General features: G+C 38.8%; 62 protein-coding genes, 1 rRNA gene and 1 pseudogene (1 of these 64 only partly in view). 49 read left to right on the forward strand and 15 right to left on the reverse strand.

Annotation, left to right across the window (positions count from 1 at the left end):
• A protein-coding gene (vapC, locus tag O3598_RS03670) for a type II toxin-antitoxin system tRNA(fMet)-specific endonuclease VapC (protein WP_287504883.1) crosses the window boundary here: on the forward strand, window positions 1-38 show its 3' portion. It extends 373 nt beyond the left edge of the window; only the last 38 of its 411 coding nucleotides appear in the window; its start codon lies beyond the left edge, outside the window; its stop codon occupies window positions 36-38.
• Window positions 39-110: 72 nt separating this feature from the next.
• Here vapC and mnmG read toward each other — a convergent pair whose 3' ends face one another.
• From mnmG to rpmH, 7 genes are all read right to left on the reverse strand, one after another.
• Window positions 111-1,982, reverse strand: coding sequence for a tRNA uridine-5-carboxymethylaminomethyl(34) synthesis enzyme MnmG (mnmG, locus tag O3598_RS03675; protein WP_371451810.1), 1,872 nt, complete (start codon window positions 1,980-1,982; stop codon window positions 111-113).
• 205 nt (window positions 1,983-2,187) lie between these two features.
• Complete coding sequence (gene mnmE, locus O3598_RS03680; protein WP_371451812.1) at window positions 2,188-3,573, reverse strand: tRNA uridine-5-carboxymethylaminomethyl(34) synthesis GTPase MnmE; 1,386 nt, start codon at window positions 3,571-3,573, stop codon at window positions 2,188-2,190.
• Window positions 3,574-3,801: 228 nt separating this feature from the next.
• Entirely contained in the window at window positions 3,802-4,587 is a 786-nt protein-coding gene (jag, locus tag O3598_RS03685) for an RNA-binding cell elongation regulator Jag/EloR (RefSeq protein ID WP_316601088.1), read from the reverse strand.
• Between the two features lie 8 nt (window positions 4,588-4,595).
• Complete coding sequence (locus tag O3598_RS03690) at window positions 4,596-5,252, reverse strand: YidC/Oxa1 family membrane protein insertase (protein WP_009661373.1); 657 nt, start codon at window positions 5,250-5,252, stop codon at window positions 4,596-4,598.
• Window positions 5,253-5,424: 172 nt separating this feature from the next.
• Window positions 5,425-5,679, reverse strand: coding sequence for a membrane protein insertion efficiency factor YidD (yidD, locus tag O3598_RS03695; protein ID WP_081448442.1), 255 nt, complete (start codon window positions 5,677-5,679; stop codon window positions 5,425-5,427).
• 121 nt (window positions 5,680-5,800) lie between these two features.
• Entirely contained in the window at window positions 5,801-6,148 is a 348-nt protein-coding gene (gene rnpA, locus O3598_RS03700; RefSeq protein WP_005375872.1) for a ribonuclease P protein component, read from the reverse strand.
• Window positions 6,149-6,227: 79 nt separating this feature from the next.
• A complete protein-coding gene (gene rpmH / locus O3598_RS03705) occupies window positions 6,228-6,362 on the reverse strand; it encodes a 50S ribosomal protein L34 (protein WP_004692946.1) in 135 nt (44 codons plus the stop codon).
• Window positions 6,363-7,667: 1,305 nt separating this feature from the next.
• Between rpmH and dnaA the strand changes: the two genes are divergently transcribed.
• From dnaA to O3598_RS03750, 9 genes are all read left to right on the forward strand, one after another.
• On the forward strand, window positions 7,668-9,287 hold the full coding sequence (gene dnaA / locus O3598_RS03710; RefSeq protein WP_287500557.1) for a chromosomal replication initiator protein DnaA: 1,620 nt from the start codon (window positions 7,668-7,670) through the stop codon (window positions 9,285-9,287).
• A gap of 304 nt (window positions 9,288-9,591) precedes the next feature.
• Window positions 9,592-10,713 (forward strand): DNA polymerase III subunit beta, encoded by a 1,122-nt coding sequence (gene dnaN / locus O3598_RS03715; protein WP_016476251.1) that lies wholly within the window; start codon window positions 9,592-9,594, stop codon window positions 10,711-10,713.
• A gap of 31 nt (window positions 10,714-10,744) precedes the next feature.
• Entirely contained in the window at window positions 10,745-10,975 is a 231-nt protein-coding gene (locus O3598_RS03720) for an RNA-binding S4 domain-containing protein (RefSeq protein WP_005379450.1), read from the forward strand.
• Window positions 10,976-10,978: 3 nt separating this feature from the next.
• The gene (gene recF, locus O3598_RS03725) at window positions 10,979-12,079 is read left to right on the forward strand and encodes a DNA replication/repair protein RecF (RefSeq protein ID WP_371451815.1); all 1,101 of its coding nucleotides are present in this window, start codon (window positions 10,979-10,981) and stop codon (window positions 12,077-12,079) included.
• Window positions 12,066-12,965 (forward strand): DciA family protein, encoded by a 900-nt coding sequence (locus tag O3598_RS03730; RefSeq protein WP_371451818.1) that lies wholly within the window; start codon window positions 12,066-12,068, stop codon window positions 12,963-12,965. The genes recF and O3598_RS03730 overlap by 14 nt, the downstream gene beginning before the upstream one ends.
• A gap of 134 nt (window positions 12,966-13,099) precedes the next feature.
• Window positions 13,100-13,351: an extracellular matrix regulator RemB gene (gene remB / locus O3598_RS03735; protein WP_005382941.1), complete on the forward strand. Its 252-nt coding sequence runs from the start codon at window positions 13,100-13,102 to the stop codon at window positions 13,349-13,351.
• A gap of 109 nt (window positions 13,352-13,460) precedes the next feature.
• A complete protein-coding gene (gene gyrB, locus O3598_RS03740; RefSeq protein WP_005375943.1) occupies window positions 13,461-15,362 on the forward strand; it encodes a DNA topoisomerase (ATP-hydrolyzing) subunit B in 1,902 nt (633 codons plus the stop codon).
• 10 nt (window positions 15,363-15,372) lie between these two features.
• The gene (locus O3598_RS03745) at window positions 15,373-16,854 is read left to right on the forward strand and encodes an amino acid permease (protein WP_287524397.1); all 1,482 of its coding nucleotides are present in this window, start codon (window positions 15,373-15,375) and stop codon (window positions 16,852-16,854) included.
• Window positions 16,855-17,029: 175 nt separating this feature from the next.
• Window positions 17,030-17,347, forward strand: coding sequence for a YbjQ family protein (locus O3598_RS03750; protein ID WP_005375828.1), 318 nt, complete (start codon window positions 17,030-17,032; stop codon window positions 17,345-17,347).
• An 866-nt stretch (window positions 17,348-18,213) separates the two neighbouring features.
• Here the strand turns inward: O3598_RS03750 and O3598_RS03755 are convergent.
• The 4 genes from O3598_RS03755 to O3598_RS03770 all read right to left on the reverse strand — a co-directional run bounded on the left by O3598_RS03755 (window position 18,214) and on the right by O3598_RS03770 (window position 26,786).
• Window positions 18,214-21,276: an efflux RND transporter permease subunit gene (locus tag O3598_RS03755; protein ID WP_371451819.1), complete on the reverse strand. Its 3,063-nt coding sequence runs from the start codon at window positions 21,274-21,276 to the stop codon at window positions 18,214-18,216.
• Window positions 21,273-22,337 (reverse strand): efflux RND transporter periplasmic adaptor subunit, encoded by a 1,065-nt coding sequence (locus O3598_RS03760; protein ID WP_371451821.1) that lies wholly within the window; start codon window positions 22,335-22,337, stop codon window positions 21,273-21,275. The genes O3598_RS03755 and O3598_RS03760 overlap by 4 nt, the downstream gene beginning before the upstream one ends.
• A gap of 1,097 nt (window positions 22,338-23,434) precedes the next feature.
• Window positions 23,435-24,784, reverse strand: coding sequence for a hemolysin family protein (locus tag O3598_RS03765; RefSeq protein WP_016476243.1), 1,350 nt, complete (start codon window positions 24,782-24,784; stop codon window positions 23,435-23,437).
• A 529-nt stretch (window positions 24,785-25,313) separates the two neighbouring features.
• On the reverse strand, window positions 25,314-26,786 hold the full coding sequence (locus tag O3598_RS03770; protein ID WP_371451823.1) for a prolyl oligopeptidase family serine peptidase: 1,473 nt from the start codon (window positions 26,784-26,786) through the stop codon (window positions 25,314-25,316).
• 274 nt (window positions 26,787-27,060) lie between these two features.
• Between O3598_RS03770 and O3598_RS03775 the strand changes: the two genes are divergently transcribed.
• The 34 genes from O3598_RS03775 to O3598_RS03940 all read left to right on the forward strand — a co-directional run bounded on the left by O3598_RS03775 (window position 27,061) and on the right by O3598_RS03940 (window position 68,644).
• Window positions 27,061-27,660: a class I SAM-dependent methyltransferase gene (locus O3598_RS03775; protein ID WP_270524212.1), complete on the forward strand. Its 600-nt coding sequence runs from the start codon at window positions 27,061-27,063 to the stop codon at window positions 27,658-27,660.
• A gap of 494 nt (window positions 27,661-28,154) precedes the next feature.
• On the forward strand, window positions 28,155-29,120 hold the full coding sequence (locus tag O3598_RS03780; RefSeq protein ID WP_371451826.1) for a hypothetical protein: 966 nt from the start codon (window positions 28,155-28,157) through the stop codon (window positions 29,118-29,120).
• Window positions 29,121-29,235: 115 nt separating this feature from the next.
• Window positions 29,236-31,170 (forward strand): LTA synthase family protein, encoded by a 1,935-nt coding sequence (locus O3598_RS03785; RefSeq protein WP_371451828.1) that lies wholly within the window; start codon window positions 29,236-29,238, stop codon window positions 31,168-31,170.
• A gap of 11 nt (window positions 31,171-31,181) precedes the next feature.
• Window positions 31,182-31,940: a glycosyltransferase family 2 protein gene (locus O3598_RS03790; RefSeq protein WP_371451830.1), complete on the forward strand. Its 759-nt coding sequence runs from the start codon at window positions 31,182-31,184 to the stop codon at window positions 31,938-31,940.
• Between the two features lie 61 nt (window positions 31,941-32,001).
• Window positions 32,002-33,129, forward strand: coding sequence for a glycosyltransferase family protein (locus O3598_RS03795; RefSeq protein ID WP_371451832.1), 1,128 nt, complete (start codon window positions 32,002-32,004; stop codon window positions 33,127-33,129).
• Window positions 33,130-33,184: 55 nt separating this feature from the next.
• Window positions 33,185-34,114, forward strand: coding sequence for a VirK/YbjX family protein (locus O3598_RS03800; RefSeq protein ID WP_371451834.1), 930 nt, complete (start codon window positions 33,185-33,187; stop codon window positions 34,112-34,114).
• Between the two features lie 56 nt (window positions 34,115-34,170).
• Window positions 34,171-35,211, forward strand: a complete 1,041-nt coding sequence (locus O3598_RS03805; RefSeq protein ID WP_371451836.1) for a glycosyltransferase family 9 protein — start codon at window positions 34,171-34,173, stop codon at window positions 35,209-35,211.
• Window positions 35,211-35,849, forward strand: a complete 639-nt coding sequence (locus tag O3598_RS03810; protein WP_371451838.1) for a CatB-related O-acetyltransferase — start codon at window positions 35,211-35,213, stop codon at window positions 35,847-35,849. The genes O3598_RS03805 and O3598_RS03810 overlap by 1 nt, the downstream gene beginning before the upstream one ends.
• A gap of 10 nt (window positions 35,850-35,859) precedes the next feature.
• Complete coding sequence (locus O3598_RS03815) at window positions 35,860-37,005, forward strand: glycosyltransferase (RefSeq protein WP_371451839.1); 1,146 nt, start codon at window positions 35,860-35,862, stop codon at window positions 37,003-37,005.
• Between the two features lie 103 nt (window positions 37,006-37,108).
• Entirely contained in the window at window positions 37,109-38,107 is a 999-nt protein-coding gene (locus tag O3598_RS03820) for a WaaS/CpsH family glycosyltransferase (protein WP_371451841.1), read from the forward strand.
• 33 nt (window positions 38,108-38,140) lie between these two features.
• A complete protein-coding gene (gene rfbA / locus O3598_RS03825; protein ID WP_371451843.1) occupies window positions 38,141-39,019 on the forward strand; it encodes a glucose-1-phosphate thymidylyltransferase RfbA in 879 nt (292 codons plus the stop codon).
• A gap of 12 nt (window positions 39,020-39,031) precedes the next feature.
• Window positions 39,032-39,610: a dTDP-4-dehydrorhamnose 3,5-epimerase gene (rfbC, locus tag O3598_RS03830; RefSeq protein ID WP_371451845.1), complete on the forward strand. Its 579-nt coding sequence runs from the start codon at window positions 39,032-39,034 to the stop codon at window positions 39,608-39,610.
• Between the two features lie 12 nt (window positions 39,611-39,622).
• Window positions 39,623-40,642 (forward strand): dTDP-glucose 4,6-dehydratase, encoded by a 1,020-nt coding sequence (gene rfbB / locus O3598_RS03835; RefSeq protein ID WP_371451847.1) that lies wholly within the window; start codon window positions 39,623-39,625, stop codon window positions 40,640-40,642.
• A gap of 11 nt (window positions 40,643-40,653) precedes the next feature.
• Window positions 40,654-41,496, forward strand: a complete 843-nt coding sequence (gene rfbD / locus O3598_RS03840; RefSeq protein ID WP_371451849.1) for a dTDP-4-dehydrorhamnose reductase — start codon at window positions 40,654-40,656, stop codon at window positions 41,494-41,496.
• Between the two features lie 141 nt (window positions 41,497-41,637).
• Window positions 41,638-41,814 carry a hypothetical protein gene (locus tag O3598_RS03845; protein WP_371451892.1) on the forward strand — a complete coding sequence of 59 codons (177 nt, stop codon included), beginning with the start codon at window positions 41,638-41,640 and terminating at the stop codon, window positions 41,812-41,814.
• A 50-nt stretch (window positions 41,815-41,864) separates the two neighbouring features.
• Window positions 41,865-42,650: an acyltransferase family protein gene (locus tag O3598_RS03850; protein ID WP_371451851.1), complete on the forward strand. Its 786-nt coding sequence runs from the start codon at window positions 41,865-41,867 to the stop codon at window positions 42,648-42,650.
• Window positions 42,651-42,786: 136 nt separating this feature from the next.
• Window positions 42,787-43,965, forward strand: coding sequence for a glycosyltransferase (locus O3598_RS03855; protein WP_371451852.1), 1,179 nt, complete (start codon window positions 42,787-42,789; stop codon window positions 43,963-43,965).
• Window positions 43,966-44,122: 157 nt separating this feature from the next.
• Window positions 44,123-46,141 (forward strand): LTA synthase family protein, encoded by a 2,019-nt coding sequence (locus O3598_RS03860; RefSeq protein ID WP_371451854.1) that lies wholly within the window; start codon window positions 44,123-44,125, stop codon window positions 46,139-46,141.
• 85 nt (window positions 46,142-46,226) lie between these two features.
• Entirely contained in the window at window positions 46,227-47,372 is a 1,146-nt protein-coding gene (locus tag O3598_RS03865) for an AAA family ATPase (protein ID WP_371451856.1), read from the forward strand.
• Window position 47,373: 1 nt separating this feature from the next.
• Window positions 47,374-48,003, forward strand: a complete 630-nt coding sequence (locus tag O3598_RS03870; RefSeq protein ID WP_371451857.1) for a hypothetical protein — start codon at window positions 47,374-47,376, stop codon at window positions 48,001-48,003.
• 565 nt (window positions 48,004-48,568) lie between these two features.
• Window positions 48,569-49,120 carry an AAA family ATPase gene (locus tag O3598_RS03875; protein WP_371451859.1) on the forward strand — a complete coding sequence of 184 codons (552 nt, stop codon included), beginning with the start codon at window positions 48,569-48,571 and terminating at the stop codon, window positions 49,118-49,120.
• A 341-nt stretch (window positions 49,121-49,461) separates the two neighbouring features.
• The gene (locus tag O3598_RS03880) at window positions 49,462-50,781 is read left to right on the forward strand and encodes a putative porin (RefSeq protein WP_371451861.1); all 1,320 of its coding nucleotides are present in this window, start codon (window positions 49,462-49,464) and stop codon (window positions 50,779-50,781) included.
• A 288-nt stretch (window positions 50,782-51,069) separates the two neighbouring features.
• Complete coding sequence (locus O3598_RS03885; RefSeq protein ID WP_371451863.1) at window positions 51,070-52,398, forward strand: S-layer homology domain-containing protein; 1,329 nt, start codon at window positions 51,070-51,072, stop codon at window positions 52,396-52,398.
• A 423-nt stretch (window positions 52,399-52,821) separates the two neighbouring features.
• Entirely contained in the window at window positions 52,822-54,030 is a 1,209-nt protein-coding gene (locus O3598_RS03890) for a helix-hairpin-helix domain-containing protein (protein ID WP_371451865.1), read from the forward strand.
• Between the two features lie 486 nt (window positions 54,031-54,516).
• A complete protein-coding gene (locus O3598_RS03895; RefSeq protein WP_371451867.1) occupies window positions 54,517-56,721 on the forward strand; it encodes an autotransporter outer membrane beta-barrel domain-containing protein in 2,205 nt (734 codons plus the stop codon).
• 685 nt (window positions 56,722-57,406) lie between these two features.
• A complete protein-coding gene (locus O3598_RS03900) occupies window positions 57,407-58,063 on the forward strand; it encodes a hypothetical protein (protein ID WP_287500803.1) in 657 nt (218 codons plus the stop codon).
• Window positions 58,064-58,381: 318 nt separating this feature from the next.
• Window positions 58,382-59,527 (forward strand): glycoside hydrolase family 3 N-terminal domain-containing protein, encoded by a 1,146-nt coding sequence (locus O3598_RS03905; protein WP_371451869.1) that lies wholly within the window; start codon window positions 58,382-58,384, stop codon window positions 59,525-59,527.
• A gap of 254 nt (window positions 59,528-59,781) precedes the next feature.
• Window positions 59,782-60,807: an ATP-binding protein gene (locus tag O3598_RS03910; protein WP_371451871.1), complete on the forward strand. Its 1,026-nt coding sequence runs from the start codon at window positions 59,782-59,784 to the stop codon at window positions 60,805-60,807.
• Between the two features lie 273 nt (window positions 60,808-61,080).
• Entirely contained in the window at window positions 61,081-61,812 is a 732-nt protein-coding gene (locus O3598_RS03915) for an RNA polymerase sigma factor (RefSeq protein WP_316586745.1), read from the forward strand.
• 171 nt (window positions 61,813-61,983) lie between these two features.
• Window positions 61,984-62,589: a hypothetical protein gene (locus O3598_RS03920; RefSeq protein ID WP_316586746.1), complete on the forward strand. Its 606-nt coding sequence runs from the start codon at window positions 61,984-61,986 to the stop codon at window positions 62,587-62,589.
• Between the two features lie 35 nt (window positions 62,590-62,624).
• Window positions 62,625-63,905 (forward strand): YadA-like family protein, encoded by a 1,281-nt coding sequence (locus O3598_RS03925; protein ID WP_316586747.1) that lies wholly within the window; start codon window positions 62,625-62,627, stop codon window positions 63,903-63,905.
• 265 nt (window positions 63,906-64,170) lie between these two features.
• Window positions 64,171-66,339, forward strand: a complete 2,169-nt coding sequence (locus tag O3598_RS03930; RefSeq protein WP_371451874.1) for an S-layer homology domain-containing protein — start codon at window positions 64,171-64,173, stop codon at window positions 66,337-66,339.
• A 182-nt stretch (window positions 66,340-66,521) separates the two neighbouring features.
• A complete protein-coding gene (locus O3598_RS03935; protein ID WP_371451876.1) occupies window positions 66,522-67,973 on the forward strand; it encodes an AAA family ATPase in 1,452 nt (483 codons plus the stop codon).
• Window positions 67,955-68,644, forward strand: coding sequence for a hypothetical protein (locus tag O3598_RS03940; RefSeq protein ID WP_371451877.1), 690 nt, complete (start codon window positions 67,955-67,957; stop codon window positions 68,642-68,644). Before O3598_RS03935 ends, O3598_RS03940 begins: the two co-directional genes overlap by 19 nt.
• 18 nt (window positions 68,645-68,662) lie before the next feature.
• Here O3598_RS03940 and O3598_RS03945 read toward each other — a convergent pair.
• The 4 genes and pseudogenes from O3598_RS03945 to O3598_RS03960 all read right to left on the reverse strand — a co-directional run.
• Window positions 68,663-68,884, reverse strand: a pseudogene (locus O3598_RS03945) (IS256 family transposase); the annotation flags it as partial.
• Window positions 68,885-69,055: 171 nt separating this feature from the next.
• A complete protein-coding gene (locus O3598_RS03950) occupies window positions 69,056-70,069 on the reverse strand; it encodes an Abi family protein (RefSeq protein WP_316595355.1) in 1,014 nt (337 codons plus the stop codon).
• Window positions 70,070-70,202: 133 nt separating this feature from the next.
• Entirely contained in the window at window positions 70,203-70,586 is a 384-nt protein-coding gene (locus tag O3598_RS03955; RefSeq protein ID WP_119982217.1) for a hypothetical protein, read from the reverse strand.
• A 60-nt stretch (window positions 70,587-70,646) separates the two neighbouring features.
• A complete protein-coding gene (locus tag O3598_RS03960) occupies window positions 70,647-72,308 on the reverse strand; it encodes a methyltransferase regulatory domain-containing protein (RefSeq protein WP_371451880.1) in 1,662 nt (553 codons plus the stop codon).
• Between the two features lie 727 nt (window positions 72,309-73,035).
• On the opposite strand from O3598_RS03960, the gene O3598_RS03965 reads away from it, so the two are divergent.
• From O3598_RS03965 to O3598_RS03985, 5 genes are all read left to right on the forward strand, one after another.
• Window positions 73,036-82,695, forward strand: coding sequence for an ESPR-type extended signal peptide-containing protein (locus O3598_RS03965; protein ID WP_371451882.1), 9,660 nt, complete (start codon window positions 73,036-73,038; stop codon window positions 82,693-82,695).
• Window positions 82,696-82,792: 97 nt separating this feature from the next.
• On the forward strand, window positions 82,793-83,596 hold the full coding sequence (locus O3598_RS03970) for a hypothetical protein (protein ID WP_371451884.1): 804 nt from the start codon (window positions 82,793-82,795) through the stop codon (window positions 83,594-83,596).
• Between the two features lie 751 nt (window positions 83,597-84,347).
• Window positions 84,348-96,137 carry an ESPR-type extended signal peptide-containing protein gene (locus O3598_RS03975; RefSeq protein ID WP_371451886.1) on the forward strand — a complete coding sequence of 3,930 codons (11,790 nt, stop codon included), beginning with the start codon at window positions 84,348-84,350 and terminating at the stop codon, window positions 96,135-96,137.
• 76 nt (window positions 96,138-96,213) lie between these two features.
• A complete protein-coding gene (locus tag O3598_RS03980) occupies window positions 96,214-97,014 on the forward strand; it encodes a hypothetical protein (RefSeq protein WP_371451888.1) in 801 nt (266 codons plus the stop codon).
• A 1,186-nt stretch (window positions 97,015-98,200) separates the two neighbouring features.
• Window positions 98,201-98,304 (forward strand): 16S ribosomal RNA (locus tag O3598_RS03985); the annotation flags it as partial.

Genomic DNA, 98,304 nt, shown 5'->3' on the forward strand with positions numbered 1-98,304 from the left:
ATTTAAATGTAGAAGATTGGTCTAAACCATTAAGCTAATACATCCTAAACCAATACAAAAAAGCTAGTTAATCAAACGATTAGCTAGCTTTTTTCTATGTTATCACATATTTATTTGCTTCTATTATATTGTTCTAGTTGAATCAACAGAACAGACACGTCCGCCGGGGATACGCCAGAGATACGGCTTGCTTGGCCGATGGAGTGAGGGCGGATTTTATTGAGCTTTTGTTGAGCTTCAAGGGAGATGCCCTTAATTTGTATGTAATCCCATTCTTTTGGAAGAATTTTTTCTTCTAGTTTACGAACCTTATCGACTTGATCCATTTGTTTTTTGATATAACCTTCGTAAGTAATGGAGATATCAACAGCTTCTTCTACGTCAGGAGTATAGCGTTTTAAACCAAATGCATCGGCTACGATAGCGTAGGAAAGTTCATTACGTTTTACTAAATCATAAGCATGAATACCTGTTCTAATAGGTGCTGTACCTAAGCTTTCAAGCAAAGCTTGTGTTTCCTTAGATGGATTTACAGGTGTATTTCGTAACATATCCATTGCTTCGTCGATAGCAGCTTTCTTTGCTGTAAATTTAGCCCAACGATCGTCTTTTACAAGACCAATAGCACGGCCTTTCTCAGTAAGGCGCATGTCTGCATTGTCTTGGCGAAGTAATAGACGATATTCACTGCGACTTGTCATCATACGGTATGGTTCATTCGTTCCTTTTGTTACGAGATCATCGATGAGAACACCGATATATGCTTCGGAGCGAGCAAGGATAAACGGTTCTTTACCTTCAAGCCATAAAGCAGCATTAATACCAGCCATTAGACCTTGTGCAGCGGCTTCTTCATAGCCAGATGTACCATTGGCTTGACCAGCAGAGTAGAGGCCTTCAATATGTTTCACTTGAAGCGCTGGTGTTAATTGTGTTGGGTTCAAGCAATCGTATTCAATGGCATAGGCAGGACGCATGATTTCTACATTTTCAAGGCCTGGAATGGTGCGAAGGAATGCATATTGTACGTCCATAGGAAGGGAAGTACTCATGCCTTGTACGTACATTTCGTTTGTGCTAGTACCTTCTGGTTCTACGAATAATTGATGGCGTTCTTTATCTGCAAAGCGCACCACTTTATCTTCGATAGAAGGGCAGTAACGAGGGCCTACACCTTCGATTTTACCGCTATACATAGGGGCACGGTGAATATTGCTCGTAATGATTTCGTGCGTTTCTTTGTTAGTATAGGTCAACCAACATACGTCTTCATTGCGGTTGATCCATTCATCCATAAAGGAGAAGGAGTGATGATGTGTATCGCCTTCTTGAACCTCCATATTTTCAAGGTTAAGCGTGCGTTTATCTACACGGGCTGGCGTACCAGTCTTAAAGCGCATCAACTCAATGCCATTGTCGATCAAAGATTGAGAGAAATGTTCTGCTACGCGTTGACCATTTGGGCCACCTACATAATCGATATCGCCGATGAGGATTTTACCTTTCAAGTAGGTACCTGTACAAAGAATAACAGCCTTAGCGCCATAGAATTCGCCAAGTTCTGTAACAATACCTGTTACCTTGCCATCCTCAACCTTAAGCTCTGTTACCATGATTTGCTTAACATTGAGGTTCTCTGTATTTTCAATGGTTTGTTTCATCAAATGTTGGTATTTGATTTTATCAGATTGACAGCGCAAGGAATGCACTGCAGGGCCTTTCCCCATGTTAAGCATACGTATTTGAATAGCCGTAGCATCTGCGTTAATACCCATTTGACCGCCTAAAGCGTCAAGTTCATAAACAAGATGACTTTTACCAGGACCACCAACGGCAGGATTACATGGCATAAGCGCAATGTTATCTAAACTGATAGTCGCCATCAACGTGCGATGACCCATGCGGGCAGCGGCAAGAGCCGCCTCACAACCAGCATGACCACCACCGATAACGATGACATCATAATTATCTACTGTGTACATATCAATTGAATTCCTTATATTTGTTACTTATTGTGAAAGTTTATATTACTCAAAACCACTAAGCCGAATAGCCCAGAGTCCAGTTCCTCACTGTGAATTTTCTTTAGGCTACGTTGTAGCCTAGAAAATTTTACGTTCGGAACAAAGCGATGCAGTGCCCCTGTCGTCGCAAGCTCCTCCATTGACTACTGCCCTGCTTTTACTTTTATTTACCTAAACAAAAACGGCTGAATAGTTCGTCGATCATACTTTCACGGATGGTATCGCCCGTGATGTCGCCTAGTAGTTCCCAGGCGCTGCGCAAATCGGTCGCTACAAAGTCCACAGGCATGCCCATGTCGATGGAGGAGAGGGCTTGTTCTACTTGAGCCTTCGCTTGTTCCATGAGGCTGATGTGGCGCACGTTACTAATCATGGCGCTGTTATCTTGTTTTACGCGACCGCCATAGACGAGTTCTTGCACCCATTTGGAGAGAACTGCAGATCCTTCGCCGTCTTTGGCACTGATGCGCTCAATAGCTGTAAATGTGCCGTGTTCTTCGATATTTTCGTCTGTAACGACTTGTGCCACATCGGACTTATTAAGGAGTACGATGGTGTTCAAACCGCTCACAGAGGTCAAAATTTCGATTTCTTCAGGGGTTAACGGAGTAGACCCATCGATAACACAAAGCACGATGTCTGATTTGTTAATATAATCGCGAGCACGCTCCACGCCGAGGGCTTCCACCGTATCTTGTGTATCGCGGATTCCTGCCGTATCGATAAGGCGCAATGAAATGCCTTCTACGGTCATATATTCTTCAATGCTATCCCGCGTCGTACCAGGAATATCCGTTACGATAGCGCGGTTTTCGCGCAAGAGAGCGTTCATCAAGCTCGATTTACCCGCATTTGGACGGCCTACGATAACCGTCATAATACCATCGCGAATGAGGCGGCCTGTATTCGCTGTAGATAACAATTCATCCATAGCTTTCAAAATAGGCTCAAGCTGCTCACGAACCTCTTGGCTCGTTACATCCTCAATATCCTCCTCAGGATAGTCGATGGTTACCTCTAAATGAGCAATCATAGCAATGAGCTGTTCACGTACATCTTTCACAAAGGACGAAACGGTCCCATCAAGCTGCGATACAGCGAGAGAGAGGGAGTCCTCCGTTTTTGCTTCAATAATATCGATGATCGCCTCTGCTTGAGTAAGGTCGATGCGTCCATTCATAAAGGCGCGCTTCGTAAATTCGCCGGCCTCGGCCATGCGCACATCGTGATTAACGAGCAATTTCAGAATTTGTCGAACCGGCACAATACCGCCATGACACTGAATTTCCACTACATCCTCTGCCGTGTAGGAATGAGGGCCTTTCATTAATAACACAAGAACCTCATCGATGGTCTTGTTCGTTTCGGGATTCACAATAGTCCCGTATTGAATCGTTCTATTTTGGCGCTCCATCAACGGAACCGTGCCAGCGCTCTTGAACAGGCTATTTACAATAGGAAAACTATCCTTGCCGCTGACACGAATAATACCAACCCCGCCGATGCCGGGCGGCGTCGCAATGGCCGCTATTGTATCATCTATATACATAAAAATCTCCGTACTTCGAATATCTTTTATATCTTCTTCGCCTGTGAAAGTTAAACTAAACCAATCTTACCCATGCGAAGATTACCTTAGGTTAGCTTTCACCATAACCTATTGATTGCGATAACATTGATGTTTCGATAACCTCCACCGGCCGGGTCTGACTACGCCCTACGGGCTTCGCAGGGCCAAAGTCGGTTTCGAAACATCAACGTTATCACGTATCATTATTTATTTTTTATATGAGATTACAATGTGACGGAATGGTTCATCACCAGCGGATTCTGTGACGATGTGTTTATCATCATGCAACGCGGTATGAATGATTTTGCGTTCAAATGCATTCATAGGTTCTAAGGAAACCTTTTGACGGTTACGTTTTACCTTAGCAGCAAGGCGTTTTGCAAGATTGATCAACGTTTCTTCACGACGAGCGCGGTAATTTTCCACATCCACCACGATGTGACAATGGCCAGACACCTCTTTGTGAGCCACCAAATTCGTTAAATATTGGATAGCATCAAGGGTTTGACCGTGTTTACCAATCAAGATACCAAGGTCCTCACCATGTACTTGGAACGTGATTTTATCACTGGTAAACATCTTTTCAATCATCACGATAAGGCCCATTTGAGCAAACATCTTTTCAAGGAATTCCTTACCTTTTTCAGCGATGATTTGTTGTGTTTCTTTTGAAAGCTCTTGTTTAGCTTTCACAGATACCGGTGAATCATCAACAGATTCAGCCACATCGCGTTCATCAGTCGCAACAGGCGCATCCGATACAGCATCAGAAGTCTCAGCGATGACTTCTTTTTCTTCTTCCGTAGCCGCAGCTGATACCGTTGTATAGAACAAACGAACCACAGCTGGTTTACGGCCAATACCTAAAAAACCATTAGAAGGTTGTTCAATAACCTTTGTTTCTACCAATTCACGGCCATCTATAGAAAGTTCTGCAACCCCTTTAGCGATGGCATCTTCAATCGTTTTAGCAGATACATCGATAAATTCCATAGTGCCTCCTATTTATTAGCTTCTAAGCCTTTGTAAATAAAATGTTGTTGCACCAATTGGAACACATTGGATACAATCCAGTAAATAACAAGACCAGATGGGAAATTCAAGGAAATGTAACCGATGAACAATGGCATAAAGATTTGCATAATCTTTTGTTGTTGTGCAGCGGCACCACTAGCACCCATACCAGTTTGTCGGGACATAAGCCATGTGGACAAAGCACTCAATACTGGCAAAATGTAGTATGGATCTGATTCGCCAAGGCTAGGAAGCCATAAGAAATGTTCGAATTCAGGATTGTAAGGATATCCTTGCAATGCGTAGAAAATAGCAATCAAGAACGGCATTTGCACCAATAAAGGCAAGCAGCCAGCCAATGGGTTTACGCCCATTTCTTTGTACATAGCGCCCATCTCAGCTTGTAAACGTTGAGGGTCGTTTTTGTATTTTTCTTGAAGCTCTTTCATGCGAGGTTGTAACTCTTGCATTGCTTTCATAGATTTAATTTGTTTTACTGTCAACGGCGCTAAAATTGCTTTAATAATGACAGTAATGATGATAATAGCCACCCCATAGCTTGGGAAGCCGACCATGTCAGTGAAGTTGAAAGCATATGTCACAAGTGTGCGCATAAATTCAACTAAATAGTTAAAAATTTCCATTGTTTCTCCTTCGAGTGCAGATCTAAATTGGGTTCCTTCGCGCATCCATATATCGTTATGGTATGGTCTAAATTTCATCCATACAGATGCTCAGGTATTTCCAAAACTGTGCTCGCTTAAACTAATGTCAATTGTGAAAGTTGTACTAGTCTTATCTTTCACCAATACCAAATTAAGGAACGGGATCATACCCGCCCTTGTGGAATGGATGACAACGCAAAATACGTTTGAGCCCAAGCCAGCTACCTTTCAAAGGCCCATATTTTTCAATAGCCTGCAGAGTATATGCGGAACAAGTGGGATAATATCGGCAACATCCCGGTTTGAGAGGGGAAATGGCAATCTGATAGAAGCGAATAACGAGCCATAAAACAAAGGTAACCCCTCGTTTTATAAGATTTAATAAAGTTATACATGTATCTTTCATAGAATTCACCATGATTGGATTAGCGTATGTATCTAAGACATTTCCACCAAATCCATATACCTCATAATACGCGAATAGGACCAAAGCATAGCGCTGTCCATGCTTGTGGTCCTATATAGGATTATACTAAGAGCTTGCTTTTACGCAATAAGTACAGTATTTCCTTTTCCGCTCGTTCATAGGTTGCGTCCTTCAGAGGGCCACGTCCAACGATAACAATATGATACCCTTCGCGAATTTGATGCTGATTGAGGCGATACACCTCTTTCATAAGGCGACGTGCTCGATTGCGTTCAACCGCACAACCCACCTTTTTACCCGTCACAAATCCGATGCGAGTCTTTTGCTTCGCTACAGGCATACGATATAACACACATAGGCGTCCTACCTCGTACTTACCATGCTTATACACAAGGCGATATTCATTATTGTTTATAATACGTCTCGTTTTATCTAAGCGGTAATCCATTGTATCGTCCGAGTCCTATAGAATAGAAAAACTTGGCAAGAGCGCCAAGTTTTCTGAAAGCTCTTGCTGAGCCATTATATTATGCAGATAAGCGTTTTCTGCCTTTAGCACGTCTTCTTTTTAATACGAGACGGCCACCGATAGTTTTCATGCGTTCACGGAAACCATGGGTACGTTTTCTCCAAAGAGTATTTGGTTGATATGTACGTTTCATTAGTAAAACACCTCCTCGTTATATATTTGTTTTACTTATACCATAACAGGGTAATTATAGAGGGAAAACGCAAATCTGTCAATAAAAAACAGGGTTTTCTATATATATTTATATAAAAAAGATATGGTGTTTAGATTAAAATCTACAAGTGTAATTTGTTTGCCAATAATATTACTACATTTAGGTAATGAGGGTTGCCTAATATTTTCTCGCTCCACCGGCCGGATCTGTCTTCGGCCTACGGCCTCCGCAGGGCCAAAGTCGCTGCAAAAATATTAGGCAGCCATCATTAAACAATATTCATAAATTAGCCAAACAAATTACACCATTCACATCTTATCAAGACACCATATCTTTTTTATCTGAACCTTATAGATCAACTCCTGTTTTTTATTGAAACAGATTGCGCGCACCCTCCCTTAGCGGGGAAGACAGAATCTACTATTTTAGAGCAACACACATACACCTCTTTTGAAATAGAACAGGCCTGTTCTATTTTTCGGTACACCCTATACACATACCTTTTTTGAATTAGTACACGCCTGTTCTATTTTTCGGTACACCCTATACACATACCTATTTTAAATTAGTACACGCCTGTTCTATTTTTCGGTACACCCTATACACATACCTATTTTGAATTAGTACACGCCTGTTCTATTTTTTAGACACCACATATAATCCTTCTTCCCATTATGAAATTTGTTTATTTTAACTAGTTTTAGATTAAAGTAGGTTTGGTGGTCACTTTTTCACGACTTTGGCCCTGCGAAGCCCGTAGGGCGGAGTCAGATCCGGCCGGTGTTCCCCATTCCCATATGAAATTTGTTTATTTTGACTATTTTTGATCAAAAGAGGTAAGGTTATCATTTTTTTGCGACTTTGGCTCTGCGGAGCCCGTAGGGCGGAGACAGACCCGGCCGGTGGAGTAAAAAAATGATAACCTTACCGACCTACGCAAAAATACGAAAATAAACAAATTCCATAAAAGTTATCCACAGATTGAATGACAATCTTCCTCATTTTTGGTACAATCATAATTGAAATTGGTAAAAAATATATATTTTTATAAGTTTTTTTCGGATAGTTTAGAAAAGTTATCCACATTTTTTCTCTTTTAACCTGTGAATAGTATAAACTCAGTATTTATAAGGTTGGAAGGGAATTTTATTTTCTCTTATTCACAAGTTGTGCACAGGTTATTCACAGGTGTTTGTGGTTTTTCCACAGTTTTAGAATAAGTTATGCACATAATAACGAAAGTTATACACATTTTTAGTAAAAGTTATACACAAGAGGAACAAAATGCAAGCAGCTGATATTAATGATATATGGGAACGTATATTACAAGTAGCTAAACAAACACTGCCGCCTGCGATTTATTCAAGTTTGAGTACTTCTCTCATACCGATGAGTATAGATAATAATTCTATACATATTGGGGTTATGCAGAGTTTTATAAAAAGTGTCATCGAATCTCAGCAAACGGTCAGTAAGTTGTTAACAGATGCCATCAAGCAAGTGACAGGCAAAGAATTAAATATGGTTTTATTGGATTTGTTTCCACAAAAGGATGATGTTCCAACAGCACCGCATGTAGCAGATACTTTCACAGAGAATACTGCAGAAAATACTAGTACGAACACTATAGAAAATACGGTGGTAAGTGACGCGGACAACATCGATAAAAAATCCTCAAAACCTGCAAAGCAGGAGGTTCCATATCAAGAGGAATTTTACACACCGGTGTACGCAGATCCTGTGTATATCCAGCGTAAAGAGGTGGACGAGTTAATTCCAGATGAACCGATGTTTCCTGTAGAGCAGCCACAAATGGTGCAAACGTTGCAATCTACGGATATTCCTATCGATTTGTCATCATCACAACTCAACAGTGGTTATCGATTTGATAATTACATTACAGGCAATGCGAACCGCATTCCGTTTGGAGCAGCCCAAAATGTGTCGGAGCATCCTGGCGGCGATTATAATCCGCTTTTTATCTACGGTCCATCGGGCCTCGGTAAAACGCATTTGATGCACGCCATCGGCAATGCCATCGTTGAAAGATATCCTAATCTCAAGGTGATGTGCACAACGAGCGAAAAGTTCATGAATTTATTCATCGAATCAATACGCAAGCGGCAAGGAGAGTTGTTCCGCAATACATTCCGCAACATCGACGTATTGCTCATCGATGATATTCAGTTCTTGGAAAATAAAGAGGGCACGAAAACAGAGTTTTTCAACACCTTCAATGAATTATTGGACAATAACAAGCAAATCGTCCTCACCAGCGATACCATGCCAAACGACATGGATCAATTCGAAGAGCGCTTGCGTTCTAGATTCCAAGCGGGCTATGTGGCAACCATGGAAAATCCAGATTTGGAAACGCGTATCGCCATTTTGAAAGCCCTTGTTGAAAAGGAAAACAACAAGAATCGTAATCTCGTTATCGACAACGATGCCATCAACTACGTGGCGTTGCAATTCGATGAAAACATTCGCGTACTACAAGGGGCTTTCAATAAACTCATCGGTACTGCATCCTTAGAACAACGGACCAGCAGCATCGATTTGGAGTACACGAAGAAAACATTATCCGATATCATCACGACGGAACGGGTAACACTTATCGACATCGAGTCCATTCAAGACTTTATCAGTACCTATTTTAATATTAAGAAACAAGATTTGTTAGGCAAGAAACGGAAGGCTCAGTTCGCATTTCCACGGCAAATTGCCATGTATTTGTGCCGCGATGTGATTAATGAAAGCTACCCACAAATCGCAGCGGCTTTTTCCAGAGATCATACGACGATTTTGCATGCATACGATAAGATTAGCAAAGAAATCGACAAGAATCCAGAAACGAAACAGATTATCCTAGACATCAAATCTAAACTGTCATCACTCAACTAAAACGGGTGTGGATAACTCTGTGGATATGTTGTGTATAAATCTGTGGATATTGAGGAATTTAATATTTTCTGTGATTATGTGGATAACCTAAAACAAGGTATACACATACTTATCCACAACTGTGGAAACGCATGAAATCTAGAAAACTTTCACATGTACACACATTCACAGCGCCTACTACAAATACTACTAAACTAACAAACAAATCAAAAACATATCAGAAAACCGATCTATCGTTGATTATCTATAGAGCATCAACGAAAATCGCACAACGAATATTACAAACAAGGAGAGTATTTACGTTATGAACATCAAATTCCCTAAGGCCAATCTCCAAAAAGCCATTAACGTTCTACAAAAAGTATCACAAAATAAAACAAGTTCAAATCTACCAGGTTCCATTTATATAACAACAAAAAACAATCAAGTGGAACTACAAGGCAACGATTTTGAATTGGGCATTAAATTAACAATCGACGCCGATATCTTAGAACCAGGTACATTAGTGGTTGCTTCTCGTTACTTCCAAGAATTAATCCGCAAATTACCAGGTGAAACAATTCAATTGAGCAAACCTGAGGATGGCAATACGCTAAAAATCACATCCGGTTCCTCTGAATTTAATTTAGTAACCTTGCATCCAGATGATTTCTCATTGGTAGAACAAATTCACGACCAAGATTATGTTAATATCGATAGTCAAGCTATGAAAGAACTCATAGACCTTACGAACTATGCAGCAGCAAGCGACGATGATCGCCCTGTATTTGCTGGTGCTTTGCTGGAAATCAAAGATGCAAACGACAAAGAAGTGACTATGGTTGCTACCGATACTCATCGTATGGCGGTTAAAAAGGTAACCATCGATGAACCTGCCACATCCCCTATGCGCGTCATCATTCCAACAAAGGCTTTGGCAGAAGTATCTCGTTTATTGCCAACCGATAATCCTTCTATTATTAAAATCATTTGGAACCGCACACAAATCGTGTTCATGTTTGAATCCATCTACATTATTTCCCGCTTAATCGAAGGCACGTACCCAGAATACGAAAAGGTAATTCCTGCTCAATTCGATTCTAGTGCCGTTGTAGATCGCAAGGAATTTGCCGGTGCTGTTGATCGTGTATCCTTGTTAGCAAAAGATATGAGTTACAACGTTATTCGCTATGACTGGTCCGAAGAACAAGTGACTTTGTCCAGCCAAAATGCTGAAATCGGTATGGCAAAGGAAGAAATTCCTGTGGAATTTAAGGGCACACCGTTTACGATTTCATTTAATGGTCGTTATATTTCCGATATCTTGCGTCACAGCACAGGAGATAACATCCACATGTATTTAAAACAAAATGGTCCTGTTGTGATTCGCCAAGATAATAATCCGAACTATACGTACGTAGTAACACCTGTTCGTACAAATTCTTAATTCTGTAATTTGTCCACCATAGGAGGACGTTATGAAACAACAACCTGTACCAATCCATACGGAGTACATTCAAATCGATCAATTGCTTAAATTAGAAGGCGTCATCGAAACAGGGGGACAAGTAAAAGGTCTTATCGATGATCAAGTACTGACATTAAATGGCACCATCGTTACAGAAAAACGCAAAAAATGTCGCGTTGGCGATGTGATTGGTGTAGAAGGCCTCGATGTGGAATTCATCGTTACCAAAGAGGAGGCATAATCGGTGAGAATTAACTCACTGCAATTGTTCCAGTTTCGCAACTATAAGGATTTAACCCTTGATTTGCAGCCTGAAATCATCGTCTTGTACGGTACCAATGGGGCTGGTAAAACCAATATTTTAGAGGCTATTTACGTCGGTACCATTGGTAAAAGCCACCGCACAAATGATACGTCGGATATGCTTTTATTTAACGCTAATGAAGCGGGCATTGTGGTGAACTTTGAGAAAAAGGAGACACCGCAAAAGGTTAATATCAAGTTATTTCGACAAGGTCCTAAGGATATCCGCTTAAATGATACTAAGATTTCGCAAAAGGAATTGATTGGTACTTTAAATACGGTCATCTTCTGCCCAGAGGATTTACAGCTCATCAAGGGCAGTCCATCGGGTCGTCGCAGATTTTTAGATATGGAAATATCCCAAACGAGCGCTACTTATTATCATCAATTATTGCAATATAATCGTTTATTGCAACAACGGAATACATTATTGAAGGAATATCGCGGTAAACAGAATATTCCTCTTGCTGAATGGGATGTACAACTGGCGGATATGGCGGCTTTCATCGTAAAAAAACGGATGGAAAGTTTAAAGAAAATCAATTTGCTTATTGATTTGATGAATCGTAAATTAACGGGAGGCCTAGAAAATCTCACCATAGGCTATGAACAACCATATGGGGAAGATGGTCATATGGTGTACACGAAGGAGGCCTTTTACGATTTACTGCAAGAGGCATTGCCTCAAGATCGTCATCGCATGACCACAAGCGTAGGTCCTCATCGCGATGATTTACGATTCTTTTCCGATGCTATCGATTTAAAAAAATTTGGATCCCAAGGGCAACAGCGGACGGCTGTACTTTCACTAAAACTGAGCGAATTAGAATTCATCAAATCCGAAGTAGGCGAATATCCCGTATTGCTCTTAGACGATGTGTTGAGCGAGCTCGACGAGGCGAGACGGAACAATTTGTTGCAGTTCATTCATAAACGCATTCAAACCGTCATTACCACGACGGATATACATGATTTTGAAAACATGCAAGGTGTTCAATTTATTCAATGTCAGGAGGGGCACATCCATTATGGAAAGCCTTGAAATGTGCTTACCTGGTGGCCTACATGAATTAGGTTTACTAGAACAATTTAAACTGAATACACTCATTCATCATTGGCGTGATGTGGTGGGCCCCATTTATGCTGGTCATACGCGCATTATCGACATCAAACCTCCTAAAATTGTGCTCAGCGCGGATAATTCGCAGTGGATGCAAGAGGTTAAGATGAACCAAAAACGCATCCTCAAGGCCATTAATGACTATTACAAAAGTGATATCATCACTGAAATGGGTCTCATCATGCATCGGCAGAGCTATGTGAAAGAAACGGTGAATACTGAAATTTTGAAAATAGACATGCCCGACATCGATGGCTATATCGACATGTCGAAAATCGTCTTGTCCAATGATGATATGAAATCTATTGATGCTATGGTTGAAAGCTTAGCAGAAGATACATTAAAAGAACCGTTTCGAAAGGTGCTCATTAGCAGCCGCAAAAAGGAAGTCTATTTGCTAGAACACGGCTATCATCGATGCGAGCGTTGTCATACGTTGATGAGCAGGCAAACGAAATATTGTGTGTCCTGCGAATATGAAATGCATCGCAATCATATTAATGATATAAAAACACAAATTAGACGACGTCCATATATAAAATATAGCGAAGCTCAACAATACATCAAATGCACCTTTAAAGACTTTTCCATAGCCATGCGAGAATTGATTTATTTTTATTTAGATAAGGTCTACCATGGGTCTACGAGCCGAAACCATATGTACATGACCACCATGCTCATCACCCACAAACGACTTGAAGAACTGACAGACCAGCACGTTATCAACCTGTGTAATAAATATCGATCAAAATTCCTTAGCGAAGAAAAAATTAAAGAGCTAAATATGTTAAGGGGTATATTGGAATAGCATTAGGATGTATGAGGTGGATAGGGAGTACTTTCGCAGCGACTTTGGCCCTGCGGAGCCCGTAGGGCGTAGACAGACCCGGCCGGTGGAGCGAGAAAGCACTCCCTATCCACTTCAAAAGAATAAGGAGATTTATGTACTTACATATTGGCGATAATTTTAGCATCCCTATGAATTCAATTCTTACGATGATTCATGCGGAGTCTGGTAAGCATCATAGGACGGGCATTTCTCATTATGACGCAGAGGTTATATACATTGTGCCCGAGGATAAGGTAAAGACGTATATTGTAACAGATGATGGTGTGTATGCATCTGGTATATCACTTAAAACGCTTAAAAAACGGATTGATGAGTTTTATATGCTTTTAAGTAGCAAATTATAGGGCTTTCACGATATAAGCAATCTATAGTATAATAAAGAGATAATTTAGCACCGCAGATGTGTTGTGTATTAGCATATTGCGGTTTATGTCGTTAGGAGGAGTTTGTTTAATGGCTGAAGAAAATTATGGCGCTCAGAATATACAAGTTCTTGAGGGTCTAGACGCGGTCCGTAAACGCCCAGGGATGTACATTGGTAGTACGTCCATTCGCGGTTTGCATCACCTCGTTTATGAAGTAGTAGACAATTCAGTGGACGAAGCGCTCGCAGGGTATGCGACGCATATCGAAGTATCCATTAATGAAGATAATAGTATTACCGTTGTCGATGATGGTCGTGGTATTCCAACAGGAATGCATGAGTCCGGCATGTCTGCGGTAGAGTTAGTTTTAACAAAATTGCATGCTGGCGGTAAATTCGGCGGTGGCGGCTATAAGGTGTCCGGCGGCCTTCACGGCGTAGGTATTTCCGTAGTCAATGCGTTGAGTGAATGGACTAAGGTTCAAGTATCTCAAAATGGTATCATTCAAGAAATCGATTTTTCCCGTGGTCATAAAACATCTGAATTGCACGAAATTGGCAAGGCAGAAGGTACTGGTACGACTGTTATTTTCAAACCAGATTCTGAAATTTTTGAAACGACGGTGTTCAATTTCGATACATTGAAAATTCGTTTACAAGAGTTGGCATTCCTTAACAAAGGCCTTCGCATCACATTGAGTGATTTGCGCCAAGAGGAACCTCGCATTGAAAGCTTCCATTACGAAGGTGGTTTAAGTTCTTTCATTACATTCTTGAACGAAAACAAGGAAGTTGTTAACCCAACTGTTATAGACATCGAAAATACAAAGGATGACGTTGTGGTAGACGTGGCGTTGCAATACAACGATAGTTACAGCGAAAACTTGTTGTCCTTCGTAAACAACATCAACACTGTTGATGGCGGTACCCATTTATCCGGTTTCCGTGCTGCCTTGACGCGTACCCTCAATGATTATGGCCGTAAATCCGGTTTAATCAAGGAAAATGAAAGCAATCTTTCTGGCGAGGATGTACGTGAAGGTTTGACAGCGGTTGTGTCTGTGAAAGTATTAGAACCTCAGTTCGAAGGTCAAACTAAAACGAAACTTGGCAATAGCGAAGTTAAAGGTATTACCGATGTTATCGTATCTGAAGGTCTTAAAACATTCTTTGAAGAACATCCACAAGATGCGAAGAAAATCATTGAAAAAGCAACGATGGCAAGCCGTGCTCGAGAGGCAGCTCGTAAGGCACGCGATTTGACACGCCGTAAAAATGCGTTGGAAGTATCCAGCCTTCCTGGTAAATTGGCGGATTGCTCTGAAAAAGATACATCTATGACAGAAATTTATCTAGTCGAAGGTGATTCTGCGGGCGGTTCTGCAAAACAAGGTCGCGATCGTCGTTACCAAGCGATTTTGCCATTGCGTGGTAAAATCCTTAACGTAGAAAAAGCGCGTCTTGATAAGATTTTAGCGAATAACGAAATTCGTTCCATGATTACTGCATTTGGTACAGGCATTGGCGACGAATTCGATATTACAAAATCCCGTTATAACAAGATTATTATCATGACAGATGCGGACGTTGACGGCGCTCACATCCGTACATTGCTTCTCACATTCTTCTACCGCTATATGAAACCATTAGTAGAAGAAGGCCATATCTACATCGCACAACCGCCTTTATACCAAATCAAAAAAGGCAAATCTCATTGGTATGTGTACTCTGATGCAGAACTTACAGCTAAGCTTGATGAAGTAGGCCGTGATGGTATCACAATTCAACGTTACAAAGGTTTAGGTGAAATGAATCCTGAACAATTATGGGAAACAACAATGAACCCTGAAAATCGTACTATTTTACAAGTTAGCTTAGAGGATTCTATCGAAGCTGATAAAATCTTTACGGTGCTCATGGGCGACAAGGTTGAACCTCGACGTAAATTTATTGAAGATAACGCAAAATATGTGCGCAATCTAGATTTGTAAGAGGTGACCCATGGCAGATAATCAGAATACTAACGTAGAGTATACTTCTAATACTCAAAAACATTTAAAACGATCTCTCAAAGCGCGTCATATGAATATGATCGCCTTGGGTGGTGCCATCGGTACAGGCTTATTCGTAGCCGGTGGTGAAGTAGTAAGTACCGCTGGTCCTGGTGGTGCTCTTGTGGCCTATGGCCTCATCGGCATCATGGTATATTTCCTCATGACATCCCTTGGGGAAATGGCGACGTACTTGCCAATTCCAGGTTCTTTCGGAACCTACGCAAAACGCTATGTAGACCCTGCCTTTGGCTTTGCCTTAGGTTGGAACTACTGGTTTAACTGGGCTATTACATTGGCTGCCGAAGTATTGGCAGGGGCGCTCATCATGAAATATTGGTTCCCTGACATACCGGCCATCGTTTGGTCCGCATTATTCCTGTTAATTCTATTTGGGCTTAACTATTTGTCCACTCGTTCCTTTGGTGAAAGCGAGTACGTATTCTCGTCCATCAAGGTTATTACCGTTTTCGTATTCCTATTCTGTGGCTTTATGCTCATCTTTGGTATCGGCGGTACATCCCCTGGATTTGAGAATTGGACAGTAGGGGAAGCACCATTCGTAGGCGGTTGGGAATCCATCCTTGCTATCTTCATGGTGGCTGGTTTCTCCTTCCAAGGTACTGAGCTTATCGGCGTAGCCGCTGGGGAAGCAGAAGACCCTGAAAAGAACGTGCCCAAAGCGATTAATTCCATCTTCTGGCGCATTCTATTGTTCTATATTGGGGCTTTCACAGTTATTGGTTTCCTCATTCCTTACACTGATCCAAACCTATTGAATTCCAGTGTAGAAAACGTATCCATTTCTCCATTTACACTCGTATTTGACCGTTTTGGATTCGCGTTTGCAGCTAGCTTTATCAATGCTATCATCTTAACTGCCGTATTGAGTGCTGGTAACTCTGGCCTCTATTCCTCTACGCGTATGCTTTACGCACTCGCTAAGGAAGGTCAAGCACCACAAATCTTTGCAAAACTCAACAAACGCGGCGTTCCAGTTCCTGCATTGATATTGACTACAGCCATTGGCTTGTTTGCATTCCTTACAAGCTTTATCGGCGAAGGTACAGCGTATACATGGATTGTTAACATCTCTGGCCTTTGCGGTTTCATCGCTTGGGTAGGTATTGCCATTTCCCATTATCGCTTCCGCCGTGCGTTTATTGCACAAGGTAGAGACCTTAAAGAATTGCCTTACAAGGCGTGGTTGTTCCCAGTTGGTCCAATCTTGGCGTTCATCCTATGCGTTATCATCATCTGTGGCCAAAACTACTCCGCTTTCACAGGCGATACCATCGACTGGTACGGCGTATCCGTTGCATATATCGGATTGCCTATCTTCTTCGCTGTTTACCTAGGTTACAAATACATCAACAAAACTAAACTCGTTCCGTTGAAAGAAGTAAATCTAGACCGCGATTTTGACAAATAAAAACGCAATACAATTAGACCTATTCATTATGAAAGTAGTGAATAGGTCTTTTTTTGTACATGCAGTATTAGGTTATTGTTTTTATATGAAAGCTATCATTATGAGATTGTTTTTCTATAAAAGCCTTGCTATAATGAATCAATATATATTGTAGTTAATTAGAGAGGATACAATTATGATTATTACCACAACTATGCATATTGAAAACAAACCTGTACAAGAGTACAAAGGTATCGTATTTGGTGAGGTCGTAGAAGGCCGTAACTTTGTAAAAGATTTCATGTCTGGTATTCGTGACATCGTTGGTGGTCGTAGCGGAAGCTATGAAGATTCCTTAATGAGTGCACGCCAAGCAGCAATCGATGAAATGGCAAAACGAGCTAGCAAAATCGGCGCTAACGCCGTTATTGGCGTATCATTCCAATACAGCACCGTAGGGGCACAAAATGGCATGCTTATGGTGACATGTAATGGGACAGCCGTTGTAATTTAATAAGGGGAAAAAGCTGAGCATGACTTCTATGCTCCACCGGCCGGGTCTGACTACGCCCTTCGGGCTCCGCAGGGCCAAAGTCGCATAGAAGTCATGCTCAGCTTTCCTTATTAAATACGACAGGCTAAATGAAAAAAGTCGTTCGGAAACACTACTTATCCTATTTTGCTTAAAATTCCACCGGCCGGGTCTGACTCCGGCCTTCGGCCTCCGCAGGGCCAAAGTCGCATAGAAGTCATGCTCAGCTTTCCTTATTAAATACGACAGGCTAAATTAGAGAAAAAGGCAGCAGATCACAAAATCTGCTGCCTTTTAGTGTGCAATAATGGGGCTCTTAAAAAATTAGAACAGGCGTGTACTAATTTAAGAAAGGTGTGTATAGTGCTTTTTAGAAATAGAACAGGCGTGTACTAATTTAAGAAAGGTATGTATAGTGCTTTTTAGAAATAGAACAGGCGTGTAGTAATTTAATAAAGGTGTGTATGGTGCTTTTTAGAAATAGAACAGGCATGTAGTAATTTAATAAAGGTGTGTATGGTGCTTTTTAGAAATAGAACAGGCGTGTAGTAGGCGTGTAGTAATTTAATAAAGGTGTGTATAGTGCTTTTTAGAAATAGAACAGGCGTGTACTAATTTAAAAAAGGTATGTATGGTGCTCTTAAAAAATAGAACAGGCCTGTTCTATTTTAAAATAGGGATATGTATGTAAGGCAATATAAAACAGCAGGGCTGCCACCCTGCTGTTTTTTCTTTGTTGCGTGAATACATTGCAACTTATTTATTTCCCTTGTCAAAGTTATATTAACATTATCAGAATTAGTAGTCAATCAATTATTAGATTGATAATAGATATCTATTTATATTATTTATTTAACCTTATACCATGTTGCGTACATAACTGGTAGTACGATGAGTGTTAGTATGGTTGCTACGAGTAGACCGCCGCTGAATGCGATGGCGAGTGGGCTCCAGAATACGGATCCCATGAGTGGTATCATACCAAGGATGGCCGCAATGGCGGTTAGCATGATTGGTCTGAAACGCAATGTAGCGGAGTTGATGATGGCTTCGCGGGCAGATTGTCCTTCGGCGCGGTGAATTTCGATTTGGTCCAACAGGATGATGGAGTTACGAATAATCATGCCGGAGAGGGCAATGATGCCGAGTATGGCCATAAATCCAAGTGGTGTACGCGTAATATTTAAGGCCAGTACAACACCGATGAGTCCAAGCGGAGCTGTAAATAGGGCCATAAACATAAGGGCAATTCTCTTTAATTGGAACATGAGAATTGTCATGATTGCAAAGAGCATGATTGGCATTGGCATGAGCAATTTTTGTACAGCAGTGACGCTCTTTTCAGCAGAACCATCGAGATCAATAGTATAGCCAGTTGGTAAGTCTTGACGATATTCAGCAAGTTTATTGTAAATTTCTTTCGTCTTAGCATTGCCGAGCACGTCAGGTCCTACATTAGCATGAATGCTAATGGTTGGCATCATGTTGCGGTGCCAAATAATGCCTTCCTCTTGGCTCATAGAAATCGTTGCGATTTGGCTGAGCGGTACATAGGAACCATTTCCTGTTTGGATTGGTAATGATGAAAGTGCCGCCAAGTTGTGGTTTTCATTGCCGCTTAATCTGAAAGTAACAGGAATGGTTTGGTTTCCTTCGTAGTATTCACCGGATTTTGTACCGGATAATAAACTTTGTAGATGAAGCGATACGGCATAACTATTAATGCCTAGCATACGCGCTTTATCTGGGTCGATGTGGATTTGAGCAACTGGCTCTGTATCCGGCCAATCGAAGGCGATATTATGTAAATCTTTATCCTCCTGCATTTTGGCTTTCACATCGTTTGCAATCGTTTTAACCTCAGATGCATCAGGACCTGATACGCGGAGCATAACAGGGTATTTGGACGGCGGTCCGATTTGGACGAATTGCATATTGATGAGCGCCGATGGATATTGATCGTTTAGTTGATCTTGTAAATCCTTGAATAATGCATCTCGATCCTCTAAGGATTTGGTAACGATGATGGTTTGCATGAAATTAGCACGTGGCAATTCTGGTTCTAAGGTCAATACAAACTGCGGTGACCCTTCGCCTACATAGGTGGTGAAATGGTCGATATGTTCATTATCCTTTAACAAAGCATCCAATGATTTAGCTTGGTTTTGGGTATAATCGATGGATGAGCTTTGAGGAAATTGCATGGATACGATGATTTCATTCCGTGTCGACGATGGGAAAAATTCCTGTTTGATGAGAGGGAATGAAAGCAAGGACAGGATGAAAGCCCCTAATGTTAGGAGTAATACGGCCTTATGATGACCTAGTGCCCAGTGAAGGAGGCTTTCAAAACGAGCATAAAAAACGGTTTTCAAACGATGCATGATATGATCGCGACGAGTCCATTCCAACTCGGGTTTCTCGGCCTTATTTTCGATGATTTTATAGCCTAGCACCGGACTGACCAGAACGGACGCAATCCAGGATAGGATGAGGGCCATAAAGACAACGATGGACAGGGATTTCGTGAATTCCGCAACCATGCCCTCCGCCAAGGCGAGAGGTAAGAATCCGGCACAGGTAATGAGAGTGCCAGACAGCATTGGAAAGGCCGTTGATTCATAGGCGAACGTAGCGGCGCGCCAGTGATTAAAGCCTTCTTCGAGCTTAACGCTCATCATTTCCACGACGATGATGGCATCATCAACGAGGAGGCCCAGTGCCAAGATGAGGGCGCCAAGGCTAACCTTATGCAAATAAATGCCATTTTCATACATCAGTACGAATGTCGTAGACACGACGACCGGAATGGTGAGGGCCACCACGATACCGGTGCGAATGCCGAGGGATGCAAAGCTGACGAGCAATACGATGGCGATGGCTTCGAATAAAGATTGCGAGAAATCGCCAATGGATTCCTTAACAATGTGCGGCTGATTCGACACTTGGTCGAGGTTTAATCCTGCAGGAATCGTTGTTTTTAGCTCTTTCAGTTTCGTATCGATGGCCTTGCCAAATTCGATATTATTGGCGCCTGCATCCATGGAAATGGCGATGCCAATGGCCGGCTTGCCTTCGTAGTAGAATTGAGGACTAGATGGGTCCTTATAGGTCATCGTTACGTCTGCAATATCGCCGAGTCGAATTGTTTGGTTATTGATGCGAATCGGCATATTTTTGACCGCATCCACGCTATCAAAGACGCCGTTGATGCGTAAATATACATTATTCGTATCCGTATTGACCATGCCCGCCGGCACCATGGCGCTTTGCTGTTTAAGGGCCGTCAATAATTGTTGCGTGCTCACCTGATACGATGCGAGCTTGTCCTTGTTAATCGTTACATCCAAGGACTTTTCTTGCACCCCGATGAGAGTGATCTTCTTAACGTTCGGAACGGATAAGAGTTGCCGTTTTAAATTTTCCGCCTGTTGTCGTTTTTCTTCGTACGAGAATTCGTCACCTGAAAGTGCGTAAATGGTGCCATATACATCATCGAATCGATCGTTGATAGATGGGCCTTGCACACCGGATGGCAAAGATTTCCATTCGTCATTGATCATATTTCGCGCTTCTTCCCAAGCGGGACGAATCTTGTTCGATGGTAAATCTTCTTTCAGATTAATATAAATGACAGATTTGCTACCATCTGTGAAAGACTTCGTATAATCTACACCCGGCAAATCTCGTAGCTTTTCTTCGAGCTTATCCGTTACTTGATCTGACATTTGTTGCGGTGAAGCACCGGGCCATGAGACGCCCACAACCATGGTACGCATCGTAAAGTCTGGATCTTCCATACGTCCCATGTGGGTGAATGAGAATATACCAAAGGTGAGGAGTACGGCGATGAAGTAGTAGATAATGGATTTATGGCGTAGCGCCCAATCGGCTAAGTTAAACTTCTTCATTTATGCACCGCCGTTCCTTCTTGTAATTGTTGGGTTCCTGCGGTGATGACGATATCCCCTTTAGCGAGGCCATTTTTAACAATGACCGAATTATTACCAAATTTGCCAGTTTGAATAGGAACGAGATGTGCTTTATTGTCTCGAATGACATAGACTGCGTTATTACCTTGTTTGTCTTTCACCAATGCCGTCAACGGTATGGAGATATCCGTTGTATCCGTTTGATTGAGGATGGCATTGATAGTCATACCGAGTTGCACCTCTTTTGGAGGGTTTTGCAAGGTAATTTTGACCATATACGTCCGCGCTACAGGGTCTGGAACCGGTGAAATTTCGCGAACAATACCTTGTACTTTCACATCAGGCAAAGCCCAAAATGTGATGGTCGCCGTACTACCAGGGTGAATTTTGCTCATTTCCTGTTCTGGCAAAGCGATGACCGCCTCAGGTTCGTGACCGGCCGCCAAGGTACCTATTGTTTGGCCTGCTGCTACGACCTGACCGGCCTCGACATTGAGAGCCGTGATAATACCGCTGTCTGGAGCAACCAAAGTAGTATAACTATTTTGATTGTTACTCAAATTGAGACCTGCTTGGGCCTGTTGCAACTGAGCTTTCGCCGCATTCAGTTGATTTTCAGCCTGATCCAATTGCAATTTGCTGATAGCCTGCTCAGCGTACAAAGCGCGGTATCTTTCAGCATTCGTACTAGCTAAATCATAAGCCGATTGCGCCGCTGTAACAGCACCTTGCGCATTTTGCACCTGACTCGCCGTATCAGCGCCATTAATCTGAGCAATTACCTGACCGGCCTGCACAGCAGTGCCCACACTGACAAACTTATTAATCACGCGGCCGCCCACCTGGAATGCCAGATTCGTTTCCGTCCGATTCTTGATGGTTCCCGAATACCCAGCACTCGTCGTTCCAGCCTCTTCGCCAATCGTAATCGTCCGTACCTTGAGACTCGTATCATGATCATCTTGATTCGACCCACAACCGCCGATGATGAGTGCACTCATCAACAGAGCTGTGGTCAAACCTAATACACTACGATTCATAATCCTCTCCTTCACACACGTAATAAAGATTATTGTAAAAGCAATAACTACTATGCAATATATATTTTATACAATTAAATAATACTATATATTAGATAAAAATTCTATAAGGATATTAATTATATTAGAAAATATATATGTTAATTAACTACAAAGGTGTACCTTGTCTCAAAGCCGACACGCTACTGTTAGAAAATATATATGTTTTCTAAATTTAGTAACTGCGAGGCACCTTCCTAAAATCTCCAGCTACCTTAACGGTCTGCGCCTGATGGCTTGAAGAATATAGCTTAGCAATATCAAAGGACTGGCTCGCCCCAAAGCCGACACGCTACTGCGCTTCGCGGAGCCCGAAGTCGTTTTGGGACAAGCCAGTCCTTCTTTACTGCAAATCTGAATTTGAAAAATACAAACATATATATTTTCTAATAATTGGAGAGAGGGGACCTTCGGGGAGAAATTTAGGTTGTGCGAATTACAGTAGAAATGAAAATTTGAGCACGTAGTATCATAGGATATTAGTAATAAAAAAATAGACTTCCAAAAACGACTTTGGCCCTGCGGAGGCCGTTAGGCCGGAGTCAGACCCGGCCTGTCTATCCACAATAGATTATGTTTAACCAGTTGTGCGAACTACAGTAAGAGTGAAAAAGGCACATGGTGCTACCAAAACGACTTCGGGTCCCGCTTTAGCGTGTTTCTCTCATAGATTATGTTTAATCAGTTGTGCGAATTACAGCAGAAATGAAAATTTGAGCACGTAGGATCATAGGATATTAGTAATAAAAAAAATAGACTTCCAAAAACGACTTTCCCAGATGCTGTGGATTTTCCGATGGAAAATCTTACGCCTCTGGATTAGCGATGTGTGGCTCCCATGCGTCGCTACGCTCCTCTGTTAGCTCACACCCTGCGTCGGCCCTGCGGAGGCCGTAGGCCGGAGTCAGACCCGGCCTGTCTATCCACAATAGATTATGTTAATTAAGTTGTGCAACAAACGTAGAATAGAAGAAGAGAGAACCCCTCCTGAAAACGACTTCGGGCTCCGCGTAGCGCAGTAGCGTGTCGGCTTTCAGGAGGGGTTCTCTCATCCATTTCTATTCTTCTGTTTGTTCCACAACTGGTTCAACATAACTAACCAAAATTTTGTCTATCCGTGTATTATCCATGTCCACGATTTCGAATGTGTATCCGTCCCAGGTGGTTTTGTCGCCTTCGCGTGGGATTCTACCGAATAGAAGGTTCATAAGGCCGCCCAGTGTTTTGTAGAGGTCGTCTTCTTCGCGTGGTAGTTCTTTGACGATGTGGAAGAATTCTTTGAATTCGTCTACGTCGAGTAGACCGTCTACGAGCCAAGTGCCGTCTTCGCGTTCGACGATGCGGTTTTCTTCTTCTTGGCGCTCTTCTTCGCCGGATGGCATGAGGCCTACGATTTCTTCCATGATGTCGTGCAAGGTAACGAGGCCGCTAAAGCCGCCGTATTCGTCGAGGACGATGGTTTCGTGAACGCCTTCATTACGCAATGTGTTGAGTAATTTCATAAGAGAAATGGACTCAGGTACGAGCAATGGTTCTTTCAAGCAAGAATGGATGACATGATGCAATGATTTTTCGCCTTGTAAGCATTGGACCATCACATCGGTTACATTGACTACGCCGCGCAATTCGTCGAGCGAGTCTTCACCTACTGGAATGCGGTATTGGTTCGCCGTTTTTAGGACCTCCATGATTTCTTCTTCGGACGAGTTTAAATCAATCCATTTGAGTTGCGTCCGCGGTGTCATGACGTCGCCTGCGTTCATATCTGCTAGGTGGAAAATATTTTCTACGAGGATTGGTTCCTCTTCTTCAAAGGCCCCCATGGCTACGCCTTCGGTGAGCATTTTGTTAATTTCCGACTCTGTTACAGGCGCTTCTTCTTTCACAGTGACGCCTAATATTTTTAATAGAAAATCGGTGGACACGCCGAGGAACAGTACGATTGGTTTTAATGCTTGTGAAAGCCAGTAAATTGGCTTGGAAACAACAACGGCAATGGCCTCAGGGCTGTTGATAGCTAGGCGTTTTGGCACCAATTCACCGATAACAAGGGATAAATAGGTGATGATAGAAACAATCAAGAAGGAACTAATAGAAGCCGCATAAGGAGCGATACTAGGGAAGGCTTTCACCAATACGTCAGCTAATGGTGCGGAAAAGGTGGCACCGGAATACAAACCGGTCAAAATGCCGACGAGAGTGATACCGATTTGGATGGTAGAGAACATCTCGTTCGGATTCTCTGCCAACTCAAAGGCCTTCTTGGCGCGCTCATTACCAGACTCGGCCATCTCCTCGAGGCGACGCTTCTTGGCATTGACGATGGCGAGCTCGGTCATAGAAAAAATGCCGTTCGCGATGATTAAAATGACGATAATTATAAAATCTAAGGTCAGATCACTGTCCATGTAAGTAAATACTCCTTTTTATGAGATACAATTCTGCACATGAGAAAATTGAAATATTACTCTTTAGTATATCATATTCGAATCATATATGGTAAATAGCGCAAAAAGAGGAGGGGTGCCACCCTCCTCTTTTGTTTTGCGTGCATTAAAATGCTAACAAAATACTTATTTCCTTTAACTATTATTATATATTATCTACTACTTGTAAATAGTGTTGTATACTATAGGTGTTACTGCCCCATACTGGTAACAGAAAGGGGGTGAAAATGTGTTTGACATATTGAGTTCCTTAATAGTGTCTATCATAGCAGGTGTAACCTGTCACTACATCTGCAAGTGGCTAGATAGATATTTTCGTCAGTAACTAGCACAGAAAAAGGAGGGCTGCCCCCCTCCTTTTTCGTTTGCGTGAAAATGTGTCACACATTGGTTCCTTTGTCACTTATTATATTACACAATTTACCATTATTTGTAAATGGTTAGTGATTGTTATCAAAAAGCAGGATGGCAACCCTGCTTTTTGTAGGGTCTATTTTTCCTTAGTTTGGCTGAATAACCAATCTCTAATGCCTTCGATATTATAAGCTACAGACCATGTGTACATATGGTTGCCATCTTTAAATACCGTGTAATTAATAGGAGTATTTTGATCGACTGTAGCTTTCACCAATGCGTCGAATTGTTCCGGTGTAGAATGGCTATCCCACATAGGAGAGGTTGCAATGTTAGTGCCTAATTCGGACCAATTTTTAGTAGCTGTATTCATGCCAGGATATGCTTTGTCATCGCCTTCGGATACGAGAATCCACAATTTTTTATCCTTTAATACTTTCATTTCCTCCGTATTCCATTGGCATGCTACGAGGAATTGAGCCGTAAACAAATCAGGATGTTTGTCGCTAATGGCAATGTTTGCCATACCACCTTGAGACTGACCAGAACCATAAATTCGGTTCTTATCAATTGGATACGTAGCGATGACATGATGTAATAGATTATCTACTAAGGTAAGACCTGGAGTCCATTCATTTTTATCGGTAGTCATCATACCAAGTGTATCTACTAAATCTTGAGTGTATTGAGGGGCAACGATGATGGCTTCATGTTTTGCTTGTTCCTCAGGGCTAGCGAAAACAGTAGCACCATTACCTTGGAATAGTACCGTGCGATTATCATTGATATTGGCACTGGAGTCAGCTATGAAGAAGTATAGAGGATATTGTTTTGATGCATCATAGTTTTTCGGTAAAAATACATTGTAAGGAATGCTATTACCCGTAGTTGGATCTGTGTAAATATATGTTTTAAACTCATCCATAATAGTAGATGCCGTAGATGTATTGATTACGCTCGTTTGTGAAGGGCCGTATATAGTACCTGTTTTTGTCACTACCGGTTGAACTTGTGTGACTGTAACGTTTAAATCAGGCAATTTACGATTGGAACGCAGCGGTGCATCGACGCCTACAGCACTATTATTTTTAGGTTTATTAGAGCGTGGTGCTAATACGAATGGTGTAGAGTTTTCATATTTAAATTCCACTACAACATATTGATCAGCTGCTGTAGCTTTAGAGTTTTTGTCTTTTTTACTAGCTTTGACCGTATTTGTTTGTCCTACTGTTGTATCTATTTGAGTGGTACCATTGTGCAAACCTTTAGCTGTAGATTTGTAATTTTCTTTCAGTTCAGGCACAGAATTAGTATAGATATTGTTGATTGTTTTGCCTTCTACTGTGAAAGTATTGAGCGCTAGTGCACTTTCTTGGATTGCTTCTGGATATTTGATGATGATAGCCGCTATTTTTTCACCATCACCATAAATTTTTGGCACTGCCGTTACAGATTGCATGCCGTATGCTTCTGTTTGATGAGTCTTAACTTCAGAGGTAGCAGTGGTAGAGCTTGTACTAGAAATAGTAGTAGCCAAGTCCGTTGCAGCTAGTACATTTGTTGTAGAAAGTGTGCCTAGCGCAAGAGCCATTAATAAGATTTTATTCATCATATCTCCTTATTTTACAGCGTTTATCAAAATATTGATTAAATTATATAATAAAATTAAATTTAGTGCAATTTATTTGGATTCATGTAATTTATAATTACATACATTGGATAGGTAATCTTTATGTATTGATAGAGAAATATAATGTAGTAGGAAATTAGTAGTAGATTTTGTAAGATAGTATAATAAAAACAACAATTGCTATAGATATAATCGAGTAGGTATATACAAGAATATATAAAGTAACTAAAATACGATAGTTGGGAGTGTATCAATGGTAGCCGACCAAGAATGGGAAAGTATATTACAAATTAAAACAGCAGGCCGTGATGATAGCCGTTCGGATGCAGAGCATCATCCATATGAGCCGACGGACTATTGTGTTCTTGAGCGCCTTGCCAATAGTGGTTATATTACGAAACAAAATACCCTCATCGATTACGGCAGTGGCAAGGGGCGCGTTAGCATATTTATGGCTAATCAGACGCGGTGCCATTCCATTGGTATCGAATACGATGAACGTTTGTATGAACGGGCCATCGTAAATGGTGAAAGCCCAGCTGCCAAGAACCGTGTATCCTTTGTCCTTGGCGATGCAGCTACCTATACATTGCCAGACAATGCAGATCGATGCTTTTTCTTTAATCCCTTTGCACTTCACACCATTAAACGCGTACTAGGTAATATCTTTGATTCTTTATATCATCATCCAAGAGAAATTCTACTATTCTTCTATTATGTTAACGAAGAAGTAGAGAATTTCCTAAATAACCACGTGCGCCTTGAAGCAGAAAAACCTATACAGTGTGGTGATTTATTTCAAGAAACTGATGAAAAAGAACGCATATTGGTATATAGAGTGAATGTGTTTTAGAAATATTTAATTATCTCTATATTTCGTTTTATCTATTCTTCTAGATAAGTGTATAAAGTCATTATATAATCTAATTGTTACTACTCCATTCTGGTAACAGAAAGGAGGTGAAAACATTGCCGGAGATATTAATTTCCTTTTTTTTATCTATCATAGCAAGTATAGTTTCATATTATATTTGCAAGTGGCTGGATAGATAGTTTAGTTAGTAACCAGCACAATAAAAAATAGCAGGGCTGCCACCCTGCTATTTTTTCGTATGAAAACATTGCCTCATACTAATTTCCTTTGTTACTCATAGAATAGCATGATATAAAAGGATAGTCAAATTTTACGTACTTTCACTAAAATACGCAGAAAATCCGCATATTTTCTGATATAATAATAGATTAGAGAGTATAAAAATTTATTTTTCTATTCACCATGGTATGTATTGATTCGTAATGATTAATCGTAGTGATTAGGGCTGAGTATATACCATAAAGGAGGAACGTATGGAACGCGTGTCAGCAAGTCTTATTGAAGAAATTCGCAGTGCCTTAGTAGAGCGTTATAATCGCGATCAAGAGATTCAGCAAATGATTGAAGAAATCGGTGCTGAGGAAGGTCTTAACGAAAAAGAATTGTCTGTTATTTACCAAGCCTATTTAGAGGTTAAGGAACGCATGCAATATACGGCGAATTTGATGGAATTGTGGAATCAAATTGAGGTCGTTCAGGACCGCATGAGTATGCTTAATTCTTATGAAAGCTTGGAACGCGATTTATTTGGCGATGTTCTTTCCTTTGATAAACCGATGGGCTATGGTGCGTCCAATCAAGATAATTTGGACTATGCAATGGAGCAAATTAAGTTGCACGATATAGATCATAACATCGAAGATATCGACCTTTCTAAGGAATATCCTATTGATAATCAAGATGCTGTTTATTTTAATGAGCATTCAGTCAATAAGAAAACAACATCTAGTCGTAATGACGTCAATAATGATGACTTTGATGACGAAGAGGACGATTTTGATGATGAAAGCCTATTAGACCGAGATATTCATACATCTTTAGATCCTTATGATATGGTAAATTCCTTGTTGTACTCCAAACAATCCACGGGCGATAAGGATAAAACTAAACAACAAAAGGAAATCGACAAGCTTATCAAAAAACAACTGAAACGCGTAGAAGAAGAATGGGCGATGCTTTCAGGTAAAAAGGATAAAAAAGATAAGAAAAAGAAAGATAAAGATAAAAAGAAGGACAAAAAAGACAAGCAGTCTAAGAAAGAGTCCGAATTAGTAAAGGAATCTAAGAAGTCCAAGAAGGACAAAGAGTCCAAAAAGAGCAAGAAGGATAAGGATTCTAAAAAAGCTAAAAAAGACAAGGATGCTAAGAAGGATAAAAAGGCTAAAAAATTAGAAAAAGCCTTGAAGAAGGAGTCTCAAAAGTCCACAAAAAAGGACTAACCGTAGATTTCATAGATGACCACGGACAGAAAACTACGGATAAGGGCTGTGGAAAATGCAAGCGGTGCAAGGGGCCGCGGTGTAGGAAATATAGTATATAAAGTTGGGGAATGGTATGAATCGTTGGTTGAACTGGATAAAAGGCATTCAACAGGAATTAAAAGCATTTTTGTTCTTTTCTATCTTGTTTACGCTTTTTAGAATCGTATTTTTAATTATATTTCAATCTCAATTAGATACGACTACAATGGACAGTATTTTAATGTCTTTATGGCTTGGTTTTCGGTTGAGTTTGAAGACCGTTGGATCGATTGTCCTTGTAAGTTTGCTATTTGCTACATTGCCATCTATAGTGTGGCCGAAATGGAAGGCCCAAGGTGTACGCAAGGTTTGGTACGGATTTGTTACCATCTTCTTTACATTGCTCTTTATGGGGCGTATCCCGTTTTATACCATATTTAACTCCTCTTACAATGCGATGCTTATCAATGGCAAACATGACGATATTCATGCCATTATCAATACGGCTATCAATGAATATCATGGTATACCATATTTAATTGGTGGCATTGCGCTTAGTATTGTTTTCAGTTGGCTTTTAGTGAAAGTACTAAATACCAACACATATGAATGGGCACCTAATACTAAGCGTAATAAGTGGATCACTGGTATTCTAAGTTTTGTTGGATTTGGTGTACTATTCGTATTTTTCCGCTTTGGTGGGGCTTTTGGGTACACGAATTCCATTAACTGGGAAAGCGCAGCGCGTCTTAATTCTAATCTGTTAAATGAAACGATTTTGGATGATGCACAAGCATTATACCGTGTGAAATCCATTGCGAAACGGACTTCAGAATTAGAGGATATTCATTTAACGCCTGCTGAGTTACATGAAAAAATACAATCCATTGGCGGTAATCCTAATAGTACACGATTTGATGAAGCTTTCACAAAAACGATAACAACAGAGCGGTTACAACAACAACCGCAATCTATTAATATCATTCTCGGTGAATCCTATGGCTTATGGCCATTCCTTGCTGAATTCAACGAACCTGGTGCGTATCTTGTAGAGCAAGGTCGTAAGTACGCGGCTAGTCCACAGGCGATGGGTACGCAAATGGCCTTGGCTCAAGGAACAGGTACGATGCCTGCCATTATTGGTTTATTAACGGGCATGCCGGATACGGGGATGTATCCAAACTATAGCGTAGGCATGCTACAAGAACCATATGGCCTCGGTATTGGACCGGTTATGAAAAAACTAGGTTATAAGACCGTATTTTGGTATGGCGGTTTTAGTACTTGGCAAAATGTTAAGAACTTTGCCTTAGAACAAGGTTTTGATGAATTCCACGATGCATCTGAAATGCCGAGCAATGAAACAAATGCTTGGGGTGTAGCCGATGGAGATATGTTCAAGGCTATCAGTGCATACATGGACAAACATCGTGGCGAAAAGATCATCAATGTTATCATGACTACGTCGAATCACCCTCCATATAGTGTAAATGTGGCGAAGGAAGGCTATGATGCGGATAAGGTTCGTAAGAACTTGCCAGATTCCATTGCCAATACGGATAAGCAAATCAATGAAATGGGTCATATTTGGTATGCAGACCATGTGATGGGCGAATTTATTAGCAAAGAGGAACAATCTGATCCAACTTCATTATTTGTTATCACCGGTGACCATAGCGAACGCTTTACCTTTGCTCGTGAACAAAGTTCTAATGTGTTCTCTACGATTCCGATTATTTTCTATGGACAAGGAATCAAAAAAGAATGGCTTTCACAAGATGCATTTGGTATGAGTATTCAAATCATTCCAACATTAGCTGAACTCGTAGGACGTACAGGGCAAACCTATGAGGCTATGGTACCGAGTCTATTTAATCAAGGACAGTTCGTATTCAATCACCGTTTATGGATGGATAAGACTGGCATATATGTAGAAGATGAGAAAATGCCGCAAGCATATGCTAACTCTATGAAAATCATGCGAGAATTAACGGCTTGGCGGTTAAAACATGGGGATAGTATCCAATAGGGGAGACATACATGGCAACAATAACGGTCATTATTTTGGCTAAAAATGAAGAACAACATATGAAAGATTGTATCGCATCTGCACAATTTGCTGATGAGGTGCTTCTTATCGATGATGGCAGCACGGATAAAACGGTAGAGATTGCTGAATCTATGGGGGCCCGCGTTGTACATCACGCTATGAACGGCGATTGGTCTCAACAACGACGTTTTGCTGTCGAAGAGGCTCGGTCCGAATGGATTTTCTTCCTCGATGCGGATGAACGCATTTCGCCAGAATTACAACGAGAAGTACAAGATGTACTGGCTAAGAATGAGAAGAAAGCATACTGGATTGAACGGTCCAATGTGTTCCATCATAATAAGGCCACTCATGGTGTGTTGCGACCTGATTACGTGTTACGATTTATGCCAAAAGAAGGTACGAATATAGAAGGATTTGTACACGAAACTATATCCAGCACCTATCCTGAGGCTAAATTACATGGCAAAATGTATCATTATACTTACGATAATTGGCATCAGTATTTCAATAAATTCAATAATTATACTACATTGGCGGCTAAGAAATATAAGGAAAATGGAAAATCCTGTTCCTTTGTAAAGGATATTCTTATCCGTCCAAGCTGGGCTTTTTTCAAGGTGTACATTTTAGATAGAGGTTTTTTAGATGGAAAAATGGGATTTATCCTATCCGTGAACCATTATTTCTATACCATGATTAAGTACGTAAAGCTATATTATTTATTGAAATCCAATGGGAAACTATAACAAATCTAGATAATAGATTCTAGATAATAGATGAGTGTTAGTAGAGAAAGGAAGGACCACAATGCGCGTAGCCATTTTGGAAAGCATCATTATGCCTGCTGGTCATGAGGTAGAATTTGACCGCATGATCATCAATGAATTAAAACGCCAAGGTCATGAACCGGTATTGATGGTACCGGAGAATTTTACCTTTAAGGTTGATTATGGCGTTGACGTTATCTATCTTGAGGGCGGAGAGGTAGTGACCTATGCAGGTGCATCGAAATGGAAAAAGCCGTTCTTATCTATATTACGCGAACGCCGCCGCCGCGCATGGTTTACTTCCGCTGCTAAAAAATTAGAGGAACATCATTGTGATGCTTTGATCATTCCTACCTCCACGTATCGCTATATAAAAGCACTATTGGATACGCCTTTAAAACATGCAAAGGTGCCTGTTCACTTTATTTTCCATGGCATTGGCAAGGGTGAAAATGTACGGTTCTTAAAACAAGCGGAACGTGCCAATCGATATCCGAATATTTACCTAGATATTATTACCTTGCGCGACGATATGCTGCGCAGTGATTTACCGCGCGTCCGTCCTATCTTACCTCCTGTGTTTACCCCTTCGACGGGTGAAATGCCAATCTTCTCTACACATACGCCACTTCGTCTTGGCTTTTTCGGTCAGTTCCGCAAGGAAAAAAATATTATCCCGTTATTGGATGCTTTTAAAACGGCTACCTTTACAGGTTCCGTAGAACTCTTGGTACAAGGGGCGACAGCAAAACCTGAGGACGGTGAACTATTCGATGCCATCGCTGACGAATACAAGAACGTGCCAGGGCTTTCATTTCTCCATGCGAACCTCATCGGTTCCGATTGGGACAAGGCTCTACTCGATGTAGACGCTATATTGATGCCATACGGTGCTGAACGCTATCGCTATCACTGGAGCGCTATGCTCTATACGGCTATTGGGTTCTATAAACCGGCCTTGGTATCGCCTGAAATCAATCCTGAGGTACTTCGCGATTATCATGTTGGTGAAAGCTTAGACATATCCTCGGTGGATACGATTCGTGCTGGATTAGAACAATTCGTAAACAAAATGATTGAACATCCAGATATATATGAGGCAGGTTTGGTACAAGCCAATGAAGACTTTGGACACAAACGGATGATTGATTCAATTATTAATGTATAACTATATGAAAAATCTTAGAACAATCTTTTGAAATATGTATAAGTAAGGAGAGTGTATGTTTCAATATATAAAGGACCAATGGGCTAATGGTCGAGCTATTTATGGGAAAAAATCGTGGCGTGAAACACGACGCGTAGTCTTGCATTTCTTGCGAACTGTAGGCCACAAGCAAGAGATGATAGAATATAAGTCTTTTTTTGAAAGCTACGCACCAGATCAACATATTTTAGATAAACAAGAAGGTCTCTATGAGTTGATGAGCCGTATATTCTTGTTTAAAGAATCAACATTGCGTGAACGCATTGATGCTGTAAAGAATCACTTTACAGCCTTAGAAGACGTATTTACGCCAGAGACCATCGAAATGCTATATAATCCGGATGAACTAAAACCGGAAGGATTAAAACAAGGAATTCTACTATGGGAAGATGCTGATTTAAATATGACGGCACACCTTAACTTTATGACCGGTCAACGTAAAGAAGGTTTATTTACCATTCTGTTACAACTAGGCGACCAAGGCGTATATCATGCGAACATCCGCCTCGGCAAAGGTCTAGAAGGGGAACCAGCATTGTGGATTGGTACCATCCAAGGGTATAAAGATGGCCTTGATAATGCGAAACATATTACAAAGAAAATGTTTGGCTATCGTCCAAAAAACTTTATCGTATTCTTGATTCGGGAACTCGCTAAATACTGTAAAGTTCAATCCATGTACGCTATATCTGACGAAGGTTTCTACGCCAATACACACATGGTACGTGGCCATAAGGCAAAAGTAGCTGAACTCGATCCATTGTGGGAAGACATTGGCGGTACAGTTACACAAGATCCACGATTCTTTAAAATACCATTGGAAGAATATAGAAAACCGATTGAAGAAATCAAATCACAAAAACGTAGTCAATATCGAAAGAGATATGAATTGCTTGATGGATATCAAGAACAAATTCGGGGGAATTTGAAGGTCTATTTAAAGTAATAATACTGTGATAAAAACTGAATAATAAGGGTGTTAGTTAATTAGGAGATTATACTATGTATAAGCATATTATATTAAGTAGATTTGGCGGCTTAGGCGATATGGTTATGATGTCACCATTATTAAAGGGAATTAAGATATTATATCCAGATATAAAATTGACTGTTGTAGGGAATACAAATGCTAAACAGTTAATGGAAGCCTATCCATTTGTAGATGAGTATCTTACATTTGATAAAACCAAAAAAAGCTCTTGGAATCTTATTAAAAAATTGTGGCGTTCAGATGTGGTATATTTAATGGATACGCTCTATCGTATATCTATTATTTATGCATTAGCTTGTATCAAAAAGCGTGTTGGATTGCCACATAAACGTAAATTTTGGCTTACTGATTGTCTTGAGATAGAACCATGGATGAATCATGCATTTGAGCCTGTTGTATATGCACATTTTTTGAAAGAAGCAACAGGAATTGATGTAACGACATTACCTAATTGGGATACTTTTGTATATCCGGATGCTAGGGATGTAGATAAACAGCATGTAAAAGAATTGTTGGCACCTTTACAAGGTAAAGACTATATTGTATCTAGTTTAGAAACAGGTGGGCATGCCAAAAATTGGCCTAAAGAACATTGGCAAACCTTATTTAATGAACTTCGTGAAATGGGAAAATTCGTTGTTCTTATCGGACAACCATCACAAAGTTATATTGATATCAACTTGCCAGATAACGTTCTTGATTTACGAGGTAAAACAAATCTTTTAGAAGTTGGAGAAATAATAAAGAATGCGGAACTCGCTATTAATGGTTGTAGTTTCCCAGTACATGTAGCAAATGCAGTCAATACGCCAGTTATAGGTTTATATGGATCACAACCTGTCTGGCGTGGAGCACCACAACGTATTTATAAAGCTATTACTTCACCTGTAAAGTGTGCTGGTTGTGATCTTTTATTTAATGGTCCTGGTTGGTGTGAAACGCCAGTTTGTATGAAACAGATAACACCAGTAGAAGTTATGAAATGTGTAAAACAATTCTACAATGAAGGAAAGCCATTAGGTAAATATAATTTAGTTACAGGGGGATATTAATGGATTTACAAGAAAAATATGAAGTTAGTACCAAGGATGTTCTATTAGCTAGTGCAATTCGTCATATTAAAGGATCACGTATTTGTCCTGAATTTTTATATAAATATTCATTCAATCATTATGGGCATAAAGATAGTCTTGCTAGATATTATATGGAAAAGTATTCTGGTATTTCTGTAGGTAAATATACAAATGGGTATAAATATATAAGAAATGATATTATTAAATCTATAGGAGCCTATTGTTCTATCGCTGTTGATCAATTAGTTGTACCAAATGGTCATCGTATGGATTATGTAACAACATGGAATGCTGAAATCCCGTATCCCGATATGGAACCATTTCAACATACTACGATAATAGGAAATGATGTTTGGATTGGTGCACGTTGTATTATTAGAGATCATGTAACAATTGGTGATGGTGCAGTTATTGGTTCTGGTAGTATTATTACTAAGGATGTACCACCATATGCAGTTGTCGTTGGTGCAAATAGGATATTAAAGTATCGTTTTTCAGAAGATATAATTGAAAAACTATTAAAAATACAATGGTGGAATTGGGATGATAATAAAGTTCGTACTAATTATGAGTTATTCTATAATCCTTTAAAATTTGTTGAAATGTATTGTAGGTAAAACAAAAGCTATGAAGAAGATTATTAATATTATTATTGGTGGTAATGGTATTGATGTTTTATATAAAGATCCTGGATCTATTTTGTATACTTTAGCTAAAGATTATGGTTGGCATGCTACTTTTATGTATTTATTGGGAAAAGAAGGACCTATTTCTTGTTCAACATTTGAAGAATTTGCTCATATTTGTTGTGGTGGAGATGATGGAAATACCTATGATAGTAGGAAACATGTAGTAAAAGATTTTATTCATAATCATATTAAAGAATATGATGTTGTTTATTTTATGGGATATGGAAATACATTATATAAAATGGCATATTTATGTAAAAAATATAATCCTTTGATTAAAGTATATGTAAAGATGGATATGAATGAAAATGGATTTAATCATTTTAATGAAGTTTCTTTATTACGTAAAATAAAAAATAGAATTGAACGATTCAAATCAAGATATATTGATTATTTTTCTGTTGAAAATCCAACTTATTATAAATTGTTGAAGAAGACAGCTATGTTTAAAAATAGATTGTTATATATTCCAAATGGTGTAGGTACAATGGATGTTGATATTTCTAAAATTGATCAATTAATAAAGAAAGAAAATATCATATCTATAGCGAGTCGTTTTGGTAATTATGATAAAAATACTGAATTTTTTATTGATGCAATTTGCTGTATTCCAAAGGAAATAATTTCAAAGTGGAAAATATATTTATTAGGTCCACAAAATGATAGTTTTAAATCATTTTTACAAGAAAAAATAGAGAAATATCCTTGGATTTCTGATTCTATTAAGTCTTTTGGTTTAGTGACAAATAGACAACAGTTATATGAATTTTATGCAATGTCTAAGATATTTTGCATGACGAGCCGTACGGAGAGTTTTTGTATTGCAGCTGCAGAGGCCTCTTATTTTGGAGCTATTCCTATATTAACAAATTTTGGGGAGAGTGTATCGTTAATTACTGATAATAAATCATTTGGAGCTGTGATTGAGCAAAATGATATAGATGGATATGTTAATACATTAGAAAAATTTATGCAAATAAATGATGATGATGCAGCTGTTTTATTTAGAAAAATTCAATTATATGCACGTAAGAAATATGATTATAAAACTATTCTTAATGAATTTGTAGAACGATTTAGCTAATATTTGTTATTTTATGGTTCTAGAAAAAGGTTATTGAAGATTTATATTATTATGTTAAGTATATTATTGAGATTATGTACTATTGTATAGAGGTAAATATAGAGTGAAACGTGTTCTATTGTTAGGAGAAGATGGATTTGGTATATGTGAATATATATATAAAAATTTAAAAAAATGTGGTTTTGATGTTATATTTATTAATTATAATTCTTGTAAGTATTCATCTATTTGGGAATGTTTTAAGATTAATATAGGTAAATTCTTTTGTGGAGAATGTTTAAAACAAGTATGGAAAGATCAATATATAGAAAATTATATAGCTAAGGTGGTAGAAGAAAGGGTTGATTATACTTTATGTATAAATTCTCAAATTTTTTCAATACCTCTATTGAAATATATTAAATCTATTACACTTGATGGGAATTTTTTGGCTTTTCATTGGGATGGATTAAATCGTTTTTCTACAGTTAAGGAGCGGATACATTTATTTAATCGTTTTTATGTATTTGATCCTCATGATAAATCAAATAATAATTTGTTTGCATCTAATTTTTATTTTGATATAGATCTTAATTATGAGAGTTATATTAAGATTAATAAGTTTTATTATTTAGGATCATATAATAAGAATCGTCATATAGAAATAAATAAATTAGCTAAGAAATTAGAAGAATTGGGATATGAATCAAGATTTGATATCATTTCTAATAAAAAAATAGACGTCTATCCATCAATTCACTTAATGGATACTTCGCATATTATTAAATATGAAGAATATTTAGAAAATGTTAAGAAAAGTGATGTATTAGTTGACTTTATTAATGGATTACATTTAGGCCTTTCATATCGTATTTTTGAAGCATTAGCTTATGATAAAAAGATTATAACTACTAATAAAGATATTAAGTATTATGAGTTTTACCATCCTGATAACATTTTTATTTTAGATAATAATTACGATGAACTAAATAGTTTTTTACAAAAACCATATCATTATTTAGATTCTAAATTAAAAGAGAAATATTCATTTACTAACTGGATTCATTATGTATTTCAAATTGAGCCATACCAGGAAATTCCTTTACCTAAATTTACTCATTAGTGTAATAGGAGATTAGTATAATAGGAGATTAGTATGAAGGGAATTGTTTTAGCCGGTGGATCAGGGACACGTCTATATCCACTAACATTAGTAACATCTAAGCAATTATTGCCTATTTATGATAAGCCAATGATTTTTTATCCATTATCTATGCTTATGTTAGCAGGTATTAAGGATATTTTGATTATATCAACACCACAGGACTTACCTAATTTTGAACGTTTATTAGGAGATGGCTCTCGGTATGGTATTAATTTACACTATAAAGAACAACCATCACCAGATGGGTTAGCACAAGCCTTTATTATTGGCGAAGAATTTATTAATGGAGATTCTTGTGCCATGATTTTGGGTGATAATATTTTTTACGGTGCTGGTATGAGAAAACAACTACAAGAAGCTGCACAGGCTACAAGTGGTGCTACCGTATTTGGTTATCATGTAGAAGATCCAGAACGCTTTGGTGTTGTTGAATTTGATGAAAATGGATTAGTTAAATCTATTGAAGAAAAACCAGAACACCCAAAATCAAATTATGCCGTTACAGGTCTATATTTCTATGATAAAGACGTTTGTGAATTGGCTAAAAAGATAACACCATCTGATCGTGGAGAATTAGAAATTACCGATTTAAATAAGATGTATTTAGAACGTGGTGATTTACGAGTAAAAACATTGGGGCGTGGATATTCCTGGTTAGATACGGGTACGGTAGGCTCTTTAAATGAGGCGTCTGAATTTGTACGAGTTATTCAAACACGTTCTGGTATTGAAATATCTGCATTAGAAGAAATCGCTTATCGTAATAATTGGATTAGTAAAGAACAATTACTAGAGAGTGCAAAGCTATATGGCAAATCACCATATGGTAAACATTTACGGCGTGTAGTAGAGGGGCAAATACAAGGATAGGGGTTGTGTAGTATGGGAATTAAGGTTATAGAAACAGGTATACTAGGCCTTGTGATTATTGAGCCGCAAGTCTTTGGTGATCATCGAGGATTCTTTATGGAATCATGGAATAAGCAAACTATGGAAGAAGCTGGCTTATTTTATAATTTCGTACAAGATAATCACTCATCATCTACTGTAAAAGGTACACTGCGTGGCATTCACTTTCAATATGGGAATAAATCACAAGCTAAATTAGTACGATGTGTCCGTGGTGCTGTACTCGATGTCGCAATTGATCTTCGTAAGGATAGTCCAACATATAAGCAATGGTATAGCGTTGAACTTAGTGAAGAAAATCAAAAACAATTTCTAATCCCTCGTGGCTTTGGACATGGTTTTGTAACATTAACAGATCATGTTGAGTTTATGTATAAAGCAGATAACTATTACGCACCAGAAGCAGATGGAGGTATTCGATGGAATGACCCTACATTAGCTATTAATTGGGGAATAGAAAACCCTATCATATCTGAGAAGGATACCAAATCACCATTTTTTGATGAATTAGAGAATAAGATATCCTTTACAATGGCTGATAGTGGACAATAGGGTGGTGAACATATGAATATTATTGTAACCGGTGGTGCTGGGTTTATCGGTGGTAACTTTGTACATATGATGGTAGCTAAGTATCCAGAGGACCATATCATATGCGTTGATGCACTAACCTATGCAGGTAATTTAGAAACGTTAGAACCTGTAAAAGATAAGTCTAATTTTTCTTTCGTGAAAGCAGATATTGCAGATAGACAAGCTATATATAAAATATTTGAGCAATATAAGCCAGATATAGTTATTAACTTTGCAGCTGAATCGCATGTAGATAGAAGCATTGAGAATCCAGAAGTATTCTTGCGTACGAATATTATGGGGACTGCTGTATTAATGGATGCTTGTCGTAAATATGGAATTCAGCGATATCATCAAGTATCCACAGATGAAGTGTACGGTGATTTACCACTAGATCGACCAGATTTATTCTTTACAGAAGAGACACCGATTCATACATCGAGTCCATATTCATCATCTAAAGCATCTGCTGATTTATTAGTATTGGCTTACCATAGAACGTATGGCTTACCTGTAACAATTTCTCGTTGTTCAAATAACTATGGACCGTATCATTTTCCAGAAAAATTGATTCCATTGATGATAATTAATGCTTTTAATAATAAACAATTACCTGTATATGGGGATGGAAAGAATGTACGTGATTGGTTATATGTAGAGGACCATTGTGAAGCCATTGATTTAATTGTTAGAAATAGTCGTGTAGGAGAGGTTTATAATATTGGTGGTCATAATGAACGTGCTAATATTGACGTAGTAAAAACGATTTTATCTGCATTGGGAAAAGATGAATCGTTAATTACTTATGTTACAGATCGACCAGGGCATGACCAACGGTATGCTATTGATCCTACTAAAGTTAATAATGAATTAGGCTGGTTGCCAAAAACATCTTTTGATGAGGGAATAAAGAGAACCATTCAATGGTATATGGATAATCAAGAATGGTGGGAACATATAATTAGTGGGGAATATCAACATTATTATGAAGATATGTATTCGAATAGGTAAGGAAAAATGAGATGAAAGTCCTTGTAATAGGTGCCAGTGGTCAATTAGGACAAGATGTTATTCGCGAATTAAGAGAACAACAAATAGAGTGTTTAGGTACGACACGAGATATGTTGGATTTGACTGATGAATATTCAGTACATTGTTTAATTATTGAATATAGACCGGATATTGTAGTTCATTGTGCCGCCTATACAGCTGTGGATAAAGCAGAGGAAGAAATAGAACTTTGTCGTAAGGTAAACGTAGATGGTACAAGATATGTTGTAAATGCTTGCAAAGAAATTAATGCGAAACTTATGTATATCAGTACTGATTACGTTTTTCCGGGAACAGGAACTAATTTTTATCAAATAAATGATGAAAAAGGGCCTAAAAATGTGTATGGTCAGTCGAAACTTGATGGGGAAGAGATTGTTAAGCAATATTTAGATAAATATTTTATTGTTCGTATTTCATGGGTATTTGGTATACATGGCAATAATTTTGTAAAGACCATGCTAAGATTAGGTGAAACACATAGTATATTAAGGGTTATTGATGATCAGATAGGTAGTCCAACTTATACAGAGGATTTATCTAAGCTGCTCGTTTCTATGATTCAAACAGATAAGTATGGTATATATCAAGCCCATAATGAAGGCGTTTGTTCTTGGGCCGAATTCGCACGTACTATTTTTAAATTAGCTAATATGAACGTAACTGTAGAATCTACTCCTTCTTCTGAGTATCCGACAAAAGCTATACGTCCATTAAATTCAAGAATGGATACGTCAGAATTAAAGAAAAAAGGATTTAATCAATTACCTGATTGGGAAGATGCCTTAAAACGATATATTATGATACTAAAGTAAAAGAGTTATATGATTTTATGAGGTTAGAATATAAATATGGGGTTACAGGGTATAAGTGCATTTAATAGTAGTTAGAAATATTGTAATGAACGGAGTAGTAATATTGAATTATTAAGAATTATTGCTATGATATTAATTATCATGCATCATTTTAGTGTACATGGCAATTTTCCTTTTACTCAAGATTTGACATTTAGTAAAATTTTTATTCAGTTATTTGGTTTTGGTGGAAAAGTAGGTGTAGATATTTTTGTTTTAATAACTGGATATTTTATGATTTCTACAAATTTTAAATTAGAGAAGTTTATAAGTTTATAAAGTTAATAGGTCAAATCTGGTTTTATAGTATAATTATACTTGGGTTTTTTTTGTATATGAAATTAGATACAATAAATTATGAAAGTATTATTTTATCAATATTGCTTTTTGGTTCTCTAAATTGGTTTGCACATGTATTTTTGGTATTATACGCTTTAATTCCATTTATTAATCGTATACTGCATTGCATATCGAAAAAGTATTATAAAAGAATTTTAATTTTGCTGACTATTTTTTGGTTTATATTGCCCACTTTTATTAATTTTTGGCAAGGTATACCACATAAAAGCTTTGGTTTTAATCAATATCTATTATTTATATATCTTTATTCGTTAGGTGCATATATTAGACTATATAATATTTCTATAGAAAGCCGAAAGTCTTTAAAATTAGTTATTATGGGCTTAATAGGTATAATATTTGGGCATATTCTTATAGATATACTTACATTAAATAATTTCGTATATATTCATCAAATTTTATATTTTGATATAAAAGATTATGGTATTTTCCAATTGTTAATAGCAATTGGTTTATTTTATTCTTTTAAGAATATTAATATAAAATATAAATGGTATATTAATGTCATTGCATCAACTACGTTTGGGATTTATTTAATACATGATAATGCTTTAATTATTAATGAAATTTGGAATGGGCTTTTTAAAACATATCAGTATTATAACTCTTTATTATTACCTATTTATGCTGTAATTATAGTTTTTAGTGTATTTATATTTGGTATGATTATTGATAACTTACGTATATTATTTATAGAAAGACCGTTAATGTCATATTTGACACCTATAATAAAGAGATATCAAAAATGGTCATAGAAATAGGTATTAATAGCAAGATATAGTTTATAAAAAATAAAATTTGATGATTTTTATAGAGTGATTATATAACAGCAGTTTTATTCATAAAATATTGAGTGAATTTAAGACGAATCTAACAAAAATGGTGAGTGTAATGCGTATTTTATTAGCAAATTTAACAAAGATGGTAGGCGATACAGGTGGCCTTGCTAAGGTGACGGCGGCATTTGCCAATGAGATGCAGCGCCGTGGGCACAAGGTGAGCCTTGTGTATAGCGATGTGCAGACAGGGGATTTTTATTATCCTCTTGATGCGGGTATTGAGGCATATGATTTGTGTCATTATGAAGGTAAAAGTCATTCTATTCCTCTTTGGTATAAGGCAAAACGGGAGATTTTGCGCGCCTTTGACAAGCGTAAAGCTCGTGGTATAAATAATGAGTTCACGAAGAAGTATTTATTAGGTCACCTTCAGTCTGTATTAGATCGTACTAAGCCAGATGTAATCGTGTCGTATCAACCAGCAGCCTCAAAGGCATTGGTACTTGATTTGAAAACAAATATTCCTGTTATCACCATGAGCCATGGAGACCCTGAGGATTATTTCCACACCTATCCTGTAGAGGAGGTAGAGGCGGTCGCAAAGAGTACGATAAATCAAGTATTATTGCCATCCTTTGAATCTCATATTAAAAATCACCTGCCAGAGGCTAAGACTGTTGTAATTGGTAATGCCATTCCACAATATGCAGAGCAGGCGGATCTTTCACAGGTGAAAGACCGTTACAAAATCGTATTTGTAGCGCGACTCGATAAGAACCATAAACGGCCACATTTATTGATTGAGGCATTTGCACCATTGGCCGAGAAGTATCCAAACTGGGATATTGAATTATGGGGCCAAGAGGACCGCAAGATTTACAAGAAAGAATTGGATATGATCGTATCAAAGTCGGGACTTGGAGACCGTGTTCATTTTATGGGAACGACCACCGATGTACCAAGTGTACTCGTTACGGCAGATATATTTGCCTTTCCAAGCGCCTATGAAGGATTTGGGCTTTCACTGGGGGAAGCGATGAGCATGGGCTTGCCAGCAATTGGCTATAAATCTTGCTCTGCTGTTAATGAACTCATCATCGATGGGGAAACAGGCATCTTATGTGATGATGGGGTAACACCATTGACGGCGGCCCTGGAACGATTGATGCAAGATCAAAACCTTCGTATTACCATGGGCCAAGCTGGACGTGATCGTATGAAACAATTCAGCCCTGAATCCATTTGGGGACAGTGGGAGGAATTGTTGAAGACTACAAGTAAAACTAAATAAATTATAAAAACCAGTGGAGTAATTATTTAGTACTTCACTGGTTTTGTCATATTACTTGTATATTTTATTTGTTATTATTGTATACTAAGATGTATGGATAAAATATTTACGTTCTCAGTAGATTATATAAAATGATAACTATCATCAGAGGTAAAATATGCTTGAGTCACTACTAATAGGATTACAACAGGATTTAAAAATTTTTATATGGGCACCTATAATCAGTGCTATCTTTCGATTTATTTTTATTAAACTATATGGACCTTCATATCATTGGAATGTGGATAAGAAAAAACTAGTTAAAACCTTTAGTTATGGATTTTGGTGGGGACTCGATTTTCATGCTTATGTATTATTAGTTTCCTTTTTAGCTATCTCTTTACCGGGTGCATTTATATCCTCTTATTTCGCGGTAGGTGATATTGTAAGAACCATACTTTTAACATTGTATTTGATGGTATTATATGCTGCATTTATGGGAAAATTAATATATTATTATCATTTTAAAGATACTTATAATGAATTAGTTCGGTTGGGTGGTAATGCTGATAAAAAGAATCTACTAGATATATTTTTTAATGAAAATCATGGGTTATGGATTTTACTTGGTTTTATTCCCTTTGCAGTAATTACATCTTTAGGAATTCATGCAACTTTATTAACACCGGTATTGTTGATACCTACATTTCCATTTGTAGGACAAGTAGTGGGAACAATTATATCAGTTATTCTTACGGTAGTGGTTTTCTATTGGTTACGTTATGGTGGTACATTGAATCATCGTAATAAACCGGAGTGGGATTTTGTACCAGCTATTATTAAAAATGATATATTTTTAGCTAAAGCCGTTATTGATGATTTGATTGCATTAGAATTAGTGCATAAACATAATGTTAATGAAGTATTGAATCATGATGATGATACAGCTATCAAAAATTTATGTGTTATTCCAGAATTTAAAGACGTAAAGATAGGAGTAAATCCATTAGAGCTTTTACAAAAAAAAGCTGAAGGTCCGCGAATTCCCAAGCCTAAGCATATTTTTATTCTTGTTGGTGAAAGTCTTACACAATCTGTGACGGATGATATTTATTCAGAATATCATATTGTCGATGCAGGAAAGCAGTTTAAAGCACAAAAGAATACTATTTCTATGGAGAATTTTTTGCCTGCAGGTATGATTTCTCAACCGGCTATTACAAGTCTCATTTCAGGGATTTATGATTCTAATTTAGAAATTAATGAGAAAACACAATTTTGGGAACATACTATAATTACTTCTCTGCCAGAACAAATTAAGAAGTTGGGTTATAAAACTAAACTTTGGTATGGAGGTAATATTTCTTGGGCTAGCTTAGGTTTATTTGCTCCATCAATGGGTTTTGATGAATGTATTGGTGGCCCAGATATTTGTGGTGAAGATGCACCTGCAACATGGCTAGGTGTGTATGACCATTTATTTTTAGATGAGGTAAAAAAACGCATATTGGCAGCTGATGATGAGCCAACTATGCATTTTATTTATACAACATCTAATCACTCACCAAGCACAATTCCTATTGAACGATATGGATGGGATGCAGATACGATTTTTGGAAATATTCCTAGAGAGGTGAGAGATAATAAGAGTAAAGTAGCAGCTTTAGGTACTTATTGGTATGCGGAACAAGCATTATTTAATTTTGTTGATGCTATGAAGGAACATTTTGAAGATAGCCTTATCATAGTCACAGGTGATCATTCCTGTGGCATAGCAGATTCTCTGCTTTCATATAGAAAACAAACTATTAGAGAATCATTTTGTACTTATTTTGCTATGTATCATAAGGATATTGATGCTAACTGGATTAATAAAAATAGTATTGGTGATCACATGCAAATTATGCCTACTATTTTTGAACTTATAGCACCAAAAGATTTTGAATATTATTCTTTAATGCCTTCCTTATTTGAACCTCAAAAACACATTGTAACTCCGTACCATTGGATGACACAATCTGAAATCGGTTTTTATGGTAACTATACAGCAGAAAATATTAATTGGCGAGATTCTAAAGACCAAGATACACCTATAACACATGTAGAACGTCATGATTTTGAAGAAATCAAGCAAGCTTATGTAGAGTTAACAGCTTGGGTTGTACGGCATCCAGAAATATTGATATCTAAATCATAAAAATTCGTATTTATTAAAAAGATAAACCATTTTTTTGATTAAGATTACTTATAATGGTATAATAGGGAAAAAAGGAGGATATGATATGTTAATTAATTTTGCAGTTGCTGGATTTGCATCGATTGATAAACTTCAAGAACTCACATTTTCTGCCTTTAAAGGACAAAAAATTCTATCAACAAAATATGAGCAAAATTATATCTTATCTAGTGTAAATAGACCTACTAAATCTAGTGTTATTTTTGGTAATAATGCTGTAGGTAAAACTAATATTCTATATGCTTTATTGGGTTTACAACAAATGATTTCTACAGGGATGCCAATTAAAAATGAAAGAGTTTTTAATCGCTTATCTGATACTATTTCTTATGAGATAATAGTTGAGTCTGATGAAGGTAATAGCTTTGAGTATAATATTCAGGTCAATAAAAATGAACAAATTATAGTTGAACAACTTATTAAGAATCAAGATATTATTTTCAAATTTTCTAATAATAAATTATATAGTGATTTATTAGATGATAAGATACAAGAGATTTACTCTCGAGAATCTACTTCGACTCTTTTATCAAAATTAAAGGATTTTATAATAGATATCTATAATGAATTTGTTGCTACTATTAATAATATTTCTGTAGTAACAGACCTGTTTTTAAATTCTGATGTCAAATGGTTTAATATCACATTCTCTAATAAACATAAAGAGTTAATCCAAAATAATAAAGAGTTAGCAATACAGATCTTGAAACAGGTTGACCCTACTATTAAAGATATTGAGTTTGAAGAGCGTATTTCTGATGATTCAGATACGCTTAGTTATGATGTCAAGATTATAAGGCTAGATGAGCATAAGCAGCCTATAAGATTTCTTTTGGCATTTGAGTCAAAAGGGATTAAGAGAATAGTTTTTTTGTTAATTAATTTGTTAGAAGTACATTTAGGTAAAACTATTCTAGTTGATGAGCTTGATGCATCTATTAGCACAAAATCCCTCATCCTATTATTTAATGAAATTATCAACTCATCTAAGAATAAAAGAGGTCAATTAATTGTAACATCACATAATTTAGAGTTATTTGATTTATCTTTATTTGCACCGCAACAAATATATATTGTTTCAAAAGATAGGTCACTATCTACGATTGTTAATTCTTTAGCAGATTTTCAATTGAGAACTAATAAAAAGCGTTTAGCATTAGAATTTTTACAAGGTTCATTTGAGGTAGTCTAATATGGCAAGCTCTAAAAAGGTTGTAAGAAAACGAGTAAAAAAAAGTATCAAGACGAGTGTAAAAATTTTAATTGTTTGTGAAGATTTGACTGAAAGTACATATATAAAAGATTTATTAGGTGATATCTCTAATATTGAGATTGTTTCTATTGATGGTGCTGGATATGGCAAGTTTAAGAATCACATTGAAAGTAATGAAAAATTATTTAAGGTATTTTTAGTTGTTGCTGATCTAGATAAAGCACAGCCAAATTCGCAAACAGGAAAAACATCTAATGGATATCATTTATTAAATGGTCTTATTACATATCTCCATAAATTGAATAAGCAAAATACGATTTTTTTATCTAATCCAGATATAGAATATTGGATAGCTTGCTCAATAGGTCAGGAGAGCTATACAATGGATGATTTGGTATCGATTGGATATAGAAAAGGAGATTATGTAATTACTTTTTTAAGAGAACATAATGGTGATTTTAATACCGCAGTACAATTAGCCAATAGTGACAAAGTATATTATCGAAAATCTAGACCAGGAATAAATTATACTTTGGAAAGTGAACATTTAGGATTAAGACAAAGTAATTTATCAGATCTTATAGATTATATACGAAAAATTAATCAGTAATTTTAATAAGAAAACTAGGCTTATAGGGAAAAACTTATAAAATCAGTAACTAGGCTTATAGGACAAAGAGTGTGTGTAAAAACCCTTATAACATCAATAAACATCTGGAGTTATAAGGGTTTAATCTTTTTTTAGAAGTATGAGGGTGGGCAAAAAGTGTGGGTGGAAACATCAGTTCACCATTGTAATTACTGGACAAAATGAGGTTGCTTTCTCTGTACCTCTATATTTCATGAGTATTATTTATTAATTCTAAAAGCACAGTAATTTTATCTATAGTTTGCAAGGAATTTCTGTGGTTAAATATGAATAATTTATGGACGATTTAAGCGTTCTCTACAAATATTTTACAATTATAGAATATAATATAAATGTCGTGTAACCATATTGTAATTATTACACCGAATACAATACTCAATAGTTTTTCATATTACTACCAAGAAGGATCATTAGAAAAAATCAGCGAGTTACTTGCTGATTTTGATACTGGTATTAGTAATGTGGCGATAAAAAAATTACACAAGAGAAATTAAAACAGTCCTTACCGATAGAAGTCTATAATAATTTGATAGAGAAAATTAAATTAAGTACTACAGAATTCAAAGGTGGCAAACTTACAATGCGTAGTCATGATACGTTTTTTGCTATAGACTTTCAAGATATAGAACATCCCAATATCACAACATTATGTTTACACCATGGTGAGTCACCATTCGATTTTTCTTTCAAAGAAGAATCTGATGGGACACAGCGTATCTTTGATTTATTAGATTTAATATTATCTAATCAGGCGCATACGGTGTATATTATCGATGAGTTAGAACGTAGCTTACATCCTAATCTTACGAAACATTTTCTAGAACTGTTTATGGAAACTCATAAGAATTCTGATACGCAACTACTATTTACTACTCATGAATCAAGCATTATGGATTTAAAATTATTTAGACGTGATGAAATTTGGTTTATAGAACGAGACCATGAAAACTGTAGTCACATTTATTCTCTTGCTAAATTCAAGGAACGCTATGATACCAAATTGAGTAAAGCCTATTTAGAAGGGCGATATGGGGCTATACCAGTGTTATCTTCTATTGTGTCCATTAAAGGAGAGTAATTATGGGCCTTCGAGAATTTTCAAATTATAGATGGTATATTACATGATTCTGTATGAATAAAAACATGTGATATATAATCTTTATGTAATGCATTATAAAGCTGTCCTAAAATGTGATTTAATCATATTTGGGGACAGTTTTTTTATGTAATATTTGTGTAAAAATGAAAATAATATGAACATTTTATTCTCTGCTTATCAATTATTTATCTCTCATTGTTATACTAGAAAGGAATATTATGGTTGTATGATGTGTATATAAGGGGAACGAGGGTACATATATATTAATTCATGCGACTATAGCGTGTGTAATATATAGTTTCTGTATAAGAGAGGTATTTATGAAACATCAATTGGCTGCTATGTTGGCAGCAACAGCTGTGTTGGGTGTAACGACTGCCTTCGGCGCTAATCCATTTTCTGATGTAACGCCAGATTCTTGGGCGTATCAATCTGTGTCTCAATTGGCGAGTGCGGGCATTATTAATGGCTATCCAGATGGGACTTTCAAAGGCCAAAAGGATATTACCCGTTTTGAAATGGCCCAAATGATTGCAAAGGCCATGGCCAATCAGGACCGTGCAAATGCAGAGCAACAAGCGATGATTAATCGCTTAGCTGATGAATTTTCCAATGAGTTGAATAATTTGGGCGTTCGCGTTAACCGCTTAGAGGACCGCGTGGGCAATGTGAAAGTAACCGGCGATGTGCGGTTCCGTTATCTTGGCACTAAGGCTATGGGCCAAGATTTCATAAGAACTCAAGGAGAGTATAGTAAAAAGTCCCAATTTGATATGCGTGCACGTGTTCAATTCAATGCGAAGATTAACGACAAGACTGATGCGGTAGTGCGTATGACAACCGATTCTATTGAATTTGGTAATACTTACGATGATAATACAGGTGAATCGACTGGAGCAGCTTACATCGACCGCGCTTATGTGGATCATCGATTTGGCAAATATGTATCTGCAAAAGTAGGTCGCTTTAACCAAGTCATCGGCAATGGTTATTTCTATGACGATACATTTGACGGTGCTCAAATTAACATCGGCAACGATAAAATTCAATTCCAAGGGGCCCATGGCTATTTCTTAAAAGGTCTCTTCACCGGCACCTCTGCAGAGATGAATGATACCGTTACCTATGCTGGCCTCAAAGGTCAGCCAAATAAACATATTAGCATGGGTGGTTTCTATGCTCGTATGAACTCACCATATAATATGGGCTTCACATTTAGAAAGTTCTATGGTTTCCATACCGATATTAATTTTGATAAGGTTTGGATTGGTGGCGAATGGGTGAAAGCAGCCCATACGGACCATGGTACAGGCTGGACTGCCGGTGCAGGATATGGTCATTATGACATAGCAAAAAAAGGCACTTGGGATGTAAAAGCCCAATACTTCAATATTGATGATAAAATGGGCGCTGTATCCTCCAAATGGAACCTTGCCTATGATTCTACACAAGTTGAAAATAGTGGACATTTATGGTTCCACGGCTATAAAGGCTGGCTCGGTACTGTGGACTATGCATTACAAGATGATTTAGGTCTTAGCGTATATGCTGGGTTCAAAGGTAAAACAAAACCTGAACTTGCTAGTTATAAGCGATCCTTGGCTAACTACTACCGCGTAGAGTTAAATTACCAATTCTAATCAAATAGATTGGCACAACTTAATACAATGCAAAAAGATGGCGAAATGTATATTTCGTCATCTTTTTTGTTATATTTGCGGTTTTTCTACAGGTATTGAGGTTACCTTTACAATCCTATGAAAATCCAATGAACTTTTCTCTGAAATATAAAATATTTGTTATAGTATGTTATACTTATGTTATATTCTGTATATAACGGTTATCACTTATAAGGGGTTAGGGAGATACAGTGTTAGTAGGGCCGAATTGCAGATGTGTATGTTTCTTTTTTGGAGAGAGGTATAGTTATGAAAAAACAATTTGCCGCTATCTTTGCAGCAACAGCTGTGTTGGGTGTAACAACTGCGTTTGCAGCGAACCCATTTTCCGATGTAACCCCTGATTCTTGGGCCTACCAAGCCGTGTCTCAATTGGCTAGCACTGGCATCATCACGGGCTATCCAGATGGGACTTTCAGAGGGGAAAATGGTATTACTCGTTTCCAAGTAGCGCAAATGGTAGCGAAAGCGCTTGCTAACCAAGATCGTGCGAATGCGGAACAACAAGCCTTGATTAACCGTTTGGCTGATGAATTCTCTAACGAATTGAATAACTTGGGCGTTCACGTGGCTCGTTTAGAGGACCGCGTGGGTAATGTGAAAGTAACCGGCGATATGCGTCTTCGTTATCTTGGTTCCCAAAAGAAAGATGGTAACTATGTAAACGCTGTGGGCGATTACAGCAAAGGTTCCCAATTCGACGCGCGTGCTCGCATTCAGTTCAATGCGAAGGTGAATGACCGCACAGATGCTGTCGTTCGCGTAACTTCTGGGGACTTTGAATTTGGCGATGCGACTAATGGTGGCAATGCAACGGCTACTATCGATCGCGCTTATGTAAATCACAAATTTGGTGAACGCGTGTCTGTGAAAGCTGGTCGCTTCGATCAAATGCTCGGCAACGGTTTGATTTACGATGACACATTCGACGGCGTTCAATTCAATGCAGGCAACGATAAAGTTCAATTCCAAGCAGCCTACGGCTATGCTGTGGCAGGCGCTTTTGACGGTTTAACTAAGAAATCCAACAAAACTTTCACCTATGCAGGCGTTAAAGGTCAACTTAATAAACATGTAAACCTTGGCGGCTTCTATGCCCGTAGAAATGCGCACAAATCTAGTGGTGACGCACTTAGAAACATGTATGGCTTCAGCACAGACATGAACTTTGATAAAGTTTGGGTTGGTGGCGAATGGGTGAAAGCTGCTGGCGTTTCTCACGGTTCTGCATGGACTGCTGGCCTTGGCTATGGTGACTACGACCAAGCAAAACGCGGTTCTTGGGACGTAAAAGCACAATACTTCAACTTCGGCCAAAACCTAGGCGCTGCATCCTCTACATGGGACATCGCTTACGACCTAACTAATACAGCTTGGGCTACAACTGGAGCTGGTGTCACTACTAGTGCGTTGAATTACCAAGGCTTCAAAGGCTGGTTATTAACTGCTGATTACGCATTACAAAAGAACGTGGGCCTCACCGCATACTACGGATTTAACAACAAAACAAACAAGGCTACCGGCAATAACGAAAAACTTTCCAACTACTACCGCGTAGACCTTAACTACCAATTCTAATATGATGAATGGTATCGTTCATAACTAAAACAATCCCCTTGATGAGTATCTCGGTACTCTTGTCAAGGGGATTTTAAATTAGAACACGCCTGTAGTAATTAGCAAGACGAGCCTGATATAGTGTCTCTAGAAATAGAACAGGCGTGTTCTAATTTGTAAGATAGCCTGATATAGTGTCTCTAGAAATAGAACAGGCGTGTTCTAATTAGTAAGATAGCCTGATATGGTCTCTCCAGAATTAGAACAGGCCTGTTCTAATTTTTAGGAGACATGTTAAGAGGTCCATCCAATACTACAGGCCTGTACTAATTTTCAGATGAGATATTAATAGAACAAGGCCTTACCTCTAGAATTAATATATCTCCTCGTGATATATTACAGATAAGTAGTATTCTTACGTTCATATGTATAAGGAGACACTCTATGTTTAGCTTTCAAAGTGAGTTATTATTACGTTTACAGAAACAATTTGTATCTGAACATGAGTCTGATTTCAAACCTTTTGAGGATTTGATAGAAGCATTTATGACTCAATATAATCGTGGTGATTTTAATGATACGATAGAAATGAAATTACGTGATTTATACGAGGCTGCAAAAGAGGCTGATACGACTGAGGAATCAAAGAAATTGTACAATAAGATTCTTGCGTTATGCCCTGATGAAGTAGATGCTAAACGGGAACTTATAGCTCTTGAGTTGCATCCAAGTTTTCAACTTCATCAGCTAAAACAGCTAGTAGAATCGTTGAAAAAACCTAAGAAAATGGATTGGCATATAATCGAGGCTCGTCCTTATATGCGATGCCTCATCGATATGGGGATGATATATTTAGAATACAATATGTATCATGATGCGATTGCATGCTTTACTCCTGTCTTTCACGGGGACAAGCAAGACCATTCAGGATTCCTTGTATACATGATGGTTGCTTGTTGTGGCGCTGCCAACTGGGATCGTGGTCGCAAGGTGTATCAGCGCTATCTCGCATGTTGTGATGATATACAAAATGCATTTAATCAGGCGCCGGATATCATGTTACCGATGCATATGTTGTATATTTTATTGGCTTTGCAGTGTGGTGAAAGTAAGATTGCCTATGATGTATTAGCAGATCTTGTTGACGAATATGAAGATATTGATTGGTTATTACAAGATGCAACGCGGTGGAACGATTTTGTGGAAGACCATTTGGAGACCATTATGTATATGGTAGACCAAGTGATTGACATAGATTTTGATCCACGAGAATTAATAAGCTTATATACTGCTATCTCATTTTTACCGACTCAATTGGTGAGTTTTGAAAGCCCATTATGGCAGACTTTATATGATGCGTATGAATGTGTTACCGGTCTAATTGTTGTGAATCGGTACTCTAATGATAGTTATATAGGAAAATGCGAGACAGCTCATATGAGTACCGTAGAGGTTGCTAAAGGTGTGGCTGTGCGAGGAAATCCGGTATATGACAATATACGGTTTGGTGCACAAATTACACTTTCACAAGCCGGCTTATATACAGTAGCTGATTTTAAAACAGTTACTAAACAAGAAGTATTGATGCTACCAGGCATTGGTAAAAAAACGGTGGAACAACTAGAGCATAATGGTGTTATATTTAAAGCGTAAAATGTGACTTGAGCTCACTAGCTATCCTAGGATAACGAAGGGCTATTTGTCTTTTCCATAACTAAAACAATCCCCTTGATGAGTATCTCGGTACTTATCAAGGGGATTTTAAATTAGAACACGCCTGTAGTAATTAATAAGATAGCCTGATATAGTGTCTCTAGAAATAGAACAGGCGTGTTCTAATTTGTAAGATAGCTTGATATAGTGTCTCTAGAATTAGAACAGGTGTGTTCTAATTTGTAAGATAGCCTGATATGGTCTCTCCAGAATTAGAACAGGCCTGTTCTAATTTTTAGGAGACATGTTAAGAGGTCCCTCCAATACTACAGGCCTGTACTAATTTTAAAAAGTATGTTAATGGAATCAACAGATAGTACAGGTCTATACTAATTTTATTTCTCTCATATTTACAAACGACAAACTATAAATTATAATTTAAGATAATTTATAGTTTGTTTACATTGTGTGAGTGAGAGGACTATTATGAGACATGTAAGTAAAGCAAAGCTATCGCTAGCTGTGGCACTGGCGATTGCTGGATTTGTAATGCCTAATATGGTGGTAGATGCGGCTTATACCGCTCCGTATACTGATAATACAGATTTTGTAGCTAACAGTGATGATATGATACGTGTATTCCCAGAATACGATAAAAATATATCTTCTATAGTAGCGAATGGTGGTATGGTTATTATTGAAGACGGGTATTCTAATATTGGCTATGGTCATAGTGCATTTGCTACCAGTAAAAATGGTGGAGACATTAAATTGAAAAAAGGTGTATATAATTCTGGTAGAGTGAATACACCTGTTGCCCTTGCTCAAGGGGGCACAATTAATATAGGCGTCCATGATCATCACGGCGAATTTACGGGTGATAAAATATTCGTTGAAGGCGATGTTATAGTTAAACATGATCCAATTCATAGCTCAACCATTAATATCGGTATAGATGGTGAGGAATCCAATTGGTCTGGGCTAGCTTTCAATTTAGCTGATGAAAATGACAGAAAATATAATCATATCAATGTGTTCCTTGGTGAAAGAGGGGCTTGGGAGCTATTATATCAAGGTGGACTTGATGGTACTAACCTTGATAGTAGTACTATGCCTAGCCGTGTACATCGACTCGTTGGTTCTACGAATCGAAATTTTCAAAATATAGTAGAGCAAAATGAGCATAATAAACTGTATATTGATAAGCTCGAAGGCCATGTGAATTTTATTTATGATCCTAATGATGAATATGCAGATACCGAAGATCCAGAATATACACCGCCAACCACAACATATAATGGTTTAACGGCCGATTCCTTCTGGGGTGGAGACATTCATATCACAAGTGCAGCCCCTAATGCTGGCGCTCATCTATACACCAGCCGCAAAGGACTAGACTTGTCTACTGAGGATAATGTAAACAAGGTTTTAGATAATCTTGCACATAAGGTGTATTACCATAACTATGTGACTGGTGAAAGAAACCTTGAAGGCACAGTAGCCATTGCTTCTGAAGGTGCTGAATCTGGTCGTTTTAAGGTAGTAACGTCTGGTTATGCTAAAGAAGGTGCTATTACATGGCAAGCCGATCAAAATGGTCAAGGTAAATATGTGTACGGTAATACAACAGTAACGCCTGCACCGCAACCAGTGCCAACACCAACACCGGCGCCACAACCAACACCAGTACCGCAACCGGCGCCACAACCAACACCAACACCGCAACCGGCGCCACAACCAACACCGGCACCACAACCGGCGCCAACACCAGCACCGCAACCGGCACCAGCCCAATCAACGGCATATGATACTCCGCATATGCGTGGTACTCGTTCTGCGATTATGAGCAACATCAACGGCTGGCGCACATTAACAAATACTTACCGTCCTCGTGCATTGCAACAAGGTGCAACAACAGGTATTTGGGCCCATATCGGTGGCGGTCAATATAGCTATGATGCACAAGGTATTGATACCGACACAACATATACACGCATTCAAGGTGGTTACGACGCTAAAACTGGTAGCGGTTGGACCGTAGGCGGTCAAGTGTCTTACCTTCGTGGCCATGATGATTATGTGTTCAATGGCTCTGGCAAAGAAAAGGCCTTTGCTGTTGGCGCCTATGGTTTGAAAGACCTCGGCCGAGATCAATACATTCAACTTGAATCCCAAGTTGGTCGTGTAACGAATACTTTCACAGCTCGTAATGAAATTGGTGAAAGCCTATCTGGCGAAACGAAGGCTAATGCATACACTATCGGCGCTCGCTATGGTAAAACTGTGAAATTACAAAATGGTGTATACATCGAACCGCAAGCACAATTGAGCTATACTCACTTTGGTGGAGATAGCTTTAATGCAGGCACCATGCATGTAGACCAAGCTGGTGTAAGCAGCACTGCTGGCGGTCTTGGCCTTGAAATTGGTAAGACCTTTGGCGCAGGCAGTATCTATACTCGTTTAGGTGTTAACCATGCCTTCTCTGGCTCAGTGAAAACTACATACACAAGTGGTTCTACTGTGAAATCAACAGAACAAGATCTTAAAGGGACATGGACTGACCTTGCATTCGGTGGCCGTTATGGCATCAATGCTAACAATAGCCTTTATGCTGATATTAGCACCGGATTATCTGGCGACTATAAAGCAGGCTGGTCTGTAAACGCTGGATTTACACATAAATTCTAAGATATGTTTACCTAAAACAATCTGAGGATATAGTTGATATATAAATAGCCCCAGAGCACTAATAGCTGTATATATTAGTCATTAGTACTCTGGGGCTTTTATAATTTTAACTCGTATATCTGTATTTATAGATACTTATTGCGTAAAACAAAAGTTCTCTTTATAATTAGCTTCTCTTATTTGTCTTGGAAAAGACAAATAGCCCTTCGTTATCCTAAGGTAACTAGGTAACTGAAAGGCCATTTCATCACTTTCGTATTTTTTGAGATGAGCCTGACGGAACTACTCGCTTGGCTATCTTCTTTTATTATAAGGAAAATTATATATATCGTCAAATCCAAATAAACTTAATCAATTATATGGTGTCTCTAGAATTAGAACAGGCGTGTTCTAATTTTAAAAGAGTATGTACGAAGGTTCGGAAATTACTACAGGCCTGTTCTAATTTTAGGAGCAGTATCAAAGGGGCCCATCAATACTACAGGCCTGTTCTAATTCCAAGTAGGGATGTCAGAGGAACGCAATCTCAGAAAATGTGGTATAATAAGTTGTTAAATCGTATACAATCATTTTTATACTTACATAATCTACCTACCATTAGTATATATTAATGTATATATTAAAATGTGATTCATATAATATATATAGTATTAATATAGGTAGTAATTCATAATGAGGAGGCCTCATGTTTCAACGTATATGCGCAGTGGCTATGTTTGTAGCCGCGCTGTTTATATCTGTTATACCCAATGCCGATGCTCGGCAAGATATTTATGCTTTCACCTATAATGGCAATAACTGGTACGTGGACCGCGATTCGATTGATCGCAGTAAACCGGACGGGTTGCTACATTTTACGGTATATACTATGATTGGTTTGCGTTATGATGTGGCCAGTGGCAGTGAGTATTACAACGCTGATGTATATTATTACGATCAAAAATTGTCTACCGAAGGTGGTCAGCTATTATATCGCAACCCAGGTATCTTGGCGGCGGCTCGTGTGGCACGTCAACAACCGGATGCGCCTAAACAAGCACCAAAACCAGTGGTAGCACAGCAAACAGCATCTCAATCGATAGCAGCTCAAACGGCGGCTCAATCTGTAGCGCCAACGGCACCGCAACCAAATATCGTCAAGGCTTTATCGACACCGGTTCAAGCCCCTGTACCTGCTAATGGTCCTGTGAAAGTAAACACTCAAATACCTATTGTATTACCAACAGGCCCAGTGAAAAAGGTGGCGGCTAAAACGGTAATGACCTTCCATAATCCATCGAAACAAACGACAGGTACGACATCTGAATCCGATGAAACAGAGGCTAATCGTACTCGTAAATAATCCTAAAAACTGCAATTTAGTCTTATGTATACTGAGAATGTATCAGTTACAGTATATATGACTAGGTTGCAGTTTTTATTTTGTATATATGAGGCTGTCTGAAGAAAATTCTAACTTGTAATCTGTATGCATTCCTTTCTATTAATATGCGGAATCAGCAAATCAGCAGGTTGAAAATTGTGGACTTTTAATGAGGCATTAATGAAATAGATGGTATATAATAGAATGTATAAAGTGTTAACAATAGACTGATGACTGGGGGGCAGAGGTCTAACCGTAACTTGATTGTATTTGAGCTGTCATAGAGGGTAGAGAGAGATGAAGCAGTTCGTAAAGAGGCTGGCTTGCGTTGTATTGGCAACAGCCATGATAGGCATCCTTGTAGGGTGTAGTCGAGAGGAGCCGAGTGTGACGACAAATTCTGACCGTGCGCCCGTAGGGTATAAGGCGATTGCTGCTATGAATGCGTCGGCTGCGGAAAAGGCGGACCGCAGTGTGCGTACGATGTCACAAGAGGATAAGATTGGTCAGTTAATGTGTATCGGTCTAGATGGCACTACATTTGACGAGTCACAAAAAGAATTAGTACGTAAATATCGCGTAGGCGGTATTGTATTAGATAATGATAATATGGAATCTAAGGAACAAGTGCGGGCTTTCACAAAAGGCATACGAGACACTGCGAATACGTCGAGCCTCATGCCACCGTTCATCGCCATGAATCGAGAACGCATGCAGTATAGACCTAATTTGATGCTACCGTGGACGGACTCTAAGCTGTTATCGAAGCAGGGGCTTGATGCGGTGTCGAGTCTAGCGACGCGCACGGCCATTGAGATGCGCGACCTTGGGTTCAATCTCAATTTGGGTGTCATGGTGAATACCCACTCGTTTTACTCGTACACGAGCGATGTGGACCGGGCGGCGCGCATCGGTGAGACTATTACTAAACGCTATGCGGCGAATCGCGTATTTACGGGGTACCAATATTTTCCAGGCGGCGCTGATTACACGGTGCCGGGCATGAAAATAGATGCATCTAAGGCGAGCCTCATGGACCATGATGGCCGTGTATTTGCTCAGCTCATCGATGCGACGCGTGACGAACATCCTATGATTATGGTGAATGCTGTGAAAGTACCCTCTATCGATGCGAATCATCCGGTGAGTCTATCTAAACCGATCATTACAGATTGGCTACGGAATGAACTGGGCTTTGAGGGCGTGGTGATGACCGATGATATCGAGGTCGGTGCTGCCGTTGCTGGTATGTCCATAGAGGATTATGCGGTGCGTACTATTAATGCAGGCAGCGACATGGTTATCCTTTGTAAGCATGCCAAGCACATCAAGGCAGTTCACGATGCATTGACGCAGGCTGTAGAGAATGGAACCATTTCCGAAGCACGCCTTGATGAATCGGTGCGCCGCATCATGCTCATGAAATTTAGCAATGACCGATAGATATGGCTTACAACTGTGAGCTTTAATAATAAGAATGTAAAATTAGGCATAGAAACTCTTTTCTTGTAATAATGTACCCTCTTTACTGGACAACCAGTAAAAGGGGTACATATCATAATGGGAAAAGAGTTTTTTATGTGTAAAAAATGAATTTATTATCTATTTGTTAAAATTTACAAGATATATTTTATAGTTTATTTAAAATATGATATAATAAACTCCTGAGAACTATTTTAAGGGAGGTGAGATCTTATATGAAATGTAGTAACCATGAGGCGGTCATTGACGCCATAATGGAACTATACAATCAGGACCGCATGGAAATGAGTGTTGTACATGGTCCTTACAGCGTTGGTAAAACGTATATCGCTAGAGCGTTACAGGCTCAATTAGGCAAGGGTCATACCATATATCTGCTTGGTCGCTTGGCGAATGAGTCTATTCATATTCGATCAATTGAGAGAGAACTAAAGGTGCCATCAGGGTCTTTTAAGACTTTAGAGGATGCATTGCGTGGCGTTTTTCAAGCAAGTCTTGACAAGCGGATCATGCTCATCATAGATGATTATCCTTCATTTGTGGATACGGTTCCACAAGCGCCTATCATATTGCGTGACTTGATGGAAACCTATCGCGACCATGGCAAAGTATTCGTACTTCTCATGGGAACCCATGTGGACGAATTAAAAGGGCGAATCTTAGGCGAATCAAGCTTGATTGCAGCCTACATTCATAATTATTTCAAGGTCAATCCGTTCACACTTGATGATGTGAGAGCATTAGGTTGGGACTATACGGATGAAGATATTGCTAAGCTATACCACGTAACAGGCGGTATGCCGGGGAACCTCGTGCATATAGATCCCGCCTTATCGGTAGATGAAAATATGGTGCGTCTATTCTTCAGACCACAAGGCATATTATGTACGGAACCACAACGATTACTTATGCGCTACATTCGTAATGTAGGCGCCGCTAATGCGATTCTCTATGCGTTAGCACAATTGGATAAGCCGTTCTATACAGAATTATGTCATGCCAGTGAGCTTAAGAGTGGTACCTTTGCAACCCGTATGGCCGACCTCTTAGATATGGAAATTATTGGACGTATTCAAGGTGGTAGCCGTGGTCCATTGCGTTACGCAGATTACCATTTTGTGAATACTATGTTCCAATTTTGGTACCAGTTCGTGTTCCCAAATCTCGAGGAAATCAACTGTGGTCAAGGGCAATATATTTACGATACCATTGCAAAACCTTTGCTAGATACACTCGCTTAATACAATCGTTTTAGTGAAATGAATTCGAATTCGTGCGACTTGTAATTGATTCGAACTTGCTCACTGTACAACGATCGATTCAAATTCATGTAGCTATGTAAAATTGATCTAAATTGACGTACTTTTCTGAAATAGGTTTGTAATTATACACAAATACATATGTAACAACAAAAATTCCGCTGTAAATGTATGCATTTATGGCGGAATTTCTCATTTGTCTAAATACTCAATTGGGTGTATATTTCAAGTAAGCCTAGGCAGAAAGGAACGAATATGAACGCAAAGCATGTGGTTTGTCCCCAAAAGGTGTTACAAGTGGTGACAGACCTTAGTTTAGTGCGCGTCTGCCAAGAACGTCGTGTATCGGTGCTCAGTACGGAACGAGCCGTGTGGCCTATCGAGGAATTGACTATCGATGCGGCACAAATCGAGTTATGCCGGCGCTATCGACCGCTCATCATGCGGTATGCGAGCCGATGTAGTACGGCAATGATGACGGATGACGTCGAATCATTTCTGTGGATCATCTTTATCGAATCCATCTATAGCTTTCACACATCGGGAAAGGTACCATTTTCTGGCTATGTGAAAGCAGCCATTCATTATGGGTATCTTAATTTTTATAAACAATCAGCTCATCAGTGGCGCCACGAGTTGCCCTTGCCTCTATGCACCGGTGATGATGTATCAGAGCCAGCGATGGACCAGTTCCCTGATGATATAGATATTGAACGAGACATCATCGGAACGGTAACAGAAGACGAATTGCGCAATCGTCTGTGGGCTGCTTTCAAAAAATTACCACGCGAGCAACAACAGTTATTGTATGCCCTATATCGAGATGGCAAGAGCTGCGTAGACATAGGCTGTGAAACACATCAGTCTAGACAGGCTGTGCAACAACGCCATAAAAAGGCCATCGACCAATTGCGGTACTATATGATGGTAGCGGATAACAAAGAATTCGATATTCAAGATATGCAAAATATGCATAGTTATAAGTAATTTTAAAAAACTAAAATATTTTTTAATTTATATATTTACAGCTTGTAATTATAGGTATACAATTAACTCATAAGTGCTGCTAAAGCACATTTATATAACACGTGTTATTTATACAATTTTACAAGAGGAATTCCTTAGTTTTATTACTCATTAATCTTAAGAAAGGTTATAATGATGCATAATACAGCGTATCAAAAGGTAAGTAATAAAGAATCAATTTCTTGTAATCCAAATACAATATATGGCGATGTAGATCACCATATATGTTGCTTAATCCCTGTTTACATAGATGGTGGTGACTGCACCGCCTGTTACTATGTAGATGGTCGGTGTGATATCATTCACAAATCCATTAAAACGGTATTGCGAGAGATAGCACGACACGAGGGTGTTCTAGCAAACGGCATTCAATCAACGAGACGGTCAAAGCCTATGTATACGGATCCACGAACGTTAGGTCCTAACATGACATTTGCTTGTCTTAAAGCACGGAAACCAATTGCGCGCGATGTGGTGTATGGTTTATTCAACGTTATCATTCCATTTCAATACCATATTGAGCCAGGACCAGAACCACATACAACGTATATCATCATAGGAGACTTTGATCCTATACTCGTATTTCATTCCCCTGACCACGTGCAACGCAAATTACGGGATGCTATGTTAGAGCATTTAGATTATACGAAACGGATGCTTGCTAAATTGAGTACCTGCGGTAACCCTTATGTGGTGGCTGAAATCTATGGCGCATCGAGAACATTAGCGGGAGTATAACAACACATATTTAGAGAGTCTGGGAGGGACGTAATATGAATTACGCAACAAAATTACGTATGATAACAATGGTTAGTTTGCTTGGTGTATCTTCTATCGGGTTGGTTCAAGCCGCTGATACACCTATCGTTTCAACTGGTGGTGTGGCTTATAATATTGGCATACCAGGAGATTCTAAGTTTACTTATTCGGACAATGTATCCCTTGGTGGACAAGCGGGGACTACTAATGGCAATTCATATCTAAAACCTGGTGATCCTAATGCAACGGGAAATAATATTGCCATTGGCCGTATTTCTTTGAATGGCTCTAGTGGTGGTGGTAATGTTGCTTTGGGGGGCAAGACATTTTTAGAGGGGAAAGGTGACTATAATTTCCTCGGTAATTTTGCGGCAGGTTTCAAATCTACCATATCCAATACAATTGCTATTGGAGCTTTCGCTGGCTCCAATGCTACAGGTAATAAAAACGTGTGGCTTGGCAATGGACAAGGCGCTGGTAGTAATGGCAACAATACTGTGTTAATCGGATCTAATTCCACAGTTGATGGTAATTTTAATTATGGCGTAGGTCATAATGCTGTATTAAAGGGTGAAAGCAATGCTGTTGTTGGTGCGTATAATCATGTAACGGCAAATAATACCTATGTACTAGGCGATCATGTAACGACAACTTTAGATAAAGCAGTTGTGCTTGGCAGTTATTCCACTGCTGAAAGTAGTGATGTGGTGAGCACTCCAAGCTATACCTATGCAGGTGGCACCGTTAACTTTGCCGGCACTGCACCAATATCTACCGTATCAGTAGGTGCTACTGGTCAAGAACGGACCATTACACATGTAGCCGCTGGCCGTGTTAGTGCAGACTCTACGGATGCTATCAATGGTTCTCAATTATACGGTGCGAACCAACAAATCGATAATCTATATAACAAAATTAGCAACATTGGAAAAGAGGCCAACAAAGGCGATGCTCGTGCTGCGGCACTAGCTGCATTACATCCAATGCAATTTGATCCAGATAATCGAGTACAAGTGATGGGTGGTATTGGCCACTACAAAGATGCCAATGCGCTAGCCCTCGGTGTGGGGTATTATCCAAAGGAAAACTTGCTCCTCACAGCCGGTGCTACCGTTAATGACCACATCATGGCTAACCTTGGTGTATCCTATAAATTCGGTGAAAACAAAACACTACAAAAAATCTCTCCTGCGTCCTATAATGCTCTCGAACAACGGGTTGATACATTGGAGGCTCAAAATAAAAAGTTACAAGAAACAGTAGATATGCTCGTACAAAAATTGAATAACAGATAGTATTGAGATACTCAGATAGCTGTATAATATAAACAGATTATTCATAAAAACCTCAGTATATAAGCGGATAGTTAGTCCATTGCGATTAGCTATCCGTTTTTTATTATATTAATTATCTTATAAATCTGTTAATAAATTTATATAATTATAAATAAACTATTTACAAATATTTAAAATATGATAATATAATTCATGTAAACATCATGAAGAAATGATGAGTGAGAGATCGTATTATGTATTTGTTTGTAAATAGAGAGGGAAGATTATGAACAAACGGAAACGCTTATTGGCGATATTGATTAATGGTATGTTGTTATCCAGTTTATGTGTGGCTAGTGCAGCGGATGTTACGGTAGGTGCTGGTAATGGTATTGCTTATGGGACAGGTAGTAGTGCCAACAATACACAAGATATTGCAGTGGGCAACAAAGCAAAGGTAGAGAATTATGTTGGTCAAAATGGCAGCGTAGCTATTGGTGCCAATGCGCATGTTGAAAATATGGCAGGTGGTGCAGAAGCAGCTGTGGGCATGGGGCAAACATCATATTCTGGTAGCTTTTGGTCCTCTGCTCGTGTACCGGCAGATCCATCTAAGGTAGTGGGTTCTGTTGCGATTGGTAATAACACATTTGCTCGTACTGGCAGTACCATGATTGGTTCCCATAACTACCGTGGTGCTATTGGCGATACTACGATAGATACAGATAATAATGGTACTCGTGGTGCCAGTTTAAACGTCTATGCAACAACAGTCGGTGCTAATAGCTTTAGCAACGGTGCTTTTACCACTACTACAGGTACATACAATGTCATTAGTTCCTCCTACACAGGTGGTCGTTTCTCAACACCTACTCAAAACTTCGGGGCTACCGTAAATGGTGCTTTCAATAGTATTGAATCTACAAGTGGTGGCTCCACGGCAGGTGTAGCAACGGCTATTACTGGCGTTGCCAACCGTGTAGCGAATTCCAATGGCGCTCTTGTATATGGTGCGGGTAATGAAATCACTAATTCTAGTGCTTCGTTCAGCACGCCTGGTGAAGGTGCTACGTCCGCGAAGGATTTTGCAGACAAATTAAAAACTGCTGTTACATCCTATAATGGTGCTGGTGCTACCATGGCCTTCGGTGGCGGCAATAAGGCAGATTATACATTACGTACATCCCTAATTGGTGTAAACAATACCGTTACGGGCGTACGTGGTGACCAAAGCAAGGACAATTTAGCACTTGGCGTTGGCAATACAGCTACGAATGTGCAACATATGACGGCTATCGGTTCTAAGAATACCGTATCTGACGCTAAGAATACGATTATCGTCGGCGATAACCGTACCGTAACAGGTGCTAATAATGCTGTTATTATCGGCTCTAGCGACAATGGAACGACAACAACTGTTCACGATGCAGTGGCTCTTGGTCATAACACAGACGTATCCATCGAAGGTGGTGTGGCTCTTGGTAGTGGTTCTAAAGCGACAGTAGCCGCAGGTGCAGTTGGTTATGATATCCTTACTAATGCGCCATCTACCGATACATCTGCTGCCTGGAAATCCACAGCATCTGCTGTGTCCGTTGGTGATGTAGCAAATGGCGTAACGCGTCAAATCACATCCGTTGCAGCTGGTACAAATGATACTGATGCGGTAAACGTGGCACAACTTAAACGATTACATGACATGATATCCGTGAATACATACAATACTGTCAACGTTCAAGGGGATGTAACGAATCTTAAAAAAGATGTATCCCGCTTAGATAAACGCGTTAACAAGGCCGTAGCTGGTTCGGCTGCCTTGGCGGCCCTTCATCCGCTCGACTTTGATCCAGATGCAAAATGGGACTTTGCGGCTGGCTATGGTCATTACCATAATGGCAATGCTGCTGCACTAGGCGCGTTCTATCGTCCTAATGAGGATGTTCAATTGAGCGTAGGTTCCACTGTGGGTAATGGGGAAACTGTTGTGAATGCAGGTCTTTCTGTGAAAGTCGGTGCTCATAGCAATGTATCTCGTTCTCGCGTGGCCATCGGTAAAGAAGTGCTAGAACTTAAGAAAACCGTAGCTCTTCAAAATGCACAAATCCAAAAATTGACAGCCCTCTTAAACAATGTGGCAGGTACGCATATGAAAGCAGACCGCACTACATTGTTCCCAGATGTGGCTAGCAACCATTGGGCATATGAAGCAGTGAGTGACCTATCCCGTCGTGGTTTAGTAGAAGGATACCCAGATGGTACATTTGGTGGTGATCGCTTGTTAACTCGCTACGAATTTGCAGAAATCGTATATCGTGCCCTTCAAAATGGCGTACAAGTAGATGAACAACTGGTAACAGAATTCAGCCCTGAAATGGCATTGTTCCGCGTTGACACAGTGGCTAAAAATAGCCAAGGACAACCGACAATTGAACGAGTTAGAGTGAATAAAAAATAATATATAGAGAAAAAACCGATACGAACTCTAGCGATTAGTAGTAGAGTTTGTATCGGTTTTTTATTTGTAGTATTACAAAACGTAAATTAAAATAGTAAATCGTAATATAAAATATCGTTTTTGCAATTTAATTGAATATAAATGGTTAGTGTGTTACACTTAGCATACTAGGAGGTAAGTATATGAACACTACCAAATATATTCGTTTAGCATCTATGACGATAGATAATATAAAGAATATTGAACACGGTCGTATCAATTTCATAAATACAAGAAAGGACTATAAATCGAGTCTATTAGGTATATATGGTCAAAATGGTTCTGGTAAAACGGCACTTATAGATGCGATTAGTATTTTAAAATTATTACTTACAGGCCAAAAATTGCCTTCTACAATTCGTGATTATATCAATATATCCTCTGCCTCTCATACGTGTGAATTAAATTTTGAATTGTTAATAGAGGATAATCATAAACATATTTTAGTAGATTATGAGGTGGAATTAGGCATTACCTCATCGATTACTGGTGAAAGTAATATAACGGATGATACTAGAGATGGAGAACATCGTATTTGTATTACAAAAGAGCGCTTACAATATAAGCTTGAAAGTGTAGAAACCAATATTAGAAAAAGTGTTTTAATTGACACGAATGTACCGGCTAAGCAAATCTTTAAACCTAAATCAAAATTAGATTTACTAGTTGGTCGTGATATTGATGATATTACAGATCTAATCGTAAATAAAAAACAAGCGAATGCGGAATCGCGATCCTTTATTTTCTCTCCTGAGTTTATGAAACGACTTCATAGTCGTAATGAAGTGATGGAATCTAATCAAGATTTTGCATTAGTCTATTCGATTTTGACAGACTTAGTGAAGTATGGAAATCATGATTTATTTGTAGTAACAACGGAACATAGTGGCTTAATTAGTCTCGATGCACTACCATTAGAGATTAACTATCGGGCTGATACGAGACATATTGTAGGTACGATTGGATTATCCTTAAATCAACCTAATGTATTTCCTATAGCCGTTGTACAAGATATTAGAGATAGTATAACTATGATGAATTTGGTATTAACCCAAATTGTACCAGGATTAACTATAGGTGTAGAAACACTAGGTAAGGAAAAATTGCAGGATAATCAAGACGGAGAGCGATTTGAGTTAGTATCCTATAAATCAAATACATATATTCCATTAAAATATGAATCTGAAGGGATACGTAAAATTATTTCTGTGTTAGGCCTATTAATTTCTGTCTATAATAGAAAATCTATTACTGTTGCCATAGATGAGCTAGACTCGGGTATCTTTGAATATCTACTTGGTGAGATTTTACGAATCATTTCAGAGAAAGGTGAAGGCCAATTAATATTTACATCTCATAACCTAAGACCTTTAGAAACACTTGATAAAGGCTGTATTGCTTTTACCACAACTAATCCTAGCAATCGATATACGCGAATGGTTAATGTAAAGACAAGCAATAACTTACGCGACTTTTACTATAGAGATATCATGCTTGGGGAACAGAACGAAGAATTATATAAATCGACAAATAATGCTGAAATTTCTTATGCTTTTAGGAAAGCTGGTGCATATAAATGGCACGACGAAAAATAGTGCTTGTTATTGTTGAAGGACCTTCTGATGCGGATTCATTAGAATTATATTTTTCTAAATTTTTTGATAGTAATACTGTACATATGAAAATTATGTACGGGGATATTACCTCTAAAAGAGGAATAAATCAGTCTAATATTAAGGCTCGATTAGGTAATGAAATTAAGGTATATGCTGAAAATAATCATTTTAAAGCTGCGGATGTTCAGCAAATTATACATTTAGTTGATATGGATGGAGCTTTTGTTGATGACTCTGTCATTATTGAGGATGAGACAAAAGATAAATTTTTATATACATTAGAGTCTGTTATAGTCCCAAATCGACAAGTTGCTATCGAGCGAAATGAGCATAAGCGTGAGAATTTGAATACCTTAAGTTCAAGGACCTCTGTAATGTGGAATAATATTCCTTATAAAATATATTATATGTCTTGTAACCTGGATCATGTGTTACATGATAAGCCAAATGCTACTGATGAGGAGAAAAAGGCTAACTCATTGGATTTTACCGAAAGGTATTATGATGATATAAATGCGTTTATTAAATTTATAAGTGAGTCTACATTTTCTCAATGTACAGGTTATAAAGAATCATGGGATTATATAAAACAAGATAATCACTCATTAGAACGTAATTCCAATTTAGGATTATGCTTTATAGGGTTATAGGATAAAAAGTGTGTGTGACTAATCCCAATAAGTTGGAAAATCTGTAGACATATGTAGCTCATTCCAAACAGGAGCATCACCCCATTGAGGGATTGAACGATCTATTTGGCAATAATTAGATAACCGTTTGTAGATAGCAGCAATCGATTCATCTGTAGGCATACAATTTAATATATCTGAAATAGAAAGCGGTCTTGGTGAGTGCATATAGCACCACCAATAGACCGCTTTTAGTCTTTTGAAGTTTTTACACACACTTTTTGTCCTATAAGCCGTTTTTTAGTACTAAGATTGTAACTGGTAACTACTGGGTATACACAGTAGTAAGCGAATGAGTTCCTCGTATTCACTCTCATTGAGTTATCTATCTGCTTTTAATTTTGAGGGCTATGACTATCTGCGTTTATATGTTTAGGATAGTGTTTGTTGAAACTTGCTAAATCTATCAAGGATATTACTTGGTAAAGACGTAAGTTTGCAATAATCAGAAAATAATGATCTTCTTAATTGATTTTGTTCATCTGTTGGATTGTTGAAAATGGTGTTTTTAAATTCCGTAATAAACAATACTTTTAGATATGGTGTCTTTAGAAATAAAAGTATGATTAATATTGTTGAATAGAGGCCTTTGCATGCTACTTTATCAATATTAAGTGGTTGTTTTAGGTCTTTAGTTAGATAAATCAGATAAGGCAGTATTTTATATAGTTGTTTAGGTTGAATTGATTTATGACTTCTAAATTGAACAAAATGAAGATTATGTGCTGCTAAATTTCTAAAGGAACGTACATTTTCAAGGCCGTTTCTAATAATATCGACTCTTTGATTATATTCAATCCCAGGAGTATTTTCGAACAATATATCAGTAATAGGCTCTTTTTCTTGACGATTAAGTACACAGAACAAATTAATTGCATCACCGAATGATATATTTTTAAATAATATCCATGGAGGAATATGATTATGGTTTTCTTTATAGTGTTTAGTAGGCATTTTACATTTAGCTGTATCTGTTAAAAGAGGTAATATTTCTGAAAGTACATTATCTTTAAATGATACACCTGAATTATATGCTTGATAGTTATTTGTATCAAGATATTTTGCTTCATCTACACCAAAGGAAGAAGCAATAGAATAGGCTAACAAATTTTTAAACATATTCTCTATAAATAGACTGTATTTCATAATAAAAGCCTGAATACTTTTATCTAGCAAATACAATTCATACAGGTATTCTATAGATAGTCCTGGCTTAAATTTGCCATTTTCCATTAGTGTACTTTTGTACCCATTAACGAGATCGTAATAGGATATAGATATTAATGCATGCTTAGCAAAATTGATGTCATTAATCATAAGCCCGTAGTCATTTTGTAGCTTAGTGATTTGTTCATCATAGGTTTTAAAGGGTTTATCGTAGGCCATATAGATATAGACTCCAGCATAAAAAGAAACCCGCTACAATTAAGTAGCGGGCATGGTGATATGCTCAAAGGCAATATCGTTTTACTACCTAATTTATAGCATAAAAGAAAGTTAAGTGTCAATATATATCATATTATTCATTTGTTAATTGAGCGATGTCACCTACACTAATAGGAGTTATTGTGGGTGGCATAGGCATAGGAGTAGGTGTAACACCAGATAAAGTCATTTCCTCTTTTTTCGTTTGTTTTAGTAAGGACTGTAAAGGACTGAGCACATTTATGGTTGAATAATTAAATAATTTACATTCAGAAAATTGTTCATAAGGTACCTGTATTTCAACTATTGCTTTTATAGCATCATAAGTACCGTAATCATGTTCATCTATAAGAATATGAGGGCCTTTTTCTATAATTCTAAGAGTTTGTCCACGCTTAGCGCCCTTACTCAGACCATAATTAATGAGAATCGTATTAGAATTTGGAATAGCAATAACTTCATATTCTTTAAATGACATGTTAAAACCTCCTTTTGCCTATGTTTTTACTTTATGGATTGTATCTTAAAAGAAGCAATCTTATTTCTCAAAATACCCCAACATTTCAATGTGTGTCAACACTTCGTCCATGTATTCTTCGGTCGGTACAACGTAGTTATAGCCGTCCTTAGTGGTACGGTTAACAGTTAGATTTTCGTCGAGGTTGGCGATTAAATCGGCCCGAGAGATTGGTTTAGCCAATTGTTTCATCACATATAATAGGCCATTGTCGACGTCCCCGTCCACTTGGTTGTACATGTTACCCGGTGTGAGGTATTGGCTGCCGCCTTTTTCCACAATGGTTTCGATATATTTAATAAAGCGCTCTGGGATGTAGCTTTCATTTTCAACAAACGGCGTGCGAGGATAGGAAGAACCGTAAATGTTGAGGTTGTCAGTCACGATGAGTAGGAACAGACGTTGATATAACACGTCGCCATCGATGACATAGCCCGGATAGTGGGAACTAATATAGTTGACGATATCCTGAACAGTGAATTCCTTGAACGTATCCATCAACACCTTGATAGCGATGTGAACAGTATTGGTCCAGTCCTCAGGAACGCCCTTCACATTTCTAGACGGCGCCATAAAGTACAGGTTGTTCAAGATGTCTTGGGTTACCGTTTCGTCGTGATTGATCTTGTCCTCGTTGGACAGTTTCGTCAATAGGCTCATGCGGAATTGCGTGTCGTACACGTAATCGTAAAACTGTTCCTTGTCGATATAATTGCCGTTGGATAGGGTGGAAATGTTTTTTTCCACGTCTCCTGAAAGCCAGGTAATGAAGGATCGTTGTAATGATTCGTCACCTACATAGGCACAGCCGTGTTGACGAGCTCGTTCGATGAAATCGGATACATACACTGGATCATTGTAGGTTTCCAAGTACTCGTGTGCTACGTAATAATCATTAGATTGTAATACCCGATTGATGTTGTTAATTTTGTAATTCGATTGGGCCCGAGAACGATCGTCGCTGTTCATCGTTTCTGCTACAAGCTTTAACACACTCTTCGTATACAACGTGCGTTCTAATAAACCCTTATCTTCCGCCCGTTTATCCGCGTACAACATGATATCGCGCAATTGTTCCAAGCGTTTCCAGCCAGGGTACGTATTGTACGATACATAAGCGATGCCACGGCTCGATAAATTCTCGCTGCAAATGTCGAGAATTTTGTCTTTCACCATGTCCGGTACCCAAGACCAGATACCATGAACGATGATGTAATCGAAGGTGCCGAAGCTCTTATCCACGTCCATAATGTTTTTTTCAAGTAGCGTCACATTCGTAAGGCCGATGGATTCGATGATTTCCTTGCCATGCTCCACCTGTACGCCGGATAAATCGATGCCTGTGAAAGTCGCCGTAGGGTAGTACATCGCTTGTGGGATGATATTACCGCCGCAGGATGCTCCAAGCTCTAATACGCGCGCCTTGCTCGGCGCCACCGGATCAAGTCCATAAATCTTAGCCTTAGCGTACAAATTATTAATATTCGTGCTAGAAAATGGCTTTGAAATATATAGGAACGTATCGTAGGATGCTTTTAAATCATTAATACTCTTTTCCACATCCGTAGGCACGTCCATGGTATGCGTTGCTGTATCCGTTGCATCCGGTTTAGATACGACATTCTTGTTTGTTGTCGTTTCAGCAGAGGCTGATGCGGCCTTATTTTTAGTTTCTTTTTTCATGATTAACCCCTTTGTCTACACTCCCTCATGTATTACTGTAGATTAGTATATCATACTACATGGTTTTATGGTGAAAGTTTATGTCCCTATATATATACTATATATAGCAAATGACATGGATCATAGGGACGGCATTTTATAGATATAAATAGAGACAACAGAGAAATTTTAAATTTAACTATTATATCTTTACTATCGCAGTTATATTCATGAACATCTCATTCATGCTTTATGAGGTATATTTGATAAGTTTTGCTAATTTAAACACTTATTTTTCTTGATAGGTAATGCTTTTTATATCCTTATTTAACATGATTTAATAGCATTTTACAATATATCGAAAAAACTTGTAGTAAATAAACATATTAACATCATGTTTATGAAGAAATCGTGATTGTTAATATTTATGTAAGTAAATAAATCGAAAATGATTAATATATGTTTACTGAAATTGAAAAAAATCGCACAAAAATGTGTAAAAAATACACCATTTCTTAACAAAAATTAAAAAATAAAACATTTTTTCAATTTTATGAGAAAAAAATGAGAGAAAATGTTTCACAAAAAGAAAATTTTTTGTTATAGTATGTACATGAAGTAAGATGAATGAAAAGTGAAACATGAGAAAATGTTCTTCACACAATGATTTTTATTTCTATTGAATAGGGATTAATTAAGGATTATAAGTGTCTTAAAGAAAGAGAAAAAGAAAGGGGTTCATAGAAATATGAATAAGATCTTTAAAGTTGTTTGGAGCAAAACAAAAGAATGCTACGTTGTAGTATCTGAAGTAGCGAAAAACAATGGTGGTAAGAAAAAAGCGTTGTCTACAGTATTTGCTGCTTTAATGGCCGCAGGTGCTATGATGCCTGGTCAAGTAGATGCGGTCTCTTATGGTGCCGGTGGCGGGACTGCTAGTGGAGATGCGTCTATTGCTATTGGTGGTGGTTTTGGTGCTACCCAAGCTGGACCAACAGCAAATAGTGAACTTTCTATTGCTATTGGTCAGGAGGCAAATGCTACTGGCAAATCTTCAATTGCTATGGGGCATTTAGCAAAAACATCAGGTGAGGAGTCTGCCATTGCTATCGGTAATGAAACAAAAGCATTATCTAAAGATACTACAGCTGTTGGATCTGGTTCTCAATCGCAAGGTGAAAAAGCAGCGGCTTTTGGTTTTCAAAGTAAAGCGCTAGCAAGTTATGCGACGGCTCTTGGCTCTGGTGCTCTTAGTCAGGCGGAGGACTCTCAAGCAATTGGCCGACAAGCTGAAACATCAACTAACTCATTTCGCGGGATTGCTGTTGGTACATTGGCAAAAGTTGATGGGATTTATGGCGTTGCGGTTGGTGCACAATCTAAAGCAACAGCTGAATCTGCTGTTGCAGTTGGTTATAATACTCAGGCTACAGGATATCAGTCCGCTGCTGTTGGTCCATTATCAAAAGCTACTAATCGTAAATCTATTGCACTAGGTGTTAGTAATACCGCTAGTGGTGTAGCTTCCGTTGCTACTGGTGCTGCTAATACTGCTTCTGGTGATTATGCAGCAGCTTATGGTGCTAATGCGCAAGCTACTAATAAAAAAGCCACAGCTGTTGGTAATGCTTCTGTTGCGAGTGGTGAAAATTCATCTGCATTTGGTTACAATAATACTGTAACTGGTGACAGCTCTACTGCTCTTGGTACAGGCAATGTTATTGATAATGGTGGAAACTCTGTAGCTGGTGCTGTAGCTGTTGGTAATAAAAATAAAGCATCTGGTAATCGAGCAATTGCTATTGGTGAAACTAATACATCTAAAATGGCAGATACCATTACAATGGGTTCAAATAATGAAGCTAATACTTGGGGGGCTGTTGCCATTGGTTTAGGCAATATCGCCGATGCCTCAGCTAATGGTGGAAGTGCTACTGCAAATAGTGTTGCTATTGCGATTGGTCAAGGCAATAGAGCTTCTCATGAAATGACCGTAGCTATTGGTACTAATGTTAACGCGACTAAAACTGGTGCGATTGGCATGGGGATGAATGTTGATGCTGGTGGTGATTATTCCGTTGCTATAGGAAGTATAGCTGCTGGTAAAGTACAAGCTGGTGATTATGCTACAGCAGTAGGTGCAAGGGCACATGCGACGGAAGAAAAGAGTGTTGCATATGGTGCAGCAGCTGAAGCGAATGCGAAACAAGCTACGGCATTAGGTTACAGAGCCACTGCATCTATAAAAGATGGAGTTGCTCTTGGTTCTGAATCCAAAACAACAAAAGATGCGGGTGAAATTGGTTATAATCCAGCCGCAGGTCGTACTAATAAATATGACAATTTAACTAATAATACAAAGGCTGCTTTAACATCTACACGTGCTGCTGTTTCTATTGGTGATGATAGTACTAGTGTTACTCGCCAATTAACAGGCCTTGCAGCTGGTACCCAAGATACTGATGCTGTTAACGTAGCACAATTAAAAGCTGTTAACTTGAAATTCGCTGGCGATTCTACGCAAGTAACTGGTAGCACTGACGTTCGTCTTAATGATGGTACTTTCAATGTCAATGGTGATGGTACTCTAATCTCTACTGAGGCAACTGCCACAGGTATTAAGGTAAAAGCTAAGGTTGGCGGTACAATTACTAATGACCCTAGCAATGATGGTAAAGCCAAAGCACCAACAACTGATGGTATTGCAACGACTACTAATGTAACAGATGCAATTAATAACTCTGGCTGGAAGGTAACATCCTCTAATAATGGTGGTACTACAAATGGTACATCCATTGAAAAAGTAAGCCCTGGTGATAAAGTTACTTTCAGCGCTGGTAAAAACATTGTATTAGATCAAGCGGGTAAACAATTTACATATTCCTTGAATAAAGATGTTGATTTGACTAAAGATGGTTCTTTAACAATTGGCGATACTAAAATCACTAATGCTGGTATGACTATTACTGGTGGTCCATCCATTACTAAAACTGGTATCGATGCTGGTAGCAAGAAAATCACAAATGTTACAGCTGGTACAGCTGATACTGATGCAGTAAACGTAAAACAATTAAAAGATACTGAAAAACACATTAAACCTGGCACATATGCAGTAGCAAATGATGGTTCTGTAACATTAAAATATGTTGATGGTAATGGTACTGAACAAACTGAAACAGCTAAAATTACTGGCATTGCTAAGAAGTCAAAAGTTATCAATGGTCAAAACACAACTGTTGAAGAAGGTACAGATACAACTGATAACAGCGTAACTTACAAAGTAAATGTGAAAGGTGATTTAGCTGATATCTCCTCCATCACAAATGGTACTGGCTCTGGTAAAATCTCCTTCGAAGGTGACCAAGTTGTAAAAGTTGGTGGCGATCATCCTATCTCCTTTGATGGTAAAGGTGGTTATGTAACCGGCTTACAAAATAAAGATTGGGATATTACTAACCCAACTGTTGTATCTGGTCGTGCAGCAACAGAAGATCAATTGAAAAAAGTAAGCGATGGTTTTAATAACACAGTTAAATTAACTGGTAATTCTGGTGCTACTGGCACACAAAAATTAAACCAAAATAGTGGTTTGAGCTTCGGCGTAGTTGGCGCAGATAATGGTAAATACATTACAACAACTGCTTCCGGTAGCAATGTTGTAGCTGACTTGTCTACTGATGCTAAAGCGAAGTTAAACAGCAAAGTAGTTGTTGCTGGTTCTGGTGCTGCTACAGTAGCTACACCTACAGTAACCACTAATCCTGATGGTAGCACTGTAACTACTTATACTGTTCATGTTGACCCTGCAACTGCAACTGCAGCTTCTACTGAAAGTGTAGTTAAGAAAGCTGTAACAGGCGATACAAACATTGCTGATGTTTCTGTAGCAGATGGTAAAGCTACTGGTGATGTAGGTGCTAAATATGAGGTATCCGTATCTCGTAATGCCGTTAAAGATGCAGCTCGTGAAGCTGTAACAGTAAATAATGGTGGTACAAAATCTGGTACTACATACACACCAAATGCTGATAACCCAATCACGGTAACACCTAAAGAAGATGCAGCTAATCATAATACAACTTATGAAGTGACTTTCGATGGTAATAAAGCAGCTAAACAAATCCCATTGACTTATAAAGCAACAAATAATGGTACTACAACTGCTGACCAAACAGTTAAACTTGATAAAGGCTTGAACTTCACAGGTGGTGATTATACAACTGCTAGCGTTGGTGCAGATGGTAAAGTAACATTTGATGTTAACCTTGGTACAGCTCCAACAGTAACTGATGGTAAACCTGGTGTTCCAGGTCAAGCTGGTGCTACGGGTAAAGATGGTATTGCTACTGTTAAAACTGTAGTTGATACAATCAATAACTCTGGTTGGAAAGCAAATGCTAAAGCAAACGGTGGTAATCTTGATGGATCTGCTACAGCGACTGTTGTAAAACCTGGTAATACAGTTAACTATGCTGCTGGTAAAAACCTCATTGTTAAACAAGAACTTGAAACAGATGGTGCGGGTGCATTAACTGGTAACCAAACGTATACATACTCTTTAAATAAAGATATCGATGTAGAATCTGTTCATGTTGGTAAAGATGGTAAAGATGGTAAGATTGGCATTGATGGTAAAAATGGTGTAGATGGCCTTGATGGTACTAACCGTGTAGACATTCATGTAGAAAAAGGTGCTAAAGGCGTTGACGGCACTGACGGTCATGATGGCGTAAATGGCCATAACGGTAAAGATGGCATGACTCGTATCGTTTACGAAGATAAGGGTGGTAAACAAGAAGTTGCTACACTTAATGATGGCCTCAACTTCACTGGTAACAATGAGTCTAAAACTAATGTTCAAAAATTGAACTCTAAAGTAAAAGTTCAAGGTGAAGGCGTTACTGAAAATACTACAAGCCATAAATTAGAAGTAAATGGTGAAGAATTTAAGTCTGCCACTGGTAACATTGCTGTAGTAGCCGATGGTCATGATACGTTAACAGTTAAGTTAAACGAAAAACTTAAAGGTTTAGATTCTGTTCAAACTAAGACTGTTGAATTAGGCGATCATACAACACCTGGTGGTACAACTAATATTACTTATAATAGCGGTGATAAACGTATTGAGTATACAACACCTGGCACTACAGATACTAAAAAGGTAGCAACCACTGATGATATCTGGACAATCCAAGGTAATGGCACTGATGTTAAACCTGTTAATGGTAAAGTTAATGTAAAAGCTGGTGAAAATGTTGTTATTACAACGCCAACAACAGCTGATGGTTCTATGACAATCAATGCAGTAAGCCCTGTTGTGTACACGACTCCTGCTGGTGATAAATTAACTAAAAAATCTGATGGCAAGTTCTACAAGGCGGATGGTTCTGAGTATACTGACGGCGATATCATCGCATCTTTTGAAAATCCTAATGCGAATAGTATTCCAGCGGGTAAACTTAATACAACTGATGGTGGGATGATTGTTAATAATATTGGTTCTGCCATTAAAACTCAAAATCCAACAATGCCTGCAGGTCAAACTGCTACATATTTGGATAAATTGAAAGCAGCTGCTGATGATACAAAAACTCAAAATGCAGCGGTTAACGTATCTGATCTTCATAACACTGCTGAAGCATTGAAAGCTAACGAGTTGCATATTCGTCCTACAGCTTCTAACCGTGCAGGTGAAACTGTTAATAAAAATGCAGCAGGTACAGCTGATGAGATTTACAAATATGATGCTACAACTAAATCTGTAACATTGAAATATAACGATGGTACAGGTGCTGGTGTAACTGGTACAGAAGCTAAAATCGATTTATCCGACTTGGCTAACCAAATTACAAGCGGTTATACTTTCAAAACAAATGCTACAGAAAATGGTGGTAAGGTTGTTAATGATGCAGCAACTCCAGCTGCAGAAACAGCAGTTGCTAATGGTGGCGTAGTTAACTATGCAGCAGGCAAAAACCTCACTGTTAAACAAGACATCGAAAAAGATGGTACAGGTGCAGCAACTGGTAAACAAACTTATACATATGCATTAGCTGATGAAATCGGTATTGGTGAAAAAGGTCAACCTGGCGTTGCAGGTAAAGATGGCGTTGATGGTAAAATCGGCGTAAATGGTAAAGACGGTTCTTCCGTAGTTATCAATGGTAAAGATGGTTCCATTGGTATGACTGGTCCTCAAGGCCAAAATGGTAAAGATGGTATCAACGGCCGTGATGGTGCTAACATCTCCATGACATCTGCTAAAGGTGAACAAGTTCTTGTAAACCGCGATCCAGTTCATAGTGCGGATACTGATAAAGCAGAACGTATCGTATATGTTCCAAAAGATGCTAATGGCGACCCTATTAAAGGTGCTGATGGCAAGAACATCGTACGTGAAGTAGCAACTATGGACGATGGCTTGAAATTCACTGGTAATAATACAGTCATCGAAAATAAACAAAAACTTGGCTCCTTGGTTAAAGTTCAAGGTGAAGGCACTCAAGAAGGTACTACAGTTATTAACCCAACTACTGGTGAAAAAGAACTCGTATTGTCTGATGGTACGACTAAGTTTGAATCTGCTAAAGACAACATCGCAGTCGTAGCTGATGGTACTAATACATTGACAGTTAAGTTGAATAAAAACCTTAAAGGTTTAGATTCTGTTCAAACTAAGACTGTTGAATTAGGCGACCGTACGACACCTGGTGGCACAACTAATATTACTTATAATAGTGGTGATAAACGTATTGAATATACAACACCTGGTACAACTGCTGGTACTCCAGAAACTAAGAAAGTAGCAACTACTGACGATCTCTGGACAATCCAAGGTAATGGTACTGATGTTGCTCCTGTAAATGGCAAGGTTAACGTAAAAGCTGGCGAAAATATCCTTATCACAACTCCAGCTACTGCCGATGGTTCTATGACTATCAATGCAGTAACACCTGCTGTTTATACAGATAAAGATGGTAACAAGTTAACTAAGGATAAAGATGGCAAATTCCATAAAGATGATGGTACAGAAGTAGCTGCAGCTGATGTTATTACATCCATCCAAGATGCAGCTGGTAATACAACTGGTGGCCACTCCATCGTTAACAACGTTGGTTCTGCTATTAATAACCATGCAACACCAGGCGTTACATCCCCTACATATTTGGATAAATTGGATGCTGCCGCAGGCGATACTAAGACACAAAATGCAGCCGTTAATGTAACTGACTTGAAGAACACAGCTGATGGCTTGACTGATAAAGGCTTGAAATTTGATGCTAATGAAGGCGGCCTCAAAACGAATAAGCTAGGTTCTACAGTAACAGTTCAAGGTTCTGGTGCTTTAACTGCGGGTAAGGCATATGCTGATGAATACAACACAGATAACATTAGAACTAATATCAGCCAAAGTAATGGTGATACAGTTATTAATGTTGGTTTAGCAAAAGCGTTGAAAGATATTAACTCTATTTCTAATGGTAATTCTTCCATCACTCTTAACAACAACCCAGGTGGCACAAATAATACACCTGCAGTACAAATTACTGGTGGTAACTTGTCCATGGGCAATGGCACAGCTAACAATAAGATTGTGAACTTGGCTCCTGGTACAGCAGATACTGATGCAGTTAACGTAAAACAGTTGAAAGATACTGAGTTACATATTACTCCTGGTACATATACACCTAGTACTGATAAAAAAGTTAAATTAACATATACAGATGGTAATGGTGGTGTAGTATCTGGTAAAGAAGCCGTTATCGACTTGTCCGGTTTATCTACAGGCGGTACAACTGCATCCTCTTGGAATGTTAAGTCCTCTGCTAATACTACAGATGGTGGTGCTGTTGCTGATACCCATGATGCAAACGCTCAAAACATTGCAAATGGTAAAACTGTAGAATTCCAATCTGGTAAAAACTTAGTAGTAAAACAAACTAACGATGCTACTGGTGGCAATGCTACTGTAGAATTCTCCTTGTCCGATAACATCGTAGCTGGTAAAGATGGCGCGAATGGTAAAGATGGCTCTGTTGGTGCAACTGGTAAAGACGGTTCTTCTGTAGTTATCAATGGTGCAGACGGCTCTATCGGCATGACTGGTCCTAAAGGCCAAAATGGTAAAGATGGTATCAATGGCCGTGATGGCGCTAACATCTCTATGACATCTTCTAAAGGTGAGCAAGTTCTTGTAAACCGCGATCCAGCTCATAGTGCTGATACTGACAAAGCAGAACGTATCGTATATGTTCCAAAAGATGCTAGTGGCAACCCTATTCAAGATGCTAATGGCAAGAACATTGTACGTGAAGTAGCCACTATGGATGATGGTTTAAAATTCACTGGTAACAATGAATCTACTGTAAATAAACATAAATTAGGTTCTTTAGTGAAAGTTCAAGGCGAAGGTGTTGCTGAAAATACTACACTTAATAAAGTAGTAGTTGGCGATAAAAACAGTACTGAAGAATTTGAATCTGCAGCTGGTAATATCGCTGTAGTAGCTGACGATCATGATACTTTGACAGTTAAGTTGAATAAAAACCTCAAAGGTTTGAATTCTGTTCAAACAAATGAAATAAGATTGGTTGATCCAACTGATAATAGTGAAACTTCTATTAAAAAAGATGGCGATCGTATCACTTATACAACTCCTGGTGCTACACCTGGTTCTACGGTAACGAATAAAGTGGCTAACCTTGATGATGAAATGCACATTAAAGATACTGAATACACTGTAGGTTCTGATAAAAAGGTGAGATTGACATATGTAGATGGCAATGGAAACCCTGTAGACAATAAAACTGCAGTTATTGACTTGTCTGGATTACCTGTAGGTGATAAAGATACAGACATGCGTATTGCAGAAGGTACATATACAGCTAAAAATGGTACGGTTACATTGAAAACTGTTAATAAGGATGGAACAGCAGCTAATAAAGATGTAGTTATTAAAGGTATTAATACAGATCAATATAAAGCTGGTGACAATGTAACATTTACTCCAGATGGTACTGATGCAAATGGTAATCCTATTTACAAAATTAATGCAGATTTGTCTGGTGCATCATCTACTGAAAAAGTAATTAGAAAGAATGATACTAATAACTTGGCAAAGGTAGATACTCAATCTACACATGTAGCTGGTGACAAAGGCGAAACATATATTGTATCCGTTGATAAGAATGATGTTAAAGATGCAGCTCGTGAGGCCGTAGAAGTTAAAGGTTCCGGTGTTATTAAGGTAACTGCCGATACTACTACAACTCCGCATAAGACAACTTATGATGTTGCATATGATCCTGATAAGGCTGCAGAGGTAACTAAGATTTCTTATAAATCTTCCACATCTCCAGATGCTGGTAGTCAAGGTCCTAAAAAAGTTTCTTTAAAAGATGGCTTTGATTTCAAATCTACAGGTGGTAATGTTAAGATTACTACTGATAATGCGGGCGGTATCGACTTTAACGTTGACTTGTCTAGTATCCATGGAGTAAGTCAAAATATCGCGGTTGGTGGTAATGTTGACCCTACTAGCTTGACTGGTACAGACACAGTAACAAAAGGTACACGATTTGATGCAGGTAATAACCTTGTAGTTAAACGTACTGCATTAAATGATACCGGGTTAGATCATGCAATTTCTTATGAATTGAATAAAGATCTTCAAGGTATCAATTCCATTCGAAATGCTAATAATGGCCCTGTTATGAACTTCAATGCTGGTGATATAGCTATCTCCGGTGGTAATCTCAGCATGGGCGATGGTACACATAACAATAAAATTGTGAATGTTGCTCCTGGTACTGATAAATCTGATGTAGCGACTGTTGGTCAGTTGACTAAAGTTGTTTCTTCCAATGGTACTGTTACTATCGCTCCAGTATATAAAGACCAAGATGGTGCCCCTGTATATGATTTGTCTGTAACCGGTGTTCCAGGTGCAGATCCTCGTGTAGACCAATTAGCAGAAGAAATCGGTCGTGTAGGTGCTCAAGGCGCAGCTCTCTCCGCGTTGAAACCTATCCAATACGATCCATTAGAACCAACTCAAATCATGGCTGGTTATGGTAACTACCGTGGTAACTCCGCAGTGGCTCTTGGCGTAGCTCATTACAAAAATGAATCTACATTAATCCATGGTGGCGTATCCTGGGCTGGTGGTTCTAGCCACATGATGGCAAACGCTGGTGTAACTTGGAAAGTTGGTAACCGTGATAGCGAAGCTGCTGTAGCAGATCGTTACCGCAAAGGCCCTATCAGTTCCGCGTATGCAATGCAACAAGAAATGGCAGCTATGAAAGCTCAAAATGCCGGATTAAAAGGCGAAGTATCTGACTTGAAAGCAGAAAATGAACAAATGAAAGCTCAAATTGCTGCAATGATGGCAAAATTAGGTTTATAATTTGATAGATTAAACTTTCACAGATAACGGGAAGAGGGAACTCGATACCGAGAACCCTCTCGTCCCTTTTGGTTCGACTAAGAAAAGAGGAATAGATATGAAAAAATCTACAATGCTTGCTTTCACAGCAGCAGTATTAATGAGCGCTGCATCCCTTACTGGTCACGCAGCCAGCGCACCTACATATGATGATGTATTAATTGTTAAAAACCCTGTAATGACGCCACAACTCGGTTCTGTTGTACTCGTTCCTGTAGCGAGCCCACAAACGGTAGCAGCTGTTCATGATTATGTGAAAGCTTGGCAAAATGCAGAAATCAACATTGCAAAAGCTAAGGTTAAATACGATGATCATAAACAATTGACGAAATCTGAAAAGGTTTGGTTGCATTCTTATGACAAACATAACTATGCTGACTATTTCCGCACACATTCCATCGGTCGTGTGCATGGTCAAGAAGTGTTCATGAACTGGAGCGGTGAAAATCGCAACAAAAATGAATACGAATATTTTGATATGCCAAAATACAATGAGCAAGATGGTTTCACCAATAGCTATGGGTACAATGTACTTCGTGGTATGGTAGACCAAATCAATGCAGTTATCCAAGAGCAAAAGAAAATCGGTGGTCCTATGACTGACGAAGAAGCACAAGCCTTGGAAGACTCCATTTTGGACATCATGGCTCATGATCAAGAACATGTAAACAATGACGAACTTCGTCACTACATGAACGAAACAATTTGGTACGCCGCAAAACAAACGGTGAAAAACAAAGCTAGCGAAGAACCTCAAGTTGGTGATGACCACGAAGTAGACCTTCGCGCAGCAATGGCTAATCCGCCTGTAGATCAACCTCAATCCCGTAAAGTAAACTTACGTGATGCTATAGGCAAATAATCTGGCTGAACATTAAATTATAAATCCATATGGCCCTTATAGACTCTCTAATCCCACCCCCCTTTCTTCTATAGGGGCCATAATAAAAACGCTCACACTGTGAGAACGGACTTTTGAATTGAACGCAATTTTGAAAGTACCGTCCCATAGTGTGGGCGTTTTTTGGTGCATAGAATATGGTTTTTAGTAGATCTATAGGTTCATTTTGTGTGTAGTTTTATTTGGGATACTAGCATATATTAATAGATATATATTAACAAACCATAAAATATGGCATTATACAATTTAATGTATTGAATTGATAAATGCCTTATAAATACAGTGTTTTGCTGATTTATCGTGTAATTTTGATTTATGAAATTTATAGAATAATGATGTTGATTAGAGGCCTTGTTTTGACTAACTTTATATTATTTAACATATTTATAAACTAAAAAGAACTATGACTTATATGAAAAGTATATGAAGAAAACACCATTGAGTACGCTATAAACATAGTTATGGCGTACTTTTTGACAAATGTGATTGTTTTTACACATACATATAAAATTCAGTTTATTTTCATCTAAAATATAAAATTTCATTAAATAAATAGGCGCAAAAGTATTTACAATTAATTAATAAATTGATATTATTAAGTTATCCTATATGAAGTGTGTGTGAATGAGAGAAAAACCACTCTTCATGAAGTGAACTAAAGTGTAAAAGTTACATTTTTCATGTACTTATGAGAAAGGGGTTCAAAGGTTTTATGAATAAGGTCTTTAAAGTCGTTTGGAGCAAATCTAAGGAATGCTACGTTGTAGTTCCTGAAATTGCGAAAAATAATAGCGGCAAAAAGAAAGTCCTAGCTAGCGTATTAGCTGGTTTAGCGCTTGTTGGCGTTGGCGCACAAATGGGTACTCCTGTAGATGCGTTCACAAGTACTAACCCTATTAAGACTGATAACAGTATTAATACTAACGACAGTCGTATCAATATTAAAACTGCAAAGACAGTAGGCGATTATGGTGATCAAACTGTTGGTGTTAATTCTGTTGCAGTGGGCTATGGTAACTATACTAATAATGAAGATGGCACAATCGTTTATGGTGCAGCAAACAGTGCAACTGCAAATGCGGCTATTGCATTAGGTAATCGCAACGAAGCATCTGGCGGTAATGCAGTAGCACTTGGCACTAGCAACACAGCAACTCAAGTTAAAACAATTGCCATTGGTAATAAATCTAATGCTAATGCAGAAGGTGCTATTGCTATCGGTGCATACAATAATCAAAACTTTACAACTGGTAGTAGTAATACAACACCTAAACAAGCGGGTGGTAATTCCGTCGTTGTTGGTAACTACTCCCATGCTGGTGGTAGACAAAGTGTGGCTATTGGTAACAATGCAACGACTCAACATGATGATTCTGTAGCTATTGGTGCTGACGTATCTGCTTTGGCAGGTCATAACATTGCTATCGGTTCTGGTGGTACAATTGCACAATCCGCACCTGGCAAAACAGGGTCTGCAGCAATTGCAATAGGTCTTAATGCACGAGCTACATATGGTAATGATCTTGGCGCATTCGACATGATTGCTGTTGGTAATCAAGCAACTGCATCCGCTAATGCTGCAACAGCTATCGGCACATTGTCCAAAGCAACTGGTAACAACTCTACTGCAATCGGTAATAAAGCTACAGCATCTGCTTCCGGTGCACTTGCATTTGGTCAAGCAACACAAGCAACTGCACATGGTGCTCTTGCTACAGGTAATGGTGCAGAATCTAAGGGCGTAGGTTCCACTGCTGTTGGTCGTACTGCAAAAGCTAACAATGATGGCTCTGTTGCAGTAGGTTTTAATGCAGAGGCTTCTGGTGACCATGCCATTGCAATCGGCGGTGATGGTAAAGGTGCTGCTTTCACAGACAGCCCTAATACATATGGTGGATTAGGTAATAAAACAACAGCATCTGCTACAAATGCGATTTCTGTTGGTTATACTGCAAAAGCTGATAAGGTAGATGGTGTAGCACTAGGCTCTAACTCTGTTACAACAACAGATAAAGGTGTTAAAGGTTACAATCCTTCCGATGACCATACACGTCATTACACAAACTTAGCTAACAATGTTCGCACAGCTACTACGGCTGCTGTATCCATCGGTAATGGTAGTACATTGACTCGTCAATTGACAGGTCTTGCTGCTGGTACTGCTGATACAGATGCTGTTAACGTAGCTCAATTGAAAAACGTTGGTGTTGCATTGACTGGTAATACTGGTTCTAGCGACTTCTTGGCTGACGGCGGTAAATTGAATGTTCGTGGAGAAGGCCGTGTATCCGCAGCTGTTGCTGATGAAAATACTAAAGACTCCAGATTGACTTTGACATTTGATGACAAAGGCATGGTGAAAGCTGGTAAAAACGTTAAGGTTGATGAAGTAACTGTAAACGGTAGAACTACTTACACAATCAACGCTGCAGACGCTGCTGCAAAATACGATTTCTTAACAAATGCTAAGGCTAACGGTGGTAAATTAGATGGCATTGCTACACCTACTAAGGTTGAAAGCGGTCAAACTGTTACCTATGCAGCTGGTAAAAACTTAACAGTAAAACAAGATATCAACCAATCTGCAGGCGAACAAACATATACATATTCCTTGAACAAGGATTTAAAAGAAATTACATCCATCACTAATAATGGTGGTCCTACTTTAAACTTTGGTGATCATAACATCAGCATCACTGGTGGTAACTTGGATCTTGGTGATCAAAATATTACTCACCTTCATTCCGGTGGGGATACAGTTGATAATGCTGCAAACATTGGTGACGTTATCCGTATTTCCAAAGCTAATGATTTACACATTGCACCTACAGCAGGTACTAACAATAACGTAGCTGAATATACTGTAGACGCTAACAAAAAGGTTACATTAACATACCAAGATGGTAATGGTAAAACTGTTAACGGCCCTAAAGCAGTTATCGACTTGAGCGGTTTGAAAACTGGCGATATGAGCTCCTTCAACGTAAAATCTTCTGCTACAGAAGGTAAGGTTGCACAAGGTTCTGCTGGCGTTCAAGAAATTCGTGATGGTAAAACTGTAGAAATGCAAGCCGGCAAAAACATGACCATTAAACAAACTAACAACAATGGTAATGCGGCTGTTGAATTCTCCTTGAATAAAAATGTGGACCTCACTCCAGATGGTTCTATTAAAATTGGTGATACTAACATCACTGATAATGGTTTGACTATCAATAATGGTCCTTCCATTACAAAGACTGGCATCAATGCAGGCGATTTGAACATTACTAATGTGAAAGCTGGCGTAAATGATAATGATGCAGTTAACGTAAGCCAATTGAAACAAGTTCGTGCTGACGAACGTCACATCAAACCTGGTGAATATGCGGTAGACGCAAACGGCAAAGTAACGATGACATACGTTGACGGTAACAACAAAGACGTTGCTAACGAAACGGCTGTTATCACAGGTATTGCTAAACAAGATCTTTCCAATATCAACAAGGGTGGCGAAACAGTTATCCAAAATCTTGCTAAAAAATCCATCGATATGGAAAATGGTAAGAATACAAAGGTGAGCAACCGTGAAATCAATGGCGTTAAAACTTTCAAAGTAGACGTTGAAGGTGATTTAAACGACATTACATCCATCACAAACAAAGCTGGCGATGGCAAGGTTGTATTCGGTGGTAACCAAACTGTTAACGTAGCAGGTGATCACAACATTAACTTGAATGCTAAAGTTGGTGACATCACTGGTTTAACTAACGTAACTTTGGATGCTCCTGATTTCGCTAAAAAAGGTCGCGCCGCTACTGAAGAACAATTAAGCATCGTTAATAACGGTTTCAATAACACAGTTGGCTTGACTGGTAACACAGGCGCTACTGATCTTCAAAAATTGAACCAAGCTGGTGGCTTGAGCTTTGGCGTAATTGGTGCTAACAATGGCCAATACATCAAAACAACTGCATCTGGCAGCAACGTAGCTGTTGACTTGTCCGATGAAGCTAAAGGTAAATTGAACAATACTGTAGAGGTTCGTGGTAAAAATGCTGCGAAGGTTACTTCTGTAACAGAAAATACTGTTGATGGTGGTAAGAAAACAATCTACACAGTAGACGTTGATAATGTAACACCTACAGCTGCTTCTACTGAAAAGGTGAAAGCAAAAGCTGATTCCAGTAGTTCTACAGATAAAAATATTGCTAAGGTTACTCCTCAAGCAGGTGACCAATATGGCGACGCTGGTGCAACTTACGAAGTAAACGTATCCCGTAACGACGTAAAAGACGCAGCTCGTGAAGCGGTAACTGTAAATACTACAAACACAACTAACAACCCTATCACTGTTACACCTGTTCAAGATGAAACAAACCATAACACAACTTACACAGTAACATTCGATGGTAACAAAGCAGCTACTCAAATTCCTTTGACATACAAAGCGAACGGTCAAAATGCTCAAACAGTTACATTGGATAAAGGTTTGAACTTCACAAACGGTAAAAACACTACAGCTTCTGTAGATGCTGAAGGCGTTGTTAAATACGATGTGAATAAAGATTTAGTTAACATCAATTCCATTTCTAATACTACAAATGGTCCAAAAATGGAATTTGGTCCTAACTCCATTAACATCACAAATGGCCCTATCAACATGGGTGACCAAAACATTACTAACCTTAAATCTGGTGGTGATGTTATCAATAACGCAGCTAATATTGGCGACGTAAAACGTATTTCTAAAGAAAACGATTTACACATTGCACCTACAACATCTAATCGTCAAGGTGAAACAACTACATCTTACGCTTACGATGCAGCAAGTAAATCTGTTACATTGAAATATAACGATGGTAATGGCGTAACTCAAGCTGGTACAGTAGCAAAAATTGACTTATCCGGTTTGGCTGATCAAATCAAAGACGGTTATTCCTTCTCTACTGACGCTAAAGGTAATGTAGTTGGTAACCATGCTGTTACACCTGTAGCAAATGGTAAAACTGTTTCTTATGCAGCAGGTAAAAACTTAACGGTTGCTCAAAATATTGATAATGCAACTGGTGAACATACTTACACATATGCATTGTCCAACGATGTTGATTTAACACCAAATGGTTCCTTGAAAATTGGTGACACAATTCTCAACAATGGTGGCTTAACAATTACAGGCGGCCCATCCGTTACTAAGACTGGCATCAATGCTGGTAACTTGAACATTACTAATGTAAAAGCTGGCGTAAACGATACTGATGCAGTTAACGTAAAACAATTGAAAGATGCTCGTACAGTAGTAACTTCTAACGATAACTCCGTAACAATTAATAAAACTGAAAACGGTAACCAAGTGACTTACGACTTGCACGTGGCTCCTGGTGTTGCACAATCTGTATGGAATGTGAAATCCACAGGTAACACAACTGCTGATTCTGAAACAGCTGCCAAAACTATCTCTGATGGTAAAACAGTTGAAATGGCAGCAGGCAAGAACTTGACTGTAAAACAAACTAGCAACAACGACGGCGCTAAGGTTGAATTCGACTTAGCTAACGATATCAAGATTGGTAACGACGGCAAAGACGGTAGAGACGGCGTTGACGGTAAAATCGGTGTAAACGGTAAAGATGGTTCTTCCGTTGTGATCAACGGTAAAGACGGCTCCATCGGCTTAAATGGTAAGGACGGCAAAGACGGCCTTACTATGAAGGGCGAAAAAGGCCAACCTGGCTTAAACGGCAAAGATGGCATCACTCGCATCGTTTATGAAGATAACAACCATGATAAACATGAAGTGGCTACGTTAGATGATGGTTTGAACTTCACTGGTAACAACACTGATACAGTGAACAAACAAAAATTGAACAGCTTAGTAAAAGTACAAGGCGAAGGTGTAGATAAAAATACATCTGCTACATTCAAGAGCGCAGCTGGTAACATCAACGTAAAAGCTGATGGTACAGATACTTTAGAAGTTCAATTGAACAAAGACTTGAAAAATATCAACACAATTAAGAACGGTGGCAATGCTACTTTCACAATTGGTGGCGATAACTTTGCATTCAATGGCGGCAACGTAAGCATCGGTGGTAACAACATTACTAACCTTAAATCTGGCATTGTAAATAACAATGATACAGATAATACAAATGCTGCTAACATCGGCGACGTTAAGAATATTTCCAAAGCTAACGACTTGCACATTGCTCCTACAACATCTAATCGTATTGGTGAAACAACTACATCTTACGCTTACGATACAGCAAGCAAATCCGTAACATTGAAATACAACGATGGCAACGGCGCTAACCAAGCTGGTACAATCGCAAAAATCGACTTGTCCGGTTTGGCTGATCAAATCAAAGACGGTTATTCCTTCTCCACTGACGCTAAAGGCAATGTAGTTGGTAACCATGCTGTAATAGCTGTTGGCAATGGTAAAACTGTTTCCTATGCAGCAGGCGATAACTTGACTGTAAAACAAGATATCGACGCTACAACTGGTGAACACACTTATACATACGCATTGTCCAATGACATCAAGGTCGGCAAAGACGGTAAAGATGGCATCGATGGTAAAATCGGCGTAAACGGTAAAGATGGTTCCTCCGTTGTGATCAATGGTAAAGACGGTTCTATCGGCCTCAATGGTAAGGACGGTAAAGATGGTCTTACTATCCGTGGCGAAAAAGGTCAAGATGGTGTAGACGGTAAAAATGGTACTAACGGTATCACTCGTATCGTATACGAAGACCACAACCATGATAAACACGAAGTGGCTACATTGGATGACGGCATGAAATATGCTGGCGACGATGCACAAGGCGCAGATAAATCCAAAGTAATCGCTAAGAAATTGAACGAAACTATGGACGTTGTTGGTGGTGCAGATAAGTCCAAATTGACTGACAACAACATCGGCGTGAACAACGTAGATGGCAAGTTGAAGGTTCAATTGTCCAAAGAAGTGAACTTGACTCCATCTGGTTCCTTAACAATTGGCGATACTGTAGTTAACAACAATGGTTTAACTATCTCTGGTGGTCCATCCATCATTAAAACTGGTATCAACGCTGGTAACTTGAACATTACTAATGTGAAAGCTGGCGTAAACGATACTGATGCAGTTAACGTAAAACAATTAAAAGATGCTCGTACAGTTGTTACATCTAACGATAACTCCGTAACAGTTAACAAAACTGAAAACGGTAACCAAGTAACATATGACTTGCATGTAGCTCCTGGTGCTGCACAATCCGTATGGAATGTGAAATCCACAGGTAATACAACTGCTGATTCTGAAACAGCTCCAAAAACTATCTCTGATGGTAAAACAGTTGAAATGGCAGCAGGCAAGAACTTGACTGTAAAACAAACTAGCAACAACGACGGTGCTAAGGTTGAATTCGACTTGGCTAACGATATCAAGATTGGTAAAGATGGCAAAGACGGCGTTGACGGTAAAATCGGCGTAAACGGTAAAGATGGTTCCTCTGTTGTGATCAACGGTAAAGACGGCTCCATCGGCTTAAATGGTAAGGACGGCAAAGACGGTCTTACTATGAAAGGCGAAAAAGGCGCTGATGGCGTAACTCGCATCGTTTACGAAGATCATGACAACAATAAACACGAAGTAGCTACATTGGATGATGGTTTACGTTTCGACGCTAACTCCGGTGGCGAAAAGAAAAATAAACTTGGCTCCAAAGTTACTGTAAAAGGTACAGGTGCTAAAGCTGATTCCGAATACGATTCCTCTAATATCAAAACAAGCATCACCCAAGGTGCTGATGGTAACAGCGAAATCAACATCGGTTTGGCTAAAGACTTGAACAACATCAACACAATTAAAAACGGTGGTCCTGCTACTTTCACAATCGGCGGCAACGAATTTAAATTCGACGGCGGCAATGTGAACATGGGTGGCAACAACATTACGAACCTTAAATCTGGTATCGTAAACAACAACTCCACTGATGATACAAATGGTGCTAACATCGGCGACGTTAAAACGATTTCCAAAGCTAATGACTTGCACATTGCTCCTACTACATCTAATCGTACTGGTGAAACAACTACATCTTACGCTTACGATACAGCAAGCAAATCCGTAACCTTGAAATACAACGATGGTAACGGCGCTAACCAAGCTGGTACAATCGCAAAAATCGACTTGTCCGGTTTGGCTGATCAAATCAAAGACGGTTATTCCTTCTCCACTGACGCGAAAGGCAATGTAGTTGGTAACCATGCAGTTACAGCTGTAGGCAACGGCAAGACTGTTTCCTATGCAGCAGGCGATAACTTGACAATTGCTCAACATATCGATAATGCAACTGGTGAACAAACATATACATATGCATTGGCCAACGACATTAAGATTGGTAAAGATGGTAAAGACGGCATTGATGGTAAGATCGGTGTTAACGGTAAAGATGGTTCCTCGGTTGTGATCAACGGTAAAGACGGCTCCATCGGCTTAAATGGTAAGGACGGCAAAGATGGTCTTACTATGAAAGCAAAAGACGGTCAACCTGGTGTAAACGGTAAAGATGGTATCACTCGTATCGTATACGAAGATAACAGCAAGAATACACATGAAGTGGCTACATTGGATGACGGCATGAAATATGCTGGCGACGATGCACAAGGTGCTGACAAATCCAAAGTGATCGCTAAGAAATTGAACGAAACTATGGACCTTGTTGGTGGTGCAGATAAGTCCAAATTGACTGACAACAACATCGGCGTGAATAACGTAGATGGCAAGTTGAAGGTTCAATTGTCCAAAGAAGTGAACTTGACTCCATCTGGTTCCTTAACAATCGGCGATACTGTAGTTAATAACAATGGCTTGACTATCTCTGGTGGCCCATCCATTACTAAGACTGGTATCAATGCTGGTAATAAAACAATTGTTAACGTAGATGCTGGTGTAAATGATACTGATGCAGTTAACGTAAAACAATTGAAGACAGCTAAAACAGAAGTTAAGGCTGGTAATAATGTAACTGTAGACACAACTTACGGTAATGATGGTCATACAATTTACACTGTTAATGCGAACGACGTAGCTCTTGGCGATGCAGTATTAAAATACTCCGCTAACGGCACTAACACGCAATCCGTTAAATTGTCTCAAGGCTTGAACTTCGTTGACGGTAACTACACATCTGCTTCTGTTGATGCAAATGGTCAAGTTAAATACGACGTAACAATCGGTAAGGTGAAAGACGGCGTTGACGGTAAACCAGGCGTAGATGGTAACGATGGTATCGCAACAGTTAAAACTGTAGTTGATACAATCAACAACTCCGGCTGGAAAGGTGATGTTACTGGTAACACAGTCAATAACCATGCTGCAACAATCGTTAAACCTGGCACAACTGTAAACTTCGGTGCTGGTAAAAACTTAACTGTTGAACAAATCGTTGATAGAGTAACTGGCGATCATACTTACAACTATGCATTGTCTGACGATATTAAAGTCGGTCATGATGGTAAAGATGGTAAACCAGGTGTTGACGGTAAAATCGGCGTAAACGGTAAAGATGGTTCTTCTGTTGTGATTAATGGTAAAGACGGCTCCATTGGTCTCAATGGTAAGGACGGTAAAGACGGTCTTACTATGAAAGCAAAAGACGGTCAACCAGGTGTGAACGGTAAAGATGGTATCACTCGTATCGTATACGAAGATAACAGCAAAACTACACACGAAGTGGCTACATTGGATGACGGCATGAAATATGCTGGCGATGATGCACAAGGTACGGACAAATCCAAAGTTATCGCTAAGAAATTGAACCAAACAATGGATATCGTTGGTGGTGCAGACAAAACTAAATTGACTGACAACAACATCGGCGTAAATAACGTAGATGGCAAATTGAAAGTTCAATTGTCTAACACAATCAACTTGACTCCAGCAGGTTCCTTAACAATTGGTGATACTATGATCAACGATGGTGGTTTATCTATCCATAATGGTCCATCCATCACTAAAGGTGGCATCAATGCTGGCAATAAAACAATCGTTAACGTAGCTCCTGGTGTTAACGGTACTGATGCCGTAAACGTTAACCAATTGAACTCTGCTAGAACAGAAGTTGAAGAAGGGGACAACGTAACAGTAACTTCCCGTAAAGGCGCTAATGGTCAAACAATCTACAAGGTAAGTGCTACTGGCGTTAACCTTGGCGATGCAGAATTGAAATACTCTGCTAATGGCACTAACACTCAATCCGTTAAATTGTCTAAAGGTTTGAATTTTGTTGATGGTAACTACACATCTGCTTCCGTTGATGCAAATGGTCAAGTTAAATACGACGTTAACCTTGGTAATATCAAACAAGGTACAGACGGCAAACCAGGCGTAGATGGTAAAGATGGTATCGCAACAGTTAAAACTGTAGTAGATACAATCAATAACTCCGGTTGGAAAGCTAATGCAACAGGTAATGTGGTAGGTACAGCCACTGCAACAATCGTTAAACCTGGTAGCACAGTAAATTACGGTGCAGGCAAAAACTTGAACGTAAAACAAACTGTAAACGGCGATGAACAAACTTACGAATTCGCATTGGATAAAGATTTGAAAGAGCTTAACAGCGTTCAAACTAACACAATCCACTTAGGTAGCCCAACATCTCATACAACTATTAACTACAATGCAGGTAATGATCGTATCGAGTACACAACTAAGAACGGCACTAAACAAGTAGCTAACTTAGATGATATCTGGACTATCCAAGCAAATGGCACAGACGTTAAACCTGTAGGCGGAAAAGTTAATGTTGTAGGCGGCGACCACATCAAAGTTTCTACTGATGCAGCTGGTAAGATGACAATTAGTGCTGACGGCGTTGGTACTATGAACGGCTTCAATGTTAAATCTACTGGTAATACTACTAACGATTCCGATAAAACAGCTAAAAACATCACTGATGGTAAAACTGTGGAATTCTCTGGTGGTAAGAACCTCACTGTTAAACAAACTAACACTGCTGACGGTGCAAAAGTAGAATTCGCATTGAACAACAACATCGACTTGACTCCAAACGGTTCCGTAACAATTGGTGACACAGTAGTTAACAACGATGGTTTGACTATCACTGGTGGTCCTACTATCACTAAGAACAATGTTGATATGGGTGGCCAACAAATTCACAACGTGAAATCTGGTGGCGATGTAGATTCCAATGGCGCTAATATTGGCGATATTAAACGTATCTCCAAAGCTAACGATACTCGTATCAAAGACGGTAACTACGAAGTTAGCCAAAACGGTACTGTTGAAATGACATATGTTGATGGTTCTGGTAAACAATTAGTTGACGAACACGGCAACCCTGTGAAAGCAACTATTTCCGGTATCGCTCGTCAAGACTTGTCCAACATTACTAACGAAGGTAAAAAGGTTATCACTGGCCTTGGCACAATCGTGAAAGCTGGTCAAAACGTATCCGTTGATGAAGCAACTGATAACGCAACTGGTCAAAAAACATACACTGTAAACGCTGATCTTTCTGGTGCAAAAGTAAATGCTAGTGTTGGTACTGAAGGTTCTGGTGTGGCTAAAGGTCTCAAGAACCCTGTGAAAGTTGAAAAAGGTACTCAATATATCGCTGGCGATAACATGGTTGTTGAACGTAAACCTGTTGAAGGCGACGATAAACTTGATAACTCTATCACTTACAGCTTGGCTCACGACTTGACTGAAATCAATTCTATCAGCAACGGTGGCGCAACTCTTCGCATCAACTCTAACCCAGGCGGTAATAAATACGACCGTGATACAGCTGTGACTCCAGCTTTTGAAGTTCATGGTGGTAACCTCAGCATGACTGGTAATCGCATCGTTAACCTTGCACCTGGTATCGATGGTACTGATGGCGTAAACGTTAACCAATTGCGTGATTCCTTAACAACTGTTAAATCTACTGATGGCACTGTACGAGTGACAGATCTAAGTACAGATCCTAACAAACATGAATACGATTTACATGTTAACCCTGCAGCTGATCCTCGCGTAGATAAATTGGGTGAAGAAATCGGTCATGTAGGTGCACAATCTGCTGCATTGTCCGCATTGAAACCTATCCAATACGATCCAATGGAACCAACTCAAATCATGGCTGGTTATGGTAACTATCGTGGTAACTCCGCATTGGCATTGGGCGTAGCTCATTACAAGAACGAATCCACAATGTTCCATGCAGGCGTGTCCTGGGCTGGCGGCAACGGCCATATGATGGCTAACGCTGGTGTAACTTGGAAGGTCGGCAACCGCGATAGCGAAGCTGCTGTAGCAGATCATTACCGTAAGGGTCCTATCAGCTCTACATATGCAATGCAAACTGAAGTGGCTTCTATGAAAGCACAAAATGCCGGATTAAAAGGCGAAGTATCTGATTTGAAAGCTGAAAATGAACAAATTAAGGCTCAAAATGCAGGCTTACAAAGCGAAGTAGACCAATTGAAAGCTCAAATGGCTGCTATGATGGCTAAATTAGGTATGTAATAAGATACACATGGACGGGGATTCTCCTTGAATCCCCTACCATCGCTAATATTCGACAATGAAAAGAGGAATAGATATGAAAAAATCTACAATGCTTGCTTTCACAGCAGCAGCACTTATGAGCGCTGCATCTATTACAGGATATGCTGCTGGCTCACCAACATATGATGACAATTTGATTTTGCCTAACCCTGCTTCTACACCAACTACAGGTCCTGTTGTACTTGTTCCTGTGGCTAGCCCACAAACGGTACAAGCTTTGCATACATTTGTACAAGCATGGCAAAATGCAGAAGTTAACTATACTAAAGCTAAGATTAAACATGACAATCATGAACAATTGACTAAGGCTGAAAGTAAATGGTTACATTCTAAGGATAAACATAACTATGCGGACTACTTCCGCACACATTCCTTGGGACGTGTTCATGGCTTTGAAGTCGCATTCAACTGGAACGGCGAAAACCGTAACAAAAATGAATACGAATTCTTTGATATGCCAAAATACAATGAAAAAGATGGTTTCGTAAATAGCTACGGATTCAACGTATTACGTGGCATGGTAGACCAAATCAATGCAGTCGTTCAAAGACAAAAAGAAATCGGCGGTCCTATGACTAACGATGAAGCAAGTGCTTTGGAAGACGCAATCTTGGATATCATGGCTCAAGATCAAGAACATGTGAACAACGAAGACCTTCGTCACATGATGAACGAAACAATTTGGTACGCAGCTAAAGAAACCGTAAAAAACAAAGCAACTGAAGAGCCTACTGCTACTGAAGAACACGTAGTAGACCTTCGCAAAGCAATCAATGAGCCAGTGGAACCTTCCGCTCCTCACACAATTGATTTGCGTAAAGCAATTCAACAATAAGATTGCTGACCGTATATCTTTAAAAAAACAATATGGCCCCTCATATGCTGATATAGGGGCCGTATATACCCTAGAACCCCTAACTAGGGCACAAATAATCCTTATACGAATGACGCCACCCTTGTGGGTGGCGTCATTTGTTTTATAAAAGAATATAAATGGTATATCAGATAGGATGATAGTTGCAAGGTCTCCTAAGAAATAGAACAGGCCTGTACTAATTGTAGGATGACAGTTGGAAGGTCTCCAGTGAAATAGAACAGGCCTGTACTAAATGTAGAATGACAGTTTCAAGGTCTCCTAAGAAATAGAATAGGCCTGTACTAAATGTAGAATGGCAGTTGCAAGGTCTCCTAAGAAATAAAACAGGCCTGTACTAAATGTAGAATGACAGTTGTAAGGTCTCATAAGAAATAGAACAGGCCTGTACTAATTGTAGGATGACAGTTGCAAGGTCTCCAGAGAAATAGAACAGGCCTGTACTAATTGTAGGATGGTAGTTGCAAGGCCTCCCAAGAAATAGAACAGATCTGTACTAATTGTAGGATGATAGTTGCAAGGCCTCCCAAGAAATAGAACAGGCCTGTAGTAATTAATAGATATAACTGAAACTAATTAGTGGAATAGCACATATTGTATTTATAGTCTATAGAAATATAAAAAGAGGACTATCAAATACAATATATAGTAGTGCCAAAATAAATAAATACATTATACTGAAAAGGTGAAAAAAGTTTCAAATTTTTTAAAATTAGGACTTGCGCGCATCTCTTGTTTGTACTATAATAACCATACAGTCGTTGAGGCGACTGTTTCTTAATGAGGAAACACTAGAAAGTATCTAGATTCTTTGTTAGTTATTTTGGAATTTTATGTAAATCCCTCACATAGAGGTAATTACAAAATTCTAAAAAAGATTATAAAAAGTGCTTGACACTGAATGGTCAACATGTTATTATAATCTAGTCGCCAGTTGGTGAAACACTTCGAACGAAAGTGCTTCGGAGCTAGATAATATCTGGTCTGACTGGTACAGATCTTTGAAAACTGAACAATGATAGGTAATCAATCATATGATTGAACATATGCCAGAGTGCGGGTTTTGACATAGTCAAAACCAACCATAATTCAAAGTTACATACATGTAACGACAACAAATATTGAGCTACTCAAATAGCTTCAAGATATCTTGGAGAGTTTGATCCTGGCTCAGGACGAACGCTGGCGGCGTGCTTAACACATGCAAGTCGAACGAAGAGCGATGGAAGCTTGCTTCTATCAATCTTAGTG

It is taken from the genome of Veillonella atypica (genome assembly GCF_041431435.1).
Taxonomy (GTDB): Bacteria; Bacillota; Negativicutes; order Veillonellales; family Veillonellaceae; genus Veillonella; species Veillonella atypica.

What these genes read in the sequence shown, in the direction of transcription:
- mnmG (WP_371451810.1), bottom strand. Translation starts at nt 1,982, where the DNA reads ATGTACACAGTAGATAATTATGATGTCATCGTTATCGGTGGTGGTCAT.
- mnmE (WP_371451812.1), bottom strand. Translation starts at nt 3,573, where the DNA reads ATGTATATAGATGATACAATAGCGGCCATTGCGACGCCGCCCGGCATC.
- jag (WP_316601088.1), bottom strand. Translation starts at nt 4,587, where the DNA reads ATGGAATTTATCGATGTATCTGCTAAAACGATTGAAGATGCCATCGCT.
- O3598_RS03690 (WP_009661373.1), bottom strand. Translation starts at nt 5,252, where the DNA reads ATGGAAATTTTTAACTATTTAGTTGAATTTATGCGCACACTTGTGACA.
- yidD (WP_081448442.1), bottom strand. Translation starts at nt 5,679, where the DNA reads ATGAAAGATACATGTATAACTTTATTAAATCTTATAAAACGAGGGGTT.
- rnpA (WP_005375872.1), bottom strand. Translation starts at nt 6,148, where the DNA reads ATGGATTACCGCTTAGATAAAACGAGACGTATTATAAACAATAATGAA.
- rpmH (WP_004692946.1), bottom strand. Translation starts at nt 6,362, where the DNA reads ATGAAACGTACATATCAACCAAATACTCTTTGGAGAAAACGTACCCAT.
- dnaA (WP_287500557.1), top strand. Translation starts at nt 7,668, where the DNA reads ATGCAAGCAGCTGATATTAATGATATATGGGAACGTATATTACAAGTA.
- dnaN (WP_016476251.1), top strand. Translation starts at nt 9,592, where the DNA reads ATGAACATCAAATTCCCTAAGGCCAATCTCCAAAAAGCCATTAACGTT.
- O3598_RS03720 (WP_005379450.1), top strand. Translation starts at nt 10,745, where the DNA reads ATGAAACAACAACCTGTACCAATCCATACGGAGTACATTCAAATCGAT.
- O3598_RS03730 (WP_371451818.1), top strand. Translation starts at nt 12,066, where the DNA reads ATGGAAAGCCTTGAAATGTGCTTACCTGGTGGCCTACATGAATTAGGT.
- remB (WP_005382941.1), top strand. Translation starts at nt 13,100, where the DNA reads ATGTACTTACATATTGGCGATAATTTTAGCATCCCTATGAATTCAATT.
- gyrB (WP_005375943.1), top strand. Translation starts at nt 13,461, where the DNA reads ATGGCTGAAGAAAATTATGGCGCTCAGAATATACAAGTTCTTGAGGGT.
- O3598_RS03745 (WP_287524397.1), top strand. Translation starts at nt 15,373, where the DNA reads ATGGCAGATAATCAGAATACTAACGTAGAGTATACTTCTAATACTCAA.
- O3598_RS03750 (WP_005375828.1), top strand. Translation starts at nt 17,030, where the DNA reads ATGATTATTACCACAACTATGCATATTGAAAACAAACCTGTACAAGAG.
- O3598_RS03755 (WP_371451819.1), bottom strand. Translation starts at nt 21,276, where the DNA reads ATGAAGAAGTTTAACTTAGCCGATTGGGCGCTACGCCATAAATCCATT.
- O3598_RS03760 (WP_371451821.1), bottom strand. Translation starts at nt 22,337, where the DNA reads ATGAATCGTAGTGTATTAGGTTTGACCACAGCTCTGTTGATGAGTGCA.
- O3598_RS03765 (WP_016476243.1), bottom strand. Translation starts at nt 24,784, where the DNA reads ATGGACAGTGATCTGACCTTAGATTTTATAATTATCGTCATTTTAATC.
- O3598_RS03770 (WP_371451823.1), bottom strand. Translation starts at nt 26,786, where the DNA reads ATGAATAAAATCTTATTAATGGCTCTTGCGCTAGGCACACTTTCTACA.
- O3598_RS03775 (WP_270524212.1), top strand. Translation starts at nt 27,061, where the DNA reads ATGGTAGCCGACCAAGAATGGGAAAGTATATTACAAATTAAAACAGCA.
- O3598_RS03780 (WP_371451826.1), top strand. Translation starts at nt 28,155, where the DNA reads ATGGAACGCGTGTCAGCAAGTCTTATTGAAGAAATTCGCAGTGCCTTA.
- O3598_RS03785 (WP_371451828.1), top strand. Translation starts at nt 29,236, where the DNA reads ATGAATCGTTGGTTGAACTGGATAAAAGGCATTCAACAGGAATTAAAA.
- O3598_RS03790 (WP_371451830.1), top strand. Translation starts at nt 31,182, where the DNA reads ATGGCAACAATAACGGTCATTATTTTGGCTAAAAATGAAGAACAACAT.
- O3598_RS03795 (WP_371451832.1), top strand. Translation starts at nt 32,002, where the DNA reads ATGCGCGTAGCCATTTTGGAAAGCATCATTATGCCTGCTGGTCATGAG.
- O3598_RS03800 (WP_371451834.1), top strand. Translation starts at nt 33,185, where the DNA reads ATGTTTCAATATATAAAGGACCAATGGGCTAATGGTCGAGCTATTTAT.
- O3598_RS03805 (WP_371451836.1), top strand. Translation starts at nt 34,171, where the DNA reads ATGTATAAGCATATTATATTAAGTAGATTTGGCGGCTTAGGCGATATG.
- O3598_RS03810 (WP_371451838.1), top strand. Translation starts at nt 35,211, where the DNA reads ATGGATTTACAAGAAAAATATGAAGTTAGTACCAAGGATGTTCTATTA.
- O3598_RS03815 (WP_371451839.1), top strand. Translation starts at nt 35,860, where the DNA reads ATGAAGAAGATTATTAATATTATTATTGGTGGTAATGGTATTGATGTT.
- rfbA (WP_371451843.1), top strand. Translation starts at nt 38,141, where the DNA reads ATGAAGGGAATTGTTTTAGCCGGTGGATCAGGGACACGTCTATATCCA.
- rfbC (WP_371451845.1), top strand. Translation starts at nt 39,032, where the DNA reads ATGGGAATTAAGGTTATAGAAACAGGTATACTAGGCCTTGTGATTATT.
- rfbB (WP_371451847.1), top strand. Translation starts at nt 39,623, where the DNA reads ATGAATATTATTGTAACCGGTGGTGCTGGGTTTATCGGTGGTAACTTT.
- rfbD (WP_371451849.1), top strand. Translation starts at nt 40,654, where the DNA reads ATGAAAGTCCTTGTAATAGGTGCCAGTGGTCAATTAGGACAAGATGTT.
- O3598_RS03845 (WP_371451892.1), top strand. Translation starts at nt 41,638, where the DNA reads ATGCATCATTTTAGTGTACATGGCAATTTTCCTTTTACTCAAGATTTG.
- O3598_RS03855 (WP_371451852.1), top strand. Translation starts at nt 42,787, where the DNA reads ATGCGTATTTTATTAGCAAATTTAACAAAGATGGTAGGCGATACAGGT.
- O3598_RS03860 (WP_371451854.1), top strand. Translation starts at nt 44,123, where the DNA reads ATGCTTGAGTCACTACTAATAGGATTACAACAGGATTTAAAAATTTTT.
- O3598_RS03865 (WP_371451856.1), top strand. Translation starts at nt 46,227, where the DNA reads ATGTTAATTAATTTTGCAGTTGCTGGATTTGCATCGATTGATAAACTT.
- O3598_RS03870 (WP_371451857.1), top strand. Translation starts at nt 47,374, where the DNA reads ATGGCAAGCTCTAAAAAGGTTGTAAGAAAACGAGTAAAAAAAAGTATC.
- O3598_RS03880 (WP_371451861.1), top strand. Translation starts at nt 49,462, where the DNA reads ATGAAACATCAATTGGCTGCTATGTTGGCAGCAACAGCTGTGTTGGGT.
- O3598_RS03885 (WP_371451863.1), top strand. Translation starts at nt 51,070, where the DNA reads ATGAAAAAACAATTTGCCGCTATCTTTGCAGCAACAGCTGTGTTGGGT.
- O3598_RS03890 (WP_371451865.1), top strand. Translation starts at nt 52,822, where the DNA reads ATGTTTAGCTTTCAAAGTGAGTTATTATTACGTTTACAGAAACAATTT.
- O3598_RS03895 (WP_371451867.1), top strand. Translation starts at nt 54,517, where the DNA reads ATGAGACATGTAAGTAAAGCAAAGCTATCGCTAGCTGTGGCACTGGCG.
- O3598_RS03900 (WP_287500803.1), top strand. Translation starts at nt 57,407, where the DNA reads ATGTTTCAACGTATATGCGCAGTGGCTATGTTTGTAGCCGCGCTGTTT.
- O3598_RS03905 (WP_371451869.1), top strand. Translation starts at nt 58,382, where the DNA reads ATGAAGCAGTTCGTAAAGAGGCTGGCTTGCGTTGTATTGGCAACAGCC.
- O3598_RS03910 (WP_371451871.1), top strand. Translation starts at nt 59,782, where the DNA reads ATGAAATGTAGTAACCATGAGGCGGTCATTGACGCCATAATGGAACTA.
- O3598_RS03915 (WP_316586745.1), top strand. Translation starts at nt 61,081, where the DNA reads ATGAACGCAAAGCATGTGGTTTGTCCCCAAAAGGTGTTACAAGTGGTG.
- O3598_RS03920 (WP_316586746.1), top strand. Translation starts at nt 61,984, where the DNA reads ATGATGCATAATACAGCGTATCAAAAGGTAAGTAATAAAGAATCAATT.
- O3598_RS03925 (WP_316586747.1), top strand. Translation starts at nt 62,625, where the DNA reads ATGAATTACGCAACAAAATTACGTATGATAACAATGGTTAGTTTGCTT.
- O3598_RS03930 (WP_371451874.1), top strand. Translation starts at nt 64,171, where the DNA reads ATGAACAAACGGAAACGCTTATTGGCGATATTGATTAATGGTATGTTG.
- O3598_RS03935 (WP_371451876.1), top strand. Translation starts at nt 66,522, where the DNA reads ATGAACACTACCAAATATATTCGTTTAGCATCTATGACGATAGATAAT.
- O3598_RS03940 (WP_371451877.1), top strand. Translation starts at nt 67,955, where the DNA reads ATGGCACGACGAAAAATAGTGCTTGTTATTGTTGAAGGACCTTCTGAT.
- O3598_RS03950 (WP_316595355.1), bottom strand. Translation starts at nt 70,069, where the DNA reads ATGGCCTACGATAAACCCTTTAAAACCTATGATGAACAAATCACTAAG.
- O3598_RS03955 (WP_119982217.1), bottom strand. Translation starts at nt 70,586, where the DNA reads ATGTCATTTAAAGAATATGAAGTTATTGCTATTCCAAATTCTAATACG.
- O3598_RS03960 (WP_371451880.1), bottom strand. Translation starts at nt 72,308, where the DNA reads ATGAAAAAAGAAACTAAAAATAAGGCCGCATCAGCCTCTGCTGAAACG.
- O3598_RS03965 (WP_371451882.1), top strand. Translation starts at nt 73,036, where the DNA reads ATGAATAAGATCTTTAAAGTTGTTTGGAGCAAAACAAAAGAATGCTAC.
- O3598_RS03970 (WP_371451884.1), top strand. Translation starts at nt 82,793, where the DNA reads ATGAAAAAATCTACAATGCTTGCTTTCACAGCAGCAGTATTAATGAGC.
- O3598_RS03975 (WP_371451886.1), top strand. Translation starts at nt 84,348, where the DNA reads ATGAATAAGGTCTTTAAAGTCGTTTGGAGCAAATCTAAGGAATGCTAC.
- O3598_RS03980 (WP_371451888.1), top strand. Translation starts at nt 96,214, where the DNA reads ATGAAAAAATCTACAATGCTTGCTTTCACAGCAGCAGCACTTATGAGC.